Source organism: Falsiroseomonas sp. HW251, from assembly GCF_050563545.1.
In the GTDB taxonomy this organism is placed as follows: Bacteria; Pseudomonadota; Alphaproteobacteria; order Acetobacterales; family Acetobacteraceae; genus Falsiroseomonas.
Genome location: NZ_JBNXUM010000028.1, coordinates 1 through 91,271 on the forward strand (window position 1 = coordinate 1; position 91,271 = coordinate 91,271).

Consider the following 91,271-nt stretch of genomic DNA (forward strand, 5'->3'; position numbering starts at 1 on the left):
TCACGCCGTCCACTTTGGCGATCGCGGCCTTGAAATCCTTGGCGACCTTCGGAAAATCGGCGTCGTAGTCGTAGCTGTAGAGCGGCAGGTCGCCGAAGGGGATCTCCGCCATCTCGAGTTCGGCGGGGGCGAGGCGCACCAGGGCCTTCGCGAGCCTTCGATTGATGGATCCCTTCGCCAGGCTGCCGACGAAATAGCCGATCCTGTAGTTCGCCATCGCCTTCGCTCCGTGTCCCGCTACGCCGCGTCCTGCCGGCGGGGACAGCAGCCGGCCGACCTACGCGAGCCCCTGCGGCAACCCGAATGCCGGGTTCATCGGCCGCAACAGGCTGCTACAGCGGAGGTTCCTTCGCACTTCGGGACTTTCGGCTTCACCGGCGCCGCCACGAAGCTGGCCTGCGATCGCCTGGCGACGCAGGCCGAAGGCCGGCACGATCGGCGCGCTGATCGCCAGCCGGGTGCGGGTCTACGACGCCGAGGCGAAGTTGCGCAGCCGCTTCGCCACGACCTCCGCGACCGCCTCTACCGCCGCGCGGCGGGGATAGGCGGCGCGCCAGACGATGCGCACCGTGCGTCCCGCGGGCTCCGCCAGCGGACGCAGCACGAGACCGGAATCCTGCGCCGCGCCGGCCGCGAGGCCCGGGATCAGCGTCGTGCCGTAGCCCGCGGCGACCATGTTGAGAAGCGTCGCCAGGCTCGAGGCGCGCAGCGGTCCGGCCAGTGCGCCCGCCTGCCCGCAGGCCGCCAGCGCCTGGTCGCGCAGGCAATGCCCGTCCGCCAGCACCAGGATGTCGCGCGCCAGCTCGCCCTGCGCCAGGCACTCCTGCGCGGCCAGTGGGTGGTCGGGCGGAAGCGCCGCAAGGAAGGGCTCGGCGAAGAGCGGCAGGGTCAGCAGGTCCGGCGCCTCTTCCTCCGTCGCGAGCAGCGCGGCATCGAGCTCATGCGCGCGCAGGCGGTCGAGCAGGATGCGCGTCTGGTCTTCCCAGGGCTCGATCTCGAGCGCCGGCAGCGCCTCCCTCAGCGGCGCGAACACCAGCGGGAGGAGATAGGGCGCGAGCGTCGGGATGATGCCGAGCCGGAAGCGCCCGGCCAGCGGATCGCGCAGGTCGCGCGCGGCGGCGAGGATGGCGTCGGCCTCCGCGACCGCAGCGCGGACGTGGCGCAGCAGCCGCTCGCAGGCGGCCGTCGGCACGACCGCCTTGCTGCTGCGTTCGAACAGCGCGACGCCCAGCAACTCCTCGAGCTTGCGGAGCTGCACCGAGAGCGTGGGCTGGCTGACGCCGCAGGCCTCGGCGGCGCGGCCGAAATGCCCGTGCTCGGCGACGGAGAGCACATATCGCAGGTCGCGCAGGTTCATCGGGTCAATCGCGCTGTCCTGATAGCCGCCGTCTATTAGCCCTGTAGAGATGCCGGGCTTCCTTCTATGCTCCCTAAACCGCTACCCTGCCGCCAGGCAACCCGTCCGCGGCGGCAACGGTGCGGCGCGCCTGCAGAGACCCTCGGGGAGAGAAGATCATGATGGACGGTACGAGCGCCGGCGCCGGCAAGTGCCCGGTGATGCATGGCGCGCCCAACGCGGCGCGCTTCTCCAGCCGCGGCAACCGCGACTGGTGGCCGAACCAGCTGAACCTCAGGATCCTGAGCCAGCAGAGCGCGAAGTCGAACCCGATGGACCCGGGCTTCGACTACGCCGCGGCCTTCTCGAAGCTCGACCTCGCTGCGGTGAAGCGCGACATCATCGCGCTGATGACGGTCAGCCAGCCCTGGTGGCCGGCGGACTACGGTCACTACGGCCCGTTCTTCATCCGCATGGCCTGGCACGCCGCGGGCACCTACCGCACGGCCGACGGCCGCGGCGGCGCGTCGAACGGCGCGCACCGCTTCGCGCCGGAGAATTCCTGGCCCGACAACGGCAACCTCGACAAGGCGCGGCGCCTGCTGTGGCCGATCAAGCAGAAATACGGCAACGCCCTCTCCTGGGCCGACCTCTTCATCCTGACCGGCAACTGCGCGATCGAGTCCATGGGCCTGAAGCCCTTCGGCTTCGGCGGCGGCCGCGTCGACATCTGGGAGCCGGAGGAGGACATCTACTGGGGCTCCGAGGACACCTGGCTCGGCGACACCCGCTACAGCGGCGACCGTGAGCTCGCGAACCCGCTCGCCGCCGTCCAGATGGGCCTGATCTACGTGAACCCCGAGGGCCCGAACGGGAACCCCGACCCCGTCGCCTCCGGCCGCGACATCCGCGAGACCTTCGCGCGCATGGCGATGAACGACGAGGAGACGGTCGCGCTCGTCGCCGGCGGCCACACCTTCGGCAAGGCGCATGGCGCGGGCCCCGCCACGCATGTGGGCCGCGAGCCCGAGGCCGCGCCGATGGAGGCGATGGGCCTCGGCTGGCTCAGCACCTTCCAATCCGGCGTGGGCGGTGACGCCATCACCTCCGGCATCGAGGGCGCGTGGAAGCCGCACCCCACGAAGTGGGACATGGGCTATTTCGACATGCTGCTGGGCCATGAGTGGGAGCTGCACAAGTCTCCCGCCGGCGCGCACCAGTGGCACCCGAAGGACCGCGCGGCCTGGACGCTGGTCGAGGACGCGCATGACCCGACCAAGCGCCATCCGCCGATGATGACCACGGCCGACATGGCGATGAAGATGGACCCCGAGTATCGCAAGATCTCGGAGCGCTTCCACAAGAACCCGGACCAGTTCGCCGACGCCTTCGCCCGCGCCTGGTTCAAGCTGACGCACCGCGACATGGGCCCGAAGATCCGCTACCTCGGTCCCGACGTTCCCGCGGAAGACCTGATCTGGCAGGACCCCGTCCCGCCGGTGACGCATCCGCTGGTGGACGCTACGGATGTCGCGGCGCTGAAGGCGAAGGTGCTGGCGTCGGGGCTGTCGGTCGCGCAGCTCGTCTCCACGGCCTGGGCCTCGGCGTCCACCTTCCGCGGGTCGGATCGCCGCGGCGGCGCGAACGGCGCGCGCATCCGGCTCGCGCCGCAGAAGGACTGGGACGTGAACCAGCCCGGGCAGCTCGCCATCGTGCTGGAGACGCTGGAGGGCATCCAGCGCGACTTCAACGCGAAGGCGGCGGGCGGCAAGAAGATCTCGCTCGCCGACCTCATCGTGCTGGCCGGCGGTGCGGCGGTGGAGAAGGCGGCGAAGGATGCGGGCCACGACGTGACCGTGCCCTTCCACCCTGGCCGCACCGATGCCACCGACGCGCAGACCGACGTCGCGTCCTTCGCGGTGCTGGAGCCCGACGCGGACGGCTTCCGCAACTACCGCAAGGCGCGCTTCACGGTCTCGGCCGAGGAGCAGCTGGTGGACAAGGCGCAGTTGCTGACGCTGACCGCACCCGAGATGACGGTGCTGGTTGGCGGCCTGCGGGTGCTGGGTGCGAACCACGCGGGCTCGCCGCATGGCGTGCTGACGAAGCGCCCGGGCGCGCTGACGAACGACTTCTTCGTCAACCTGCTCGACATGGGCACGGCCTGGACGCCCACGGATGCAACGGCCGAGGAGTTCCAGGGCCGCGACCGCGCGACGGGGACGGTGAAGTGGACGGGCACGCGGGTGGACCTGGTGTTCGGCTCGAACAGCCAGCTCCGCGCGCTGTCGGAGGTCTATGCGCAGTCCGACAATGGCGGGAAGTTCGTGAAGGACTTCGTCGCGGCCTGGACGAAGGTGATGGAGCTGGATCGCTTCGATCTGAAGCGCTGAGATCCCGCGCCCCCGAAGCCCTCTCTCCCGCTTATCCGAACAAGCCCTCTCCCCCACTCATGGGGGAGAGGGTTGGGTGAGGGGGACGTGGAGGATGCGGGGCGCGTTCTTCGCCCTTTACGCCCCCCCTCACCCTTCCCTCTCCCCCCTGCGGGTGGAGAGGGTTTTTTGTGCTACGCCGCCGCCCGGCGCGCGGTCCGGACGGCCTGGGCCAGGCTACTGACCTTGCCCAGCACCGCCGGCACCGTCTCCGCCGTCGCGCGGCCCTCCGCGTCCAGCGTCGCGGCCAGCGTATCCACCAGCGCCGTGCCGACCACCGCGCCATCCGCCGTCACCGCGGCGATCGCGGCCTGCTCGGGCGAGCGGATGCCGAAGCCGATCGCGACGGGAAGATCCGTGTGGCGCTTCAGCGCGGCGATCGCGGGAGCCAGTGAGGCGTAGTCCGCGCTCCGCGTGCCCGTGATGCCGGTGATCGCGACGTAGTAGATGAAGCCCGTGGTGGCACCCAGCACGCGCGGCAGCCGCGCCTCGTCCGTGGTCGGCGCGATCAGGCGGATCAGGTCGAGGCCGTTGGCGCTGGTGTGCGGCTCGATCTCGTCGGCCTCCTCCGGCGGGACATCGACGATGATCAGGCCGTCCACGCCGACCGCGGCGGCATCGGCGCAGAAGCGCGCGACGCCATAGACCAGGATCGGGTTGTAGTAGCCCATCAGCACGACGGGCGTGTCCTTCTCCGTCGCGCGGAACTCGCGCACGAGGTCGAGGATGCCGCGCGCCGTCGCGCCGGCCTTCAACCCGCGCAGCCCCGCCTTCTGTATCGAGGGGCCGTCCGCCATCGGATCGGTGAAGGGCACGCCGATTTCGATGACGTCGGCACCGGCGGCGGGCAGGCCCTGCAGGATCTCCAGCGACGTCGCGCGATCGGGGTCGAAGCCCGTGAGGAAAGTGACGAGCGCGCCGCGGCCTTCCTTCTTCAGCGCGGCGAATCGTGCGGCGATGCGGCTCATCAGATTTTCTCGCCGAGGTGGCGGGCCACCGTGAAGATGTCCTTGTCGCCGCGGCCGCACAGGTTCATGAGCACGATCGCATCCTGCGGCATGGTCGGCGCCATCTTGATGACATGGGCCAGCGCATGCGCGGGCTCGAGCGCGGGGATGATCCCCTCCTGCCGCGAACACAGCTGGAAGGCGTCCAGCGCCTCGTCGTCGGTGGCGGCGACGTATTGCACGCGGCCGATCTCGTGCAGCCAGGAATGCTCGGGGCCGACGCCGGGATAGTCGAGCCCCGCGCTGATCGAATGCGCCTCGGTGATCTGGCCGTCGCCGTCCTGCAGGAGATAGGTGCGGTTGCCGTGCAGCACGCCGGGCCGCCCGCGGGACAGCGCCGCGGCGTGCTCATGCGTGTCGAGCCCCCTTCCCGCGGCCTCGACGCCGACCATCGCGACGTCCTTGTCGTCGAGGAAGGGGAAGAACAGCCCCATCGCATTCGACCCGCCGCCGACGGCCGCGACCAGCGTGTCGGGCAGGCTGCCCTCGGCTTCCATCATCTGCGCGCGCGCCTCGGTGCCGATCACGGACTGGAAGTCGCGCACCATCTGAGGATAGGGGTGCGGGCCCGCGACGGTGCCGATGCAGTAGTAGGTGTCGTGGACATTCGCGACCCAGTCGCGCAGGCCCTCGTTCATCGCGTCCTTCAGCGTCGCCGCACCCGACGTCACCGGGCGCACCTCCGCGCCGAGCAGCTTCATGCGGAAGACGTTGGGCTGCTGCCGCTCGACGTCGGTCGCGCCCATGTAGACGATGCAGGGCAGGTCCATCAGCGCGCAGGCGGTCGCCGTCGCCACGCCGTGCTGGCCGGCGCCGGTTTCGGCGATGATGCGCGTCTTGCCCATCTTCTTCGCCAGCAGGATCTGGCCGAGCACCGCGTTGATCTTGTGCGCGCCGGTGTGGTTGAGCTCGTCGCGCTTGAAATAGACCTTGGCACCCATGCCCGGCGCAGCGGTCTTGCGGAGATGCGCGGTCAGGCGCTCCGCGAACCAGAGCGGGCTGGGGCGGCCGACGTAATGCGTCAGCAGGCGGCGCCATTCCGCCTGGAAGGCGGCGTCCTTCTTCGCGGCTTCATAGGCCTGCTCGACCTCGAGGATGAGCGGCATCAGCGTTTCGGCCACGAAGCGGCCGCCGAACTCGCCGAAGCGGCCGCGGGCGTCGGGACCCTGGCGAAGGGAATTGGGGAGGGGCTTGTTCACTGGCGTATTCCTGGACCTGCGCGGGTCTTAGCGCAGGGCGGCAGGCAGGTCACGACGGCCCGAGGTCCTTCCAGGTCCAGCCGGTCTCGGCCAGGGCATGCGGGCCGCGATGCTCGACGCGCCGCGGCCCGGGGACGGCGCCGCGGGCGGCATAGAAGCGCTCGGCCGGCAGATTGCCCTCGACGGCCCAGGCGCCCGCATCGGTCAGCCCGGCCTGGCGCAGCGCGGCGAAGCCGGCACCCAGCAGCGCGGTCGCGATGCCCCGTCCCTGCGCCCGGCGCAGCAGATAAAGGCCGGTCAGTTCGCCCTGCGTGCCGAGTGCGGGATCGCGCGTCCGCGCCACGCTGGCGAAGCCGATGATCTCGCCATCCTCCTCGGCCATGATCACGCCGCCGGGCAGGCCGGGCCGGGCCAGGATCCCCGCCCAGGCCGCGCCGCGGCGGGCAGGATCGGTCATCGCCTCGAACAGGCCGGGCGCGATCAGCCCGGCCTCGACCAGCGGCGGATAGGCCTCGGCCCAGGACGCGGCGTGCATCGCGCCGAGCGCCGCCGCGTCTTCCGGCAGGGCGGCGCGCAGGCCCATCAGAACCGCAGGATGGTGCGGAACCCCGCGACCCAGGCGTTGCGCGTGGGATCGCCATTGGGGTGCCAGACCCGCGTCACCACCGGCTGGACGTTCAGCCCCGGCACGATCTCGGCGCGGTAGGTGACCTCCAGGTTCGCCTCGTAGTCGCGCACCGGCATGGTCGTCCCGTTATAGGCGTTGTAGTCGGCGTCATAGGCCCGCGACCCGGAGGAGAAGCGCGCATAGATGAAGCCCAGCCCGAAGGCGTCGTTGGGCCGGCCCGGGATCATCCCCGCCGCGACCACGCCGCCGTCGAGGTAGAAGCCGATCTCGCTGCGGTCCTGCGGGCTGGCGCCGATGCGGGCATAGGCGGTGACGCCGGACGCGCTGTCCCCGCCTTCCAGGCGATAGAGCTGCTGGTCCACCACCGCATAGATCCCGCCATTGCCGCGCCGGCGCAGCGGGACGCCGGGGCCGGCGGGATCGGCGAGCGAGGAGAAGTTGTAGGCGTAGCGCTGGCTGTCGAAGCCGCCGAGATGCGCCCAGCCCCCGACCTTCACGGTGCGCGCCAAGCCCGTATCCTCCGGCGCCTGGTTGGTGCCGACCTGGAGTTCGGCAAAGATCAGCGCGGGATCCTGGGTGCGGAAATTCGTGCCGCGCCGGTTGCGGATCTGCTCGTCCTCGGGCGGCGCCGGCCCCGCGGGATTGCCGTTGAAGACCGCGGCGAGCAGCGTGACGTCGCGCAGCGGCTCCCAGCCCACCATCACGCCCGGGGTCGCCAGCGGATAGGCCGGCCCGCCGCTCGGCAGGTTCAACGCCGACAGCGTCGCGAAGTCGCTCTGCAGGAACAGCGCCGACGTCGCGGAGTAGAAGAAGGACACGTCGGCCGCGATCTGGCCCGCGCGCACGCGCACGGAACCATCGAAGAATTTCTGCTCGAGCCAGGCCTCGGACAGGCGGAAGGTCGGGTCTGCCTCGATCGCGGCGATGGTGTTGATGCCGCCGACATAGTCGCGGCGGATGCGCCCGGTGTTGTGGATCAGGAACGCGTTGACGTAGCCCGTCAGGCCCGAAAGCCCCGCCAGCTTCTCGAAATCCACGGACAGGCTGCTCTCCAGCATGCCCTGCGTGATCGCGCCCTGGCGCTGGCCGCCGCGCAGATTGTCCAGCACGTCGAAGCGGTACCAGAAATTGTAGGTCACGCCCCGCTCGGCCAGCCAGCGACGATTGCCGAAGAGGTCGGCATTCCCGGGGAAGAGGGTTGCGATGGAGGGGATCGGGATCCCTTCCTCGGTGTAGTCGGGCTCGTCCGCCCGCGCGGCGCCGATGGCGGCCAGCAGCGTCAGCGTCGTGCAGGCCTGCCGCAGGACGCGGCGCAGGGATTTAGCCATGGCTGCACTTTGTTGCCTATGCTGCGGACGCCGGTCAAGCGGAGCTTCCGCGGCTTGGCGTCAGCCCGGCGGCGTCTCCACCAGGATGGCCGGCCGGTCCGCCGCGGCGCGGGCGGTCAGGTCGCGCGCGCCGGGGCGCAGCCGCTCCAGCGGCAGCCGCGCCTCCCACAGCAGACCGGACGGCCGCCACTCCACCCGCAGCTCGCCATTGAGCTGGCGCGCGATCGTCGCCTCGATCAGCGAGGAGCCGAAGCCGCGCCCGTCCGGCGAACCGTCCAGCGCCGGCCCGCCGCTTTCGCGCCAGCGCAGCACGAGCGTGTTGTCCTCGATCCGCCAGTCCAGCGCGACATGCCCGCCGGGCACCGACAGCGCGCCATGCTTGGAGGCGTTGGTGGCGAGCTCGTGGAAAGCCATGGAGATCGCCTGCACCGCGGCGGGCGACAGCGCGACGGGCGGCCCGTCGAACCCCGCGCGCGGGCCGCTGCGCGCATCCAGGAAGGGCGCCAGCGCCTCCTCCGCCACCTCGCGCAGTTCCGCGCCCAGCCAGCGGTCGCGCGCCAGCAGCGTATGCGCGCGCGCCAACGCGCCGACGCGGCCTTCCACCGCGCGCGCATAGCCCTCGGGGTCGCGGCGCGGCGTCAGGCGCAGCGCGGCCTGCACCACGGCGAGCGTGTTCTTCGCGCGGTGGTCCAGCTCATGCACCAGGACGGCCTGGCGCTCCGCCGCCTCGCGCCGCTCCGTCACGTCGAGGCTCGTGCCGATCAGCCGCGTCGGCAGGCCGGTGTCGGGGTCGTGGTGGGTGCCGGTGGCGTGGCTCTCGATCCAGACCCAGCGGCCGTCGCGGCGCAGGAAGCGGTATTCCACGCGGTAGTCCGGCGCCCGGCCGGTCCGCACCGCCTCCAGCGCCGCATCCAGCGCGGGGCGATCCTCGGGGTGCACGCGGTCGCGCCAGGACGGGAAGATCGCCTTCCCGTGCTCCTCCCCATAGCCGAAGATCTCGAGCGCGCGGGCGGTACGCTCCGCGGTGCCCGCCACCAGGTCGATCTCCCAGGCGCCGAGCTTCGCGGCGTCCAGCGCCAGGCGCAGCCGCGTCTCGCTGTCGCGCAGCGCGGCCTCCGCGGCCTTCAGCGCGGTGACGTCCACATGCGCGCCGATCATGCGCAGCGCGCGGCCCGCCGCGTCGCGCTCGATCTCGGCGCGCGCGTAGATCCATCGCACCTCGCCCTGCGGCGTGACGATCCGGTATTCCTGCTCGTATTCCGTGGTGGCCGCACCATCGGCGACGGCGGCGAGGAAATGGCGCTCGGCGCGGCTGCGGTCCTCGGGGTGCAGGCGGCGCACCCAGTCCGCGTGGCGCTCCTCCGCCGGGCGCGCGTCGCGGCCCTGCACCTGCATGTATTCGGCGGAGCGCCGGTTGAGCCCGGTGGTCAGGTCGATCTCGAAGCCGCCGACGCGGCCGATGCGCTGGACCCGGCGCAGCGCGGCCTCGGCGCCTGTGACGGCGTGGCGCAGCCGCTCGAACTCGGCGACGGCGGCGGGCGGGATCGGCGGCGCGGGCTCGCCGTCGAGCTCCCCGCTCGCCACCGACTCCGCGCGCCGCAGCAGCGCCTGGACCGGGCGGAGCAGCCGGCGGGCGATCACCGCGGCGCCGAGCAGGCCGAGCCCGAGCGCGACCGCGCCGCCGCCGGCCAGCGCGCCGATTGTCGCGCCATGCACGGCGGTGAAGGTCGCCTCGGGCTCGTTCACCCAGACATCCCAGCCCGGCGCGGCGGCCAGCGGATGGCGCGCGGTGCGGATCGGCTCCCGATCGGTCAGGCTCTGGCCGCGCAGCACGGCGGGGCCGGGCGGGACGCCGTCGCTGCGGGCCGGCCGGTGCTGGCCGACCAGCCGTTCGGCGTCGCGCGACCGGGCGGCGAAGACGCCGCGCGCGTCGGTCAGCGCGACCGCGCCGCGGCCGCTGGCCGCCTGGCCGCGCAGGATGGCGGAGAGATCGGCCGGCCGCAGCGCGATGCCGAGCACGGCGCGCACCGCGCCGTCCCGCGTCACCGGCACATAGGCCTGCGCGATAGGCATCCCGGAGACGCGGCCGGCCACGATGTCGGAGACCGCGTCGGCGCCGCTCGCGAAGACACGCTCCACCGCCGCCCTGCCTTGCGCGGCATCGGTGCCGCCGCCGCCCGGCAGCGGCGCGCCGGGCGGCCGCAGGGTGTTCATGATCTGGCTGCCGTCGCGACGATACAGCACCACCCAGCCCCCGAAGACATCGGCGACGGTGCGGGCCTGCGCGAGGAATTCGGGCGATGGCGCCTCGGGGTCGTCGCCGATCCGCGTGGCGAGGACGGTCAGGGCGGCGAGCCGCGCGCGGATCTCGGAATCGACCGCCACCGCCAGGGCCTGGGCGGTGTCGAGCAGCCGGGATTCCTCGGCCCGGTCCTGGCGGCGCAGCGCCTCCCATGAGGCGGCGAAGCCGAAGGCGAGCGCGGGGACCAGCACGACCAGCACCAGGGCGAAAAGATGCGCCTTCAGGCCCGGCAGCCCATGCGGCTCCGGCGTGGCAGGCGATGATCCTGGACGTTCCGTGGAGAGCTTCATCAACCCTGGGTTCGAGGGACGCGCGGCGTCCGCTCGCCATTCCATAGTTGAAGGCCGCGCAGGCCCAGGGCAACCGACGAACCGGTGCGATCGCCGGGACGGTAGCGGCCGGAGCCTGACGATCGCGAGAGCCGGGTCACGCCCGGCGCGCCGCCGCGACGAAGGCGGCGATGGCGGCGGGATCCTTGACGCCCTTCGGCTTCTCGACGCCGGAGGACACGTCCACGCCCGGCGCGCCGGAGACGGCGATGGCCTCCGCCACGTTGTCCGGCCTCAGCCCGCCCGCGAGCAGCCAGGGGCGGGGGATCGCGACGCTGGCGGTCAGCGTCCAGTCGAAGGGCGCGGCATTGCCGCCGGGCCGCGTCGCGCCGGGCGGCGCCTTGGCATCCAGCAGGAAGCGATCCACTGACGGTGCGTAGTCGTCCAGGCGCGCGAGATCCTCGCGCGCCGCGATGCCGAGCGCCTTCATCACGGGCAGGCCGAAGCGCGCCTTCACCGCGGCGCAGCGCGCGGGCGACTCCTCTCCGTGAAGCTGGATGATGTCGAGCGGCAGCGCGGCGAGCACGCCGGCGATGTCGTCGTCGGTGGGATCGACGAAGAGCCCGACCCTGCCCGGGCCCGGCGCCGCGATCGCCGCGGCCTGGGCGGGCGTGACGGCGCGCGGCGAGGGCGGGAAGAAGACGAAGCCGACGAGGTCGGCGCCGGCCTTCGCCGCGGCCTCCATCGCGGCGGCGTCGTTGATGCCGCAGATCTTGACGAGCATCGAGGCGGCGCTCAGCCCCCACCCCTGCCCTTCCCCGCGACTACGGGGGAGGGAGAAGCGAGTGCGCGCGCGATCGCCGCCGCGGCCGCGGCCGGATCGGCGGCCCTGGTGACGGGGCGGCCGACCACGACGAAATCGGCGCCGGCGGCGGCCATCTCCTCCGGCGTCGCGGTGCGGGCCTGGTCGTCGGCGGCGCTGCCGGCCGGGCGCACGCCGGGCACGACCAGCGCCGGCGCCTCGCCCAGCGCGTCGCGCAACGGCGCGACCTCGCGCGGGGAGCAGACGAGCCCGTCGGCGCCGGCGGCGACCGCCAGGCGGCCGAGGCGCAGCACCTGCTGCACCGGGCCGCCGGCGACGCCGGTATCCGCCAGCGCGGCGGCGTCCAGGCTGGTCAGCACGGTGACCGCGAGGATGCGGATGCGATCGGCGCCGCCTGCCTTCTCAGCGGCCTCCCGCGCGGCGGCGACCATCGCGGCGCCGCCGGCCGCGTGGATCGTCAGCCAGGCCGGCTTCAGCGGCGACAGCGACCGCACCGCGCCGGCCACCGTGTTCGGGATGTCGTGCAGCTTGAGGTCGAGGAAGACAGGCGCATGCGCCGCGATGCGCCGCACCGCCGCGCCGCCCTCGGCGCTGAACAGCTCGAGCCCGACCTTCAACAGCCCCGCATGCCGCGCCGTGGCGCGCGCCCAGGATTCCGCCGTGGCGAGGTCGGGCGCGTCGAGCGCGACGCAGAGGCCGCAGCGCCGCGCCATGGTCAGCGCCGCGCGCCCAGGGCAGGCACCAGTTCCGCCTCCGTCACCCGGCCCGTATCGGCGGCACGGCGGGCGGCTCCCTCCCTCGCCTTGAGGGCGGCGAGCTCGCCTTCCAGCAGGCGGGCCGCCTGTTCGTAGCGCACGGCGCGGCGGCGCGCGGGCAGCGCCGCGCTCCAGGCGATCAGCGCGCCGAGCAGGAAGCCCACGCCCGCCAGCACCAGCACCGTGACGCCGAGCGGCGCGACCAGGGTCGGGTCGAAGGGCCAGAGGCGGAGTTCGACATCCCCCTGGTTCGACACGGCGAAGAGCGCGAGCACCAGCAGGAGCGGGACGAACAGGAACCAGCGCATGGCGTAGCCTCCGACTTGTCGCGCTGATCTACGCCCGGAGCGGCGTGGCTGGAAGCCGGGCGCGGGCGCCGCACACCCGTGCCATGCGGGCGATCTACCCCGCGACCGTGGCCGCGCGGGGCTTGCGCGCGGGGGTCTGCAGCGGGCCGCCATTCACGCGTTCCCGCAGTTCCTTACCCGGCTTGAAGTACGGCACCGCCTTGGCCGAGACCGCGACGGCGCTGCCGGTGCGCGGGTTGCGGCCGGTGCGCGGGTCGCGCTTCTTGATGGAGAAGGCGCCGAAGCCGCGCAACTCCACCCGGTCGCCGCGCGCCAGCGCGTCCGTGATCTCGTCGAAGATCGTGGAGACGATGAGCTCCACATCGGGCTGCCGCAGGTGCGGGTTGGACGCCGCCAACTGGGCGATCAGTTCCGATCGCGTCATGAAGGCCTGCCGCCCCCCTTTGATTACAGGGAGCTAGGCTGCCAAAGGGCGCGCACGCGGTCAACGCCAAGCCATTGCTCGAACACCACTTCCAGCGCGCCCTGGAAGACAGAGCGCAGCGTGCGCTCGGTCAGGCTGCGCATCTCGATGTCGCGCACCGGCAGGTCGGCTGACACCGAGCGGTTCTCGGCGAGCCAGGCGCGCGCCTCGGCCTCGCCGCCGATCTGGTCCACCAGGCCGAGGCCCAGCGCCTCCCGCCCCGTCCAGACGCGGCCGTCCGCGAGTTCGCGCGCGCGCTCGGGCGGCATGCGGCGGCCCTCGGCGACCATGGACACGAACTGGTCGTGCAGGTCGCGGATGACGCGCATCAGCTGTTCCCGCGCGGGCTCGCTGAGGGGATGGAAGGGGTTGGGCTGGTCCTTGAAGATGCCCGAGGCCAGCGCGTCGCCCCGCACGCCGAGGCGCGCCAGCAGCTCCGACGCGTCCACGGTCTGCAGGATCACGCCGATGGAGCCCGTGACGGTCGACTCCCGCGCGAAGATCCGCTGGGCGGGCAGCGAGACCATGTAGCCCGCCGAAGCCGCGGTGCCGCCCATGGTCGCGACGACGGGCTTGCGGTCGGCCACGCGGCGCAGCGCGGCGTGGAGGGATTCGCCGCCCGAGACGGTACCGCCGGGGCTGTCGATCGCGACGATCACCGCGCGGACATGCCGGTCGCGGCCGATCTGGTCGAGCCGCTCGAGCAGCTTACGGTCCTCGCCGATGATGCCGCCGAGCGTCAGCCGCGCGACATGGTCCCCGCCGCCGGGCAGCAGCCCGCGCGCCTGGTCGCGGAAGGGCACGGCGAGCAGCACCAGCACGGCGACGGCAAGCACCGCGAGCCCGCGCCAGAGGGAGAGGCGCCGCTTGAGCTTGCGGCGGTCGAGCAGGAGGTCGGCGTCGAGGGGCATGGGGTGGAGATATGGCCCCCGGGGCGGGATGGGGAAAGTCGCGCGCGGTCGAGATGCGAAGGGTTGATGGTGAGAGACGTTTTTCAACCTTCAATGAATCATCTTTCGATCTAGGATCTAAAAGTTAACATCGCTCATCAACGGGCGCGCGCCATGGGACTGGCCGTGCACGCATAGGCTGCGGTCTGGGCATTGGCCGCACGAACGGGGGATTGTCACCATGTCGCTTTCGCTCACGGCGCGGCGTCCGATCGCACAGGTGGACACCTTCACAGTTACGGAACTCACCGGATCCACGCTCGACGTCCTGGCGAACGATCGTGGCCGACAAACAGCGGCAAGCTGCTGATCACAGGGCTATCGGGGGGGCTCCTGACCTCTGCCGACGGCTCGGGGCAGGTGGACATCTTGCAGTTCGTGACCTGGTCGCTGGACCAGAAATTTCTGATCTGGACAGGCGACGACGCCATCGCGGGCCTGGACCCCGGCGAGAAAGCTACGCTCACCTTCAATTACACGGTGCAGGTGTCGAATGGGACCTACTCGACGGCCCAGGTGAAGCTGACGATTAACGGGACCGGCACCTCGGAGCCGCCGCCGCTGGTCGATCCGGTCCTCGACATCGTTGCTGGCGGCGTCCTCGGCAACTTCAACATTGGCGTCGCGCTCAACAGTGGCGGCGGGACGTTCCCCGGGGCGAACACTTACCCGACCGGCGGGTCACCCAAGGACCTTGCGCTGGGCGATGTGACCGGCGACGGAAAGCTCGACGTCGTCTCAGTGAGCGACTTCAACAACCTCGTTACCGTCATGAGCAACACCGGCAGCGGCGAGTTCTCGTCGCAGCAGACCATCACTGTCGGCCACGGCCCGTCCGCCTTGGCGCTTGGGCGACTTGATACCGATACCGACACCGACCTCGACATGGTCGTGGCGAACAGGAGCGCGAACTCCGTTTCCGTGCTGCTCAACAACGGCAGCGGCACGTTCTCGACGTTAGGCAGTCCAATCGACGTCGGGCTTCTGCCGAACGACATCGCTCTGGGATATCTCAACAGTGGAGCCGCCCTGGACTTCGTGACCGCGAATGACGCCGGCACGCTCAGTGTCGGCCTGGGCGATGGGCTTGGCGGTTTCACGACAACGGTAAATGCGGGCTCGGCAGGTGCCGTGGCGGTTGCCATCGCACTTGGTGACATGAATAGCGACGGCAAACTCGACGCCGTGGTCGCGAATGGCGCCTTGGAGACCGTGACCGTCCTGGCCGGCACAGGTACCGGCGGCTTCGTTACAGATCCTCTAAGTCCGAACGCGCCCCCCAGGGTGGTGGGAGTGATTGGCCCTGCGACGGATGTCGCCGTCGGCTACCTCGACGCCGTCGCTTCCACTCAGCCCGGGGCGGACTATGGGACGCTCGATTTCGTTGCCGTCGGTTCGTACCTCGATGTCGTCTACTTCGGCAAAATCAACGTCCGGCTCAACAATGGGAATGGGACCTACGACCAAACCAGGGACTACACCATCTTTGGCGCAATCCTGAAGTCGGTCGCGCTCGGCGACGTCAACGGTGACGGCGAGGTGGACATCGTGGTGGCCAACGAGTCCGCCAGCAATGTCTGGGTGCTGCTCGGCGACGGCGCCGGGAATTTCGGCACGCCCACGCCCGTGGGCGTCGGGCTCGCCTCGCAATCTGTCGCGCTCGGCGACCTCGGCGCAACCGGCGCGGCAGGCGCGCTGCCCAACCTCGGCCCGCTTGTCCCGGACCCCGCCGGCCTGATCGTCTGACCCGCGGCGGCCTTCGCGCCGCCGCAACACATTCCTCAAAAGAAAACGGCCGGTGCCACCGCACCGGCCGTTCGCGTTTCCGGAACCAGCACGCGCCCCGGCTCACGCCAGGGCGGCGCCCGTCCTCACTCCTCGTTCGCCTGGCGGCGGCGGATCGCCGCGCCCAGGATGTCGCCGAGCGAGGCGCCGCTGTCGGTCGAGCCGTATTCCTTCATGGCTTCCCGCTCCTCCTCGACTTCCTTGCCCTTGATGGTCAGGGCCAGGCGGCGGCCGGCGCGGTCCACCGCCGTCACCTTCGCATCCACCTTCTCGCCCACGGCGAACTTGTCGGGCCGCTGGTCGGCACGGTCGCGGGCGAGCTCCGCGCGGCGGATGAAGCCGGTCAGGACCTCGTCCACCTTCACCTCGATGCCGTTGGACTCGACCTTCGTCACGACGCAGGTCACCACGTCGCCCTTGCGGATGCGGTCCAGCACCTCGGCGGCCGGGTCGGCGTGGAGTTGCTTGATGCCAAGCGAGATGCGCTCCTTCTCGACATCCACGTCCAGCACCTTCGCCTTGACGACGTCGCCCTTCTTGTAGCGCGCCATCGCGGTCTCGCCGGGCTCGTCCCAGGACAGGTCGGACATGTGCACCATGCCGTCGAGGTCCGGGCCGAGGCCGACGAAGAGGCCGAACTCCGTGATGTTGCGGATCTCGCCCTCGATGACGGCGCCGGGCGGATGCTGCTCGGCGAAGACATCCCAGGGGTTGCCCACGGCCTGCTTGAGGCCGAGCGAGATGCGGCGCTTCGGCCCATCCACGTCGAGGATGACGACGTCCACTTCCTGGGAGGTCGCGACGATCTTGCCGGGATGGACGTTCTTCTTCGTCCAGGACATCTCGGAGACGTGCACCAGGCCCTCGACGCCGGGCTCCAGCTCCACGAAGGCGCCGTAGTCCGTGATGTTCGTCACGCGGCCCGAGAACTTGCCCTGCACGGGGTACTTGGTCGCGACACCGTCCCACGGGTCGGCCATCAGCTGCTTCATACCGAGGCTGATGCGCTGGGTCTCCGGGTTGAAGCGGATGACCTGCACCTTCACGGGCTGGCCGATCGTCAGGGCCTCGCTCGGGTGGTTGATGCGGCGCCAGGCGATGTCGGTGACGTGCAGCAGGCCGTCCACGCCGCCGAGGTCCACGAAGGCGCCGTAGTCCGTGATGTTCTTGACGACGCCGTCGAGCACCATGCCTTCCTTCAGGCCCTGGACGAGCTCGGCGCGCTGCTCGGCGCGGGTCTCTTCCAGCACGGCGCGGCGGGAGACCACGATGTTGCCGCGGGCGCGGTCCATCTTGAGGATCTGGAAGGGCTGCGGCGAGCCCATCAGCGGGGTCACGTCGCGGACCGGGCGGATGTCCACCTGGCTGCCCGGGAGGAACGCCACGGCGCCGCCGAGGTCCACGGTGAAGCCGCCCTTGACGCGGCCGAAGATCACGCCGTTCACGCGCTGCTGGGCGGTGAAGGACTTCTCGAGGTTGGTCCAGGCTTCCTCGCGGCGGGCCTTCTCGCGGCTGAGGATGATGGCGCCGTCACGGTCCTCGTAGCGCTCGACGAAGAGTTCGACGGTGTCGCCGACCTTGACGTCGGGCCTGGTGCCCTGCGGGGCGAATTCCTTGAGAGGGACGCGGCCCTCGCTCTTGAGGCCGACATCGACGACGGCGAAGTCGTCATCGATGCGGATGACCTTGCCGGTGATGACGGAGCCGGCGAAGCCGGTGTTGTCGCCGAGCGTCGCGTCGAGGAGGGCGGCGAAATCCTCGTCCGGTCGGGCGAGGGTGGTGGCGCTTGCCATGCGGTATGGGGTTCCTGGGGTTCGGCCCGGATGGGGCCAAGGGGTGTGCGCCTCCGCCGGGGGTGCCCGGGGACACGACCTGGCCGGCTCGGTCCCCTGTGGATCCGGTACGGCCCTTGGATGAAGGCGGTGGTGACGGTCCGCCGGTCCCGGCCCCGGGCGTGGCGGCCAACGGTCCCTGAGGGCGTGTACCTGGGGGCCGTCCCCTGGCCGCGTAAGCAGGGGCACCGCAGCGCCCTGAGGCGTGCGGTTCGGGGGCGGCGTTACGCCCCGGGGGTTGACGGAGTCAAGGGGGAAAGCGGCCGCGGCAGTGCGGAAATCACTGGAATCTCGCCTGTCTGGCCCGCCCTGCGGCATGCTGACGCCGTCGCAGGGAGCCCGCCATGTCAGCCAGCCGTCTCATCCCCCCGCTCGGCCGCGACTTCGTCGCCTCGGCCGAGGCGGAGGTGACGCACATCACCGAGGTCGAAGGCCGCCCGCTCGGCAGCCCCGTGCAGCTCAAGACCCTCGCGGTGACGCCGCGGATGGTGCTGGTGGAGACCACCTTCGCGGCCGGGCAGGCCTCGAAGCCGCATCAGCATCCCGACCATGATTCGATCGTCTATGTCGTGCGCGGCAAGGTGAAGGTCACCATCGAGGACCGCGTCTTCATCGCCGGGCCGGGCGACGCCTGGTACAACGCCCCGGGCGTGGTGCACCACATCGAGGCGCTCGAGCCGACCGTCTCCGTCGAGGTGAAGAGCCCGCCCGTCAAGGCGTGGTGAGGCGCGACCGCACCAGCTTGAGCGCCATGTGGTAGGCGTGCTCGGCATCGAGCGCCGTGGTGTCGAGGACGATGGCATCCTCGGCGGGCTTCATCGGCGCCGTGGCGCGGGCGGCGTCCTGCGCGTCGCGGGCGCGCATCTCGACCTCGACCTCCTCGAGGTCGCGCTCGACACCCTTGGCGCGGAGTTCCAGCCAGCGGCGCTTCGCGCGGGCCTCGGGGCTGGCGGTGACGAAGAGCTTCGCGGGCGCGTCGGGGAAGATGACCGTGCCGATGTCGCGGCCGTCCATAACCGCGCCATGGGTACGGCCGAAGTCGCGCTGCCAGTCCAGCAGCGCGGCGCGCACGGCAGGGATCGTCGCGACCGCGGAGGCCGCCATGTCGGCCTCCGGCCCGCGGAGGTCGGTGCGGTCGAGGTCGGCGGCGGTCAGCGCGCGCGCCGCGGCCTCGGCGGTGGCGACGTCGCGGGGATCGCCGCCGCCGTCCAGCACGCGCCGGCCGACCGCGCGATACAGCAGGCCGGTGTCGAGATAGGGCAGGCCGAGCGTCGTCGCGAGGCGCCGCGCCAGCGTGCCCTTCCCCGCCGCGGCAGGGCCATCGACAGCGACGACCTGTGGTCGCCGCTGCGATTCACGCCTCCGGTGCTCGTCGCCTCCGGCGCCTGCGCCCTCCGGCGATCGCAGCGGGTCCTTCATGGCGCGGCCAGGGCTTCCTCGCCGGCGAGGCGATTCATCAGCGCGGCGAAGCCGGGGAAGGAGGTCTCGATGAAGGCGGCGTCGTCGGCCGTGACCGGCTTGCGCGACGCCAGGCCGAGGACCAGCGCGCTCATCGCGATGCGGTGGTCCATATGGGTCGTGACCAGGCCGCCGCCCGGGGGCGGGCCGCCCTGCCCTTCCACGATGAGGTCGTCGCCCTCGATCGCGACGGTCACGCCGTTCGCCCGCAGCAGCGCGGCGGTGGCGGCAAGCCGGTCGCTCTCCTTCACGCGCAGCTCCTTCAGGCCCCGCATCCGCGTCGTGCCGGTCGCGCAGGCCGCCGCGACGGCGAGGATCGGATACTCGTCGATCATGGAGGGCGCGCGCTCCGGCGGGACGTCCACGGCGCGCAGCGCGCCGGCGCGGATGCGCAGATCGGCCACGGGCTCGCCGCCCTCGGTCCGCTCGTCCAGCCGCGCGATGTCGGCGCCCATCTCGGCGAGCGTCGCAAAGAGGCCCGCGCGCAGCGGGTTCATGCCGACGCCGCGCAGCAGGATCTCCGACCCCGGCACCAGCAGCGCCGCGACCGCGGGGAAGGCGGCGGAGGACGGGTCGCCGGGCACCACGACCGGCGCCGCGACGAGCTCGGGCTGGCCGGTCAGTTCGATGACGCGCCCATGGCCCTCGGGCGCGACCGCGACCGTCGCGCCGAAGTGGCGCAGCATGTTCTCGGTGTGGTCGCGCGTCGCCTCGGGCTCGACGATGCGCGTGATCCCGCGCGCGCAGAGGCCGGCCAGCAGGCAGGCCGACTTCACCTGGGCCGAGGGGACGGGGACGCGGTAGTCCAGCGGCAGCGGATCCGTCGCGCCCTCCACCGCCAGCGGAAGCCTTCCGCCGGCACGGGTGGCGAAGCGGGCGCCGGTGGCGCCCAGCGGCTCCGTCACACGCTTCATCGGGCGCTTGCGCAGGCTGGCGTCGCCGGTCATGACGGCGAAGACGGGATGCCCCGCGAGCAGCCCGCAGAGCAGCCGCGCCGCGGTGCCGGAATTGCCCATGTCGAGCACGTCCGCCGGCTCGACGAGGCCGCCGATGCCGCGGCCGGCGACGCGCCAATGGCCGCCACCGAGATCCGCGACCTCCGCCCCCAGCGCGCGCATGGCGGCGGCGGTGCGCAGCACGTCCTCGCCTTCCAACAGGCCCGTGATGTCGGTCGTGCCGACGGCCAGCGCGCCGAACATCAGGGCGCGGTGGGAGATGGACTTGTCGCCGGGGACCAGGGCCTCGCCCGACAGCGGCCGGGACGGCGCCCTTGCGGCCAGGGGTCGGGCAGCGGCGGAATCGTGCATGGCCCGGGCGTTTGACATGCAGGGCGCAAAGTGGCAATCGCGCCCACCCTCTACAGCACGGCATCCTCCTCCATGGCCAAGCCTGAACTCGGACTGAAGCGTGTCTGCGTGTCCTGCGGGACGAAGTTCTACGACCTGGCGCGCGCGCCGGCGGTCTGCCCGAAATGCGGCACCGAGCAGCCGGCCGAGCAGCCGAAGCTGAAGCGCGCCCCCGCGCCCGTGGATGACCGCCTGAAGAAGCGCCCCGCGCCCGTCGAGGCCGAGGGCGAGGACATCGAGGTGGCGGCGGACGAGGAGGGCGACGAGGCGCTGGAGGATGCCGAGGAGCTCGAGGACGACGCCGAGACGCTCGGCGAGGACATCGAGGTCGAGACCGACCGCGAGGAGGAGACCTGACCCGCCACGGCCGGCGGCTGCGTCGCCGGGCCCCGATGGCGTCCGTGCCGGCTGGGCGCAGAAAGCCCTCTCCCCCGCTTATGGGGGAGAGGGCAACTACCCGCATCCGGGTCTGACAACGCATGGGCGCTTTAGCGTTTTAGGATTTTAAGCTTTTAGCCCTAAAATCACGTCCCGGCGCGGACAAACCGGGCGCTCCCCGGCCGGAAGCCTATCGCCGCGGGCAAGCGGCCCTTCAGATGCGATTGTCAAAGACCATGGGCCGCCAGACGGCAGCCCCGGGCCATATGAACATATTCCTTCACGCGGCGTCCAGCCCAATCAGCTGAAGCCGTAGAGCCGCGCCGGGTTGTCCGCCAGGATGGATTGCCTGAGCGCCCGTTCAGGCACCCAATCCGCCAGCGCCTCCAGCAGCGCGGCGTCGTCCGGGATGGCCTCGGCGTTGGGATGCGGCCAGTTGGTGCCCCAGACCAGACGCTCCGGCGCCGCCGCGGCCAGCGCGCGGGCCAGCGCCCCCGCCGCGGCGGGATCGGCCTCGTTCAGGCTGTAGGGCGAGGACAGCTTCACCCAGCCCCGGCCCGACTGCAGCAGATCCATCACGACGGCCCAGGCGGGATGCGCGGCCCAGCCGCGGAGCGGCAGTTGCGCGAAATGGTCGAAGACGACCGGCACCGGCGAGGCGCGCAGCACCGCGCCGAGGCTCGCGATCAGATCGGCCGAGGCGAAGATCTGCAGGTGCCATCCGACCTCGGCGAGGCGCCGTGCCAGCGGCGCGACATCGGCGGGGCCGAGCGGGATGCCCTGCACGAGGTTGGCGCGCGCGCCGACCACGCCGCGCGCGGCCATCGCGCGGAGTTCGGCCGGCGGCGCGTCGGGCGGCACCACCGCCACCATCCGGGCGCGCGCGCCCGCCGCCTCCAGCGCGGCCAGGTGCAGCGCGTTGTCGAAGCCATAGGTCGAGGGCTGCACCAGCACGTGCCGCTCCACGCCGAGCCGCGCCATCAGACGGGCGTGGTCGGCGAGCGTCGCGGCATCGTGCGGGCGGGCGCCGGGGGCCACGGGAAAGGCGGGGTCGTAGACATGGTGGTGGCAATCCACGGTGCCGGGCGGGACGGCGATGCGCGGCCTGGCGGTGCCGGCGGTGAAGGGAATGGCGGTGTCGGTCATGCGGGGTAGTGTAGCGGTCATCGGGGCGGAGACGAGCCATGCGGGTGTTCCTGGCGCATACGCCGGAGATGCGGGCGAACTACTACGGCGACCGCGCGCTGGCCGCCCTGCGCGAGGCCGCGGAGGTCGTGACGCATGAAGGCGAAGCGCCGCTCTCTGGCGCCGCGCTCGCCGCCGCCGCCGCGGGCTGCCACGCCATTGTCGCGGACCGCGCGACGCCGGGTACCGCCGAGACCTTCGCCGGCGCGCCCGACCTCGTCGCCTTCCTGCGCGTGGCGGTGGATGTCTCCACCATCGACATCCCGGCGGCCTCGGCGGCCGGCGTGCTGGTGACGCAGGCGCGGCCGGGCTTCGTGGACAGCGTGGCGGAGCTCGCGGTCGGGATGATGGTGGACCTCGCGCGCGGGGTGTCGGGCTATGCCGCCGACTTCCACGCGGGGCGCGTGCCGGTGCCCTTCATGGGCCGGCAGCTCGCGGGGCGGACGCTCGGGCTGATCGGCTATGGCCGCATCGCGCGCCGCATCGCCGCGATCGCGCAGGCGATGCGCATGCGCGTGATCGCGCATGACCCGCTTGCCGCGATCGAGGGGGCGGAAGCCGTCACCCTGGAACGATTGCTGGCGGAATCCGACGTGGTCATGCCGCTCGCCGTGTCGAACGACGCGACGCGGCACCTCGTCAACGCGGCGACGCTGGGTGCGATGAAGCGCGGCGTGCTGCTGGTGAACCTCTCGCGCGGGCAGCTCGTGGACGAGCACGCGCTGGCGGCCGCGCTCGACAGCGGCCAGGTCGCGGCGGCGGCGATGGATGTCGGCATGGCGCCGGACCAGTGGCCGAGCCCGGGGCTGGCCGCGCATCCCCGCGTGGTCGCGACGCCGCATATCGGCGGCCTGACGCCGGAGGCCGCGGAGCACCAGGCCATGGACACGGTGCGCCAGGTCGCCGCGCTGGCGGCGAAGCGCCTGCCGGAGGGCGCGCTGAACGCCGCGGAGGCGCATCGCCTCGCGCGGCTCGGCATCAACGCGCGGGGATAGCGCCTGATCCGCCAAGGCGGATCGCCGTGGCGATTACGCCGCAGGGCGCGGCAGCACCCAGCGCAGGATCGCGACGCCGAGCGCCAGCGTGCCGAACGCCGCGGTCCAGAAGCCGGCCGCGAAACCGGCCAGGCCGATCAGCGTGCCGAACACCAGCGCGCCGAGGCTCTGGCCGATGAAGAGCGACATGGCGAAGCCCGCGACGGCGGTGCCGCGGGCCTCGGGCAGGGCTTCCGTCGCGCGGGCCTGCAGCACGCCGTGCAGCAGGAAGAACAGCAGGCCCATCAGCGCGGTCGCGACCGCGATCACCGACCAGTGCGGCGCCATCGCGATCGCGGCGAGCATGACGAAGAGCCCCGCCGAGCCCGTCATGACGAGCCGCCGCTCGCCGAAGCGCTTCACCATCCAGGGCGCGGCGCGGGTGTAGACGAAGGAGCCGAGCCCGAAGCCCGCGCCGATCAGCCCGGCCTCTGCCGGGGAGCGGTGATGCAGCTCGATCAGCGCCGAGCCGATGAACGGCATGGCGCCGCCGAAGAGCAGCAGCCCGTCGGCGCCGGTCGCGAGCATCAGCCGCCGCGTCGCGGGCTTGCGGAACAGCGTGACGAAGCCGCCGAGGCCGAGCGCGCGGCCGCCGCGGCCGCCCGCCTTCCAGGCCGGGCCGATCAGGACGCCGAAGACGGCGGTGATCGCCGCGGCGGCGAGGCCGAGGACGAGGAAGGCGCCGCGCCAGCCCGAGGCCTCGGCCACCACGCCGGAGACCGGGCCGGCCATGAGCTGCGCCACCACCATCCCCGTCAGGAAGCGCCCGAGCGTCGCCTGGCGCTGGTCGTAGGGCACGTTGTCGCCGATATGCGCCATGAAGAGCGGGATGGTCGCGGCGGCGAAGGCGCCGGAGGCGACGCGCAGCGCGAAGAGCGCGCCGAAGTCGGGTGCGACGGCCGCGAGCAGCAGCGTCGCGGCATAGAGCGCGAGCGCGACGGCGGCGACGCGCAGCTTGCCCAGCGCATCGCCGATCGGGCCCGCCGCGAGCTGGCCCAGCGCATAGCCGATGGCGAAGCCGCCGATCAGCTGCGCCGCCGTGCCGAGCCCGACGCCAAGGTCGCGCGAGACCATCGGCAGCAGCGGATCGAGCATCCGCATGCCGCAGCCCACGGTGAAGGCGGCCATGGCCATCAGCCAGACCGGCGGCGTGATCGTCATACCGGCAGGAGCGGCTCGTGCGGCGTCGGCGGCAGTTCGACCGCGATGGGATCGCCGGGCGCGACATCGCCGCTCTCCAGGATCACGGCCATGACGCCGGCCTTGCGGATCAGGCTGCCATCGACGGCGCGGTCGAGCGTCGCCGCCATCAGGCCCGGCGCGAAGCCGTCGAGCTGGGAGCAGGGGTTGCGCAGGCCGGTGATCCCGACCAGCGCGGTCGCGCCGAGCCTAAGGCGTGTGCCGCGCGGCAGCGCCAGCAGGTCGAGGCCGCTCGTCAGCACGTTCTCGCCGATGTCGCCGGGCCGGACGGCGAAGCCCTTCGTCGCGAGCTCGTCGAGGAGCTCGGCGTGCAGCAGGTGGAGCTGGCGGAGATTGGGCTGGGTGGGATCGCGTCGGACGCGGGAGCGATGCTTCACCGTGGCGCCGCAATGCGCATCGCCTGCGACGCCGAGGCCGGGCAGCAGACGGATCGAGAGGCGGATGGGCTTGGAGAAGGCGTGGGTCGGGTGGGATGAGACGGCGAGGACCCGCACGCTCACGCCGCGTCGGCCTTCGCGCGCTTCGTCCTCTCGCTCTCGGTCTTGAGCTGCCCGCAGGCCGCGAGGATGTCGCGGCCGCGCGGGCGGCGGATCGGGCTCGAATAGCCCGCCGCCGTCACGATCTCGGCGAAGCGCTTCACCTGGTCTGGCTTCGACGTCAGATACGGGCTGCCCGGCCAGGGATTGAAGGGGATCAGGTTCACCTTGGCCGGCAGGCCCTTCAGCAGGCGCACCAGCTCCTTCGCCTCGGCCTCGCTGTCGTTCACGCCGCGCAGCATGACGTATTCGAAGGTGATGCGCCGCGCGTTCGTCGCGCCGGGATAGCGGCGGCAGGCCGCCATCAGCTCCTCGATCGGATACTTGCGGTTCAGCGGCACGATCTCGTTGCGGAGCTCGTTGGTGACGGCGTGCAGGCTGACCGCGAGGTTCACGTTCAGCTCCGCGCCGCAGCGGTCCATCATCGGCACGACGCCGGAGGTGGACAGCGTGATGCGCCGGCGCGACAGGCCGAGGCCTTCGTGGTCCATCACGATGCGCAGCGCCTTGGCGGTATTGGCGTAGTTGTAGAGCGGCTCGCCCATGCCCATGACGACGATGTTGGACAGCAGCCGCGGCGTGCCGTCCTTCGGGCTCGGCCATTCGGCGTAGCTGTCTCGCGCGGCCATGAACTGGCCGACGATCTCGGCCGCGCCGAGGTTGCGCACCAGCTTCTGCGTCCCGGTGTGGCAGAAGGTGCAGGACAGCGTGCAGCCGACCTGGGTCGAAATGCAGACCGCGCCGCGATCCTCCTGCCGGTCGGGGATGTAGACCGTCTCGACCTGCTGGCCGTCGCGGAAGCGGAACAGCCATTTTCGGGTGGTGTCCGCGCTGGTCTGTTCCGTCGCGATCTCGGGGCGCCCTACCACGAACTTCTCGGCGAGCTTTGCCTGCATTGGCCTGGCGATGGTCGGCATCCGGGAAAAATCGGTCTCGCCCTGGTGGTAGATCCAGTGCCAGAGCTGGCGCGCGCGGAAGGGCTTCTCGCCGATCGCGACCATCTCGGCCTCGAGCTCCTCGCGCGACAGGCCGACGAGGTCGCGGCGGCCGTCGGGCAGCGCCGCGGTCGGCGGCGCGAAGAGCGCGGCCTTGGCGAGGATGCGGTCGCGTTCCGCTGACGTCAGGTCGTCGCTCACCTGCGCGCCGCCGCCGGGCATTCCCGGGAGATCGCGTCATAGGCCGCCGCGAAGCCCGCCAGCGGGAAGGTGTCGGTCACCGCCGGCCGCCCCGGGGGCCCGGGGCTGCGCACCACCGCATCGCGGCCGTTGCGGAAGGCGGCGATCAGCTGCGACCCGTTCTGGAAGAAGGCGCTGGACTGCACGACGCCATAGGACCTGAACTCGGTGCTGCCGACGCTCAGCACGGCCTCCGAGGCGCGGGGATAGGCATAGCCGACCGAGACCGCGACCTGGTCGCGGCCGGCCTGGCGGTGCGTCACGGTCAGGGTGACGGGGCCGCGGTTGCCCGGGCCGTTCTCGCTGCGGGCGGCGCGGGCGAAGGCGTAGCACACCTTCTGGCCGTTCTCGTTGTGGGTGGCGGCGATCCAGGACCCGAAGGTGCCCTGCCCGATGCGCTGCGGCTGCTCGCGCTGCGCCTGCTGAGCGAAGCCCGGATGGGACAGCCCGGCGGCCAGGAGGGCGACGGCAAGGATCGGCTTGCGGGACATGGCGGCTAGATACGGCGCCCCCCGCCTGTGGACAACCGGCCGTCTTCCGCCCCCGGCGCGGCACGCCTATGCAGCAATTCACGATGACAGACACCACGGACCGGCAACTCGCCGCCCAGTACGAGGCCTACCCCTACCCCGCGCGCGACCCCCGCGACGAGGCGAAGCGGCTGATCGTCGGCAGCCCGTCCCACCTGCGGGAAGTGGATCACTGGATCTTCGGCGGGCGCCGGCCGGCCTCCCGCCCGCTCAATGCGCTGATGGCCGGCGGCGGGTCGGGCGACGGGACGATCATGCTGGCGCAGCAGATGGCCTCCCTCGGCCGGCCCGGGCGCGTCACCTGGCTCGACCGCTCGGCCCAGGCGCGCAAGGTCGCCGCCGCGCGGGCCGCGGTGCGCGGGCTGGAGAATGTGGCGTTCGAGGAAGGCTCGATCCTGGAATTGCCGCGGTCGGGGCTCGGGCCCTTCGACTACGTGGATTGCTGCGGCGTGCTGCACCACCTGCCCGACCCGGCGGAGGGGCTGGCGGCGCTGGTCGGCGTGCTGGCGCCGGGCGGCGGGATCGGGCTGATGGTCTATGCGCCGCATGGCCGCACCGGCGTCTACATGATGCAGGACGCGCTTCGGATGCTCACGCCGCCCGGCGAGGATCCGGCCGCGCGGGTGGATGTCGCCAGGCGCGTCTGGAAGCAGGCGCCCGAGACCGCCTGGCTGCGCAGGAACCCCTGGATAGACGACCACATCCGCGGCGGGGATGCCGGCCTCTATGACCTGCTGCTCAACCCGCGCGACGTCGCCTTCACCGTGCCGCAGCTCGCGCGGCTGGTCGCAGGCGCGGGGCTGCGCATCGCCTGCCTGGTGGAGCCCGCGCGCTACGATCCCGACCTCTGGCTGACCGACCCGAAGCTGCGTGCGCGCACCGCGGGGATGGATCCCGTCGCGCGCGCCGCGCTCGCCGAGGCGCTGTGCGGCAACATGGGCATCCACATCGCGTATTGCGTGCGCGAGGGGGACCCCGTCGCCGCGCCGCCCTGGGAGGACGAGGCGACCATCCCCGTGCTGCGCGAGATGGACGGCGCGAAGCTGGCGCAGGGGCTGCAGGGCGGCGTGCTGCCGGTGAGCTGGGACGGGCTGCGCGCGATGCTGCCGATGCCACCGCTTGCCGCCGCGCTGCTGAGGCGCATCGACGGCCGGACGAGCTGGGCGGAGATCACGGACGCGCTGGTCGCCGCCGGCGCCTCCGCCGAGCAGGTCGCGCGCGACCGCGCGGCGCTGGTTGCGACGATGGAGCGGATGAACCGGCTGCTGGTGGCGGCGAGGGATTAAGCCTAGCCGCAGGCCGCGACGTGCCGCGCGGGCAGCGCCATCAGCACGGTCAGCCCCTCCGGCTCCGACCAGTCGAAGACGACCTCGCCGCCCAGTTGCCTCTCCGCCAGCGACAGCAGCAGGCGCGAGCCGAAGCCGCGGCGCAACGGGGGGCCGCTCAGCCTCGGGCCGCCGCGCTCCTGCCATTCCAGGCGCACCGCGCCGTCCTTGTCGAGGCACCAGGACAGCGTCACGCGCCCGCCCGGCGCGGACAGGGCGCCGTGCTTGGCGGCATTGGTCGCGAGCTCGTGCAGCAGCATCGCCACGGGCTGCGCGGCATCCGGCGCGAGGCGCAGCTGCGGGCCATCCAGCGCGACATGGTCGCCATGGGTGGCGAGCTCGCCTTCCGCGAGCCCCTGCAGGTCGGCACCCGACCAGCGGCCCGCGGCCAGCAGGGAATGCGCGCGCGCCATCGCGGCGATGCGGCCCGTGACGGCGGCGGCGAAGCCCTCCGGCGGCAGGTCGCGCGGCGCGAGCTGCACGACGGACAGCGCGACGGCCAGCGCGTTCTTGGCGCGGTGGTCCACCTCGCGCATCAGCAGGGCCTGGCGTTCCTCCGCCTCGCGCGTTGCGGTGACGTCGAGGCTGATGCCGACCACGCGCGCGGGCCGGCCATCGGGCCCCGGCAGCGCGCGGCCGACCAGGTGCACCCAGCGCAGCGCGCCGTCGCTGCGGCGGCGCACGCGGTATTCCGTGGTCATGGTGGCATTCGCCTCGTCGCCGGCGATGCCGGCGTCGCGCAGGCGTTCGAAGAGCAGGGGCTTGTCGCGGTCGGCGGGCTCGATCATCGCGCGCAGTTCCTCGGGCAGAGGCGGCGGGCCGGCGGGGTCCAGGCCGTGCAGGCGGTATTCCTGCTCGGACCAGGTCGCCCTGCCGGTGATGAGGTCGCGCTCCCACACGCCGATCCCCGCGGCCTCCTGCGCAAGCCGCAGCCGGCGCTCGCTCTCGCGCAGCGCTTCCTCCGCCAGGCGGCGCGCCGTCACGTCCACCACCGCGCCCGACATGCGGACTGGCCTGCCGTCCCGGCCGAACTCGGCCCGGCCCTGGGTGTGCAGCCAGCGCAGCGAGCCGTCCTGCGGCCAGATCACGCGGTAATCCGACTCGTAGATGCCGGGCGGGCCGGCCAGCGCGCGCATCACCGCGCCCTGCACGGCGGCGCGGTCCCCGGGGTGGATCGCGGCGTAGAGTGCGGAGAGCGAGGCGATCGCGCCCGGCGGCAGGCCGTACAGCGCCTCGCGCCCCGGTGAGCCCGTGAGGTGATCGGTCGCGGCATCCCATTCCCAGGTGCCGATGCGCGCCGCGGCGACCGCGCGGGTGAAGCGGCCTTCGGATTCATGGAGCGACATCGCGGAGCGCGTCAGCGCGTCGCGCGCGGCGGCCACTTCCTGCACCCGCGCCGGCGCGCGCGGCGGCAGCGGGTTGCCCTCGGCCAGGCGCAGCGCGTCCTCGCCCAGCGCCGCGACCTCCGCGCCGAGCCGCCGGCCGAGCAGCAGGGCGGCGCCGACCGCCACCGACAGCGCCGCCGCCGCACCCAGCCCCGCCGCGGTCAGCGCGCGGCGCAGCGGCGCGTCGAGCACCGCCCGCGGCGCGCCGAAGGCGACGGTCAGCGGCGCCGTCTGCAGCCGGCGCAGCGCGGCATAGACGGGCTCGCCGTCCAGCGTCGTGCCGGAAATCAGGGCCGAGACCATGCCGGGCCGGGCCAGCGCGTCCCGCACTTCGAGGGTGACGGGGCTGCCGACGAAGCGTGCCTCGTCATGGCTGCGCGCGACGAGCACCCCGCCGCGGTCGATCAGCGAGGCGGTGGTGCGCGGCACCGCCGCCTCGGCGCGCAGCACGCGCCCGAGGCTCGAGGAGGTGAGCCCGGCACCGAGGAGGCCGACGACGCGGCCGTCCTGCCGCAGCGGCAGCGCGACCACGATCGTCCAGTCCGCCAGCGGGCCGCGCAGCAGGTCGCTGACGTAGAAGGGACCTTCGGCGATCTCGCGGCGGATCTGCTCGCCCGTGGGCGGGGTCCCGATAGGCCGCGGCGGGAAGCGGGTGGCGGTCAGCGGCGGCGCGGGCTGGCCCGCCGGCACCAGCGTGTTCACCACCGGCACGACGCTGTCGGGGGGCACCAGCCAGACCGCGGTCAGCGCATCCGGCCGCGCCTCGATCAGGGCCCGCGCCTGCGCGCGGAAGCCGGAAGCGGCCGCGCCGCCCGCGCCTTCGGTGATCGCGGCGACCGCGGCCGGCGCGGTGGCCAGCGCCTGCAGCGCCGTGATGGTCAGGCCGAGCTCGCGGTCGATCGCGATCTGCAGCATCTGCGCCGTGCGTTCCAGACTGCGCAGCGCCTCGTCCCGCCTGCCCTCCGCGGTCCAGAGCACCAGCGCGGCGGAGAGCGTGACAAGCGGCAGCGCGACGGCCAGGACGAGGCCGAGCAGATGGGCGCGGAAGCGGCGCGGCGAGCCGCTGTCGGGGGCGGCCCTCGGCCGGTTGCTCGGCGCAGACGCCAATCGCGGCGCTCCGGATCGCGTGATGCTCGGCGGGCCGGACACCCGCCGCGTCGCACGATCCGATCCTAGACTGCGCCCCGGGCGCAAGGAACCCGGACGATCGGTTCAACCGCAGCGCACGCTCATCCCGCCATCCACGACAAGTTCCGTCCCGGTGACGAAGCGCGCCTCCTCCGACGCGAGGAAGAGCACCGCCGCGGCGGTGTCGCGTCCGTCGCCGGCGAAGCCCATCGGGATGCGCGCCAGGCGCTGCTTCACCAGCGCCTCGACGTTGCCCCCGGCGCGCTGGCCGGCCAGCCGCGCCTCGACCATCGGCGTGTGCATCTGGCCCGGCACCACGGTGTTCACGCGGATCCCCTTCGCCGCGTACTGCACCGCGACGACGCGCGAGAGCTGGATCACGCCCGCCTTCGACGCGGCATAGGCGACCTGCGCCGCGCCGGTGAAGCGGATGCCGGACGTGGACGCAAGGTTCACCACCGCGCCGCCGCCCTGCTTCTCCATGACCGGCAGGACGTGCTTCAGCATCAGGAAGACGGACTTCAGGTTGGTGTCGATCTGCAGGTCCCAGACCTCCTCCGCCATCTCGACCGGGCCGCCGGCGGCGCTGCCGCCGACATTGTTCACGAGGACGTCGATGCGGCCATGCGTCGCGGCGATGTCGGCGACCATGCCCGCGATGGCGGCGTGGTCGGTGACGTCGAGGATGCCGGGATGGAAGCGGCCGCCCTCGGCGGCGATGCGTTCCGCGGTTTCCGTCATGGAATCGGGGTCGCGGTCCAGGCCGATGACCGTCGCGCCTTCGCGCGCCAGCCCGACCGCGATGGCCCGCCCGTTGCCCCAGCCCGGGCCGACGCAGCCCGCGCCGGTAACCACTGCGACCTTGTCCGCGAAGCGCTGCGCCATGCCCGACCTCCCCTGCCTTTCCACTGCTGGCCGCGCTGCCTATACCGGGCCGCGGAGGAGACGGACATGGCCCGACTGGAGATGCTGCCGGAAGAGGCGATGAGCCCCGCGCAGAAGGACGCCGTGGCGGAGGTCGTCGCCGGCATCCGCGGCCGCGTCCCCGCCCCGATGATCGCCTGGCTGCGCAATGTGGAGCTCGCCAACCGCGGCCAGCGCCTGGGCGAGCTGCTGCGATTCAAGACAACGCTGGAGCCCCGCATCTCGGAGCTCGCGATCCTGCTCTGCGCGCGGCACTGGACGTCCCATCACGAATGGACCGCGCACAAGCGCGAGGGGCTGAAGGCCGGGATGGACCACGAGGTGATCGCGGCGATCGCCGCGCGCCGCGCGCCGGTGCTGCGCGACGAGCGGGAGCAGGTGGTCTACGACATCGCAACGGTGCTGCTGCCGAAGGGGCGCATCCCGCAGGCGCTGTACGACCGCGGCATCGCGGTGCTGGGCGAGCAGGGGATGGTGGAGCTGGTCGCGATCCTCGGCTTCTACTGCATGGTGTCGCTGACGCTGAACGCCTTCGAGCTGGGGATACCGGGCAGCATCGTGCCGGAGTTCGAGGATCCTGAGTTTCCGGCGCCGTGAGCACGGCATCGCATGTACGCGAGGACTGGCTGGCGACGACGGTCGAGCCGGCGATCGAGCCCGCGCTGCCGATCGTCGATCCGCATCATCACCTCTGGGATTCACCGGGACGGTACGACCGTCCGGGCTGGCGGTACCTGCTGGACGAGCTGCTGGCCGACGTGACGGGCAGCGGCCACGACATCCGCGCGACGGTCTATGTCCAGTCCACGCGGTCCTTCCTGCGCGCTGACGGGCCGGAGGCGATGCGCGGCGTCAACGAGACGGAGTTCGCCAACGGCGTCGGCGCGATGTGCGCCTCGGGCCGCTACGGCGCGATCCGCGTCTGCGCGGGGATCGTCGGCGTCGCGGACCTGCGGCTCGGCGATGCCGTGCGGCCGGTGCTGGAGGCGCATATCCGCGCGGGCGGCGAGCGGTTCCGCGGCATCCGCGACATCGCGACCTGGGATCCCGATCCCGCTCTGCTCAACCCCGCCTACACGCCGCCCGAGGACATGCTGAACAGCCCAGGCTTCCGGGCCGGCATCGCGCAGCTGCACGCGCTGGGGCTGAGCTTCGACGCCTGGCTGTATTTTCACCAGATCCCGCGCCTGGTGTCGCTGGCGCGCGCCTTCCCCGCGCTGCCGATCGTGCTGAACCACTGCGGCGGGATCCTCGGCATCGGGCGCTATGCCGGCAGGCGGGAGGAGGTCTTCGCGGCGTGGTCGGCCCATCTGCGCGACCTCGCGACCTGCCCGAACGTGATGATGAAGCTCGGGGGGCTCGGGATGCGCCTGCCCGGCTTCGGCTTCGAGGAACGCGGCCGCGCGCCGAGCTCCGCCGAGCTGGCGCAGGCCTGGAAGCCCTGGATGGAGACGATCATCGAGCTCTTCGGCGCGTCGCGCTGCATGTTCGAGAGCAACTTCCCCGTGGACAAGGGCGGCTTCGCCTATGGCATCGGCTGGAACGCGATGAAGCGCATCGCATCGGGCGCGAGCGAGGCCGAGAAGGCCGACCTGTTCCGCCGCAGCGCCGCGCGCTTTTACCGCCTGCCGGGCCTGGACTGACAAGGGAGAGAACGAGATGAAGCGTCGCACCATCGCCGCCGCAGGGCTCTGCGCCGTGCTGGCCAGACCGGCCCTGGCGCAGGACGGCTTCCCGAACCGGCCGGTCCGCTTCGTCGTGCCCTTCGCGGCCGGCGGCCCGTCCGACATCGTCGCGCGGATCCTGACGCCGCGCATGGCGGCGACGCTCGGCCAGCCCGTCGTGGTGGAGAACCGCGCGGGCGCGGGCGGCGTGACGGGCGTGGACGTCGTCGCGAAGGCCGCGGGCGACGGCTACACCTTCGGCATCGGCAGCGCCGGCGGGCTCGCGATATCGCCCAACCTCGGACGCGCCACGCCGTACAACCCGATGACGGACCTCGCGCCGCTCACCCAGGGCGTGCTGGTGCCGGAGCCCGTGGTGGTGCCGGCGGCCTCGCCCTTCCGCACGCTGGCGGAGCTGGTCGCGGGCGCGAAGGCGCGGCCGGGTTCGCTGAATTTCGGCTCCACCGGCAACGGGTCCATGCCGCACCTCGCGGCGGCGCAGCTGCTGGCCGCGGCGGGGATCGAGGCCGTGCACATCAGCTACAATTCCGGCGGGCAGCTCGCCACCGCGATCCTGCGCAACGAGGTGCAGTTCGGCTTCGCGGACCTGCCGGTGCTGCTGTCCAACATCCAGGCCGGCAGCCTGCGGGCGCTGGCCGTCGGCACGCCGCAGCGGCTGTCCTGGCTGCCCGACGTACCGACCTTCATCGAGGCGGGCCATCCCTCGGTGGACGCGAGCAACTGGCACGGGCTGGTGGCGCCGGCGCGCACGGCGCCGGGACCGCTGGCGGCGCTGCGCCGCGCCGCGATCGCGGCCCTGCAGGACGAGGAAGTCCGCCGCCTGCTGCACGACCAGGGCGCCATCCCGGGCGGCGGCAGCCCCGAGGAATTCGGCGCCTTCATCGCCAGCGAGAACCGCAAATGGGCGGAAGTCATCCGCCGCAACAACATCACCGCGGACTGACCCGCGATCAGCGCTCGGCGCGTGCCGCGCGCAACCGTTCGAACAGGGCGGCAAGAGCGGCGAAGCCCAGCTTCCTCGTTGCCTTATCCTCGGCGATCACGCCCTTGCGGTTGAAGCCACCCTGCGGGAGCGTCTGCCGGCGCAGCGAGCGGAAATCGTAGAGCAGCCAGGCCGCGATGCCGCGCACATACGTCGCGCGTTCCAGCGCGGCGGCCTGGCCCTCGTAGAAGGCGACCTGGCGTTCCTCGCTGAACAGCGGCGCGGCGGGATCGCGATAGCCCGCCAGCGCATCGGCCCCGGTCTCGCTGATGATGACGGGGCGGTCGGGCCTGGAGTTCGCGAGCAGGCGCTGCAGGCCCTGGAAGCCCTGCTCGTACCAGCCGAAGTATTCGTTGAGGCCGATGACGTCGAGGTGGTCCGCCAGGCGGTCCTCGATGCGGAAGGTCTCGCGGTTGATCAGGCAGGCCGCGGTCACCAGGCGCGAGGGATCGGCTGATTTCGCGGCTGCGGCCAGCGTCGCCATGAAATGCAGGCGCGCATCGGTGTCCGCGTTCTCGTTGCCGACGCCCCAGAGGATGACGCTGGCGCGGTTGGCGTCGCGGGCGATCAGCTCCTCGAGCTGGTTGCGCGCATCGGCCAGCGTCGCAGGGTTGGCGAAGTCGATCGCCCAGTAGACCGGGATCTCGGCCCAGAGCAGCAGCCCGGCCTCGTCGCAGGCGCGCGCGACGCGCTCGTCATGGGGATAGTGCGTGAGACGGAGGAAGTTGGCGCCGAGCTCCCTGGCATGCGCGATGCGGCGGGCGATGTCGGCGGGATCGGTGCAGCGGCCGGTCGCGACGTCGTCCTCATGCACGCAGGCGCCACAGAGGACCAGGTCCTCGCCGTTCAGCAGGATGCGCGTTCCCTCCGTGCGGATGTCGCGGAAGCCGATGCGGTCGCGCAGCACGTCGCCGCCGAGCGAGACCTCGACGTCCAGCAGCGTCGGCGAGGCGGGCGACCAGCGCGGAGGGTCGGCGGGCAGCAGGATTTCGCCCTCGCCCGCGACGATGGGCAAGGCGGCATCCAGGCCGAGGGCGGGAATGCGGATCCGCGCCGTCGCGTCCCGCCGCGCGGAAAGCCGCGCGCGGACACGGATGCCGCCCCTGTCGAGCCAGGCGGCGAAGTGGCGCAGATGCAGGCGCGGCACGCGCATCAGCGCGACCGACCGGTGCAGGCCGCCATGGTTGAACCAGTCGAAATGGCGCATCGGCACGCGGTCGGGGCGGCGTGCGTTCTCCACCATCACCATCAGCCGGTTGCGCCCGGGCCGCAGCGCGGCGGTGGCGTCCAGCGTGAAGGGCGTGGACCCCCCGAGATGGCCGCCGAGATGGATGCCGTTGAGGAAGATTTCGGCGCGCTGCGCGGCGGCGCCGAACTGCAGCAGCACGGCGTCGTCGCCCGCCGCCTCGGCGTCGAAGTCCCTGATGTACCAGACCGCGCCTTCGTAGTGCAGCAGTTCCGGCCGCAGCAGGGTGAAGCAGCCCGGCACGGGCGCGGGCTCGCCGGCATCCCATTGCCAGTCGCGCGGCGTGTCCCAGCGTTCGGGCGGCGCGTCGTCGTAGTCGTACCAGCGCTGGCGCAACCCCTCCTCGAAGAGGTCGAGCGTCAGGCGCCAGGTGCCGTCGAGCGGGATGACGGGGCGCCCCTGCGGCAGCACCAGCGTCGCGGCGGTGGCGCGGCGCGCGACCAGCGCGGCGTCGTAGGCCTCGTCGTGCAGATGCGCGAAGGGGTCCTCGGCGTCGTTCATCGCGCCATCTTCGTCATGTCCGATTCACGCCCTCGGTGCTCGTCGCCTTCGGCGCCTCCGCCCTCGGGCGACCGGACATGGGCATCCGGTAGCCGATCCCGACCATCCGCCGGAAGCGCCAGGGCCAGCGGCGCGGCCAGAACAGGTCGGCGATCATCGCGATGGCGATCCAGCGGAAAAAGGTGGCGAAGGTGTTGGAGAAACCCTGCGGCTCCTCGTAGCCGCGCACCCAGCCATCCTGGCGGCGGACGCCGTCCCGGATGTCGCAGAAGCCGCCGTCATCCTCCTGCCAGTCCAGCAGCCGCGGCAGCAGCGCGGCGCACCAGGCCCGGACATCGGCGTCCCGGTGTCCGGTGAGCGCCAGGCCATGCACCAGCAGGTCCACCGCGTCCACGTCGATGCAGGCGCTGTCGATCACGGGCGGCAGAGTCAGCACGTAGTCCATCGCGCGCGCCTGGTACGGCAGGACGCGGCGCGTCTCGTACCACAGGTGGAAATTGTGCATGGAGCCTGCGAAGGCGTGCAGCAGCGCGCGCGCATCATGTGCCTGGTTCACCCCCCAGAAGCCGGTCGCGGGCTCCTGCAGGCGGTCGTGCCAGTCGAACATCAGTTGCAGCGCGCGGTCGGCGCGGGTCGCGTCCTCGGCCATCAGCCCCAGAAGGAAGCTGCCGAGGTTGACGATGTTGTTCCCCTCCTGCCAGGGGTCGCGGAGGTCGCGCAGCGCGAGCCAGGCGAGAAGGGGTTGCGGGTCCAGGAAGCGGCGCGCGAAATCCAGCTTCGGCCGGCGCGCGGGATCAAGCGCCTCGATGGCGCCGAGGCTGTAGTTCGTGACGTGGAAGTCGATGTAGCCCCAGGTCTCGACGGGGTCGGGCTTCTTGAACACGTCCTCGTCGCGCATGCCGGGGATGCGGAAGCGGCCATCGGCCAGGCGGTGCGATTCCAGCCAGGCGACCAGCGCGCCGCGATCGGCGGCGGAGAAGCCGTCGAGGCCGCCGATCAGCGCGCGGCACATCACGGCGTTGTAGGTGCCGGGGAGTAGCACGCCGGGCCAGCGTTCCGCGTCATGCGCGGCGCTGATGCGGGAGACGCCGCGCGGCAGGCCGGGCGCCTGCATCGCATCGAGCCAGGCCAGCGTGCGCCGCCGCGCCGTCTCGATCCGCTCCGGCAGACCTTGCATCATCCCTTGACGGCTCCCTGCGCCATGCCCTGCATCACGCGGCGCTGCGCCAGCAGGAAGAGGATCGCCGGCGGCAGCGTCGTGATCACCGCCAGCGCCATGATGCCCTGGAAGCTCGCGCCGAGCTCCGTGTTCAGCGAGAGCAACGCGACGGGCAGCGTGTAGGTCTCCGGCCCGCGCGAGATCACGAGGACCGGGAACCACTGCGCCCAGGTCAGCAGGAAGCCGATCAGCGAGACCGTCGCGGTCACCGGCATCGCCATGGGCAGCACGATCCGCAGCAGGATCTGCCATTCGCTGGCGCCGTCGATCGTCGCGGCCTCGATCACTTCCTTGGGGATGGCGCGGAAGAACTGCTCGAAGAGGAAGAACTGGATGGGACCGAGGCAGAGGAACAGCACGATGCCGAGCGGCGATCCCAACAGGCCGATCTTGTGCATCACGATGTACACGGGGATGACCAGCAGCATGTAGGGGTACATCACCGTCAGCAGGAATCCCGCGCGCAGCCAGCGGAAGCCCGGCAGATGCGGCTTGCGCACGATCGCATAGGCGCCGAGTGCGGCCGCCAGCGTACCGATTACCGTGGCCAGCGCGGTGTAGAGCAGCGAGTTCGCGACGAAGCTCCAGAGCGGGACGCCGCCGATCCGGCCGATATCCTCCAGCACGTCGAGGTTCCACTGCTCCGGCCAGAGCCGCAGCGGGTCGGACAGCACGTCGCGCGTGCGCCGGAACGCGCCGGAGAGCATCCAAGCATAGGGGAAGAGGAAGGCCGCGGCGACGGGGATGGCGACGGCATAGGCGGCGACGGAGGGCAGCGCGCGCTTCATGTCCGCCCCCTTTCGCCGAGCCCATAGGCCAGCAGCGACAACGCGATGACGATCGCGAAGAGGATGGTTGCCATGGCCGTCGCCTCTCCGTAGCGGGCCTGGTCGAAGAACTGATAGGCGAGGTAGCTGACGAAGGTCGTGCTTTCCGCCGGCCCGCCCTTCGTCATCACCACGACCACGGTGAAGGTCTTGAGGAACTGGATCGTCGCGTAGACCAGGTTGATCACGATCGCGGGGCGCAGCTGCGGCAGGATCACGTGCCGGAAGCGCGCCCAGACGCCGGCGCCGTCCACCTTGGCGGCTTCCTCCAGCGCGGGATCGCGGATCGCGAGGTTGGCGAGGAAGATCAGCATGTAGAAGCCGGCGTGGTGCCAGAGCTCGGCGATCAGGATGGCCGTCGTGGCGGTGCCGACCATGGTCAGCCCGCCAAAGGGCGGCAGGCCCACCAGGTCCAGCGCCGCGTTCACCGCGCCGAAGCTGCGGTCGAACAGCCAGCGCCAGACGACATAGCCCGCGACATCGGGCGTCACGACCGGCAGGAAGAGCACGAGGCGGAACAGCATGTTGCCCCGCGGCAGCAGCTTCGAATCCAGCAGCAGCGCCGCGGCCAGCGCGAAGGCCAGGTTGGCCACGACCGCCATGACGGTATAGGCCAGCGTGCGCCAGAGGCTGCCCAGGAACTGCTCGTCCGCCAGCACGGTCGCGTAGTTCGCGAAGCCCACCCATTGCGGGTCGGGCCGCAATGCGGTGGCGGACGCCGTGAACGACACCTGCACCGACAGCAGGATCGGCCACAGCCCGAACAGGATGGTGAGCGCGGCGAAGGGCAGCACGAGGAGGTAGAACACCCCCTCTCCCCTGGTGCGGGCGATCAGGCCCGCGAGCGGCCGCCTCTCGCCGCCGGGCAGGCGCCCGGCGGCGACGGGCCCCGCGCTCATCCGCGCGACAGTCGCTGTGCGGTGTCCCGCATGTCCTTGGCGAGGTCGCGCACGAAGACCTCGTGGTCGCGCGGCGGCGTCGCGATGGCGGCGAGCAGGCGGCGGTGATACTGCGCCTCGAGCTCGGGGTAGTAGGTGAAGGTCGCCTCGGGGAAGTCGTAGGCGACGAGCTTGTGCTGCGCGCGCGCGAACCACTGCTGCTGTGGCGACAGCGCGCCGAGGTCGAGGTCGGTGCGCATGGCCGATCCCATCACCTGCAGGCTGGCCTGCTGCGGCGGCTTCTCCAGCATGAAGCGGGCGAAGGCGATGGAGAGATCGCGGTTCGGCGCGTTCTCCGGGATGCCGACGCCGCGCATGCCGCCGATCACCACGGCGGGGTCGCGGTCGGGGAAGAAGCGCGGCCAGGGGTGGGACACGAAGTCGCCGTTCAGGATGTTCGGGCGATCCCAGCGGCCGACGTTCCAGTCGCCCACACGGAACATGCCGGCGCGCCCGCCCTCGATCACCTGGTACATCTCGGTGAAGGAGTGGTTGATCGTGTCGGGCGCGACGAAGCGGTAGGTCGAGTAGGTCCGCAGGAACTCCGTCAGCACCGCGGCGTGCTGTGGCTCGTCGATGACGATGTTGCCCTGCGGGTCGATCAGCGTGTGGTTCAGCCCGGCGCCGAAGGTGAAGAGGTCCAGCATGTGGATGAGGTCGCGCGGACGGGCGGCCTGCAGCGCGAAGGGGAAGGTGTCGGCGCGGCCGTTGCCGTCGGGGTCGTTGTCCCTGAACTTCGGCGCGATGCGCTTCACGTCGTCCCAGGTCACCGGCACCTGCTCGCCGACCTTGTCCAGCCAGGACTTGCGGGTGCCGAGCGCCATCTGCACGCGCTGGACGGGGATGATGATCATCTTCCCGCCGAAGGTGGCGACGCGCAGGTCGGCCTCGGTCAGGAAGCCGCGGTCCTGGATGCTGTCCAGCACGGGCTTCATGTCCATGACCTTGGAGGTCTGGGACTGGATGCGGATGACGCGTTCGTAGTTGTTGAAGATCAGGTCCGGCGCGGAGTTGGTGTTGATCGCGCCGATCACGCGCCCGAACCACTGGTCGGTCGGGAAGGACTGGCTGCGTATCGTCACGCCCGGCCGCACCTGCGCGAAGGCCTCGCCCACGCGGTTGAACCAGGCGATGCCGTTGTCGCCGAGGTCATGCCAGACCGTGAGCGTCGCGGCCTGCGCGCGCGCCACGGCGGGCAAGGCCAGTGCCGCGACGGCCGCGCCGCCGAGTGCGCGCCGGGTGAGCCTGGCCTGGCCGAGAATGCTGTCGCGCATCGTATCCTCCCTTGTCTCCCCCGCCTTGCCTGCACGAGGGTAAACGTTTACCTTCTGCATGCTACCGCGGGACGGAGCGCGATGTCCAGAAAGAATGTCACCGGTCTCGGAGCGCCGACGCTCCGCCAGGTCGCGGAGGAAGCGGGCGTGTCCATCGCCACGGCCTCGCGCGTGCTGAACGGCGTGCCGGGCAAGGCGAATGCCGAGACGGTGGCACGTGTGCAGGCCGTGGCGAACCGGCTGGCCTACCGCCCGCTTGCCGCGGCGCGCGAGCTGCGGCGGGGACAGGGCGAACTCGTTGCGCTGCTCGCGCCGAACCTGGCGAACCCGACCATGGCCGCGATCGCATCCTCCATCGAGGCGGCACTGGCTGCCGACGGCATCGCCGCGATCATCTCCGACACGCATGACCAGGCCGCGCTGCAGGACCAGGCGCTGGCGGCGATGCGCGCGCTGCGGCCGCGCGCGACGGTGCTGCTGGGCGCGGTCGAAAGCCCCGGCCTGGCGCAAGCACGCGCGGCGGGGGACCGGCTGCTCTTCGTCGCGCGGCGCTGCCCCGGCGCGCCGGCGCCCTTCGTCGGCATAGACGACCACGCCGCGGGCGCGGCGGTGGCGCGCGCGCTGATCGCGGGCGGCGCGCGGCGGCTCGGCGCGATCCACGGGCCGCTCTTCTCCTCGGCCACCGCGGACCGGCTGGCCGGCTTCCGCGAAGCCGCGGGCGCGCGGCTGGCGGCGGGCGACGTGCTGGGCGGGGCGGGCCTCGATCACCTCAGGATCGGCGCCGAGGCGGCGCGGCGGATGCTCAGGCGCGGGCGGCTGCCGGACGGGCTGCTCTGCACCTCCGACCTCATCGCCTTCGCCGCGCATCGCGTGCTGGCGGATGCGGGACTGCCAAGGCTCCCGCCGATCTGGGGCTTCGATGGCGGGCCGTTGAACGCCTGGGTGGCGCCGTGGCTGTCCTCGGTCGTGCTGGCCTTTGCGGATTACGGCGCGGCGGTGCGGGACTGGGTACTGGACGAAAGCGGGACGTCGGCGGGACGCGTGGTGCCGTTCAGCCTGGCGCCTGCTCCGCGACGATGACGCAGCCGAGCGCCCGGCGCAGGTCCACCGCAATGGCGCCATCCCAGGGCCGGGCGTCGAAGCCCTCGCGCTGCGCGGCATCGGCGAAGAGGGCTGGGTCAGCGAAGGCGATGCGCAGCGCGGCGAACCAGGCGTCCGCCGGCCAGTCGCGGTGAAGGCATGACGGCAGCGCGTCTTGCCGGCGGATCTCGACCAGGCCGTCGCCGAAGCGCACGGCGCCTTCTCCGTTCGCACCGCCGGCCGCAACGTATCGCGCAACCAGCGTTGAAGGATCGCCGGATGTCGCGATGATCACCGATCGCAACGCGCGCGCGCCGTTCGCATGGCGCAGGAGCCGCGGGCTACGCAGCGCCTCGGGGGTCAGGTGCTGCACCCAGCAGAGCAGCGCCTCGTCCTTCGCGTCATAGGCAGCAACGAAGAAGGCGAAGCGCGCCTCGGCCGCGATGTCCGGCTCCTCGACGCGGCGGGCCCAGTGCATGACCGGCGTCACCGACAGCCCGGACGCGGCCACCGCCTGTCGCGCGGCCTCGGCGTCCTGCACGTCGAAGGCGAGCGTGTGCAGCCCGAAATTGCGCCGCGCGGCGGCGGCCAGCAGATGCGCGCTGGTGGCGAGCTCCGCGATCTCCTGCACCTCGACATAGCCGGTCTCGAGCATGATGGAGCATTGCGCGCTGCCCGCGCTGGCGCCGTCGGCGGCGCGATGCTCGGCCCGCGCGGTCAGCGTGAAGCCGAGCCGCGCCAGCAGCGCCGCGGCCTTTTCGAGCCGTGGGACCAGGATGCCGGCGTGGTCGAGCGCGATGCTCAACGCCAGTAGTCGGGCGTCGAGAAGCCGCGGCTGCGCGGGTCGTTCGCGATGAACTCCTTGAAGGCCGGCGAGCGATAGGCCGCGAGCAGGTCGCGCAGCCAGGGCGCGTTCGCGGCGCCCTCTCGCGCGACGATGATGATCTGGTACTCCGGCGCGGGATCCTCCAGCGCGATGGCGCTGGACAGCAGCATCCCCGCCGCGATGACGTGGTTGCCGAGGATTGCCGCGGCGTCCACGTCGGGCAGCGCGCGCGGCATCTGCGGCGCGTCCAGTGGCACGATCTGCAGGTTGCGCGGGTTGCCCGTGATGTTGCGCTGGGTCGCGCGCGTCGCTGGCACCGACGGGTCGAGCGTGATCAGGTTGAGGCTTGCCAGGAAGGCCAGCGCGCGGCCCATGTTGGCGGGGTCGTTCGGCACCGCGACCCGCATGCCGTTGCGGATCCCGTCCAGCGCAGTGATGTTGCGGCTGTAGAGGCCGAGCGGCGCGGAGGGGATGCGCAGCATCTCGCGCAGGTCGCCGCGGTTGCGTTCGTTGAAGGTCTCCATGAAGGCGCGGTTCTGGAAGATGTTGGCGTCGAGCGCGCCGTCCATCACCGCGGTGTTGGGCTGGATGGCGTTGGAGAGTTCCGTCACCGTCACGCGGTAGCCCTCGCGTTCCAGCATGGGCTGGATGGCGCGCTTGAACTGGTCGGCATAGGGACCGGGGAAGAAGCCGATGCGGATCTGACGGTCCTGTGCCATCGCGGGCATCGCGACCGCCGCGCCCAGGAATCCCAGAAGGTGCCGCCTGTTCATCGCATCTCTCCCCGTCAGCGGCGATCCAGGCGCCGCACCAGCCAGTCCCCGATCCATTGCGTGCCCTGCACCAGCACGAACATCACGATCACGCACCAGACCATGACATCGGTCTCGAAGCGATAATAGCCGTAGCGGATGGCGAGGTCGCCCAGGCCCCCCGCCCCGATCGCGCCGGCGACGGCGGAATAGGCGATGAAGCCCGTCGCGGTGATGGTGACGCTGCCGATCAGGCCGGGCCGGGCTTCGGGCAGCAGCACGTAGCGGATGATCTGCCAGCTGGACGCGCCGGAGGCGATGGCGGCGTCCACAACGCCGCGCGGCACCTCCCGCAAATTCTGCTCGACCAGGCGGGCGAAGAAGGGGATGGCGGCGACGGAGAGCGCGAGCGCGGCCGCGCGCGGCCCGATCGAGGTGCCGACGACGATGCGCGCCACGGGGATCAGCAGCACCATCAGGATGATGAAGGGGAAGCTCCGCAGCGCGTTGACTGCCGCGGCCGTGACCCGGTTGAGCAGCGGCCGCGGCGACAGGCCGCCGTCGCGCGTGAGGAACAGCAGCAGGCCCAGCGGGATGCCGACCAGCACCGCGAAGACCATGGTGATGCCGACCATCAGCAGCGTCTCGCCGATCGCCTTCTGCAGGTCGGGCCAGAGCGAGAGGAAGCCGTCCAGCATCACCCGGCCTCCGATCGGCGTAGCATGCGCAGCGCGTGAAGCCGTGAATAGGCAGCCATCAAGCAGCTTCCTCGCCCGGCACCAGCGTCTCGTCCGTCCAGCCCTTGTGCGTCTCGAGGAAGAAGCGGCCGAGCGCGCTGGTCGGGCGCGGGTCGCGGAACTCCAGCGTCTCCACGACCGCGCCCTTCTCCATCACCAGCGCGCGGTCGCACATGTACTGCGCGACGTTGATGTCGTGGGTGACGAGCAGGATGGTCATGCCACGTTCGCGGCAGAGCCGCTTGAGGAAGCGCAGGATGGACAACGACGAATGCGGGTCGAGCGCGCTGGTGGCCTCGTCCGACAGCAGGACGCGCGGGTTGTTGACCAGCGCGCGCGCGATCGCGACGCGCTGCCGCTGGCCGCCGGAGAGCTGCGCCGGGTAGGCGCGCGCCTTGTCGGACAGGCCCACCGTCGCCAGCGCTTCCTCTGCGCGTCGCAGGCGTTCCGCGCCGCCCACGCCGGCGATGTCGAGCGCGAGCGCCACGTTCTCCAGCGCGGTGCGCTGGGCCAGCAGGTTGAACTGCTGGAAGATCATGCCGATGTGGGCGCGCGCCTGGCGCAGCGCGGCGCCCGACAGCGCGGTGATGTCGGTGCCTTCGACGATGATGCGCCCGCCCGTCGGCTCCTCCAGCCGGTTGATGGTGCGCAGCAGCGTCGACTTGCCGGCGCCGGAGAAGCCGAGCAGGCCGAGGATCTCGCCCTGCGCGACCGTCAGGCTGGTCGGCCGCAGCGCCTGGACCTCGCCCTGCGCGGTGCGGAAGGTCTTGGAGACCTCCTCGAGGCGGACTGCCTGCGTCACGCGGCCTGCCGGTGCGCGGCGATCGCGGCCAGCGCCTCGTCCAGGGTGACGAGGTCGGCGTATTTCGAGCCCATGTCGAACAGCGCGACCTCGTGCAGCAGCGCGGAACGGTCGCTGACGCATTCCTTCACCACGATCATGCGGAAGTCCTGCCCCATGCCCTCGACGACGGAGGCGCGCACGCAGCCCGAGGTGGAGGTGCCGCAGACCAGCAGCGTGTCCACGCCTTCGGCCTTCAGCGCCTCCGCCAGGCCGGTGTGCAGGAAGGCCGAGGCCGCCTTCTTCTCGATCACGCTGTCGCCAGGCTGCGGCGCGATCAGCGGGTCCACCTGCACGGCTTCCGATCCCGTGCGGTTGTCCAGCAGCCCCGGCAGCTTCATCGTCCAGAGCACGCGCTCCTCGTCGCCCGGCGCATAGGCCACGACTGTGTAGATCGCGCGCATCCCCGCCGCCCGCGCGGCCTTCAGCAGCGTCGCGGTGGCCTCGACCGCGTCCAGCCCGGTGGAGGCACGGCCGCGGGTGTAGAGATGCTGGAAATCCACGACCAGGACCGCGGCCTTGCGGCCGAAGCCGAGCTGCTTCGTGCGGATGTGTTGGCTGTCGTAGATCGCGCGGATCGCGGCGAGCGTCGCATCGGTGTCGGTGGTCATGGGGCCTCCATCAGGCCGGCTTGGTGCAGGATCTCGGAAGGCAGCGCGGCCCAGACGCCCGGCGTCGCGCCGATGCGCTTCAGCGCGGCCTCGATCGGGACGATGCGGAAGGGTTGGCCGGACAGGAAGGGGCGCATCATCCACACCATGCAGCGCGCGGATGACGCACCGTCGCGCGCCAGGCCCTCGGCGGCCATGGCGAGGTTCGCGGCGTAGCTCGCCGGCGTGATGCCGCGCGGCGAGCAGAGACTGAAGGCGTCGTCGAGATCGGCGAAGGGTGGCAGCGCGGCGATCCGTCCGCGCGGGACGGTCATGGCGTAGGGCTGCTCGTCGTTGCACCAGTCGAGCGTGAAGGCGTAGCCGGCCTCGGCCAGCAGCGCCGGCGTGCGCTGCGATTCGCCGTATTCCGGGCCCCACCACCCCTTCGCGACGATGCCTTGGGCGGCCAGGCGGTGGCGCGTCTCGGCGATGCAGCCGAATTCCTCGGCCTCGTTCATCCCGTCATGCAGCGGGCGGTTGATGCTGATCCCATGCGCGACCCATTCGGCGCCACCGGTGGCGACGTCCCGCGCGACCTCGTCGCGGAGCTCGGGCAGTTGCTCCGCCGTCATCGCGTCCATGGCGGCGGCGTAGCGCAGACCGGCGCCGAGGATCGCGGCGCGCAGCCGCGGCCAGCCCGCGCGCAGCCCGTAGTCGCGCTGGCCGATACGGGCGATGTTGGGATCGGGCCGCATGCCAACGCCGCCAGAGAGCCAGTTCGGCTGCGGCCAGCCCGCCGGCGGCGCATCCTCATGCGTATCGAAGGCGATCACCGGGCAGGCCGCGACCGCCGCGCCGTTGGCGAAGCGCAGCGGCGTGCGCGTCGGCAGCGCGGACCAGGCGGAGTGCGGATGATCGGGCTGCCCGCGCTGCAACTGGCCGCTCATCGCGCGCGCTCCCACGCGTCCAGCACCGGCATCGCGGCGTCGGCGATCTCGCCGCCCGTCGCGAACCAGACGCCGTCGGCGGCGCAGACATGATCCAGGATCCGCCGCAGCGCGCCGATCGTGTGGGGCTGGCCCATGAGGTAGGTGTGCAGCGCCAGGCAGAAGACCTTGCTGCCTTCCTCCGCAGCTTCGGCATGCAGGCGGTCGAACTGGGCAATGCAACCTTCGACGAGATAGGCCGCGTCGAAATGGCCTTCCAGCGCCGGGCCGTCGTTGATGTCGTAGTTGTAGGGCACCGAGACCAGCCGACGTCCGCTGCGCGTCGCGATCGGCACGGGGATGTCGTCATGCACCCAGTCCGCGTGATAGCGCATGCCGGCTTCCGCAATCAGGTCCATCGTCCAGGGCGAGTTCGTCACGCAGGGCCCGAGCAGCCCGGCCGGCGTGGTCCCGGTGTGGCGCGCGCAGATCTCGGCTTCCAGCGCGAAGCCCGCGCGCTCCTCCTCCTCCGTGGACCGGCCGAGGTAGCGCGTGTTGTAGAGCCCGTGGCTCATCACCTCCCACTGCCGCTCGCGCACCAGCGCCGCGATCTCCGGGCAATGCTCGAAGATCGCGAGATTCGTCGAGGCCGTGACGCGGATCGGATACTCGGCGAAGGCCTCGGCCAGGCGCCACACGCCCACGCGGTTGCCGTAGTCGCGATAGCCCCATTGCATCGTGTCGGGATGCCGGATACGGGAGAACTGGTCGCGGAAGTCGTAACGCGGGGGCGCGTATTCGTAGTACTCGAGGTTCGGCACCACCCAGACCGCCACGCGCGCGCCGCCCGGCCAGTCCATCCGCGGCCGCGTCGCCGGCGTCCAGAACGGGATGCGCTCGCGCGTGCGCCACTCAGCCATGGGTCGCGCCCAGGACCGAGGTGATGGCAGCGGCGCCCGGCAGGTCCTCCAGCCGCTGCAGCGTGTCGAACAGCGCGCTCGCGCGGTCCTGCGGCACATCGGCGTAGCGCGCACAGTCCATGAACTTCGCGCGCAGTTCCGCCGCATCCATGGGGTTGTCGGCATGGCCGCGCCAGCGCGCGACCGGCGGGGCGGCGATGCGGCGTCCGTCCGTCGTCTCGATCTCCAGCACATCCGTGGGGGCGGCATCGGGCCAGTTCGGGTCGGCCTCGGCCGTCGTGGTGATTACGATGCGCTGGGCCAGCGCGCGGATCGCGGGATCGGCAGCGGCCTCGTCGCTCACCTCGGCGAGACCCACGCGGCCATGGCGCAGGCCGCAGGCCACGATGAAGGGCAGGCTGAACTTGGCCTGCAGGCTGCCTTCCGGCAGGCCGAACGGCATCACGCGCAGATGCTTCTCGCTGATCGTCACCGCGATGCGCGCGACCTGCGCGGCGTCGCGCGGCGCGCCGGCGGCATGCAGCCCGACCGCCATGTCGGCCAGGCGCTGCGCGGCGCCCACCACGGGATAGCGCTTCAGGTTCAGCCCGCGCGTCGCGCTGTGCCATGTCTCGCTAAGACGCGGCGGCGTGTCGATGTCCACGTTGCCGTTCGGCGACAGCGCGCGCATCAGGCCGGACGCGCCTTCCAGCGCGGTCGGACTGGCGGTCATGCCCGCCGCGGCGAGGCCTGCGGCGACCACGCCGGATTGCGCGGCGCGGCCGCCATGCAGCGGCTTCACCATGCTGCCGAAATTCTCGAACACGCCGCCGCCCTGGGACGCGGCGATGGCGATGGCGTGCATCGCGCGCTCCGCATCCAGCCCCATCGCGACCGCCGCCGCCGCCGCCGCGCCGACGGGCCCCAGCACCGCCGTCGGGTGCCAGCCGCGGCTGTAGTAGTGGTCGCGTTCGCGCAGGAAGAGGTCGCACCAGACCTCGTAGCCCGCGACATAGGCCGCCGCCATGCGCCGCCCGTCGGCGCCGGACCGTGCGGCGACGGCGAGCACCGCCGGCACGATCACCGCGCTCGGGTGGTTGGAGAAGGCGAAGTCGTCATAGTCCAGCGCATGCGCCGCCGTGGCATCCAGGAGCGCGGCGCCCGAGGCCGAGGCGCGGGCGGCGCCCAGCAGGGCCGGCACCTCTCCGCCGTCCCCATCGGACCGCAGCGCCGCGCGCAGCGTCGTCACCGCCGTCTCGGCCCGCCCCGCCAGCAGCACGCCGAGGCTGTCGGTGAAGCCGAGCCGCGCGACGGCGAGGCACGAAGCGGGCACGGCGCGCGTCGCCATGGAGCCCAGGAAGTCGCCATAGGCGCGCGTGAGCGGGGCCGGCATCGCTGCGGGCCTAGCCCCTGCCCTTCGGGCCGCGGCGCGTCATCGGTGGTTCCTCGCACCCAGTGACGTTCGACGTTGCCGCGATCGTCCCGACGGGTCAATGAGCAGCGCGATCCCGCCGGTGCCGGGCGAGGGCATGGTGCCCTCCCCTCGTCGCGCTATGATCGCGCGCATGACGGAAGCAAGCCGGATCCTGCACCTGCCCGCCGGTCCGCTCGAGGTCACGGTCCAGGGCGAGGGGCCGACGCTGGTGCTGCTGCCCTCGCTCGGCCGCGGGCAGGAGGATTTCGATGGGATCGCGGTGCCGCTGCTTGCCGCGGGGCTGCGGCTGCTGCGGCCGGAGCCCCGCGGGATCGGGCGGTCCGCACCGCTCGCGCCTGGTGCGACACTGCATGACATGGCGGCCGACGTCGCGGCGGCGCTGCGCATGCTGGGCGGCGCGCCGGCGCTGGCGGCGGGTCACGCGGCGGGGAACTGGGTGGCGCGCACGCTGGCGCATGATGAGCCCGGGCTGGTGAAGGGCGTCGCTATGCTGGCCGCAGTGATCGGCGGGGAGTCGCCGCCGGACATCCGCGCTTCCATCGATGCCTGCGCGGATGCCTCGCTGCCAGATGCGGTGCGGCTGCATCACCTGGCGCGCGCCTATTTCGCGCCGGGCCACGATGCGCGGGTGTGGCTGGCGGGCTGGCACAGGGACGTCGCCCTGGCGCAGCGCCGCGCGAGCCAGGCGACGACGGACAGGGCCTGGCTGCGGGCGGCGGAACGCGTGCCGCTGCTCTATGTCGGTGCCGAGCATGACGTGATCTCCCCGCCGCCGACGCGCGATGCGCTGCGCGGCCAGGTCGGGCCGCTGGCGGAGGTCGTCGTCATCCCCGATGCCGGCCACGCGCTGCTGCCGGAACAACCGGAAGCGACGGCCCGCGCGCTGGTGGACTTCGCGCGGCACCTGTGGTCCTGATCGCCGCATGCTGTTCGACTTCACCGCCCTGCCCAGGGACGCGCGCGCCAAGCTGCTGAGCGCGACGGTCGTGCCGCGCCCGATCGCCTGGGTCGTCACGCGTCACGCCGACGGGCGCTGCAACGCCGCGCCGTTCTCCTTCTTCAACGTGGTCTCGACGGAACCGCCGCTGCTCTGCATCGGCATGGCCGCGCGGCTGGGGGAGGACAAGGACAGCCTCGCCAATGTGCGGCGCGACGGGCAGTTCGTGGTGAACATGGTGACCCAGGCGTTGGCGGAGGCGATGAACCTCACCTCGGCCGAACATGGGCCGGAGGTGGACGAAATGGCGCTCGTTGGGCTGGGCCAGGTGGCGTCCACCAAGGTCGCGCCGCCGCGCATCGCCGGCGCGCCGGTCGCCTTCGAATGCGAGGTGTTCCGGATCGTGGACCTGCCCGCCGGCGGCGCGGTGGTGCTGGGGCAGGTTCTCGCGATGCATGTGGACGATGCCGGCATGCTGGACGCCGAGCGGCACCACGTGGACACGCCGGCGCTGAAGCTGCTGGGGCGCATGCAAGGCAGCGGGTATGTCAGGCCGACCGACACCTTCGAGATGCCGCGGCCGCCCAAGCCATCGCGGTGACTATTCGAGTTTCACGTTGCCGAGCTGCGCCGCCCGGCGGTTGATCTCCATCTCCTCGCGGATCACGGCGCCGTAGTTGGCGGGCGTCACCTGGTCCGCCGGCGGGATCCAGGCGCCGAGCTCCGTCAGGCGCTGCCTGACCGTGGCATCGCGCATCGCGGCGACCAGCGCGTCGCGCAGCTTGCCGATGGTGTCCTCCGGGGTGCCGGCGGGGGCGAGGACGCCGACCGTCGTGCTGATCTCGGGCTCCGCGATGCCGGCCTCGCGCAGCGTCTCGACCTCCGGCACCAGGGAGGATCGCTGGGCGGAGGCGATGCCGATGATGCGCGCGCGGCCGTCGGCATGCATCTGCAGTGCCGACGAAAGCTGGTCGAAGACGACCGGGATCGTGCCGGCGATCAGGTCGTTCAGCGCCGGGCCGGTGCCGCGATAGGGGACATGCACGAAGCCGGCGCCGCTGCCGGCGTTGAACAGCTCCATCGCGAGATGCGCGCCCGATCCGATGCCGGCGGTGCCGACGGACAACCCGCCGCGCGTGGCCTTCGACAGGGCGACAAGCTCCGCAAGGGTGCGGACGGGCAGGTCCTTCTTGACCATGACGACGACCGGCACGCGATAGCACATGCCGACCGGCGCGAGGTCCTTCAGCGGGTCATAGGGGAGCCGGTCCATGGCGACCGGGAAGATCGAGACCGGCGCCGTGCCGGTGATCAGCGTGGTGTAGCCATCGGGGCGCGAGCGCGCGACGGATTCCGTGCCGACGATACCGCCCGCGCCGGCGCGGTTCTCCACCACGATCTGCTGTCCCAGCGCCTGGCTCATCGCGGGCTGTATCAGGCGCGCGGTGAAGTCCACGTTGCCGCCGGGCGGGAAGGCCACGACCATGCGCACGGGCCGGTCGGGGAAGGACTGGGCGCGCGCCTGCGTGGCAAGCGCGAGGCCGACGGTGGCGAGCGTCGCCGTGCGGCGCGTGATCATGCGGGGGTTCCTCCTGCGGCGTCGGCGGCGCGGCGCGCCGCGAATTCGCGTTCCAGCAGCGGGATGACGCCGCCCGCCTGCCAGATCTGCACCATGCGGGGTGAGAACGGCTTCGCCTGCAGCACGCTGCCGGACGGCAGCGTCACCGTGCCCGTCGCGGGATCGGCGCCGATGACCTCGCCATCCCGCACCGCGGCCGCGATGCCGGGGCAGGTCATGATGGGCAGGCCGGTGTTGAGCGCGCGGCGGATGAAGGTCGCCTCACAGGATTCCACGACCACGACCGCGATGCCGGAGGCGCGGATGGCGACGCTGACCTCGACATGGTTGTGGTGGGCGAAGTTGTGGCCGCCGACGACGATGTCGCCCGACCGCACCTGGCCCGGGAATTCAGGGCGCAGGCGGCGGAAGCACATGGCGCGCAGCGCGGCCTCGTCCGGTTCCTTGCCGAAGCTCTCGCGCACGATCGAGTAGTCGATGATGCCGTCGTCGCCGCAGACGTCGTCGCCGAACTTCCAGACGCGGCCCTTCGGGATGGCGTGGGTCATGCGCGCGACTCCGCCAGCATGGGGCGCGGGTCCACGATCTCACCGGCGACGGCAGAGGCCGCGACGACATGCGGGCCGGCGAGATAGACCCGCGAGGACCGCGCGCCGTTGCGGCCGTGGTAGTTGAACTGCTGAGTGGAGATCGAGACCTCGTTGTCGTTCAGCACGCCCTGATAGCCCCAGCAGGTCGTGCAGCCCGGCGCGAGCACCGCAGCGCCGGCCTCGGCCAGGATCTCCAGCAGGCCTTCGCGCGCGGCCTGGGCGTAGACGTTGCGGCTGCCCGGCGTGACGTAGAGCGTGACATGCGGCGCGACGCGGCGGCCGCGCAGGATGCGCGCGGCGGCGCGGAGGTCATCGAGCCGCCCACCCGCGCAGGACCCGATCGAGGCCTGGTCGATGCGCCTGCCCGCGGTCTGCTCCACCGGCACGGCAGCATGCGCGTCGGGCGGCACGGTGACCATCGGCGCAACGTCGCCGATGTCGTAGTGGAGTTCCGCGACGTAGGACGCGCCGGGATCGGCGCGCACCACCTGCCAGGGCCGGCCCTGGTCACGTTCGCGGACATAGTGCAGCGCGACCTCGTCGGCCTCCATGATCCCGGTATAGGCGCCGGAGTGGAACAGGCTCGCCAGCAGCGTCTGCCGGTCGTCGAGGCTCAGCGCCGACAGCGCGGGCCCATCGAACTCCACGCAGCATTGCAGCAGCCGCCCGCCCGGCGTCGCGTCGGCCAGGATGTGCTGGATCACGTCGCGCGCGGTGACGCCGAAGCCGAGCGCCCCCGTCAGCGTGATGCGCGCGGAAGGCGGCACCGCCAGCCAGTTCTCGTCCAGGATCAGGGAAACCAGCACCTCGGTCGAGATCGGGATGTTCAGCGCGTTCAGCGCGCCGATCGAGGCGATGTTGCCCTCGTCGGAGAAGACCAGCGTGCCCGGCCGCGCGAAGCCGCGTTCGGTCAGCACCAGGTGCCGCAGCCCGTTGCCCGGGCCGAAGAAGGTCTCGATCCCCTGCTTCGCGCACCAGTCGCGCAGCGTGCGATGGGTCTCGTGGTGGTGGCTGCCCATCGCGCCGGCCGTCGAATGGTCGATGACCATGATCGCCTTGTCGGGGCGCGGGATCCGCTCGACGCCGATTCGCTCGAGGTTGCGCTTGTGGCCGGGCCAGAAGAGCTCCTGGCAGGCAGTGTAGTCAGCGGAGACCGTGACATAGTCGCCGGGCTCGACGGTCTCCTGCCCGCAATGCGCGGCGATGATCTTCTGCGCGATGGTGCGCGGGGTCATCGCCACAGCCCCCGCCCCGCGAGCCAGTCCTGGATCAGCTGCGCGGTCTCGTCGCCGTTCCGGTCCATCATGATCATGTGGCTGTTGCCGCGGATGCCGCGCGACGGCAGGTCCACATCCTCCACCTGGCCGCCGGCGGCGCGGATCGCGTCGGAGAAGCGGCGGGCGTTGCGGCGGATGACGGACCAGCGGGGATCGGCGTCCACATAGTCGCCATAGATCAGCAATTGCGGGATGTCCTTGAGCTTCGCCGCGTCCGTCTCCACGCCGGTGCCGGCGGGCTCCACCAGGACCAGCGCGCGGAACAGGTCGGGCCGGCGCTGCGCCACCTGCCAGGCGAAGGCGCCGCCCTGGCTGTGCGCGACCACGGCGCTGGGGCCGACACGCTCCAGCAGCGCGATGTAGGCCGCGATCACGTCCTCGTCCGTGTTGAGGTAGCGCGGCACGACCTGGCGCATGAAGGCGGTGTAGCTCTCGCGGTCCGTCGGGAACTGGTTGCCGGGCAGCGTCGTGCCGCGCGCGAAGGACCCCGCGCCGTCGCCGATGCGGAAGCGCTCCCACGGGTTGAAGCTCGGCAGGAAGACCGGTGGGGAGAAGATGTCGGGCGACATCGCGGTGCCTGAACGCCCGCGTTCCACGGCATCGGTGACATAGGTCGCCCAGCCCCGGCGGAGGAAGAAGTGCAGCCAGCCCTCTCGCCCGTCGGGCGTGGTCTCGTAGGTCACGCCCGTGAGGTAGGCGCCGTGCCACAGCATCAGCGGCACCTGGCCGCGCATCGGCGCCGGCACCATGAATTGCGCGTACATCCCGCCCACGACATAGGTGCCGTTGGGGTCGATGCGCAGCGGCGCGCCGCCGACCGTCGGGAGGTATTCGATGACGGGCTTGCCCGAGATCTCGACCTGCCGCCCGCCGACATGGAAGGAGCCGAAGCGGTCGAGCGTGATCGGCTGGGCCAGCGCCGGTGCGGCGAGACAGAGCCAGGCGAGAAGTCCCGCTGATCTCATGGGGCCAGGCTCCTCAGCGCAGCTTGATGTCAATGCGGACGAGGTCGCCGCGATAGAGGCCGTCGGCGACGAGGATGCGCACGCCGCGCTGGTCCACGGCGACGCGATGCACCAGCGCGACCGGCGCGTTCAGCGGGATGTGCAGCGCGGCCGCGGTCTCGACATCCGCGCTGCCGATGGTCAGGGTCTGGCGCGCATCGGCAATCCTCACCCCGGGGATGCCGGCGGCGAGCTTCAGCGCGGTCTTGCTGCGCAGATCGGCCTCGCTGACCCTGGGCGAGAGGCGCTCGTCCAGCCAGACATCGGCCAGCAGGAAGGGCTGGCCGTCGCGCGCATGACGACGGCGGATGTGGCGATAGAGCGGCGCGGGCGTGCCGATCCCGGCCTGCGGCACCGGCGCGCCGGCGCTGCCGGGCTCGTCCGACAGGATCTCGATCTCGGCGCCGTCGCGGGACCGCAGCAGCCCCGACCAGTCCGTCTCGACCTCGCACCACAATCGGTTCGGCGCGGCGCGGACGAAGGTGCCCTTGGCGCGGAAGCGCTCGATCAGCCCGTCGGCCTCCAGCAGGTCCAGCGCCTGGCGGATCGTCGCGCGCGCCACGCCGTATTCCGCGGCGAGCTCGTCCACCGTCGGGATCTGCGCGCCGGTGCGCCAGGCCCCCTGCTCGATGCGCCGCCTGAACAGGGTCGCGAGCTGGATATAGCGCGAGACCGCGCTGCGGTTGAGGTCGATGATCGCGGCCTTAGGCATGGCGTGCGACGTCGGTGAAGTCGCGCCCTTCGCGGAAGGCCTCGATGTCGCCGAGGATGCGCGCGATCACGGCGGCGCGCGTCTCGTAGGTGATGGAGGAGGAATGCGGCTCCAGCACCACGTTCTCGAGCAACAGGAAGCGCGGGTCGAGCTTCGGTTCGGTTGCGAAGACGTCGAGGCCAGCCGCGGCGATGGTGCCGTTCTGCAGCGCGGCGATCAGCGCGTCCTCGTCCACCACGCCGCCGCGGGCGACGTTGACGAAGACGCCGCGCGGGCCCAGCGCCTTCAGCACCGCTGCGTCCACCATGCCGTTGGTCTCCGCGCCGCCGGGGACAGCCATGATCAGCACGTCGGACCGCTGCGCCAGGTCGCGGAGATCAGGCACGTAGTCCCAGGCGATCTCCGGCTTCGGCCGCGGCCCCATCCAGGCGACGGCCATGCCGAGGCCCGCGCAGCGCCGCGCGATGGCCTGGCCGATCCTGCCCATCCCTGCGATTCCCGCGGCCTTGCGGTGCAGGCTGATGGACGGCGCGATGCGTTCCGCGCCCCAACGCCCGGCACGGACGAAGCGGTCGGCCTCCGCGATGCGGCGCGCGGCGGCGTACATCAGGCCGATCGCGGCGTCCGCCACGTCCTCCGTCATGACGTCGGGGGTGTAGCCGACCTTGATGCCACGCCTGGCCGCGGCGGGCAGGTCGGACTTCTCCAGGCCCGTGCCCTGGCTCGCGATCATCCTCACATCCGGCAGGCGATCGAGCTGGGCCGCGGTGAAGCCGGCGATGGCGGTGGTGACCGCGATGCGGAAACCCGGGCGCGGGACGTCGTTCGGCTTGTCGTCCACGAGGTCGTAATGCTCGGCGAGTGCCGCGCGCAGGTCAGCGGGGATCGGCACCAGCAGCAGGATCGGTTCGCGCGCCATGATCAGCGCCCCTTGAAGACGGGCTTGCGCTTCTCCGCGAAGGCGCGCCAGGCCTCCTGCGTGTCCTCGGTCGAGGCGAGGGCGACGGTCTGCGACTGCTCGAAGCGGTAGCCTTCGTGCAGCGGCATGTATTCCGTGACCTGGAAGGACTTCTTCGCGGCCTGGACGGCGAGCGGCACCTTGGCCGCGATCTCGCGCCCGATCTTCTGCGCCTCGGCCAGCAGGGCGTCGCGCGGCAGGCAGAGCGAGGCCGCGTTCATCCGCAGCAGCTCCGGCCCCGTCATCCGGCGCGCGGTGTAGATCATCAGCCGCGCATCGGATTCGCCGAGGTGGCGGCGCACATGCTTCACGCCGCCCGCGAGACCAACGTCAACCTCCGTCATGGAGAGATACGCGTCCTCCGCCACCAGGATGATGTCTGCGCAGAGCGCCAGCACGCAGCCCGCGCCGATGCCCAGGCCATTGACCGCGGCGATCACGGGCTTCTGGCATTCCATCACGCTGTCGAAGACAGCGCGCGTCAGGCGGTTGTGGCGGGGATAGGCGCCGGGCTCGCCCGCGATGTTGGGGCGTTCCTTCAGGTCGGCGCCGGCGCAGAAGGCCTTGCCGGCGCCGGTCAGCACCACGGCGCGGACGTCCGCGCGGTCGTGCAGCTCGTCGAAGACGCGCACGATCTCCTCGCGCATCGCGCGGTTCATGGCGTTGACGGGCGGGCGATCCAGCGTGACGGTCGCGACGTAGTCCGCGACCTCCAGCTTCAAGGTTTCGTAGTCGCTCATTCCGCGCGTATCCCCGCAGCTTCGATCACCTGTTTCCACCGCGCGCTCTCCGCGGCGATGGTCGCGGCCAGTTCCTCGGGCGTGGAGGGCGTGGCTTCCTCGCCCAGCGCCTCCATCCGCGCGCGGTAGGCGGGGTCATTCAGGATGCCGACGATCGCCTGGTTGAGCCGCGCGACGATCGGCGCCGGCGTGCCGCCGGTGGTCGCGACGTAGTTGAAGGGCGCGGCGTCGAAGCCGGGCAGCGTCTCGGCCAGGGCGGGCAGGTCGGCAGCGAGCGCGGATCGCTGCGGCGTCGTGACGCCGAGCGCGCGCAGGCTGCCCGCGCGCGAGGGCGGCAGCAGGATCGAGAGCGTGTCGAGTGCCATGCTGACATTCCCCGCCAGCAGGTCCGTCATGGCGGGACCGGTGCCGCGGTACGGCACGTGCGTGATGTCGATCTGCGCGAGGAACTTCAGCATCTCGCCCGCGAGGTGCGACGACGAGCCGATGCCGGAAGTGGCGAAGGTCAGCGTGCCCGGCCGCGCCTTGGCGAGCGCGATGAGCTCCGCGACGTCCCGCGCCTGGATCGAGGGATGGATCGCCAGCAGATTGGGCGCGCGCTTGTAGCCCGAGACCGGCGCAAAATCGCGCACGGGATCATACGGCACGCCGCGCATCAGCCAGGGGTTCACGATCTGTGGGCCGGGCGTGCCGTAGAGCAGCGTGTGACCATCCGGCGTCGCGCGGGCCACGACCTGCGCGCCGATGGTCGCACCGCCGCCCGGGCGGTTCTCCACCACGACGGGCTGGCCGAGCACGCCGGCCAGCGGCTCCGCCAGCTGCCGCGCGCTGGCGTCAGCGGAGCCGCCGGCGGCGAAGGGGCAGATCATGCGGATCGGGCGGTTCGGGAACGCGCCCTGCGCCAGCGCGGGCAGCGGCAGTACGATGCCGGCGGCGAGGATGGTGCGGCGTCTCGTCTTCATTCGATGGTGATCCGCTGGGCCGTGATGACGCCACGCCAGCGCTCGATCTCCTCGGCGACCATGGCGGCGAGTTCCTCCGGCGTGCCGCCCAGCGCCTCCGATCCCAGCGAGGCCAGGCGCTCGCGCACCGAGGGCATGCGCAGCGCCTGGTTCACTGCAGCGTTCATGGCGTGGATGGCCGGGGGCGGCGCGCCGGCGGTGACGACGAGGTAGTTGAAGGACGCCTCGTGATAGCCCGGCAGGGTGCGCGCGATGGGCGGCAGTTCCGGCGCGATCTCAGCGGGGTCACGCGTGCTGACCGCCAGCGCCTTCAGGCGGTTGTCGCGTACAAGCGGGATCAACGAGGCCGCGGTGTCCAACGTGAAGTCCACGCGGCCACCGATGATGTCCTGCACGCCGGGCGCGGTGCCGCGATAGGGAATGTGCAGCAGCTCGATCCCCGCCATCTGCGCGAACAGCGCGGCGGCGAGGTGCGCCGACGATCCGATGCCGGAGCTGCAATACGTCACCTGCCCCGGCCGCGCCTTCGCCATCGCGATCAGCCCCGCGACGTCGGTGGCCGGAAAGTCCGGCCGCACCACCAGCAGCTTCGGCGAGCGGATCAGCGCGGCCAGCGGCGCGAAGTCCTTCTGTGCGTCGTATTGCAGGTTCCGGATCATCAAGGGATTGAGGATCTGGATCGGCGGCGGGCAATACAGCATCGTCGCCTCGGCGGCCGGCGCGCGTGCCACCTGCACCGCGGCGATCTGTCCGTTGGCGCCGGGCCTGTTCTCCACCACCACGGTCTGGCCGAGGATGCGTCCCATCGGCTCCGCCACCATCCGCGCGACGGTGTCGGCGGTGCCGCCCGGCGTGACGGGGATGATCATGCGGAGCGGCTTGTCCGGCGACCAGGATTGCGCGCGCGCGACGGACGGCGCGGTGAGGGCGGCCAGGATGGCTCCGCCCGCTGCCAGGACCGACCTGCGGGCGGCATCGCCGGCCGAGGCCGCGAACGCGGCCCGCCGGCAGTCCGGCGAGCCAAGCTCGCGGAGCGGGCGTCCGGCGCTTGAGGGCAACACGCTGCGGCGCTTCATCGCGACTATTCCAGCCTCGCGCCGGTGGCGCGCACGACTTCGCCCCAGGTGGCGTAGGTCTCGCGGATGAAGGCGGCGAACTGCTCGGGCGTGCTGCCGACGATGCGGCCGCCCTGCTCCGTCAGCGTCCGCCTGGCATCGGGATCCTGCAGCGCGGCCTGCACACCCTCATACAGCTTCGCGACGCGGTCGGGGGGGATGCGGGCCGGGCCGAGCACGCCGTACCAGGTCTCGCTGATCATATTGGGGACGCCGGCCTCGATCGCGGTGGGCACATCGGGCAGGATCTCCAGCCGGTCGGCGGAGGTGACGGCAAGCGCGGGCACCGCGCCGGCGCGCACATGGCCGATCAGCGCGGGCACGTCGGCCGCCAGGATCTGAATGCGGCCCGCCAGCAGGTCCGTCACTGCCGGCGCGGCGCCGCCATAGGGCACGTGCTCGATGTCGATGCCGGCGCGCAGCTTCAGCAGCTCGCCCGCCATGTGCAGCGAGGAGCCGATGCCGGCGGAGCCGAAGGCGAGCCGCCCGGGCCGCGCCTTCGCCATGGCGACGAGATCCGCCAGCGTCCGCGTGCCGAGGTTCGGCGCGACCGAGATGATCTGCGGGACCGCGAGCACCTGGCTGATGGGCGTGAGGTCGCGCAGCGGGTCGTAGGGCATGTTGGTGCGGAGATGCGGCAGGATGACGATGGCGCCGCTGGACGCCATCACCACGCTGTAGCCGTCCGGCCGCGACTTCGCGACGGCATCCACGCCGATCGCGCCGCCGGCGCCGGGCCGCGCTTCCACCACGACGGGCTTGCCGAGCTTCTCGCTCATCGCGCGGCCCACGACGCGCGCGATGATGTCGGCGGGGCCGCCGGCCGCGAAGGGCACGATCATGCGGATGGGCTGGTCGGGGAAGGCGGCCTGCGCCGCGGCCCGACCCGCCAGCGCGGGCGCGGCCAGCAAGGCCAGCGCGGTCCTCCGGTTCAGCATGTCGTGTCCTCCCGTTCGTTCCTGCTCAGAAGCCGAAAAGCCGCGCCGGATTGTCGACCAGGATCCGGCGCGCCAGCGTGTCGTCGTCCAGCCAGTCGAGGAAGCGATCGAGCATCGCGCCCGCATCCGGCGGCGGCTCCATCCGGACATAGGGCCAATCGGAGCCCCAGAGGATGCGGTCGGGATTGGCCGCGACCAGACGTTCCTGCACGCGGCGCCGGTCGGCGTCCGGCGCGCGCACGCGGCAGAGCGTCGCTTTGACCCAGAGATCGCCGCCGCGGAGGTGATCGAGGATGGTCGCCAGCGCGGGATCGTCGGCGCCGGCGGGCATGGCGAGGTGATCGAGCACGATCGGCAGCCGCATCCGCATCAGCGATGGCAGCAGTTCCGCGCATCGCGCCGCGGCGGCCCAGAGATGTGCCTGCCAGCCGAGTGCGCGCAGGCGCGGCGCGAGCTTCTCCAGCGTCTCGACGCCGATGCTGCCGGGGTAGCGGCCGGTGCCGGAGGGCGCCGGCATCTCCACGAAGCGCAGCGCGCGGATGCCGGCGTCGTGCCAGGCGGCGAGCGTCGCGTCCGCGACGGTCTCGTCGGCGATCATCACACCGCGGAGCGATGCGTCGCGCGAGAGGGCATCGAGCAGGCAGGCGGGATCGCGACCATAGGGCGCGGCCTGCACCAGCACGGCGCGCGGACAGCCGAGCGTCGCTCGCATGGCCTGGTGGATGCCGAGCGAGGCGAGCGGCAGCGCGTAGGGTGCCGGGCCGTTGGGGAAGCGGGCGTCGAAGACATGGGTGTGCGTGTCGCAGGCGCCGTCCGGCACGGCGCGCCGAGGCTTCGTGACGGCGGGGGCCGCGACGCGGTCGGTCACCGCCGGCGTTCCGGCAGCGCGAACAGGCCGCGCTCGGGCGGGGTCAGGGGATCGCGCTCACCATCGGGCAGCGGGACGCCATGCGCGTTCAGCGTCATGGAGACCATGGTGTAGTAGCCGATCAGCGCGGTGAGCTCGACGACGCCTTTCACGCCGAAAGCGTCGCGCGCGGCGGCGTAGGCGGCGTCGGAGACGCGGCCGTCATGCTGCAATTCGCGCGCGAAGTCGTAGACCGCGGCTTCCCCCGCATCGGCAATGTAGGGCGCGCGGCCGTCCCTGATGGCGTCGAGCACCGCGACGGAAACGCCTGCCTGTTCGGCCGCGCGCGCATGCACGAACCACTCGACCTGGCTGCTCCAGCGCCGGCCGGTGACGCAGATCGCGAGTTCCGACAAGCGCTTAGGCAGGGAGGTGTTGAAGCGCAGCGCCTCGCCCAGCGCGGACCAACGGCCGGCGAGTTCGGCATTGTGAATGGCGGCGCGCAGGGGCCCGATCACCTGGCCGCGCGGACCCGACACCACGCGGTCCCAGACCTCGCGCTGCGCGGCGTCGAGCTCGTCCCGGCCGGGCAGCGGGATGCGCGGCGCCATCAGATCACGCCCTTTGCGGACAGCGCCGCGCGGTCGTCGTCGCCCAGGCCAAGTTCGGCCAGCACGTCGTTCGTGTGTTGTCCCAGCGTCGGCGGCGGCCTGTCGAAGCTCAGCGGCGCGTCCTGCATGCGGATCGGGCTGACGATTTGCGGTACCCTGCCGGCGAGCGGATGCGGCAGGTGGCGGAGCATCTCGCGATGCCTGACCTGCGGGTCCTCCAAGACGTCGGGCACGGCATTGATCGGGCCGCAGGGTACGCCGGCGGCATCGAGCTTCGCGATGAGTTCGGCGCGGGTGAACTCGGAAAAGCGCTCGGCCAGCATCGGGGTCAGCGCGCCTTCGTTCTTCACGCGATCCTGGTTCCTGGCGAAGCGCGGATCGCGCGCCCAGTCGGCCCGGTCGATCGCCTCGCAGAGCTTCACGAACTGCCCGTCATTGCCGACGGCGAGCACGATGAAGCCGTCCTTCGCGGGGAAGACGTCCTGCGGCTGTATGTTGGGATGGCGGTTGCCCGCGCGGTGGGGCACGCGGCCGCCGACCAGGAAGTTCATGGCCTGGTTCGCGAGCATCCCCGACGCCACGTCGAGCATGGCGAGGTCGATCGTCTCGCCCTGCCCGGTCCGCTCGCGCTTCGCGATCGCGGCCAGGATCGCGACGGCGGCGTACATCCCCGTCATGAGGTCCACGATCGGCACGCCGACCTTCTGCGGCGCGCCGTCCTTCTCCCCGGTGATGGACATCAGGCCGCCCATCGCCTGGATCATGAAGTCGTAGGCCGCCTGGTCGCGGCGCGGGCCATCCTGGCCGAAGCCGGTGACGGAGCAGTAGATCAGGGATGGCTTGACCGCGCGCAGGCTGTCGGCGTCGAGGCCGTACCTTTGCAGCGCGCCGGCCTTAAAGTTCTCCACGACGACGTCGCAGCCTTCCGCAAGCTTCCTCACCAGCGCCTGCCCCTCGGGCATGGCGATGTCGATGGTGACGGACCGCTTGCCGCGGTTGACCGACAGGAAGTAGCCGGCCTCCTTCGTCGCGCTGCCGTCCTCGGCCTTCAGGAAGGGCGGGCCCCAGCTGCGGGTGTCGTCGCCGGCGCCAGGGCGCTCGATCTTGATGACGTCGGCGCCGAGGTCGGCCAGGATCTGCGTCGCCCAGGGCGCGGCCATGATGCGGCCAAGATCGAGCACGCGGATGTGGGAGAGCGCGCCGGCCATGCGTCAGGCATCCACGATCGGGGTTGCGCGCATCGAGGGCCGTTCCGCGAACCCGCTCTGCCAGGCCGACAGCTTCGGGCATCGCGCGCGCCAGCCGATTTCGGGGAAGCGGAAGTCCATGTAGTCGCCGGCGATGGCGATGGTGATCTGCGCGAGGCCGAGCGGCGCGGCGGCGATCGCCCCGGCTTCCGCCTCCAACGACTTCAGCACGGCGTCGGTCTTGAGCTGGAAGGCCTCGATCAGCTCGGTCATCGGCTGCCCCTTGGCGCGCTCGTTCCGCCAGAGGATGAGCAGGTCGAGGAAGCCGTTGGCGAGCGCGTGGCGCCGCAGCTCCGTCCAGCGCGCAGGGCCTTCGCGCGGGATCAGCCTGCCGCCGCCGGCCATGCTGTCGAGATACTCGACGATGACCGCGCTGTCGTAGAGCACCGTGCCGTCGTCCAGCACCATCGTCGGGATCTTGGCGAGCGGGTTGTCCGGCATCAGCTCGCGCGCGGGCTTCAGCATCGCGGCGACGGTGCGCTGCGTCGTGATGCGGTCGGCGAGCCCCAGCTCATGCGCCGCGACCATGACCTTGCGCACGAAGGGCGAGCGCGGGGACCAATGCAGCTTCATCCGGCGCACGCGCCTCCCTCGGGGTTTTGGTTCGTTAGGTCAGTCTTATGACCCTTTACGCCTGGCGCGTCCAGTCCCAGGATGCCGCCCGGGTTCGAGGAAACGTGCATGGCGATCACCTACGAGGCCGTGAAGGACCTCTCGGCGCAGCTCTACTCCTGGTCGCTGCGCAAGGTGCCGGACGACACCAAGCTCGGCCTGGAACGCGCGCTGGAACGCGAGACGCAGCCTGGCGCTCGCGAGATCCTGAAGATGATGCTGGGCAGCGCGCGCCGCGCGGAGCAGGACGACCGCTTCGTGTGCAGCGATTCCGGCGTGCCGGTCTTCCATGTCACGATCGGGACAGCGGCCAGGCTGGATGGCGACATCAAGGCCGCGATCTCCGACGGCTTCGACGAACTGGTCGAGACCATCAAGCCGCCGCTGCTGAAACACGTCACGAACCCGCTCACGAACGAGCGCGGCTTCAAGGGCAAGGACATGCCGCTGGTCACCTGGGACGTCGCGGGCGGCGCGGACTGGGTGGAGATCCTGTGCCAGCCCAAGGCGCTGGGATCGGGGCGCTGGGCGGCACTCGAGACCTTCTCCTTCCCGACGCTGGCCGAAATCGAGGCCTATGTGATGAAGGTCGTGATGCAGGCGGGATCGCAGCATTGCCCGCCGGTGATCATCGGCGTCGGAATCGGCGGCAGCTTCGACGTCGCGGCGAAGATCGCGAGCAAGGCGACGATGCGCCCCGTCGGCAGCGTGAACGAGGAGCCGGTGCTGGCCGCGATGGAGGATCGCCTGCTGGCCGCGGTGAACGCGACGGGGTTCGGGCCCATGGGCACGGGCGGCGACACCACGGCGCTGGCGGTGCATGTCGATTACGCGTCGGGTCACGGCTACACGCCGGTCGCGGTCTGCTTCAATTGCTGGATCAACCGCCGCACGCGCGCGCGCCTGCACGCCGACGGCAGCGTGGAGCGCTTCGAATGAGCGAGTTGCGCAGGATCCGCATGCCGATGACGCCAGACGAGGCGCGCACGCTGCGTGCCGGCGACGTGGTGCTGCTCGACGGGGAGATCGTGATCTCCGCGGGGCTGCCGACGCATCAGCGCCTGCTGGCGGCGGCGGAGAACGGGACGCCGCCGCCGATGGCGGTCGCGGGCGGGTCGCTGCTGCATCTCGGCTCCTACAGCCAGGATGCCGGGGATGGCGGGCTCGAGATCCTCTACATGAACCCCACGACCTCCACGCGCTTCAACGCGCTGATGCCGCGGCTGATCCGGCACTACGGGCTGACGGCGGTCGGCGGGAAGGGTGGGCTGGATGCGGGGTGCGTCGAGGCGATGCGGGAAGTCGGCTGCGTCTACTTCTCGTTCCTCGGCGGCGGCGCGCCGCTGCACACCACGGCGATCCGCGCGGTCAAGGAAGTGGCCTGCCCCGACCTGCCCGCGCATTACCGGCTGGTGCGGCTGACCGTCGAAGGGCTAGGGCCGGTGACGGTCGGGATCGACGCGCATGGGAACAGCGTCTTTGCCGAGCTGAAGAAGCAGGCGGAGGAGCGGATGCCCGCGATCCTGGCGGTGTTGGATGCGGAAAGGGCACGCGGGCTCTCGTAGGTCGCGCTCACCCCCACCCGGCCGCTTCGCGGCCATCCTCCCCCGCGAGCGGGAGAGGGTTTCAATCCGCGCCGCCGTCGGCTTCGGTGAAATAGTCGGGCCGGGTCGCGCGCAGCCGCGCGGCCTCGGCGAAGGTGCCGGAGAGATGAGCGCGCAGCGTCGCCTCGGCGCGGGCGGGATCGCCGGCCAGGATCGCGGCGGTCAGCGCCTCGTGCTCGGCCAGCACGGCGGCGGCCTTGCCGGGCTCGGGCAGGTGCAGCCGGCGCAGCCGGTCCAGATGGCCGCTGCGGCTGCGCACGAGCTCCCGCAGGCCCGGCACGCCGGCCGCGCGGTACAGCGAGGCGTGGAAGGCCTCGTCCGCGGCGTGGAAGGCAGCCTCGTCCGCGGCGGCACGCATCCGCGCGATCTCTTCCAGCAGCAGGCCGGTCAGCGTGGGCGACGACGCCGCGGCCAGGCGGCGGACGATCTCGGCCTCCACGGCCAGGCGCAGGAAATGCGCTTCCCGCGCGCCGGCCAGGTCGATGCGGGAGACGCGCGTCGCGGAATGCGGCACGACCTCGATCAGCTGCTCGTCCTGCAGGCGGATCAGCGCCTCCCGCACCGGGGTCTGGCTGATGCCAAGGCGCTGCGCGATCGCGCCGCGCGCCACCAGCGTGCCCGGCGGCAAGGCGAGCGAGATCAGCGCGTCACGGATGCGTTCATACGCGACCTCGGCCGCCGAACGCCGTGGTCCCAGCGGCGACAGCGCCAGCTCGGCTTCGGGCGCGGACAGGGCGTCGGCGTTCGGGCTCATGGACGGATCGCCCTTAGCATCGCGCCGGAACCGGACCAACCCAGGGCTTGACTAGTGTTATCTCATATATGAGTGTGCCGGGGCCATAAGGAAGCGGGCCGTCGCCACGCGCCGCAAGGAGGAACGCCATGCTGCCCGCCCGCCGCCTGATCCTCGCCGCCGCCCTGTCTCTCGCCGCGCTGCCCGCGATGGCGCAACCGCGCTGGCCGACGCAGCCCGTCCGCGTGATCGTGCCCTTCGCCGCCGGCACGTCCGACACCGTCGCGCGCCTGGTGACGGCGGAGATGAGCCGGTCTCTCGGCCAGCCCTTCGTGGTGGAGAACCGCCCGGGTGCGGGCGGCAATATCGGGTCGGAGGCCTGCGCGCGGGCGACGCCCGACGGCTACACCATCTGCCTCGGCACCATCAGCAGCCACGCCATCAACCCCGCGATCTATCCGCGCCTGCCCTATGACGTCGCGCGCGACTTCGCGCCCATCACGCAGCTTGCGGCGCAGCCCAACGCGATCGCCGTCGCGAACAACCTCCCCGTGACCAACGTGCAGGAATTCGTCGCCTATCTCCGCGCGCGGCCGCGGCGCGACGTGCCTTTCGCGACGTCCGGCGTCGGGACCTCGGTGCATCTCGCCGGCGCGCTGTTCGGGCAGATGACGGGCACCGAGCTCGAGCACGTGCCCTATCGCGGCAGCGCGCAGATCACGACGGCGCTGATCTCCGGCGAGCTGCCGGTCGCCTTCGACAATTTCTCCTCCGTCTGGCCCTTCGCGCGAGACGGCAAGATGCGGATCCTGGGCGTGACATCGCTGCAGCGCAGCCCGGCCGCGCCGGACGTGCCGGCGGTGGCGGAGACCGTGCCGGGCTTCGAAAGCCTGTCCTGGCACGGCCTCTTCACCCAGTCGCGCGTGGATCCCGCGATCGTCGCGCGGCTGAATCAGGAGGCTTTGGCGGCGCTGCGGACCCAGGCGGTCTCGGCGCGGTTCGACGACCTCGGCATTACCGCGGTGGGCTCGACGCCCGACGCCTTCCGCGCCTTCGTGGCCAGCGAGACGCAGCGCTGGGGCGAGGTTGCGCGCCGCGCGGATATCAAGCTGGATTGAGCCGGGCCAGCAGGGGAACGCAACCATGACCGATACGCCGCGCCGCAAGAACGCCGAGGACCTCCGCAGCCGCCGCTGGTTCGGCCCCGCCGACCTCCGCAGCTTCGGCCACCGATCCCGCGCGATGCAGATGGGCTACGCGGCGGAGGAATGGCAGGGCAAGCCGGTCATCGCGATCGTCAACACCTGGTCCGACCTCCAGCCCTGCCACACGCATTTCAAGACGCGGGTGGAGGACGTGAAGCGCGGCATCCTGATGGCCGGCGGCTTCCCCGTGGAGTTGCCCGCGCTGTCGCTGAGCGAGAGCTTCGTCAAGCCGACCACCATGCTCTACCGCAACATGCTGGCGATGGAGACGGAGGAGCTGCTGCGCAGCCATCCCGTGGACGGTGCCGTGCTAATGGGCGGCTGCGACAAGACGACGCCGGGGCTGCTACTGGGCGCGACCAGCATGGACATCCCCTGCGTCTTCATCCCCGCGGGACCGATGCTGCGCGGCAACTGGGGCGGCAAGGTGCTGGGCTCGGGCTCCGACAGCTGGAAGTACTGGGACGAGCTGCGCGCGGGGAAGATCACGGAGAAGGACTGGCTCGGCGTCGAGCAGGGCATCGCCCGTAGCCACGGCACCTGCATGACCATGGGCACCGCGAGCACCATGACGGCGATCGCGGAAGCCGTCGGCATGGTGCTGCCCGGCGGGTCGTCCATTCCCGCCGCCGATGCCGGCCATATCCGGCTCTGCTCCGAAAGCGGGCGTCGGATCGTGGAGATGGTGTGGGAGGACCTGACGCCGTCCCGCATCCAGACCCGCCAGGCCTTCGAGAACGCAATCGCGGTCGCCATGGCGATGGGCTGCTCGACCAACGCGATCATCCACCTCATCGCGATGGCGCGGCGCGCGGGCCATGACGTCGGTCTCGATGACTTCGAGAAGGCGAGCCGCAGGGTGCCCGTCATCGGCAATGTCCGCCCCTCCGGCTCGACCTACCTGATGGAGGATTTCTTCTACGCCGGCGGCATCCGCGGCCTGATGTCCCGCATGACGGAGCACCTGCACCTGGACTGCCTGACAGTGACGGGCCGCACGCTCGGCGAGAACATCGAGGGTGCGAAGGTCTACAACGACGACGTCATCCGCCCGCTGTCCAACCCGATCTACGGCGAAGGGTCGCTGGCGGTGCTGAAGGGCAACCTCGCGCCGCTGGGCTGCGTCATCAAGCCCGCGGCGATGGACCAGAAATTCCTCAGGCATTCCGGCCCGGCGGTGGTGTTCGACGACTACCCCTCGATGAAGAAGGCGGTGGACGACGAGAGCTACCCCTTCACCCCGGACACCGTGATGGTGCTGCGCAACGCCGGCCCGCAGGGTGGGCCGGGCATGCCGGAATGGGGCATGCTGCCGATGCCCAAGGCGCTGCTGAAGCAGGGTCTGCGCGACATGCTGCGGATGTCGGATGCGCGGATGTCCGGCACCAGCTACGGCGCCTGCGTGCTGCATGTCGCGCCCGAGGCCTATATCGGCGGGCCGCTCGCGCTGCTGAAGACCGGCGACATCGTCGAGATCGACGTGGATGCGCGGACCATCAACATGCGCGTGCCCGACGAGGAACTGGCGCGCCGCCGCGCCGCCTGGGTCGCGCCGCCGCCGCGCTTCGAACGCGGCTACGGCTTCGCCTTCACGAAGCACATCCAGCAGGCCGACGAGGGCTGCGACTTCGACTTCCTGCGCACCGAGTTCGGCGCGCCCGTCCCCGAACCCGTGATCTACTGAGGCACATGATGGCGCTCTCCGATTCCACGCGCGAGAAGCTGAGGAAGATCAGCACCGCGACCGTCGCGACCTGCCTCTTCAAGCGCGGGCTGCGCAACCAGATGATCCAGGGCGCGCTGCCGCTGCACCCCGTCGCGGACAGCATGGTCGGCGAGGCCATGACCGTCCGCTACATCCCCGCGCGGGAGGACCTGAACGGCCTCGACGTCTTCAAGGACCCGATGCATCCGCAGCGCAAGGCCGTGGAGAACGCGCCGGCCGGCAAGGTGCTGGTCTTCGACAGCCGCAAGGATGCGCGCGCGGCATCCGCCGGCGCGATCCTGGTCGGGCGGCTGAAGGCGCGCGGCGTCGCCGGCGTCGTCACCGATGGCGGCTTCCGCGACAGCGCGGAGATCGCGGTGCTCGGCATCCCAGCCTATCACCAGCGCCCCTCGGCGCCGACCAACCTGACGCTGAACCACGCGATCGACGTCGACGTGCCGATCGGCTGCGGCGACGCGCCGGTGTTTCCGGGCGACGTGATCCTGGGCGATGCCGACGGCGTCATCGTCATCCCCGCGCATCTCGCCGACGAGATCGCGGCGGAGGCGACGGAGATGACGGCCTATGAGGATTTCGCCGCGGAGAAGGTCGCGGAAGGGCGCAGCCTGACCGGGCTCTATCCCGCGACGGACCCGGCGAACCTCGAGGAATTCGCGGCCTGGCGGAAACAGCGAGGTCGCTGAACCCGCAGCCTCGTCTCCCCGGGCGCGGCGGGGTTCGGCTCGCCGGGCTAATGAGCTCTTTACACAGGCGACCGGAATCGCCATCCCTCGCCCGACACGGGCCGCCTCGACGCGGCCCGTTGCCGGGAGAACATCCATGATCGCCTTGACGGTGAATGGGCGCAGCGTGTCCGTGGACGCCGAGCCCGATACCCCCCTGCTCTGGGTGCTGCGCGAACATCTCGGCCTGACCGGCACGAAATACGGCTGCGGCGTCGCGGCCTGCGGCGCATGCACCGTGCATCTCGACGGCGAGGCCGTGCGGTCCTGCTCGCTGCCCGTCTCGGCCGCGGCCGGCAAGCCCATCACGACGATCGAAGGCCTGCCCGGCGGCGCGGAGAACCCGCTGGTGCGCGCCTGGGTGGCGGTGGAGACGCCGCAATGCGGCTACTGCCAGACCGGCCAGATCATGCAGGCGGCCGCGCTGCTGGCGCGCAACCCGCGACCAACGCGCGACGAGATCGTCGCCGGCATGGACGGCAACCTCTGCCGCTGCGCGACCTACAACCAGGTCGTCGCCGCGGTCGAGCAGGCGATCGGAAGGGCGTGAGATGACCGACCTCGCAATCCCCCGCCGCGGGCTGCTGGCCGGCGCCGGCCTGACCTTCGCCTTCGCCTTCACCGCATCCGGCCGCGCCGCGGCGCAGGCCGCGCCGGCCGCGCTGAACGCCTATGTCCGCATCGCGCCGGACGGCACCATCGCCATCCAGGCTCCCGCGCCGGAGATGGGCCAGGCCACCAACATCGCCCTGCCGCTGATCGTGGCGGAGGAGCTGGACGCCGACTGGTCGCGCGTGCGCATCGAGACCGCGGCGATCCGCCCGGCCTATGACCACCCGGTCTTCCGCAGCCAGTTCGTGGTCGCCAGCCTGACGACGCGCGGCTACTGGATGCCGCTGCGCATCGCAGGCGCGCAGGCCCGCCGCGTGCTGCTCGATGCCGTCGCCGCGCGCTGGGGCGTGCCGGTGGACCAGCTGACGACGGAGCCGTCCACGGTGGTGCACGCGGCGTCCGGACGCCGGATCGGCTATGGCGAGGTCGCGTCCTTCGCGACGGTGCCCGCGACCCTGCCGGAGATCGCGCCGGCCGCGCTCAAGCCGGTCGCTTCCTTCCGTCTGGTCGGCCATGACGTGCCGCGCCAGGACATCACGGCGAAGGCGACGGGCGCGGCGGTCTACGCGATCGACGTGCGCCTGCCCGGCATGGCCCATGCGACGGTCGCGCGGTCGCCGCGGATCGGCGCGCGGCCCGCCTCCCACAACGGCGCGGAGATCGCGCGGCGGCCCGGCATCACACATGTGCTCCCGCTCGATCAGGGCATCGCCATCGTCGGCGAGCGGATCGAGGCGGTGCTGGCCGCACGGCGCGCGCTGACCGTGCAATGGCAGGACGGCGAGGCCGCGGGCTACGATTCCGAAGCCGCGCTGGCCTCCTACCTGTCCGATGTGCGGGACCGCGCGAAGCCTGCCGTCGCGGCGGGTGCGACCGGTGACGCCGCACAGGCCCTGGCGGGCGCCGCGCGCGTGCACGCCGCGGAGTTCACCACCGACGACCTCTACCACGCGCAGATGGAGCCGCTGGCCTGCGTCGCCTCGGTCCGCGCGGACGCGGTGGAGGTCTGGGCCGGCACGCAATGGCCGAGCCTGGTGCGCGACCGCGCCGCGCAGATCGCCGGCGTGCCGGCGGAGCGCGTGACGGTGCACATGCTGACCATGGGCGGCGGCTTCGGGCGCCGCGCGCATGTGGACTACGCCGTCGAGGCCGTGGAGATCGCCAAGGCCGTCGGCCGTCCCGTGAAGGTCATGGCGACGCGCGAGGACGACATCGCCAACGCCCATGTCCGCCCGATGACGGCGCAGCGCATCGAGGTCGGGCTGGACGCTTCGGGCAAGGTGCTGGGCTGGCGCCACCGAATCGCGGCGGGCCTGGTCGTGCCGAGGCTCTATGGCCAGGCGCGGCTGGATGCGCAGCGCGGCGTGGACCACATCGTGACCTACCACGCCAATGTCGCGAGCTACGACATCCCCGCCCATGCCGCGGAGCATGTCTATCGCGAGCACGGCCTGCGAACCGCGCCCTGGCGCGGCATCGGCGCGGGCGCCAACGCCTTCGCGATCGAGGCGGTGATCGACGACCTCGCGCGGCAGGCCGGTGCCGATCCCGTCGCCTATCGCCTGGTGCTGATGAAGGATGCGCGGGCCAGGGCCGTGGTGGAGGCCGCGGCCGCGATGGCCGAATGGAGCCGGCGGCGCGAGGGCTCGAGTCTCGGCATCGGCTTCGCGAAGCTCGGCCTGCCGCAGCTCGGTGAATCCATGGCGGCGACGGTCGCCGAAGTCGCCATCGACCGAAGCAATGGTCAGCTGCGCGTGGTGAAGCTCTGGTGCGCCGCCGATGCCGGCCTGCCGGTGCAGCCGCGCAACCTGGCGCGCCAGGTCGAGGGCTCGCTGCTCTGGGGCGTGTCCAGCGCGCTGACGGAGCGCGTGACCTACAGGGACGGCGCCGTGCAGCAGCACAACTTCACGGATTACGAGATCCTGCGGGCCTCGGCGGCGCCGGCGGTGGAGATCCGCGTGATCCGCAGCGGAGAGGTGCCGTTGCCTGGGGGCGAGCTCGGGCTCGGCACGGTGGCGCCGGCGATCTCGAACGCGGTGCTGGCGGCGACGGGCAAGCGGCTCAACGCGCTGCCCTTCACGCCGGACCGGGTGAAGGCGGCGCTTGCGGCGTGAGGAGGACGGGCTGCGCCCCCGGTTGCACGCCTGGCACCAGGCCGACCCACCTAGGCCAGCCCACCGCCCCGCCGACCAAGGAGCCCAGGATCTTCCGCCGCGAGTTCCCGCAGCCTGCTACGGATAGCTCAGCAACGCCTCCATCACCGAGCCGATGATCCGGTCGCGGTCGGCGTGGCGGGCCAGCGCGATGTTCTGCGGCGCGGTGGCGTCGCGCCGGCCGCGGATGTCGAAGACGCTCATCCCCCACATCGGGCCGGATTCGGTGCAGACCGTGCCCGAGCATTGCTGGTAGGTGATGGCGCCATCCTCCACCCAGGGGATCACCGCCAGCACGTCGTGCTGCGGCGCGTGGATCCGGCCGAACATCTCGTGGTGGCGGGCGCGATAGAAATCCTGCAGCGCGCCAAGCAGCGCCGGCAGGCGCTTCCCGCTGCCGGTGAGCCGCGCGATATCCTCGGCGCGCAGCCCGACATCCTTGGTGATGTCGTAGCCGACCACGCGCAGTTTCAACCGCGATTCGAGCACGATGCGCGCGGCGACGGGATCGGCGAAGAAGTTGAACTCGGCCGCCGGAGTGGTGCCGCCCGTGCCGACCGCGCCCCCCATGATCGAGACCTCGGCCACCGCATCGGCGAAGCCCGGCTCCATCAGCAGGCAGAGCGCGATGTTCGTCAGCGGCCCGACGGCCGCGATGCGGAGCTTGCCGGCATGCTGGTCGGCGAGGCGGAGCAGCGCGTCCACCGCGCGGCCGGGCTCGGGCTTCTTCGTGTAGGCCGGCCGGTCGGCGCCACCGAGGCCGCTCGGCCCATGGCCCTGAGGCGCATGCGCGGGCTTGCCGACAATCGGCCCGGCGGCGCCGACATAGACCGGCACCGGGATGCCGGCGGCCTCCGTCATCGCCAGCGCGTTCGCGGTGCATTCCGTCAGCGGGGCATTGCCCGCCACCACCGTGACCGCGCGGAGATCGAGATGCCGCGCGGCATAGAGGATGGCGACCACGTCGTCATGGCCGGGATCGCAATCAAGCGCGACGACCATCCGCTCAGCTCCGGTAGCGGGCGAGCCGCTGGTCGATCTGCCGCGCCGTCGCCGTCAGCCGTTCCTGCACATTGGCGCCGCCGATGATGTCACGCAGCGCCTGACGGAACAGGTCCTCGTATTCGCGGTAGCCCGGCGTCTGCGGCCGCACCATGGCGGTATTGGCCTGCTCGTAGGCGACGATGCGCCACATCGGATCATTGACGAAGATCCGGTCCTGCCACAGTGCCTTCTGCACGGGCGGGTAGGGGAACATGTCGAACCAGACACGCCCGATCTCGTCGCTCACCATCCAGCGCACCAGGTCGAGCGCCGGTTCGACGCGCCGGCTGCGCCGGTTGATGCCGATATGCCAGGAGCCGGTCGGCGTCACGGGCACGCCGTCCCGGAAGGACGGATGCGGCGCGACGCCGTACTGAAGGTTGGGGAAGCGCTGCGCGGCGAGCTGGACCATGAAGGTGCCGCCGACGAAATAGCCGACGCGCCCGTTGCCGAAGAGCTCCTGCGCCAGCGGAATGTCGAACATGGCAGGCGGCGAGACGCCGCTGGTGTACATGTCCTGGTAGAACTGCATTGCACGCACCGCCGGCGCGCCATCCAGCCGGCCGGCGACCGAAAGGCCATCGGGAGAGATCGTCTCGCCGCGCAGCGATTGGATCAACGGGAAGATCTGATAGGGCCTGTCGGTCTGCTCGAAGAGGAAGCCGAAGGTGCCGGGCTGGTCGCGGGTGATCTTCCGCCCGTTCTCCATGATCTCTTCCCAGCTCATGCGCTTCGTCACGTCCGCGTCCGGCGGCGCGATCCCCGAGCGCTCCAGGACAGCGCGGTTGTAGAACAGCACCGGCGAGGAAGAGACGAAGGGCGCCGAGAAGCGCGTGCCTCGGACCGTTGCCTGGTCCACGGCGGCCTGGGTGAATTTCGACCAGTCGAGATGCGGGCCGAGATCCATCAGGTGGTTGCGCACGGCGTAGGAGGCCGTGAGCGGCCCATCCACCGAGAAGACGTCGGGCTCCGGCGTGCGGGGCTCCAGCCGGACCTCGATGGTCTGTAGAAGCTGGCCGAAGGGGTGGAGATCGAACCGGACCGTCTGGCCGGGCCGGGCCTGGCGGTAGCGGTCGAAGAGCGGCGCGATCGCGTTGTTGGCGAAGGCGTTGAAGAGGACCGAAAGGCCTGGATCCTGCGCGCGCGCCACACCCGGCGCAACCACGAGGCCCAAACCGGCGCCAAGCGCTTCCCTCCGCGTGAATCGCATTGCACTGCCTCCTCCGAATGCCGGTTGGGCGGGATGATGAGACGGTTGCGGCAGCGCGGCAAGCGCCGGATCATGGCGCGACGCGATCGGGGGAAGGGACCATATGCGGCGGCGGAACTGGTTGCTGTTCGTGGCACGCGGCCTATCCCTGCTGACGGTCGCTGCGGTGATGCTGTTCCCGCTGGTCTGGATGGCGATGACCTCCTTTCGCGCCAACAGCGAGGTCTTCCGGCACGCCTCCGTACTCTCCTGGCACAGCTTCATCCCGGAGGCATGGACGGTGCAGAACTATGCAAAGGTCTTTCGGGGGGACCTGCCGCGCGCCATGGCGAACAGCGGCATCGTCGCGGCGGCGACGCTCGTGCTCGGCGTGCTGTTCAATTCGCTGGCCGGATTCGCGCTGGCGCTGTTCGAGTTCCCGCTGCGGCGGCTCGCCTTCGCGCTCGTCATCGTCTCCTTCCTCATGCCCTTCGAGGCGATCGTGCTGCCGCTGCATGCCGTGGTGCGCGCCATCGGCCTGAACGACACCCTCTGGGCGCTGATACTGGTGGAGGTCGGCAACGGGGTGATCGTCTTCCTCTTCGTCGTCTTCTTCCGCAACCTGCCGCGCGAGCTGATCGAGGCGGCGCGAGTGGATGGCGCGGGCTGGCTCACGATCTATGCCCGGATCGCCATGCCGCTCTCTCTGCCGACGGTCGCGGGGGCGAGCCTCGTGATGTTCGTCCACCAGTGGGAAGCGTTCTTCTGGCCGCTCGTGGTGATCAGCAGTCCGGAGAATGTTGTCGCGCAACTCTCCATCGCGCGGTCCGCCGCCGCGGAGGCGAATGACTGGGGGGCGATGATGGCCGGCACGACGCTCGTGACGGTGGTGGCGGTCCTGCCCTTCCTCGCTCTGCAGCGGCACTATGTGGCGTCGGTGGCGGGGGCCGGCCTGAAATGACCGGCCGGTTCAAGGTGCCGGCCTGGGTGGCGCTGGCCTTCATCCTGCCGGCGCTCGCCTGCATCGTCACCTTCCGCGTGACACCCATCTTCGTCTCGGCCGGCGGCTCGTTGATGACGACCTCGCTGACGGGCGAGCGGGTCTTCGCGGGCTTGGCCAACTACGGCGCGCTCGTCGCGACGCCGGAATTCTGGAACAGCCTGCGCGTGACGATCCTGTTCAACGCGATCATCACGCCGGCGCAGGTCGGCTTCTCCTTTGTCATGGCCCTGCTGGTGCTCGAACGCTTTCCCGGCCTCGCGGCGTTCCGCACCATCTTCGTGCTGCCCTACTGCATCAGCCTCGCTACAGCATCGTTGATCTTCATCGTGTTGATGGACCCGACGCTCGGCGTGCTGAACCTGCTGACCGAAGCGGCAGGGCTCGGGCGCTTCGGTTTCTTCCGCAATCCGGACCAGGCGCTGTGGTCGCTGATGCTGCTCGCCTCCTGGAAAGGGTGCGGCTACTGGATGATCTTCCTGCTGGCTGGACTGCTTGCGGTCCCACGGGAGACCCTGGAGGCAGCGCGGATCGACGGGGCCGGCTACTTCCAGCGGCTGCGGCATGTGGTCGTGCCGCAGATGGTGCGCACCTTCCTCTTCGTGCTGGTGGCCGATACGGTGGCGAACTTTCTGCTGTTCGCGCCGATCTACATCATCACACAGGGCGGGCCGAACGGGCGGACGGACGTGCTGATGCACCGTGGCTACCATGAGGCCTTCGGCATGCTGGATCACGGCGCGGCGCTGGCGATCTCCACCATGCTGCTGCTGATGGTCGGCTCGCTGGCCGCGCTGATGTTCAGGCTGATGCGGGAGCGGTAGGCCGCCCTGCCGGTCACTGTTGTATGCTCGGGGTCAATCCCGATCTGAAGAACCTAATAGGCATGGCCGCGGCCATGCCTCGGCAGATAGCAGAAGTCGGGACAAGACTGGCGAGAGGGCGCAGCGACGCCAGCAGCGATGAGCACCCTGACGGCGAGGGCGCGCCAAGAAGACCTGCAGAGCGGCTTCGGCGCCGGTGCCGCACAGACGCCGTACCACCCTGTCGAATGGTTATACTAGCGCGAGCCCGAATGGCTGCTGCCCTCGCGCGAACCCGACTGAGCGAGCGCGCTAGCGCCCTGGCCGCCCGGTAAGCGCGTGACGAAGAAGCGTCCCGACTATCTCCGCCACGCGTCGAGCGCCCTGGCTCAGGGGCCGCTCGGCAGACACCGCCAGCGCGACCGGACGGCGCACCACCGGCTGTACAATGCGCCGCGCGATCAGGCTGCCGTCCAGTATCTCTTGTCGCACCGCCGCAAAAGGAAGGATCGTGAGCAGTTCGCTCCCACGCACGAGCTCCTTCATCTGCACGAGGGACTCCACCTCCACGACGACGTTGAGCACGAAGGCCGGGATGGCGACCGCCGCCTCGATGTTCTGCCGCAATCCGTGTTCGCGGCTCGGCAGGACGAGCGGCAGCGTCGCAACCTTCGCCATTGGAATCGAGGAGCCGTCGTCCTCGTGACCGGCCCGCGCACCAATCAGGTACAGATCCTCCGTCAGAATCGGCGTGATGGAGAGTCCGGGCGCGCCGTCCACGCGATAGAGCACAGCCAAGTCGATGCGGCCTGAACCCAGCCATTCCTGCAGGTATCCGCTCATGCTCTCGATGACGCGCAGTCGGATCTGCGGATAGAGCCGGCTGACCTCACGGACGATGGGAACGGTCAGGTGCAGCGCGACCGTGGTCGGTAGGCCGAGCGCCACTTCGCCGGCCGGGTCGTTCGTCTGTGACCGCGCGGTCGCCCTGATCTGCTCGACCTGGCGCAGGATCGCGACGCCATGGCCAGCCACCATCGTGCCCAGGTCCGTCAGGCGTACGCCGAAGCTGCCGCGCAGGAACAGCTCCCCACCCAGCTCGCTCTCCAGGTCGCGCATCCTCTGGCTGAGCGAGGGCTGCGCCAGACCAAGCGTCTTCGCCGCGCGCGAGAAACTCCCGCTCTCCGCGATCGCCTGCAGGTATTGCAGCTGCTTGAGGTCCATCGCTGCCGCCAGGGAGGTCACTCTGCGCACCTATAGGCTACGCCTATAGGGTTGTCCAAATTTGCAGTCTTCCCTTCTGCACCCGCGGCGTGCGACGGCTTGGGCCGGGAGGAAGCGCATGTCGGATCTCAGCGGCGTGCTGGTCGTGGCGGTCGAGCAGGCTGTCGCCGCACCCTATTGCAGTTGCCGCCTCGCCGATGCGGGCGCCCGCGTGATCAAGGTGGAGCGGCGGGAGGGCGACTTCGCCCGCGGTTACGACCGGCACGTCAAGGGGCTCAGCACCTACTTCGTCTGGCTCAACCGCGGCAAGGAATCGATCGCGCTTGACCTGAAGAATCCGGACGACCTTGAGGTGCTGCAGCGCATCGCCGCGCGCGCCGACGTCTTCATCCAGAACCTCGCGCCCGGCGCGCTGTGCCGCCTCGGCCTGGATTCCGCGACGCTGCGCGCGCGTCACCCCCGGCTGATCACCTGCGACATCTCGGGCTATGGCGAGAGCGGCCCACTCGCGGACCTCAAGGCCTACGACCTGCTCGTGCAGGCCGAGAGCGGCCTCTGCTCGGTCACCGGCGACGCCACGGGTCCCGCCCGGGTCGGCGTCTCCGTCTGCGACATCGCCGCGGGCATGAACGCGCATGCCGCGATCCTCCAGGCGCTCTACGCGCGGACGCGCACGGGACAGGGGCGCGCGATCAAGGTCTCGCTGTTCTCCGGCATGGCGGACTGGATGAACGTGCCCTTCCTGCAGCGCCGCTACGGCGGGGAGATCGCGCCCCGCCCGGGGCTCGCGCATCCCTCCATCGCGCCCTACGGGGTCTTTCGCGTGCGCGACGGCCTCGTGCTGATCTCGATCCAGAACGAGCGGGAATGGGCGCGCTTCTGCGCCGAGGTGCTGGGTGACGCGGCGCTCGCCACCGATCCCCTGTTCGAGGACGGCCCGGCGCGGGTGCGCAACCGCGCCGACCTCGACGGCCGCATCGCCGCCTGCTTCGCGCAGCTGACGCTGGCCGAGGCGGCAGAGCGGCTGAAGGGGGCCGAGGTGGCCTTCGGACGGCTCAACGACATCGACGGGCTGATCGCGCATCCGCAGCTGCGCAAGGTCAGCTACGACACGCCGCAAGGCGTCGTCGAGGTCATCGCGCCGGCAGCCGAGATTGTTGGCGAGGAGCCGGCCTTTGGGCGGGTGCCCGCGGTCGACGCCCACGGAGCGGCGATCCGCCGCGAATTCGATGCCCGCGGAGCCGCCGCGTGACCCGCTGATCCGTTGGTCCAACGTGCCGGCATCACGGCCGGCCATTCCTCAGGGAGAACGTCCATGTCCTCACCGTTCAAGCTCAGCCGCCGCCAGGCCCTTGCCGCGGGCTTCGGCTCGGTCCTGCTGCCCGCCAGCCTGTCGGCGCAGGCCCCGGCCCAGCGCCCGTCGGAGATCAAGATCGGCATCACCACCTTCCTCTCCGGCGCGCCCTCGGTCTTCGGCGTGCCAGGCCGCAACGCCGCCGAGATGCTCGCCGAGGAGATCAACCGCGAGGGCGGCATCGGCGGCGTGCCGGTCCGGCTCTTCTTCGTGGACGAGGGGCCGGGCGTGGACCACCTCGTCGGCGAGTTCCGTCGCCTGGTGCAGAACGAGCGGGTGGACGTGATGTTCGCCTCGATCTCCTCGGGCTCCTGCTTGGCCTGCACGCCGCTCGGCGAGGAGCTGCGCAAGGTCACGCTGCTCTGGGATTGCGGCACGCAGCGCGTCTTCGAGGAAAAGAGCTACACCTACGCCTTCCGCACCCAGGCGAATGCGACGCCAGAGGTGCTGGCGCCGCTGCTGTATCTCCTGAAGACGAAGCCCGACTTCCGCAGCATCGCCGTGCTGAACCAGGACTACGCCTGGGGCCGCGATTCCTGGGAGATCTGGAAGACCGGCATGGACGCGCTGAAGCCCGGCACGCGGGTGGTGGCGGAGCTCTTCCCCCGCTTCGGTGCGACCGACTTCTCGGCCGAGGTGACGCGGCTGCTCGCGCTCCGGCCCGACGTGATCCTCAGCACGAGCTGGGGCGGCGAGCTCGACACCTTCATCCGCCAGGCCGGCGAGCGGCGCCTGTTCGAGCGCTCCACCTTCGTCCTGCCGCTGGCCGAATCCTCGCTCGAGCGCGTCGGCCGCAGCCTGCCCGCGGGCCACATCGTCGGCAGCCGCGGTGACCACTGGCACCAGCATCCGCGCCCCGCGAACCCGCAGGCGCTGCAGCGCTTCGTCGAGGGCTACCGCCGCCGCTTCAATGCCTATCCGATCTATCCGACCTACCACATGGCGCAGGCCTTCAGCGCGCTGCGCGCGGCCTATGCGAAGGCCATCCAGGCCAATGGCGGCAACTGGCCCTCTGACGCCCAGCTCGCCGCCGCCTTCAAGGGGCTGGAGTTCGACTCGCCGACTGCGCGCATGCGCATCCGGGAGGATGGCCAGGGCCTGGAGCCGCAGCTGGTCGGCACGACGGTGCACACGGAGCGCTTCCCCTTCGCCGTGATGGACAACATGGTCCTTTTCCCGCCGGAGATGGTGACGACGCCGGCCGGGCAGAACAGCGTGACCTGGCTGCGCACGCTGACGCCCGACCTGGTCAGCCGCGTACCCGACCCGATCCGCCCGGCCGGCTGAGCGGGACGGCGCCGCGGCATGGGCGAGTGGTTCGACCAGAATGGCCCGCTGCTCGGCCTCGCGCTGCTGGACGGCATCGCGAGCGCCGCGCTGATCTTCATGGTGGCCGTCGGGCTCAATCTCGTGTTCGGCGTGCTGCGCGTGCTGAACGTCGCGCATGGCAGCCTGTTTGCCATCGGCGGCTACGCGGCGGCATCCATCGGGCTCCTCGCGGCCTCCGCGGGGCTGCCCGGATGGGCCTCCCTGCTCGCGCTGCTGCTCGCCGCGGTGCTGGTCGGCGCGGTGATCGGCCCGCTGGTCGAGCGCCTGCTGCTGAGGCGCATCTACACCGAGGAGCCGGTGCTGCAGCTCCTCGTCACCTTCGCCCTCTTCATGATCCTCGAGGACGCGCAGAAGCTCGTCTGGGGCGTGCAGCCCGTGGCCTTCAACGCCCCGGTGTCGCTGATGGGCACGGTGGATGTTCCCTTCGGCGGGGACGTCATCCCGTACAACGTCTACCAGGTGCTGCTGCTGCCGGGTGTCGCGATCGCGACTCTCGCCGGGCTCGTGCTGTTCCTTCGGCGGACGCTGACCGGCCGCGTGATCATTGCCGTCACCACAGACCGCGAGGCCGCGACCGCCATGGGCATCGACGCCCGCAAGGTCTACCTGCTGACCTTCACCTTCGGCGCCATGCTGGCCGCGCTGGGCGGCGCGCTGTCGGTGCCGACGGCGTCGCTCGTGCCGGGCATCGGCGCCTCCACCATCGTCCTCTCCTTCGCGGTGGTCGCGACCGCGGGCCTCGGCCAGGTCGAGGGCGCAGCGCTCACCGCGCTGATGATCGGAATCGGCCGCTCGATCGCCATCACCTTCGAGCCGGAGCTCGAGGTCGTGGTCCCCTACCTCATCATGGTCGCCGTGCTCCTCGTCCGGCCGCAGGGGCTGTTCGGCGTGGTGGAGACGCGACGGATATGACCGACCGCCGTCTCGAGCTGCTGCTCGCGCTGCTCGGCGCCGCCGCCCTGATTGCAGCGTCTGCGACGACCCCGTGGCTGAAATTCGTGCTGACCCTGGCGCTCGCCAAGGGTATCGCGGTGCTCGGCATCATGCTGCTGCTGCGCGCCGGCCAGGTCAGCTTCGGCCACGCCATGTATGTGGCGCTCGGCGCCTATGCCGTCGCCTTCCTCGCACCTGCGCTGCCGGACGCGGCGCTGCTGCTGCCCGCCGCGGCACTGGCGACAACGGTCGCGGGCGCGCTGATCGGCCTCTTCGTCTCCCGCTACCGGGAGATCTTCTTCGGCATGCTCAATCTGGCCCTCAGCATGGTGTTCTACTCCGTGCTGGAGAAGTTCTACCAGCTCACCCGCGGCACCGACGGCATCCGGGTGCAGCCGCTGACCGTGGCCGGGCTGGCGCTGGATCGCGGCAGCTACGAATGGACGATCTTCGGCATCGCGCTGGCGCTGGCGCTCGGCTTCGGCGTCCTCGCGCGGATCTACCTGGCGTCGCCGATGGGCCAGGCGCTGGCGGCCATCAAGACGCGGGAGACGCGGCTGGATTTCATGGGCGTCTCGCCCCGCAGCGTGCTTCTGGCCGCCTATGTGCTGTCGGCCCTGATGGCGGGATGCGCGGGCGCGCTGATCGCGATGAGCACGCGCCACGTCACGCCGCAGCTGGCCTACTGGACCTCCTCGGGCGAGCTCGTCTTCATCGCGATCCTCGGCGGGGCGGGCGGCGTGCTCGGCCCCTTCCTGGGCGCCGTCACCTACGAGCTGGTGCGGGTCTATGCCGCCGCCACCGTCGCCGACATGTGGCAGATGATCCTGGGTACGGTGCTGCTGCTGGTCATCCTGTTCGCGCGCGGCGGCATCTGGGGCCTGATCTCGGGCCGCCTGCAGCGGAGGCGCATGGCATGAGCGTCCTTCTGGAAGCCCGCGGGCTGCGCCTGGCCTTCGGCGGCGTGAAAGCCGCGGACGGCATCGACCTCGCCGTGATGAAGGGGGAGTTCCTCGCCATCATCGGGCCGAACGGCGCCGGCAAGACCACCTTCATCAACATGACCACGGGCTACCTGCGCCCGCAGGGCGGCACCATCACCTTCGACGGCGCCGACATCACCGGCCGCAAGCCGCGCGAGATCGTCCGCCGCGGCATCGCCCGCTCCTTCCAGCTGCCGCAGCTCTTCTCCGAGCACACGGTGGAGGAGAATGCGGCGCTGGCCGTCGCGTCGCGCGAGGGGATCTGGTCGCCGCTCGCGCCGCTGCTGCGCCCGGCCTGGCGGGACGAGGCGCGCGAGCTGCTGGCCCGCTTTGGCCTTCTGCCTGTCGCGGCGCAACGCGCCGACGCCCTGAACGAGGGCACGCGGAAGCTCGCGGACATCGCCATGGCCGTCGCGCTGAAGCCGCGCGTGCTGCTGATGGACGAGCCGACCAGCGGCGTCGCGGCATCGGAGAAGATGGCGGTGGTGGAGACGCTGGCGCGCGTGCTGCGCGACGCCGGCGTCACGGCGGTTTTCGTCGAGCACGACATGGACGTGGTGGAGCGTTTCGCCGACCGGGTCGCGGTGTGGTCCCAGGGCAAGATCGCGGCGCTCGGCCCGCCGGCGCAGATCCTCGCCGATCCGGCCGTGCAGCGCGACGTCATCGGGATCGAGCGGCCGGGTGCGACCGGCGCGGTGGCGGCCCATGCTTGAGCTGCAGTCCGTGGTCGCTGACATCGCCGGCGCGCCCGTGCTGCGGGGCGTGTCGCTCACGCTGCCCCCCGGCGGGCGCGTCGCGCTGATCGGGCGCAACGGCGCGGGCAAGACGACGACGCTGCGCGCGCTGATGGGGCTGCTGCCGCTGCGTGGCGGCCGCGTCCTGATCGCCGGCGAGGATGCGACCGGCGTGCCCGCGCATCACCGCCCGCGGCTCGGCATCGGCTACGCGCCGGAAGAGCGCCGCCTCTTCGGCCCCTTCACGGTGCAGCAGAATATGGAGCTGCCGGCCCAGGTGCAGGGCCTGACGAAGCCCGAGGTCGCGCACCGGCTCGACGCCGTCTTCGCCTTCCTGCCGGAGCTACGGACGCTGGCGGACCGCCGGGCCGCGGGGCTCTCCGGCGGGCAGGGCAAGATGGTGGCGCTCGGCCGCGCGCTGATGGTCGGCACGCGCGCGGTGCTGCTCGACGAGCCCTTCCAGGGCCTCGCCCCGGCGCTGGCGCTTCGCTACGCGGAGGCCCTGCGCGGGCTGCCGACCGCCTTCCCCGACGTCGCGGTGCTGGTCACGGAGAGCAATCCGCAGCTGCTGACGCCGCTCGTGGACACGACCTACGTGATCGAGCGCGGCGAGATCGCGCACGAGACCGCCTTCGCCCAGCCAGCCTGAAAGGAACCGGGCATGAACGCGATTCCCCCCAACCCGGCGGCCAAGGGTGTCTTCATCGGCAACCGCTGGCGCCCCGCCGCCGCCGGCCGGACCATCCCGGTCCTGTCGCCCTCCGACGGTCGCGCCTTCGCCGCCATCGCCGCCGGCACGGCCGAGGACGTCGACGCCGCGGTCGCCGCGGCGCGCGCCGCGATGGAGGGCGCCTGGGGCCGCATGCCGGCCTTCGAGCGCGGGCGCATCCTCTCCCGCCTCTCGCGCCTGATCGAGGAGAATGCGGCGGAGCTCGCCACGCTCGAGGCGCGCGACACCGGCAAGCCGATGAAGCAGGCGCGTGCCGACATCGTGGCCTGCGCGCGCTACTTCGAGTTCTACGGCGGCGGCGCCGACAAGCTGCACGGCGAGACCATCCCCTTCCTGCCGGGTTTCTTCGTCGCGACCGAACGCGAGCCGCATGGCGTCTGCGGCGTGATCATCCCCTGGAACTACCCCGCGCAGATGTTCGGCCGCACCACCGCGCCGGCGCTGGCGGCCGGCAACGCGGTGGTGATGAAGCCCGCGGAGGAGGCCTGCCTGACGCCGCTGCGCCTTGCCGAGCTCGCGGCGGAGGCCGGCCTGCCGGAGGGCGCGCTCAACATCGTCCCGGGCCTCGGCGAGGAAGCGGGCGCGGCGCTGACGGCGCATGCTGGCCTCGATTTCCTCTCCTTCACCGGCAGCCCGGAGGTCGGGACGCTCGTGCAGGCCGCGGCAGCGCGCAACCATATCGGCTGCACGCTGGAGCTCGGCGGCAAGTCACCGCATGTCGTCTTCGCCGATGCCGACCTCGATGCCGCGCTGCCGGTCATCGCCGCGACCATCGTGCAGAATGCCGGCCAGACCTGCTCGGCGGGTTCGCGGCTCCTGGTCGAGCGCGCAGTCTTCGATGCCGTCGTCGAGCGCCTGGTCGAGCGCTTCGGCACGCTCACCGCCGGGACGCCCGAGGCGGATCTCGACCTGGGCGCCGTGATCAGCGCGAGGCAGAAGGCGCGCATCGAAGGCTATTGTTCACGCGCCGGCCAGGACGGCATCAGGCTGCTGGCAGAGGGCAAGGTCGCCGAGGGCTCGCCCGAGGGCGGCTTCTGGGTGCCGCCGCGCCTCTACGGTCCGGTGCCGGGCGGTCATCAGCTCGCGCGCGAGGAGGTCTTCGGCCCCGTCCTGGCGATGCTGCCCTTCAACGACGAGGCCGATGCCGTGCGAAGCGCGAACGACACGGAGTTCGGCCTGATGGCGGCCGTCTGGTCACGCGACGGCGGACGCGCGTTGCGCGTCGCGCGCCAGATCCGTGCCGGCCAGGTCTACATCAACGCCTTCGGCGCCGGCGGCGGGATCGAGCTGCCCTTCGGCGGCATGAAGAAGTCCGGCCATGGCCGCGAGAAGGGATTCGAGGCGCTCTACGAGTTCACCACGCTGAAGACGATCATCACGAAGCACGGCTGAACGACGGAGACAGGGAAGGAACGGGCAAATGCGTCTCGCGGGCAAGTCGGCGCTGGTCACCGGCGCAGCTTCGGGCTTCGGCGCCGGGATCGCGCGTCGCTTCGCGCGGGAAGGCGCGAAGGTCACGCTGATGGACCTGAACGAGACAGGCGCGCGCGACGTCGCCGCCTCGATCGGCGCGGCGGCGGTCGCGGTCCGTGGCGACGTGACCTCGCGCGCCGACACGGAAGCCGCGGTCGCGCGCGCGGTGGCGCATGGCGGGCGGCTCGACATCGTCGTGAACAACGCGGGCTGGACGCACCGCAACAAGCCGCTGATGGAGGTGACGGAGGAGGAGTTCGATCGCGTCTACGCGATCAACGTGAAGTCGCTGTTTCACATGACGCGCACGGTTGTCCCGAGCATGCGCGGGCAGGGCGGCGGCTCCATCATCAACATCGGCTCCACCGCAGGGATCCGCCCCCGGCCCGGGCTCAGCTGGTACAACAGCACGAAGGGCGCGGTGAACCTGCTCTCCAAGTCGCTGGCCGTCGAACTGGCGCCCGACCGCATCCGGGTGAACTGCGTGGCTCCGGTGATGGGCGCGACCGGCCTGCTGGAAGCCTTCATGGGCCTGCCCGACACGCCCGAGAACCGGGCGAGGTTCATCGCCACGGTGCCGCTGGGGCGGCTTTCCGAGGCGGACGACATCGCGAATGCGTGTCTCTATCTGGCGTCGGACGAAGCGGAATTCATCACCGGAGTCGTGCTGCCGGTGGATGGCGGTCGGACCGTCTGAAGGCTTCCTGCGCATGTGCTTCCGGTAGCAGCCGTGCCTACGCCGCCCGAACCCCTTCCGCCTGCCCGCCACGGAACGCTGCGCGGCGCCGCGATCGCGCGCCGCCTGGATCCGACCAGCCTTCGCCTGTTCCGGGCGGCCGTGGAGGAGCGGTCGATCGCGGCCGCGGCGGAGCGCGAGGCCATCGCGCTCTCGGCGGCCAGCCGCCGCATCGTGGAGCTGGAAGAGCGCCTCGGCGCCGCGCTGCTCCGCCGTCACGACCGTGGCGTGACGCCGACGGCGGCGGGCGAGGCGCTGATGACGCATCTCGTCGGCCTCTTCGACCTGTTCGACCGGATCGGCGCCGACATGGACGCCTTCGCCGCCGGCGAGCGGGGCCATGTCCGGCTGCACGCCAACATGTCCGCCGTCTCGGGCTTCCTGCCAGAGGCGCTGGCAGGCTTCCTTCCGGCCCATCCCGGCATCCGCCTGACGCTGGAGGAGCGCTACAGCGCGGACATCCTGCGCGCCGTCGCCTCCGGCGCGGCGGATCTCGGCCTCGTCTCAGGCACGCTGCCGGCGGAGGGGCTTCACGTGATCCCTTGGCGTGACGACCGGCTGGTCGTGGTCCTTCCCGAAGGCCACGCGCTGGTCGGGCGCGGAGAGCTGGCCTTGGCCGATCTCGACGGCGTGCCCTTCGTCGGCCAGTCCGAGGAGACGGCCCTGCAGAAGTTCTACCGCGCGCGGGCGGCAGCGCAGGGCGTCGCGCTGAATGAGCGGGTGAACGTCTCGGGCTTCGACGGCGTGCGGCGGATGGTGGAGGCGGGGCTCGGCGTCGCGATCCTGCCGGCCACCGCGGCGCAGCCCTATGCGGCGGCGATGCGCATCGCGTTGCGGCCGCTCGCCGAGCCCTGGGCGGCACGTCCCCTCGTCATCGTCACCCGGGCAGCACAGACGCTCTCGGCCGCTGCCCGCGTCCTCATAGCCCACCTGACGCGTCCGCCGGGCTAGCCCGCGATCGGCCTGAGTGTGCACACCGAAGGTGGGCACGCCAGGGCGTGAATCGCCGGGCCAAACAACACCCGCGAAACCTGCCTTGCCGGAAAGGGCATGGCGCGCCGGACACGCGGTGCGGCATGAGACGTGGCAACGACGCAGGAGGACGCCCCGATGGACATCTCCCCGACCCGAGCCGCCACGCCCGCCCGCCAGGCCGAGGGCCGCCCGCCGCTTGCGGGATTCCGTATCCTGGAGCTCGGCCACTACGTCGCCGCGCCCTTCGCCACCCGCCTGCTGGCCGATCTCGGCGCCGAGGTCATCAAGGTGGAACCGCCCTCGGGCGACCCGGTGCGGCAATGGGGCGCGCGCCACAAGGGCTCCGCGCCCTGGTGGAGCGTGCATGCCCGCAACAAGAGCTGCATCACGCTCGACCTGAAGAAGCCGGGTGCGCACGAGGTCGTGCTCGACCTCGTCCGGAGCTGCGACGCGCTGGTGGAGAATTACCGCCCCGGGCAGCTCGCGAAGATGGGCCTCGGCGAGGAGGTGCTGCGCGCCGCCCGTCCCGACCTCGTGATCGCCCGCATCTCCGGCTACGGGCAGGACGGGCCGGACCGCGACAAGGCGGCCTTCGGCGTGATCGGTGAGGCGATCGGCGGCCTGCGGCACCTGACCAACCACGCCCCCGGCACGACCGACCTGCCGCCGGTTCGGGTCGGCGTGTCGATCGGCGATTCCGTCGCCGGGATCTACGCCGCCCTCGGCGTCGTCGCGGCCCTGCTGCGGCGCGAACGGACGGGAGCGGGGGGCGAGGTGGACGTCGCGCTGACGGAATCCGTCTTCTCCCTGCTCGAAGGCGCGCTGCCGGAATACGGCACGCTCGGCACGGTGCGGCAGCCCACCGGCGGCGCCATCGCCACCGCGGCGCCCTCCAACGCCTATCGTTCGCGCGACGGGATCTGGGTGCTGGTCGCGGCGAATTCCGACCCGCTCTGGCGCAAGCTCGCGACGCTGATGGGCCAGCCGGAGCTCGCCGCGGACCCGCGCTTCGCTGGCAACCAGCAGCGCGTCGCCAATGCCCGCGAGCTCGACGGCCTGATCAACGCCTGGACCACGACGCTGGAGGCTGAGGCGCTGGAAGCGGCCCTGCGCGGTGCCGACATCCCGCACACCCGGGTCTTCACCGTCGCCGACATCGCATCCGATCCGCAGATGCGCGCCCGCGGCATGGTGCAGGAGGTCGAGGACGCGCTGCTCGGCCCGGTGCTGCATCCCGGCATCGTCCCGCGTGTGGATGGCGTGCCGGGCGCGCCGCGCTCGACCGGTCCGGCGATCGGCGCCGACAACGACGCCGTGCTGGGCGGCCTGCTGGGCTACGACACCGCGCGTGTTGCGGCGCTGCGCGCGGAGGGCGTGCTGTGAGGGCGACGCTCGTCGAGGTCGCGCCCCGCGACGGCTTCCAGCCCATCGCCCCCTTCATCCCTACGGAGGAGAAGGTCGCCTTCATCGAGGCCGCGCATGCCGCGGGGCTGCGGCGCATCGAGATCGGGTCCTTCGTCAACCCGAAGGCCGTCCCTCAACTCCGCGACACCGCGGAGGTGCTGCACCGCACGGCGCATCTGCCCGGCCTCGACGCGCAGGTTCTGGTGCCGAACGCCCGCGGCGTCGCGCTGGCGTTGGAGGCGGGCGCCCGCCACCTCGCCTATGTCGTCTCCGCTTCCGAGGCGCACAACCGGTCCAACGTGCGGCGCGACGTCGCGAGCTCCATCCGCGACTACGGCGAGATCGTCGCGAGCCTGCCCGCGGGCGTGAAGGTCCGGCTGAACCTCGCGACCGCCTTCGACTGCCCCTTCGACGGCCGGATGGAGGAGAAGCTGGTGCTTTCCCGCCTGGACGCGCTTCTCGCGCAGCGGGAGGAGGTGGAGGTCGGGCTCTGTGACACCACGGGCCGGGCGGATCCCGAGCACGTCTTCTCACTGGTCTCGGCATGCCTCGCGCGCTTCGGGGGGCGCACGCGCTGGGCCTTTCACGGGCATGACACCTACGGGCTTGGCCTCGCCAATGTCGCGGCAGCCTGGCGGGCGGGGATCGCGGTGTTCGACGCGGCTTTCGGCGGTCTCGGCGGTTGCCCCTTCGCACCGGGCGCCACCGGCAATGTCGCGACCGAGGATGTCGCCTGGATGTTCAGCCGCATGGGGGTGGAGACGGGCGTGGCGCTGGACGCCCTGGTGGCCGTCGCGAACCGCGCGGCGGCGCTGCCCGGCGCCTCGCCGGGTGGCCGGGTCCGAGCGGCCATGACGGCCTCCTGCACGACCGCGTGACCGCGCGCTGCGGCACGCGCGCGAAATCTGCCTTGCCGTATCGGGCATGGCACCGCGCCGTCGCGTGTGGTGTTCATGGCGGAAAGCCAGACCGGAGGAGACGCCACCGATGGCGCTGAACCTGACGCAGAAGCTGATCCGCTTCCGCCTCGTCGAAGGCGAGCCGGTTCCCGATGCGGAGATCGCGCTCAAGGTGGACCAGGTCCTCCTGCAGGACGTGCTCGGCGTGCTCGCCATGCTGGAGTTCGAGGCGATGGGCCTCGAGCGCGTGCGGGTCGGCCTCGCCGCGCAATACGTGGACCACAACCTCGTCCAGACCGACCACATGAATGCGGACGAGCACCTGTTCCTCCGCTCGGCATGCCGGCGCTTCGGCGTGTGGTATTCGCGGCCCGGCAACGGCATCTCGCATCCCGTCCATTTCGCGCGCTTCGGCCGGCCGGGCGACGTGCTCGTGGGCTCCGACAGCCACACACCGGCGGCGGGCGCAATGGGGATGCTCGCCTTCGGCGCGGGCGGCGCCGACGTGGCACTGGCGATGGCGGGCGAGCCGCTGCGGCTGCGCATGCCCCGCGTGCGCGGCGTGCGCCTTGTCGGCGCCCTGCCGGATTGGGTTAGTGCGAAGGACGTCATCCTGGCGATGCTGCGCCGCCACGGGACGGAGGGCGGCACGGGATGGATCTTCGAGTATCATGGCCCCGGCCTCACAAGCCTTTCCGCCATGGACCGCCACGTCATCGCCAACATGGGCGCCGAGATGGGCTGCACGACAACCGTCTTCCCCGCCGACGAGGCCGTGCGGGACTTCCTGCGCGCCGAGGGGCGCGAGGGCGACTTCACCCCGCTCTCGGCCGATCCCGGCGCCGCCTACGATGCGGAGGAAGTGCTCGATCTTTCCGCGCTGGAGCCGCTGATCGCACTGCCCTCCTCCCCCGGCAACGTCGTGCCAGTGCGGGATGTCGCGGGCCGCGAGATCTACCAGGCCTACATCGGCTCCTCCGCCAATCCGGGCTACCGCGATTTCGCGGTGGTCGCGCAGATCATGCGCGGCCGGGTGGCGCATGACCGCGTGTCGCTCGACATCAATCCCTCCTCTCGCCAGGTGCTGGAGAACCTCGCAGCGGAGGGGCATGTCGCCGACCTCGTCGCAGCAGGCGGCCGGCTGCACCAGGCGGGGTGCAACGGGTGCATCGGCATGGGGCAGGCGCCGGCGACGGGACGCATCTCGCTGCGCACGGTGCCGCGCAACTTCCCCGGCCGGTCCGGGACGCGGGAGGACAGCGTCTATCTCTGCTCGCCGGAGACCGCGGCGGCGTCAGCGCTCACGGGCGTCATCACGGACCCGCGCACGCTCGGCATGCCCTATCCCCGCGTTGCCGCGCCGGCGCAGCCGAAGGTGAACATCACGATGCTCGTGCCGCCGCTGCCGCCGGAGGAATCGAACGTCGTTCCCCTCGAGAAGACGGAGAACATCGCCTCGATCCCTGATCTCGGCGCCGTGCCGGACACGCTGGTCGTGCCGGTCGCGCTGAAGGTCGGCGACGACATCTCGACCGACGACATCGTCCCGGCGGGCAATCGCGTCATGCCGTACTGGAGCAACATTCCGCGCCTCGGCGGCTTCGTCTACGAAGGCGTCGATGCGACCTATCCGGCGCGCGCCCGCGCCTCGCTCGCGGCTGGCGGGCATGCCATTGTCGCGGGGAACAACTATGGCCAGGGATCGAGCCGCGAGAACGCGGCGCTCGCGCCGCGCCACCTCGGCCTGCACGTCGTGCTGGCGCGGTCCTTCGCGCGCATCCACTGGCAGAACCTTGTCAATTTCGGCGTGGTGCCGCTGACCTTTGCCGATGCGGCCGACTACGACCGCCTCGGCCCGGGCGAGGCTCTCCGCTTCGCGGGCCTCCACGCGGCGCTGCGCGCCGGCCCCGAGGTCACTGCGACCACCGCGGAGGGCAGGCCGGTCCGACTGCGCCACGCCCTGTCGCCCCGGCAGGTCGACATGCTGCTCGCCGGCGGCGTGATCAACTGGCTGCGCGACCGGCTCGCGGCCTGATGTTCCCAAGGGAGGAGAAGGACATGACGATGACGCTTTCGCGCCGAGACCTCGGGCATCTGATCGGGCTTGTAGCGGCTTCCGCCCTGCCGTTCGCGGCCCGCGCGCAGGGCAACTGGCCGAACCGTCCGGTGCGGCTCATCGTACCTTTCGGCCCCGGCGGCGCCGCCGACACGCTGGCCCGCGTCATCGCCCAGCCCTTCACGCAGGTCGCGGGCAATGCCTCGCTGGTGGTCGAGAACCGATCCGGCGGCGGCGGGACCATCGGCGGCGGCGCGGTCGCGACATCGCGGCCGGACGGCTACACCCTGATGATCGCGGATATGGGCCCGAACGCGGTCGGCAAGGAACTGATCCCCGCGCTGCCCTACGAGCCGCTGCGCGCCTTCACACCGATCGTCCACCTGGTGAACCTGCCGCTGGTGCTGATCACGCGCGCCGATCTCGGCGCCAGCGACGTCCCCGGCCTGATCGCGCGCGCGAAGTCGGCGCGCCAGCCCCTGACCTACGCCGCGCCTTCCGTCGGCCACCCGACGCACCTCGCGGACGAGCTGTTCCTCTCGCAGGCCGGCGCGCGCTCGGAGGCTGTGCAGTACCGCAGCGGCGCCGAGGTTCTGCGCGCCCTCGTCGCGAAGGAGACGGACTGGGCGATCATCTCCGTCTCCACCGCGCTGCCCTTCATCCAGGAAGGCAAGGTGAAGGCGCTCGGCGTCGCGAACCGCGAGCCGATCGACGCGCTGCCCGGCGTGCCGCCGATCGCCGCCACGCTGCCGGGCTTCGAGGCGACGACCTGGCACGGCATCGCCGGCCCCGCCGGCATGGACCCCGCCCTGGTGCTGCGCATCAACGAGGTGTTCAACGCCGTGCTGGCCCGGCCCGAGGTGCGCGAGACGTTGGTGCGCACGCAGGGCGCCGAGTTCGTCGGCGGGTCGCCGGAAGCCTTCGCGACCTTCGTCCGGAGCGAGGCGGAGCGCTGGATTCCGATCATCCGCTCCGCCAATATCAAGGCAGAGTAGGGATCGCCGCCATGGAAGTTCTCTACACCGCGAGCGCGACGGCCGTCGGCGGTCGCGCGGGCCATATCCGCTCAGCGGACGGCGTGCTCGATCTGCCGCTCGCCCATCCCAAGGAGCTCGGCGGCCCCGGCGGCGGCGCGACGAACCCGGAGCAGCTTTTCGCTGCCGGCTACGCCGCGTGCTTCGAGAACGCCCTGCTGCGGGTGGCGCGCGAGCGGAAGGCGCCGATCCGGGAGTCCTCCGTCACGGCCCATGTCGGCATCGGCCGCGCGGCGGACGGCTTCTTCCGGCTGCAGGTCGCGCTGGAGGTCTCCGTCCCCGGTCGCGACCAGGCGGAGATCGAGGTCGTCGCCCGCATCGCGCATGCGGAGGTCTGCCCCTACTCCCGCGCGACACGTGGCAATATCGAGGTCCAGGTCACCGTCGCCTGAGTGTGTGCGGCGCCCCTGCACGGCGACGCATGCCCTGCCGACGCACCGCCGCGCTCGCCGGGTGACAAGCCCGGAGACTTTCGTTCCCCGGTTCCTACCGCTGCTCCATTCATGTCTTGCACAACCTGTGTCTCCTCGGCGGCGCATGGCGCTGAAGCCCAGGTTTGGCCGAGGTTTGCGCGTAGACCTTGATGGTTCGAGGTCGGAATCAGCGTGGAACTCGGGCCGCAGAGAGCGGAGAGTCTCCGAACCTTGAGGGTTGGCCGATTTTACCCTCAAGCTTAAGTCGTTGATCGCGAATCGTTTTTGGCGGACC

Annotated in this window: 88 protein-coding genes; 35 read left to right on the forward strand and 53 right to left on the reverse strand. The window is 71.5% G+C overall.

Translation table 11 applies throughout. From position 1 onward, the window contains the following. A partial coding sequence (locus tag ACLF3M_RS26510; protein ID WP_430660006.1) for an NADPH-dependent FMN reductase occupies positions 1 to 217 on the reverse strand: 217 nt, incomplete at its 3' end. Positions 218 to 466: 249 nt separating this feature from the next. Further along, complete coding sequence (locus tag ACLF3M_RS26515; protein WP_430660007.1) at positions 467 to 1,357, reverse strand: LysR substrate-binding domain-containing protein; 891 nt, start codon at positions 1,355 to 1,357, stop codon at positions 467 to 469. 161 nt (positions 1,358 to 1,518) lie between these two features. Here ACLF3M_RS26515 and katG point away from each other — a divergent pair, with 161 nt between their 5' ends. Beyond that, positions 1,519 to 3,729: a catalase/peroxidase HPI gene (katG, locus tag ACLF3M_RS26520; protein ID WP_430660092.1), complete on the forward strand. Its 2,211-nt coding sequence runs from the start codon at positions 1,519 to 1,521 to the stop codon at positions 3,727 to 3,729. Between the two features lie 173 nt (positions 3,730 to 3,902). On the opposite strand, the gene trpA is transcribed toward katG, so the two are convergent. The 10 genes from trpA to sppA all read right to left on the reverse strand — a co-directional run bounded on the left by trpA (position 3,903) and on the right by sppA (position 13,761). Further along, positions 3,903 to 4,736, reverse strand: coding sequence for a tryptophan synthase subunit alpha (trpA, locus tag ACLF3M_RS26525; RefSeq protein WP_430660008.1), 834 nt, complete (start codon positions 4,734 to 4,736; stop codon positions 3,903 to 3,905). Beyond that, entirely contained in the window at positions 4,736 to 5,974 is a 1,239-nt protein-coding gene (gene trpB / locus ACLF3M_RS26530; RefSeq protein WP_430660009.1) for a tryptophan synthase subunit beta, read from the reverse strand. Before trpB ends, trpA begins: the two co-directional genes overlap by 1 nt. A 49-nt stretch (positions 5,975 to 6,023) precedes the next feature. Continuing rightward, positions 6,024 to 6,557: an N-acetyltransferase family protein gene (locus ACLF3M_RS26535; protein ID WP_430660010.1), complete on the reverse strand. Its 534-nt coding sequence runs from the start codon at positions 6,555 to 6,557 to the stop codon at positions 6,024 to 6,026. Continuing rightward, on the reverse strand, positions 6,557 to 7,930 hold the full coding sequence (locus ACLF3M_RS26540) for a carbohydrate porin (RefSeq protein ID WP_430660011.1): 1,374 nt from the start codon (positions 7,928 to 7,930) through the stop codon (positions 6,557 to 6,559). The genes ACLF3M_RS26535 and ACLF3M_RS26540 overlap by 1 nt, the downstream gene beginning before the upstream one ends. Before the next feature lie 60 nt (positions 7,931 to 7,990). After that, on the reverse strand, positions 7,991 to 10,522 hold the full coding sequence (locus ACLF3M_RS26545) for a PAS domain-containing protein (RefSeq protein WP_430660012.1): 2,532 nt from the start codon (positions 10,520 to 10,522) through the stop codon (positions 7,991 to 7,993). Between the two features lie 136 nt (positions 10,523 to 10,658). Then, positions 10,659 to 11,285, reverse strand: coding sequence for a phosphoribosylanthranilate isomerase (locus ACLF3M_RS26550; RefSeq protein ID WP_430660013.1), 627 nt, complete (start codon positions 11,283 to 11,285; stop codon positions 10,659 to 10,661). An 11-nt stretch (positions 11,286 to 11,296) separates the two neighbouring features. Further along, entirely contained in the window at positions 11,297 to 12,037 is a 741-nt protein-coding gene (pyrF, locus tag ACLF3M_RS26555; RefSeq protein ID WP_430660014.1) for an orotidine-5'-phosphate decarboxylase, read from the reverse strand. Between the two features lie 2 nt (positions 12,038 to 12,039). Next, complete coding sequence (locus ACLF3M_RS26560; RefSeq protein ID WP_430660015.1) at positions 12,040 to 12,387, reverse strand: LapA family protein; 348 nt, start codon at positions 12,385 to 12,387, stop codon at positions 12,040 to 12,042. A 94-nt stretch (positions 12,388 to 12,481) separates the two neighbouring features. Next, positions 12,482 to 12,811 (reverse strand): integration host factor subunit beta, encoded by a 330-nt coding sequence (gene ihfB / locus ACLF3M_RS26565; protein ID WP_430660016.1) that lies wholly within the window; start codon positions 12,809 to 12,811, stop codon positions 12,482 to 12,484. 23 nt (positions 12,812 to 12,834) lie between these two features. Next, on the reverse strand, positions 12,835 to 13,761 hold the full coding sequence (gene sppA, locus ACLF3M_RS26570) for a signal peptide peptidase SppA (RefSeq protein WP_430660017.1): 927 nt from the start codon (positions 13,759 to 13,761) through the stop codon (positions 12,835 to 12,837). 417 nt (positions 13,762 to 14,178) lie between these two features. Between sppA and ACLF3M_RS26575 the strand changes: the two genes are divergently transcribed. Next, positions 14,179 to 15,546 (forward strand): FG-GAP repeat domain-containing protein, encoded by a 1,368-nt coding sequence (locus ACLF3M_RS26575; RefSeq protein ID WP_430660093.1) that lies wholly within the window; start codon positions 14,179 to 14,181, stop codon positions 15,544 to 15,546. 125 nt (positions 15,547 to 15,671) lie between these two features. Here ACLF3M_RS26575 and rpsA read toward each other — a convergent pair whose 3' ends face one another. Then, positions 15,672 to 17,378, reverse strand: a complete 1,707-nt coding sequence (gene rpsA / locus ACLF3M_RS26580) for a 30S ribosomal protein S1 (protein ID WP_430660018.1) — start codon at positions 17,376 to 17,378, stop codon at positions 15,672 to 15,674. 383 nt (positions 17,379 to 17,761) lie between these two features. On the opposite strand from rpsA, the gene ACLF3M_RS26585 reads away from it, so the two are divergent. Further along, positions 17,762 to 18,142 carry a cupin domain-containing protein gene (locus ACLF3M_RS26585; RefSeq protein WP_430660019.1) on the forward strand — a complete coding sequence of 127 codons (381 nt, stop codon included), beginning with the start codon at positions 17,762 to 17,764 and terminating at the stop codon, positions 18,140 to 18,142. Here the strand turns inward: ACLF3M_RS26585 and cmk are convergent. Both cmk and aroA read right to left on the reverse strand, forming a co-directional pair. Continuing rightward, positions 18,129 to 18,836 carry a (d)CMP kinase gene (cmk, locus tag ACLF3M_RS26590; protein ID WP_430660020.1) on the reverse strand — a complete coding sequence of 236 codons (708 nt, stop codon included), beginning with the start codon at positions 18,834 to 18,836 and terminating at the stop codon, positions 18,129 to 18,131. The genes ACLF3M_RS26585 and cmk overlap by 14 nt on opposite strands. Next, entirely contained in the window at positions 18,833 to 20,182 is a 1,350-nt protein-coding gene (aroA, locus tag ACLF3M_RS26595) for a 3-phosphoshikimate 1-carboxyvinyltransferase (RefSeq protein WP_430660021.1), read from the reverse strand. Before aroA ends, cmk begins: the two co-directional genes overlap by 4 nt. A 30-nt stretch (positions 20,183 to 20,212) precedes the next feature. Here aroA and ACLF3M_RS26600 point away from each other — a divergent pair, with 30 nt between their 5' ends. Further along, entirely contained in the window at positions 20,213 to 20,578 is a 366-nt protein-coding gene (locus tag ACLF3M_RS26600) for a TIGR02300 family protein (RefSeq protein WP_430660022.1), read from the forward strand. Between the two features lie 321 nt (positions 20,579 to 20,899). On the opposite strand, the gene ACLF3M_RS26605 is transcribed toward ACLF3M_RS26600, so the two are convergent. Beyond that, entirely contained in the window at positions 20,900 to 21,745 is an 846-nt protein-coding gene (locus tag ACLF3M_RS26605) for an amidohydrolase family protein (RefSeq protein WP_430660023.1), read from the reverse strand. 38 nt (positions 21,746 to 21,783) lie between these two features. On the opposite strand from ACLF3M_RS26605, the gene ACLF3M_RS26610 reads away from it, so the two are divergent. After that, positions 21,784 to 22,779 carry an NAD(P)-dependent oxidoreductase gene (locus ACLF3M_RS26610; RefSeq protein ID WP_430660024.1) on the forward strand — a complete coding sequence of 332 codons (996 nt, stop codon included), beginning with the start codon at positions 21,784 to 21,786 and terminating at the stop codon, positions 22,777 to 22,779. Between the two features lie 33 nt (positions 22,780 to 22,812). On the opposite strand, the gene ACLF3M_RS26615 is transcribed toward ACLF3M_RS26610, so the two are convergent. Genes ACLF3M_RS26615 through ACLF3M_RS26630 form a run of 4 tightly spaced genes read right to left on the reverse strand, consistent with a single transcriptional unit; the run spans position 22,813 to position 26,220 of the window. Further along, positions 22,813 to 23,979: an MFS transporter gene (locus ACLF3M_RS26615; protein WP_430660025.1), complete on the reverse strand. Its 1,167-nt coding sequence runs from the start codon at positions 23,977 to 23,979 to the stop codon at positions 22,813 to 22,815. Continuing rightward, positions 23,976 to 24,518, reverse strand: coding sequence for an MOSC domain-containing protein (locus tag ACLF3M_RS26620; protein WP_430660026.1), 543 nt, complete (start codon positions 24,516 to 24,518; stop codon positions 23,976 to 23,978). Before ACLF3M_RS26620 ends, ACLF3M_RS26615 begins: the two co-directional genes overlap by 4 nt. Then, entirely contained in the window at positions 24,515 to 25,690 is a 1,176-nt protein-coding gene (gene rlmN / locus ACLF3M_RS26625; protein ID WP_430660027.1) for a 23S rRNA (adenine(2503)-C(2))-methyltransferase RlmN, read from the reverse strand. The genes ACLF3M_RS26620 and rlmN overlap by 4 nt, the downstream gene beginning before the upstream one ends. Beyond that, positions 25,687 to 26,220: an invasion associated locus B family protein gene (locus tag ACLF3M_RS26630; protein ID WP_430660028.1), complete on the reverse strand. Its 534-nt coding sequence runs from the start codon at positions 26,218 to 26,220 to the stop codon at positions 25,687 to 25,689. Before ACLF3M_RS26630 ends, rlmN begins: the two co-directional genes overlap by 4 nt. Before the next feature lie 83 nt (positions 26,221 to 26,303). Here ACLF3M_RS26630 and ACLF3M_RS26635 point away from each other — a divergent pair, with 83 nt between their 5' ends. After that, positions 26,304 to 27,545, forward strand: coding sequence for a methyltransferase (locus tag ACLF3M_RS26635; protein ID WP_430660029.1), 1,242 nt, complete (start codon positions 26,304 to 26,306; stop codon positions 27,543 to 27,545). Positions 27,546 to 27,547: 2 nt separating this feature from the next. On the opposite strand, the gene ACLF3M_RS26640 is transcribed toward ACLF3M_RS26635, so the two are convergent. Together ACLF3M_RS26640 and ACLF3M_RS26645 are read right to left on the reverse strand one after the other, a co-directional pair. Beyond that, positions 27,548 to 30,076, reverse strand: coding sequence for a PAS domain-containing protein (locus ACLF3M_RS26640; protein WP_430660030.1), 2,529 nt, complete (start codon positions 30,074 to 30,076; stop codon positions 27,548 to 27,550). 105 nt (positions 30,077 to 30,181) lie between these two features. After that, positions 30,182 to 30,982: an SDR family NAD(P)-dependent oxidoreductase gene (locus ACLF3M_RS26645; RefSeq protein WP_430660031.1), complete on the reverse strand. Its 801-nt coding sequence runs from the start codon at positions 30,980 to 30,982 to the stop codon at positions 30,182 to 30,184. 66 nt (positions 30,983 to 31,048) lie between these two features. Here ACLF3M_RS26645 and ACLF3M_RS26650 point away from each other — a divergent pair, with 66 nt between their 5' ends. Genes ACLF3M_RS26650 through ACLF3M_RS26660 form a run of 3 tightly spaced genes read left to right on the forward strand, consistent with a single transcriptional unit; the run spans position 31,049 to position 33,649 of the window. Next, positions 31,049 to 31,618, forward strand: a complete 570-nt coding sequence (locus tag ACLF3M_RS26650) for a carboxymuconolactone decarboxylase family protein (protein ID WP_430660032.1) — start codon at positions 31,049 to 31,051, stop codon at positions 31,616 to 31,618. Next, on the forward strand, positions 31,615 to 32,664 hold the full coding sequence (locus ACLF3M_RS26655; RefSeq protein WP_430660033.1) for an amidohydrolase family protein: 1,050 nt from the start codon (positions 31,615 to 31,617) through the stop codon (positions 32,662 to 32,664). Before ACLF3M_RS26650 ends, ACLF3M_RS26655 begins: the two co-directional genes overlap by 4 nt. Before the next feature lie 16 nt (positions 32,665 to 32,680). Beyond that, positions 32,681 to 33,649, forward strand: coding sequence for a Bug family tripartite tricarboxylate transporter substrate binding protein (locus tag ACLF3M_RS26660; RefSeq protein ID WP_430660034.1), 969 nt, complete (start codon positions 32,681 to 32,683; stop codon positions 33,647 to 33,649). A gap of 7 nt (positions 33,650 to 33,656) precedes the next feature. Here ACLF3M_RS26660 and ACLF3M_RS26665 read toward each other — a convergent pair whose 3' ends face one another. Genes ACLF3M_RS26665 through ACLF3M_RS26685 form a run of 5 tightly spaced genes read right to left on the reverse strand, consistent with a single transcriptional unit; the run spans position 33,657 to position 39,693 of the window. Then, a complete protein-coding gene (locus ACLF3M_RS26665) occupies positions 33,657 to 35,435 on the reverse strand; it encodes a glycoside hydrolase family 2 protein (protein ID WP_430660035.1) in 1,779 nt (592 codons plus the stop codon). Between the two features lie 13 nt (positions 35,436 to 35,448). After that, positions 35,449 to 36,615: a hypothetical protein gene (locus ACLF3M_RS26670; RefSeq protein ID WP_430660036.1), complete on the reverse strand. Its 1,167-nt coding sequence runs from the start codon at positions 36,613 to 36,615 to the stop codon at positions 35,449 to 35,451. Continuing rightward, positions 36,612 to 37,442, reverse strand: coding sequence for a carbohydrate ABC transporter permease (locus ACLF3M_RS26675; protein ID WP_430660037.1), 831 nt, complete (start codon positions 37,440 to 37,442; stop codon positions 36,612 to 36,614). Before ACLF3M_RS26675 ends, ACLF3M_RS26670 begins: the two co-directional genes overlap by 4 nt. Continuing rightward, positions 37,439 to 38,380 carry a carbohydrate ABC transporter permease gene (locus ACLF3M_RS26680; RefSeq protein ID WP_430660038.1) on the reverse strand — a complete coding sequence of 314 codons (942 nt, stop codon included), beginning with the start codon at positions 38,378 to 38,380 and terminating at the stop codon, positions 37,439 to 37,441. Before ACLF3M_RS26680 ends, ACLF3M_RS26675 begins: the two co-directional genes overlap by 4 nt. After that, the gene (locus tag ACLF3M_RS26685) at positions 38,377 to 39,693 is read right to left on the reverse strand and encodes an ABC transporter substrate-binding protein (protein WP_430660039.1); all 1,317 of its coding nucleotides are present in this window, start codon (positions 39,691 to 39,693) and stop codon (positions 38,377 to 38,379) included. Before ACLF3M_RS26685 ends, ACLF3M_RS26680 begins: the two co-directional genes overlap by 4 nt. An 81-nt stretch (positions 39,694 to 39,774) precedes the next feature. Between ACLF3M_RS26685 and ACLF3M_RS26690 the strand changes: the two genes are divergently transcribed. Next, positions 39,775 to 40,773: a LacI family DNA-binding transcriptional regulator gene (locus ACLF3M_RS26690; protein ID WP_430660040.1), complete on the forward strand. Its 999-nt coding sequence runs from the start codon at positions 39,775 to 39,777 to the stop codon at positions 40,771 to 40,773. Here the strand turns inward: ACLF3M_RS26690 and ACLF3M_RS26695 are convergent. Genes ACLF3M_RS26695 through ACLF3M_RS26730 form a run of 8 tightly spaced genes read right to left on the reverse strand, consistent with a single transcriptional unit; the run spans position 40,745 to position 47,737 of the window. Beyond that, entirely contained in the window at positions 40,745 to 41,578 is an 834-nt protein-coding gene (locus ACLF3M_RS26695) for a VOC family protein (RefSeq protein ID WP_430660041.1), read from the reverse strand. The two genes, ACLF3M_RS26690 and ACLF3M_RS26695, sit on opposite strands and share 29 nt — an antisense overlap. Beyond that, positions 41,575 to 42,372, reverse strand: coding sequence for a MetQ/NlpA family ABC transporter substrate-binding protein (locus tag ACLF3M_RS26700; protein WP_430660042.1), 798 nt, complete (start codon positions 42,370 to 42,372; stop codon positions 41,575 to 41,577). Before ACLF3M_RS26700 ends, ACLF3M_RS26695 begins: the two co-directional genes overlap by 4 nt. Before the next feature lie 14 nt (positions 42,373 to 42,386). Continuing rightward, positions 42,387 to 43,049 carry a methionine ABC transporter permease gene (locus ACLF3M_RS26705; protein WP_430660043.1) on the reverse strand — a complete coding sequence of 221 codons (663 nt, stop codon included), beginning with the start codon at positions 43,047 to 43,049 and terminating at the stop codon, positions 42,387 to 42,389. 58 nt (positions 43,050 to 43,107) lie between these two features. Further along, positions 43,108 to 43,890 (reverse strand): methionine ABC transporter ATP-binding protein, encoded by a 783-nt coding sequence (locus tag ACLF3M_RS26710; protein WP_430660044.1) that lies wholly within the window; start codon positions 43,888 to 43,890, stop codon positions 43,108 to 43,110. Next, positions 43,887 to 44,540, reverse strand: coding sequence for an isochorismatase family protein (locus ACLF3M_RS26715; protein WP_430660045.1), 654 nt, complete (start codon positions 44,538 to 44,540; stop codon positions 43,887 to 43,889). Before ACLF3M_RS26715 ends, ACLF3M_RS26710 begins: the two co-directional genes overlap by 4 nt. Beyond that, positions 44,537 to 45,466: a hypothetical protein gene (locus tag ACLF3M_RS26720; protein ID WP_430660046.1), complete on the reverse strand. Its 930-nt coding sequence runs from the start codon at positions 45,464 to 45,466 to the stop codon at positions 44,537 to 44,539. Before ACLF3M_RS26720 ends, ACLF3M_RS26715 begins: the two co-directional genes overlap by 4 nt. Next, on the reverse strand, positions 45,463 to 46,365 hold the full coding sequence (locus ACLF3M_RS26725; RefSeq protein WP_430660047.1) for a hypothetical protein: 903 nt from the start codon (positions 46,363 to 46,365) through the stop codon (positions 45,463 to 45,465). The genes ACLF3M_RS26720 and ACLF3M_RS26725 overlap by 4 nt, the downstream gene beginning before the upstream one ends. Further along, positions 46,358 to 47,737 carry an MmgE/PrpD family protein gene (locus ACLF3M_RS26730; RefSeq protein WP_430660048.1) on the reverse strand — a complete coding sequence of 460 codons (1,380 nt, stop codon included), beginning with the start codon at positions 47,735 to 47,737 and terminating at the stop codon, positions 46,358 to 46,360. The genes ACLF3M_RS26725 and ACLF3M_RS26730 overlap by 8 nt, the downstream gene beginning before the upstream one ends. A gap of 172 nt (positions 47,738 to 47,909) precedes the next feature. On the opposite strand from ACLF3M_RS26730, the gene ACLF3M_RS26735 reads away from it, so the two are divergent. Together ACLF3M_RS26735 and ACLF3M_RS26740 are read left to right on the forward strand one after the other, a co-directional pair. Then, positions 47,910 to 48,695 carry an alpha/beta fold hydrolase gene (locus tag ACLF3M_RS26735; RefSeq protein ID WP_430660049.1) on the forward strand — a complete coding sequence of 262 codons (786 nt, stop codon included), beginning with the start codon at positions 47,910 to 47,912 and terminating at the stop codon, positions 48,693 to 48,695. A 7-nt stretch (positions 48,696 to 48,702) separates the two neighbouring features. Then, on the forward strand, positions 48,703 to 49,317 hold the full coding sequence (locus ACLF3M_RS26740; RefSeq protein WP_430660050.1) for a flavin reductase family protein: 615 nt from the start codon (positions 48,703 to 48,705) through the stop codon (positions 49,315 to 49,317). Here ACLF3M_RS26740 and ACLF3M_RS26745 read toward each other — a convergent pair whose 3' ends face one another. The 14 genes from ACLF3M_RS26745 to ACLF3M_RS26810 are packed head-to-tail and all read right to left on the reverse strand — an operon-like array spanning position 49,318 to position 61,869. Next, positions 49,318 to 50,295 carry a Bug family tripartite tricarboxylate transporter substrate binding protein gene (locus ACLF3M_RS26745; protein WP_430660051.1) on the reverse strand — a complete coding sequence of 326 codons (978 nt, stop codon included), beginning with the start codon at positions 50,293 to 50,295 and terminating at the stop codon, positions 49,318 to 49,320. It abuts the gene before it with no gap. Next, positions 50,292 to 50,843 carry a hypothetical protein gene (locus ACLF3M_RS26750; RefSeq protein ID WP_430660052.1) on the reverse strand — a complete coding sequence of 184 codons (552 nt, stop codon included), beginning with the start codon at positions 50,841 to 50,843 and terminating at the stop codon, positions 50,292 to 50,294. The genes ACLF3M_RS26745 and ACLF3M_RS26750 overlap by 4 nt, the downstream gene beginning before the upstream one ends. Beyond that, on the reverse strand, positions 50,840 to 52,120 hold the full coding sequence (locus ACLF3M_RS26755; protein WP_430660053.1) for a 3-isopropylmalate dehydratase large subunit: 1,281 nt from the start codon (positions 52,118 to 52,120) through the stop codon (positions 50,840 to 50,842). Before ACLF3M_RS26755 ends, ACLF3M_RS26750 begins: the two co-directional genes overlap by 4 nt. After that, a complete protein-coding gene (locus ACLF3M_RS26760; RefSeq protein ID WP_430660054.1) occupies positions 52,117 to 53,127 on the reverse strand; it encodes an alpha/beta fold hydrolase in 1,011 nt (336 codons plus the stop codon). The genes ACLF3M_RS26755 and ACLF3M_RS26760 overlap by 4 nt, the downstream gene beginning before the upstream one ends. A gap of 13 nt (positions 53,128 to 53,140) precedes the next feature. Further along, positions 53,141 to 53,878 carry a GntR family transcriptional regulator gene (locus ACLF3M_RS26765; protein ID WP_430660055.1) on the reverse strand — a complete coding sequence of 246 codons (738 nt, stop codon included), beginning with the start codon at positions 53,876 to 53,878 and terminating at the stop codon, positions 53,141 to 53,143. Continuing rightward, entirely contained in the window at positions 53,871 to 54,797 is a 927-nt protein-coding gene (locus tag ACLF3M_RS26770) for a 2-hydroxyacid dehydrogenase (protein WP_430660056.1), read from the reverse strand. Before ACLF3M_RS26770 ends, ACLF3M_RS26765 begins: the two co-directional genes overlap by 8 nt. Before the next feature lie 2 nt (positions 54,798 to 54,799). Next, entirely contained in the window at positions 54,800 to 55,576 is a 777-nt protein-coding gene (locus ACLF3M_RS26775; RefSeq protein WP_430660057.1) for an enoyl-CoA hydratase/isomerase family protein, read from the reverse strand. Next, entirely contained in the window at positions 55,573 to 56,538 is a 966-nt protein-coding gene (locus tag ACLF3M_RS26780; RefSeq protein WP_430660058.1) for a Bug family tripartite tricarboxylate transporter substrate binding protein, read from the reverse strand. The genes ACLF3M_RS26775 and ACLF3M_RS26780 overlap by 4 nt, the downstream gene beginning before the upstream one ends. Next, on the reverse strand, positions 56,535 to 57,614 hold the full coding sequence (locus tag ACLF3M_RS26785; RefSeq protein WP_430660059.1) for a Bug family tripartite tricarboxylate transporter substrate binding protein: 1,080 nt from the start codon (positions 57,612 to 57,614) through the stop codon (positions 56,535 to 56,537). The genes ACLF3M_RS26780 and ACLF3M_RS26785 overlap by 4 nt, the downstream gene beginning before the upstream one ends. Positions 57,615 to 57,619: 5 nt before the next feature. Then, complete coding sequence (locus tag ACLF3M_RS26790) at positions 57,620 to 58,591, reverse strand: Bug family tripartite tricarboxylate transporter substrate binding protein (RefSeq protein WP_430660060.1); 972 nt, start codon at positions 58,589 to 58,591, stop codon at positions 57,620 to 57,622. A 25-nt stretch (positions 58,592 to 58,616) separates the two neighbouring features. Beyond that, positions 58,617 to 59,459: an amidohydrolase family protein gene (locus ACLF3M_RS26795; protein WP_430660061.1), complete on the reverse strand. Its 843-nt coding sequence runs from the start codon at positions 59,457 to 59,459 to the stop codon at positions 58,617 to 58,619. Continuing rightward, positions 59,456 to 60,049, reverse strand: coding sequence for a carboxymuconolactone decarboxylase family protein (locus ACLF3M_RS26800; protein ID WP_430660062.1), 594 nt, complete (start codon positions 60,047 to 60,049; stop codon positions 59,456 to 59,458). The genes ACLF3M_RS26795 and ACLF3M_RS26800 overlap by 4 nt, the downstream gene beginning before the upstream one ends. After that, positions 60,049 to 61,257: a CaiB/BaiF CoA transferase family protein gene (locus ACLF3M_RS26805; RefSeq protein WP_430660063.1), complete on the reverse strand. Its 1,209-nt coding sequence runs from the start codon at positions 61,255 to 61,257 to the stop codon at positions 60,049 to 60,051. The genes ACLF3M_RS26800 and ACLF3M_RS26805 overlap by 1 nt, the downstream gene beginning before the upstream one ends. Before the next feature lie 3 nt (positions 61,258 to 61,260). After that, the gene (locus ACLF3M_RS26810) at positions 61,261 to 61,869 is read right to left on the reverse strand and encodes a glutathione S-transferase (RefSeq protein ID WP_430660064.1); all 609 of its coding nucleotides are present in this window, start codon (positions 61,867 to 61,869) and stop codon (positions 61,261 to 61,263) included. A 108-nt stretch (positions 61,870 to 61,977) separates the two neighbouring features. On the opposite strand from ACLF3M_RS26810, the gene ACLF3M_RS26815 reads away from it, so the two are divergent. Together ACLF3M_RS26815 and ACLF3M_RS26820 are read left to right on the forward strand one after the other, a co-directional pair. Next, positions 61,978 to 62,847, forward strand: a complete 870-nt coding sequence (locus ACLF3M_RS26815) for a fumarate hydratase (RefSeq protein WP_430660065.1) — start codon at positions 61,978 to 61,980, stop codon at positions 62,845 to 62,847. Next, positions 62,781 to 63,473 (forward strand): fumarate hydratase C-terminal domain-containing protein, encoded by a 693-nt coding sequence (locus ACLF3M_RS26820; protein ID WP_430660066.1) that lies wholly within the window; start codon positions 62,781 to 62,783, stop codon positions 63,471 to 63,473. The genes ACLF3M_RS26815 and ACLF3M_RS26820 overlap by 67 nt, the downstream gene beginning before the upstream one ends. Positions 63,474 to 63,534: 61 nt before the next feature. On the opposite strand, the gene ACLF3M_RS26825 is transcribed toward ACLF3M_RS26820, so the two are convergent. After that, the gene (locus ACLF3M_RS26825; protein ID WP_430660067.1) at positions 63,535 to 64,266 is read right to left on the reverse strand and encodes a GntR family transcriptional regulator; all 732 of its coding nucleotides are present in this window, start codon (positions 64,264 to 64,266) and stop codon (positions 63,535 to 63,537) included. A 128-nt stretch (positions 64,267 to 64,394) separates the two neighbouring features. On the opposite strand from ACLF3M_RS26825, the gene ACLF3M_RS26830 reads away from it, so the two are divergent. From ACLF3M_RS26830 to ACLF3M_RS26850, 5 genes are all read left to right on the forward strand, one after another. Then, a complete protein-coding gene (locus ACLF3M_RS26830; RefSeq protein WP_430660068.1) occupies positions 64,395 to 65,363 on the forward strand; it encodes a Bug family tripartite tricarboxylate transporter substrate binding protein in 969 nt (322 codons plus the stop codon). 25 nt (positions 65,364 to 65,388) lie between these two features. Next, the gene (gene araD, locus ACLF3M_RS26835) at positions 65,389 to 67,134 is read left to right on the forward strand and encodes an L-arabinonate dehydratase (protein ID WP_430660069.1); all 1,746 of its coding nucleotides are present in this window, start codon (positions 65,389 to 65,391) and stop codon (positions 67,132 to 67,134) included. A 5-nt stretch (positions 67,135 to 67,139) separates the two neighbouring features. Further along, positions 67,140 to 67,859, forward strand: a complete 720-nt coding sequence (locus ACLF3M_RS26840; RefSeq protein ID WP_430660070.1) for a ribonuclease activity regulator RraA — start codon at positions 67,140 to 67,142, stop codon at positions 67,857 to 67,859. Between the two features lie 136 nt (positions 67,860 to 67,995). Next, on the forward strand, positions 67,996 to 68,448 hold the full coding sequence (locus ACLF3M_RS26845; RefSeq protein ID WP_430660071.1) for a (2Fe-2S)-binding protein: 453 nt from the start codon (positions 67,996 to 67,998) through the stop codon (positions 68,446 to 68,448). Position 68,449: 1 nt separating this feature from the next. Further along, positions 68,450 to 70,624 carry a molybdopterin cofactor-binding domain-containing protein gene (locus tag ACLF3M_RS26850; protein WP_430660072.1) on the forward strand — a complete coding sequence of 725 codons (2,175 nt, stop codon included), beginning with the start codon at positions 68,450 to 68,452 and terminating at the stop codon, positions 70,622 to 70,624. 117 nt (positions 70,625 to 70,741) lie between these two features. Here the strand turns inward: ACLF3M_RS26850 and ACLF3M_RS26855 are convergent, their stop codons facing one another. Together ACLF3M_RS26855 and ACLF3M_RS26860 are read right to left on the reverse strand one after the other, a co-directional pair. Beyond that, entirely contained in the window at positions 70,742 to 71,665 is a 924-nt protein-coding gene (locus ACLF3M_RS26855; RefSeq protein ID WP_430660073.1) for a nucleoside hydrolase, read from the reverse strand. A 4-nt stretch (positions 71,666 to 71,669) separates the two neighbouring features. Further along, positions 71,670 to 72,917, reverse strand: a complete 1,248-nt coding sequence (locus tag ACLF3M_RS26860) for a sugar ABC transporter substrate-binding protein (protein ID WP_430660074.1) — start codon at positions 72,915 to 72,917, stop codon at positions 71,670 to 71,672. A 103-nt stretch (positions 72,918 to 73,020) separates the two neighbouring features. Here ACLF3M_RS26860 and ACLF3M_RS26865 point away from each other — a divergent pair, with 103 nt between their 5' ends. Together ACLF3M_RS26865 and ACLF3M_RS26870 are read left to right on the forward strand one after the other, a co-directional pair. Next, positions 73,021 to 73,857 carry a carbohydrate ABC transporter permease gene (locus ACLF3M_RS26865; RefSeq protein ID WP_430660075.1) on the forward strand — a complete coding sequence of 279 codons (837 nt, stop codon included), beginning with the start codon at positions 73,021 to 73,023 and terminating at the stop codon, positions 73,855 to 73,857. Beyond that, on the forward strand, positions 73,854 to 74,720 hold the full coding sequence (locus ACLF3M_RS26870) for a carbohydrate ABC transporter permease (protein WP_430660076.1): 867 nt from the start codon (positions 73,854 to 73,856) through the stop codon (positions 74,718 to 74,720). Before ACLF3M_RS26865 ends, ACLF3M_RS26870 begins: the two co-directional genes overlap by 4 nt. A gap of 291 nt (positions 74,721 to 75,011) precedes the next feature. Here ACLF3M_RS26870 and ACLF3M_RS26875 read toward each other — a convergent pair whose 3' ends face one another. Then, a complete protein-coding gene (locus ACLF3M_RS26875) occupies positions 75,012 to 75,923 on the reverse strand; it encodes a LysR family transcriptional regulator (protein ID WP_430660077.1) in 912 nt (303 codons plus the stop codon). 118 nt (positions 75,924 to 76,041) lie between these two features. Between ACLF3M_RS26875 and ACLF3M_RS26880 the strand changes: the two genes are divergently transcribed. The 14 genes from ACLF3M_RS26880 to ACLF3M_RS26945 all read left to right on the forward strand — a co-directional run bounded on the left by ACLF3M_RS26880 (position 76,042) and on the right by ACLF3M_RS26945 (position 90,955). Next, positions 76,042 to 77,175: a CaiB/BaiF CoA transferase family protein gene (locus ACLF3M_RS26880; protein ID WP_430660078.1), complete on the forward strand. Its 1,134-nt coding sequence runs from the start codon at positions 76,042 to 76,044 to the stop codon at positions 77,173 to 77,175. Between the two features lie 63 nt (positions 77,176 to 77,238). Further along, positions 77,239 to 78,564 (forward strand): ABC transporter substrate-binding protein, encoded by a 1,326-nt coding sequence (locus ACLF3M_RS26885; RefSeq protein ID WP_430660079.1) that lies wholly within the window; start codon positions 77,239 to 77,241, stop codon positions 78,562 to 78,564. 18 nt (positions 78,565 to 78,582) lie between these two features. Then, the gene (locus tag ACLF3M_RS26890) at positions 78,583 to 79,518 is read left to right on the forward strand and encodes a branched-chain amino acid ABC transporter permease (RefSeq protein ID WP_430660080.1); all 936 of its coding nucleotides are present in this window, start codon (positions 78,583 to 78,585) and stop codon (positions 79,516 to 79,518) included. After that, positions 79,515 to 80,459, forward strand: a complete 945-nt coding sequence (locus ACLF3M_RS26895; RefSeq protein WP_430660081.1) for a branched-chain amino acid ABC transporter permease — start codon at positions 79,515 to 79,517, stop codon at positions 80,457 to 80,459. The genes ACLF3M_RS26890 and ACLF3M_RS26895 overlap by 4 nt, the downstream gene beginning before the upstream one ends. Next, the gene (locus ACLF3M_RS26900; protein ID WP_430660082.1) at positions 80,456 to 81,235 is read left to right on the forward strand and encodes an ABC transporter ATP-binding protein; all 780 of its coding nucleotides are present in this window, start codon (positions 80,456 to 80,458) and stop codon (positions 81,233 to 81,235) included. The genes ACLF3M_RS26895 and ACLF3M_RS26900 overlap by 4 nt, the downstream gene beginning before the upstream one ends. Beyond that, positions 81,228 to 81,905: an ABC transporter ATP-binding protein gene (locus ACLF3M_RS26905; protein ID WP_430660083.1), complete on the forward strand. Its 678-nt coding sequence runs from the start codon at positions 81,228 to 81,230 to the stop codon at positions 81,903 to 81,905. The genes ACLF3M_RS26900 and ACLF3M_RS26905 overlap by 8 nt, the downstream gene beginning before the upstream one ends. A 12-nt stretch (positions 81,906 to 81,917) precedes the next feature. Beyond that, on the forward strand, positions 81,918 to 83,378 hold the full coding sequence (locus ACLF3M_RS26910) for an aldehyde dehydrogenase family protein (protein ID WP_430660084.1): 1,461 nt from the start codon (positions 81,918 to 81,920) through the stop codon (positions 83,376 to 83,378). 28 nt (positions 83,379 to 83,406) lie between these two features. Next, the gene (locus ACLF3M_RS26915; RefSeq protein WP_430660085.1) at positions 83,407 to 84,156 is read left to right on the forward strand and encodes a glucose 1-dehydrogenase; all 750 of its coding nucleotides are present in this window, start codon (positions 83,407 to 83,409) and stop codon (positions 84,154 to 84,156) included. A 33-nt stretch (positions 84,157 to 84,189) separates the two neighbouring features. Further along, positions 84,190 to 85,146, forward strand: coding sequence for a LysR substrate-binding domain-containing protein (locus ACLF3M_RS26920; RefSeq protein ID WP_430660086.1), 957 nt, complete (start codon positions 84,190 to 84,192; stop codon positions 85,144 to 85,146). A 159-nt stretch (positions 85,147 to 85,305) separates the two neighbouring features. Next, positions 85,306 to 86,553, forward strand: coding sequence for a CaiB/BaiF CoA transferase family protein (locus tag ACLF3M_RS26925; RefSeq protein WP_430660087.1), 1,248 nt, complete (start codon positions 85,306 to 85,308; stop codon positions 86,551 to 86,553). Further along, on the forward strand, positions 86,550 to 87,452 hold the full coding sequence (locus tag ACLF3M_RS26930) for a hydroxymethylglutaryl-CoA lyase (protein WP_430660088.1): 903 nt from the start codon (positions 86,550 to 86,552) through the stop codon (positions 87,450 to 87,452). Before ACLF3M_RS26925 ends, ACLF3M_RS26930 begins: the two co-directional genes overlap by 4 nt. 109 nt (positions 87,453 to 87,561) lie before the next feature. Then, complete coding sequence (locus ACLF3M_RS26935) at positions 87,562 to 89,508, forward strand: aconitate hydratase (protein WP_430660089.1); 1,947 nt, start codon at positions 87,562 to 87,564, stop codon at positions 89,506 to 89,508. Positions 89,509 to 89,531: 23 nt separating this feature from the next. Beyond that, positions 89,532 to 90,524, forward strand: a complete 993-nt coding sequence (locus ACLF3M_RS26940; protein WP_430660090.1) for a Bug family tripartite tricarboxylate transporter substrate binding protein — start codon at positions 89,532 to 89,534, stop codon at positions 90,522 to 90,524. Between the two features lie 11 nt (positions 90,525 to 90,535). After that, positions 90,536 to 90,955: an organic hydroperoxide resistance protein gene (locus ACLF3M_RS26945; RefSeq protein WP_430660091.1), complete on the forward strand. Its 420-nt coding sequence runs from the start codon at positions 90,536 to 90,538 to the stop codon at positions 90,953 to 90,955. The last annotated feature ends 316 nt before the right edge of the window (positions 90,956 to 91,271 follow it).

Excerpts from the sequence above, each read along its gene's own strand:
- ACLF3M_RS26900 (WP_430660082.1), top strand. The coding sequence starts at position 80,456 with ATGAGCGTCCTTCTGGAAGCCCGCGGGCTGCGCCTGGCCTTCGGCGGC.
- ACLF3M_RS26885 (WP_430660079.1), top strand. The coding sequence starts at position 77,239 with ATGTCCTCACCGTTCAAGCTCAGCCGCCGCCAGGCCCTTGCCGCGGGC.
- araD (WP_430660069.1), top strand. The coding sequence starts at position 65,389 with ATGACCGATACGCCGCGCCGCAAGAACGCCGAGGACCTCCGCAGCCGC.
- ACLF3M_RS26715 (WP_430660045.1), bottom strand. The coding sequence starts at position 44,540 with ATGACCACCGACACCGATGCGACGCTCGCCGCGATCCGCGCGATCTAC.
- ACLF3M_RS26910 (WP_430660084.1), top strand. The coding sequence starts at position 81,918 with ATGAACGCGATTCCCCCCAACCCGGCGGCCAAGGGTGTCTTCATCGGC.
- ACLF3M_RS26760 (WP_430660054.1), bottom strand. The coding sequence starts at position 53,127 with ATGAGATCAGCGGGACTTCTCGCCTGGCTCTGTCTCGCCGCACCGGCG.
- ACLF3M_RS26735 (WP_430660049.1), top strand. The coding sequence starts at position 47,910 with ATGACGGAAGCAAGCCGGATCCTGCACCTGCCCGCCGGTCCGCTCGAG.
- ACLF3M_RS26865 (WP_430660075.1), top strand. The coding sequence starts at position 73,021 with ATGCGGCGGCGGAACTGGTTGCTGTTCGTGGCACGCGGCCTATCCCTG.
- ACLF3M_RS26775 (WP_430660057.1), bottom strand. The coding sequence starts at position 55,576 with ATGAGCGACTACGAAACCTTGAAGCTGGAGGTCGCGGACTACGTCGCG.
- ACLF3M_RS26925 (WP_430660087.1), top strand. The coding sequence starts at position 85,306 with ATGGACATCTCCCCGACCCGAGCCGCCACGCCCGCCCGCCAGGCCGAG.
- ACLF3M_RS26880 (WP_430660078.1), top strand. The coding sequence starts at position 76,042 with ATGTCGGATCTCAGCGGCGTGCTGGTCGTGGCGGTCGAGCAGGCTGTC.
- ACLF3M_RS26765 (WP_430660055.1), bottom strand. The coding sequence starts at position 53,878 with ATGCCTAAGGCCGCGATCATCGACCTCAACCGCAGCGCGGTCTCGCGC.
- aroA (WP_430660021.1), bottom strand. The coding sequence starts at position 20,182 with ATGCACGATTCCGCCGCTGCCCGACCCCTGGCCGCAAGGGCGCCGTCC.
- sppA (WP_430660017.1), bottom strand. The coding sequence starts at position 13,761 with ATGCCCCTCGACGCCGACCTCCTGCTCGACCGCCGCAAGCTCAAGCGG.
- ACLF3M_RS26945 (WP_430660091.1), top strand. The coding sequence starts at position 90,536 with ATGGAAGTTCTCTACACCGCGAGCGCGACGGCCGTCGGCGGTCGCGCG.
- ACLF3M_RS26665 (WP_430660035.1), bottom strand. The coding sequence starts at position 35,435 with ATGAACGACGCCGAGGACCCCTTCGCGCATCTGCACGACGAGGCCTAC.
- ACLF3M_RS26855 (WP_430660073.1), bottom strand. The coding sequence starts at position 71,665 with ATGGTCGTCGCGCTTGATTGCGATCCCGGCCATGACGACGTGGTCGCC.
- katG (WP_430660092.1), top strand. The coding sequence starts at position 1,519 with ATGGACGGTACGAGCGCCGGCGCCGGCAAGTGCCCGGTGATGCATGGC.
- ACLF3M_RS26825 (WP_430660067.1), bottom strand. The coding sequence starts at position 64,266 with ATGAGCCCGAACGCCGACGCCCTGTCCGCGCCCGAAGCCGAGCTGGCG.
- ACLF3M_RS26840 (WP_430660070.1), top strand. The coding sequence starts at position 67,140 with ATGATGGCGCTCTCCGATTCCACGCGCGAGAAGCTGAGGAAGATCAGC.
- ACLF3M_RS26790 (WP_430660060.1), bottom strand. The coding sequence starts at position 58,591 with ATGCTGAACCGGAGGACCGCGCTGGCCTTGCTGGCCGCGCCCGCGCTG.
- ACLF3M_RS26690 (WP_430660040.1), top strand. The coding sequence starts at position 39,775 with ATGTCCAGAAAGAATGTCACCGGTCTCGGAGCGCCGACGCTCCGCCAG.
- ACLF3M_RS26535 (WP_430660010.1), bottom strand. The coding sequence starts at position 6,557 with ATGGGCCTGCGCGCCGCCCTGCCGGAAGACGCGGCGGCGCTCGGCGCG.
- ACLF3M_RS26800 (WP_430660062.1), bottom strand. The coding sequence starts at position 60,049 with ATGGCGCCGCGCATCCCGCTGCCCGGCCGGGACGAGCTCGACGCCGCG.
- ACLF3M_RS26670 (WP_430660036.1), bottom strand. The coding sequence starts at position 36,615 with ATGATGCAAGGTCTGCCGGAGCGGATCGAGACGGCGCGGCGGCGCACG.
- ACLF3M_RS26675 (WP_430660037.1), bottom strand. The coding sequence starts at position 37,442 with ATGAAGCGCGCGCTGCCCTCCGTCGCCGCCTATGCCGTCGCCATCCCC.
- ACLF3M_RS26650 (WP_430660032.1), top strand. The coding sequence starts at position 31,049 with ATGGCCCGACTGGAGATGCTGCCGGAAGAGGCGATGAGCCCCGCGCAG.
- ACLF3M_RS26850 (WP_430660072.1), top strand. The coding sequence starts at position 68,450 with ATGACCGACCTCGCAATCCCCCGCCGCGGGCTGCTGGCCGGCGCCGGC.
- ACLF3M_RS26730 (WP_430660048.1), bottom strand. The coding sequence starts at position 47,737 with ATGCCGGCCCCGCTCACGCGCGCCTATGGCGACTTCCTGGGCTCCATG.
- ACLF3M_RS26545 (WP_430660012.1), bottom strand. The coding sequence starts at position 10,522 with ATGAAGCTCTCCACGGAACGTCCAGGATCATCGCCTGCCACGCCGGAG.
- ACLF3M_RS26905 (WP_430660083.1), top strand. The coding sequence starts at position 81,228 with ATGCTTGAGCTGCAGTCCGTGGTCGCTGACATCGCCGGCGCGCCCGTG.
- trpA (WP_430660008.1), bottom strand. The coding sequence starts at position 4,736 with ATGAGCCGCATCGCCGCACGATTCGCCGCGCTGAAGAAGGAAGGCCGC.
- ACLF3M_RS26940 (WP_430660090.1), top strand. The coding sequence starts at position 89,532 with ATGACGATGACGCTTTCGCGCCGAGACCTCGGGCATCTGATCGGGCTT.
- ACLF3M_RS26860 (WP_430660074.1), bottom strand. The coding sequence starts at position 72,917 with ATGCGATTCACGCGGAGGGAAGCGCTTGGCGCCGGTTTGGGCCTCGTG.
- pyrF (WP_430660014.1), bottom strand. The coding sequence starts at position 12,037 with ATGGCGCGGCGCTGCGGCCTCTGCGTCGCGCTCGACGCGCCCGACCTC.
- ACLF3M_RS26935 (WP_430660089.1), top strand. The coding sequence starts at position 87,562 with ATGGCGCTGAACCTGACGCAGAAGCTGATCCGCTTCCGCCTCGTCGAA.
- ACLF3M_RS26845 (WP_430660071.1), top strand. The coding sequence starts at position 67,996 with ATGATCGCCTTGACGGTGAATGGGCGCAGCGTGTCCGTGGACGCCGAG.
- ACLF3M_RS26605 (WP_430660023.1), bottom strand. The coding sequence starts at position 21,745 with ATGACCGACACCGCCATTCCCTTCACCGCCGGCACCGCCAGGCCGCGC.
- ACLF3M_RS26815 (WP_430660065.1), top strand. The coding sequence starts at position 61,978 with ATGGCGATCACCTACGAGGCCGTGAAGGACCTCTCGGCGCAGCTCTAC.
- ACLF3M_RS26870 (WP_430660076.1), top strand. The coding sequence starts at position 73,854 with ATGACCGGCCGGTTCAAGGTGCCGGCCTGGGTGGCGCTGGCCTTCATC.
- ACLF3M_RS26515 (WP_430660007.1), bottom strand. The coding sequence starts at position 1,357 with ATGAACCTGCGCGACCTGCGATATGTGCTCTCCGTCGCCGAGCACGGG.
- ACLF3M_RS26585 (WP_430660019.1), top strand. The coding sequence starts at position 17,762 with ATGTCAGCCAGCCGTCTCATCCCCCCGCTCGGCCGCGACTTCGTCGCC.
- ACLF3M_RS26830 (WP_430660068.1), top strand. The coding sequence starts at position 64,395 with ATGCTGCCCGCCCGCCGCCTGATCCTCGCCGCCGCCCTGTCTCTCGCC.
- ACLF3M_RS26685 (WP_430660039.1), bottom strand. The coding sequence starts at position 39,693 with ATGCGCGACAGCATTCTCGGCCAGGCCAGGCTCACCCGGCGCGCACTC.
- ACLF3M_RS26740 (WP_430660050.1), top strand. The coding sequence starts at position 48,703 with ATGCTGTTCGACTTCACCGCCCTGCCCAGGGACGCGCGCGCCAAGCTG.
- ACLF3M_RS26810 (WP_430660064.1), bottom strand. The coding sequence starts at position 61,869 with ATGAAGCTGCATTGGTCCCCGCGCTCGCCCTTCGTGCGCAAGGTCATG.
- cmk (WP_430660020.1), bottom strand. The coding sequence starts at position 18,836 with ATGAAGGACCCGCTGCGATCGCCGGAGGGCGCAGGCGCCGGAGGCGAC.
- ACLF3M_RS26890 (WP_430660080.1), top strand. The coding sequence starts at position 78,583 with ATGGGCGAGTGGTTCGACCAGAATGGCCCGCTGCTCGGCCTCGCGCTG.
- ACLF3M_RS26550 (WP_430660013.1), bottom strand. The coding sequence starts at position 11,285 with ATGCTCGTCAAGATCTGCGGCATCAACGACGCCGCCGCGATGGAGGCC.
- ACLF3M_RS26705 (WP_430660043.1), bottom strand. The coding sequence starts at position 43,049 with ATGCTGGACGGCTTCCTCTCGCTCTGGCCCGACCTGCAGAAGGCGATC.
- ACLF3M_RS26700 (WP_430660042.1), bottom strand. The coding sequence starts at position 42,372 with ATGAACAGGCGGCACCTTCTGGGATTCCTGGGCGCGGCGGTCGCGATG.
- ACLF3M_RS26780 (WP_430660058.1), bottom strand. The coding sequence starts at position 56,538 with ATGAAGACGAGACGCCGCACCATCCTCGCCGCCGGCATCGTACTGCCG.
- ACLF3M_RS26785 (WP_430660059.1), bottom strand. The coding sequence starts at position 57,614 with ATGAAGCGCCGCAGCGTGTTGCCCTCAAGCGCCGGACGCCCGCTCCGC.
- ACLF3M_RS26720 (WP_430660046.1), bottom strand. The coding sequence starts at position 45,466 with ATGAGCGGCCAGTTGCAGCGCGGGCAGCCCGATCATCCGCACTCCGCC.
- ACLF3M_RS26805 (WP_430660063.1), bottom strand. The coding sequence starts at position 61,257 with ATGGCCGGCGCGCTCTCCCACATCCGCGTGCTCGATCTTGGCCGCATC.
- ACLF3M_RS26610 (WP_430660024.1), top strand. The coding sequence starts at position 21,784 with ATGCGGGTGTTCCTGGCGCATACGCCGGAGATGCGGGCGAACTACTAC.
- ACLF3M_RS26630 (WP_430660028.1), bottom strand. The coding sequence starts at position 26,220 with ATGTCCCGCAAGCCGATCCTTGCCGTCGCCCTCCTGGCCGCCGGGCTG.
- ACLF3M_RS26770 (WP_430660056.1), bottom strand. The coding sequence starts at position 54,797 with ATGGCGCGCGAACCGATCCTGCTGCTGGTGCCGATCCCCGCTGACCTG.
- ACLF3M_RS26895 (WP_430660081.1), top strand. The coding sequence starts at position 79,515 with ATGACCGACCGCCGTCTCGAGCTGCTGCTCGCGCTGCTCGGCGCCGCC.
- ACLF3M_RS26540 (WP_430660011.1), bottom strand. The coding sequence starts at position 7,930 with ATGGCTAAATCCCTGCGCCGCGTCCTGCGGCAGGCCTGCACGACGCTG.
- ACLF3M_RS26755 (WP_430660053.1), bottom strand. The coding sequence starts at position 52,120 with ATGACCCCGCGCACCATCGCGCAGAAGATCATCGCCGCGCATTGCGGG.
- ACLF3M_RS26615 (WP_430660025.1), bottom strand. The coding sequence starts at position 23,979 with ATGACGATCACGCCGCCGGTCTGGCTGATGGCCATGGCCGCCTTCACC.
- ACLF3M_RS26660 (WP_430660034.1), top strand. The coding sequence starts at position 32,681 with ATGAAGCGTCGCACCATCGCCGCCGCAGGGCTCTGCGCCGTGCTGGCC.
- ihfB (WP_430660016.1), bottom strand. The coding sequence starts at position 12,811 with ATGACGCGATCGGAACTGATCGCCCAGTTGGCGGCGTCCAACCCGCAC.
- ACLF3M_RS26635 (WP_430660029.1), top strand. The coding sequence starts at position 26,304 with ATGACAGACACCACGGACCGGCAACTCGCCGCCCAGTACGAGGCCTAC.
- ACLF3M_RS26725 (WP_430660047.1), bottom strand. The coding sequence starts at position 46,365 with ATGGCTGAGTGGCGCACGCGCGAGCGCATCCCGTTCTGGACGCCGGCG.
- ACLF3M_RS26560 (WP_430660015.1), bottom strand. The coding sequence starts at position 12,387 with ATGCGCTGGTTCCTGTTCGTCCCGCTCCTGCTGGTGCTCGCGCTCTTC.
- ACLF3M_RS26745 (WP_430660051.1), bottom strand. The coding sequence starts at position 50,295 with ATGATCACGCGCCGCACGGCGACGCTCGCCACCGTCGGCCTCGCGCTT.
- ACLF3M_RS26875 (WP_430660077.1), bottom strand. The coding sequence starts at position 75,923 with ATGGACCTCAAGCAGCTGCAATACCTGCAGGCGATCGCGGAGAGCGGG.
- ACLF3M_RS26750 (WP_430660052.1), bottom strand. The coding sequence starts at position 50,843 with ATGACCCACGCCATCCCGAAGGGCCGCGTCTGGAAGTTCGGCGACGAC.
- rpsA (WP_430660018.1), bottom strand. The coding sequence starts at position 17,378 with ATGGCAAGCGCCACCACCCTCGCCCGACCGGACGAGGATTTCGCCGCC.
- ACLF3M_RS26680 (WP_430660038.1), bottom strand. The coding sequence starts at position 38,380 with ATGAGCGCGGGGCCCGTCGCCGCCGGGCGCCTGCCCGGCGGCGAGAGG.
- ACLF3M_RS26645 (WP_430660031.1), bottom strand. The coding sequence starts at position 30,982 with ATGGCGCAGCGCTTCGCGGACAAGGTCGCAGTGGTTACCGGCGCGGGC.
- ACLF3M_RS26915 (WP_430660085.1), top strand. The coding sequence starts at position 83,407 with ATGCGTCTCGCGGGCAAGTCGGCGCTGGTCACCGGCGCAGCTTCGGGC.